The 115,343-nt window shown below is 72.7% G+C and carries 99 protein-coding genes and 2 riboswitches (1 of these 101 running past the window's edge); of the genes, 58 read left to right on the top strand and 41 right to left on the bottom strand.

Features of this window, described 5'->3' with window-relative positions:
- Positions 1-238 precede the first annotated feature (238 nt).
- The 3 genes from V6U82_RS16600 (at position 239) to V6U82_RS16610 (ending at position 2,352) form a co-directional block, all read left to right on the top strand.
- Positions 239-1,450, top strand: a complete 1,212-nt coding sequence (locus V6U82_RS16600; RefSeq protein WP_334462179.1) for a helix-turn-helix domain-containing protein — start codon at positions 239-241, stop codon at positions 1,448-1,450.
- A 336-nt stretch (positions 1,451-1,786) separates the two neighbouring features.
- Positions 1,787-1,966: a hypothetical protein gene (locus V6U82_RS16605; protein WP_334462181.1), complete on the top strand. Its 180-nt coding sequence runs from the start codon at positions 1,787-1,789 to the stop codon at positions 1,964-1,966.
- Positions 1,963-2,352, top strand: coding sequence for a hypothetical protein (locus V6U82_RS16610; protein ID WP_334462183.1), 390 nt, complete (start codon positions 1,963-1,965; stop codon positions 2,350-2,352). Before V6U82_RS16605 ends, V6U82_RS16610 begins: the two co-directional genes overlap by 4 nt.
- An 82-nt stretch (positions 2,353-2,434) precedes the next feature.
- On the opposite strand, the gene V6U82_RS16615 is transcribed toward V6U82_RS16610, so the two are convergent.
- On the bottom strand, positions 2,435-4,174 hold the full coding sequence (locus V6U82_RS16615; protein WP_334462185.1) for a PQQ-dependent sugar dehydrogenase: 1,740 nt from the start codon (positions 4,172-4,174) through the stop codon (positions 2,435-2,437).
- A gap of 27 nt (positions 4,175-4,201) precedes the next feature.
- Positions 4,202-5,251, bottom strand: coding sequence for an SMP-30/gluconolactonase/LRE family protein (locus V6U82_RS16620; protein WP_334462187.1), 1,050 nt, complete (start codon positions 5,249-5,251; stop codon positions 4,202-4,204).
- Between the two features lie 271 nt (positions 5,252-5,522).
- Here V6U82_RS16620 and V6U82_RS16625 point away from each other — a divergent pair, with 271 nt between their 5' ends.
- A complete protein-coding gene (locus V6U82_RS16625) occupies positions 5,523-5,654 on the top strand; it encodes a hypothetical protein (protein ID WP_334462189.1) in 132 nt (43 codons plus the stop codon).
- Here the strand turns inward: V6U82_RS16625 and V6U82_RS16630 are convergent.
- The 3 genes from V6U82_RS16630 to V6U82_RS16640 form a co-directional block, all read right to left on the bottom strand.
- A complete protein-coding gene (locus tag V6U82_RS16630; protein ID WP_334462190.1) occupies positions 5,638-6,726 on the bottom strand; it encodes an epoxide hydrolase family protein in 1,089 nt (362 codons plus the stop codon). The genes V6U82_RS16625 and V6U82_RS16630 overlap by 17 nt on opposite strands.
- Before the next feature lie 69 nt (positions 6,727-6,795).
- Complete coding sequence (gene wrbA, locus V6U82_RS16635) at positions 6,796-7,437, bottom strand: NAD(P)H:quinone oxidoreductase (protein WP_334462192.1); 642 nt, start codon at positions 7,435-7,437, stop codon at positions 6,796-6,798.
- Positions 7,438-7,485: 48 nt separating this feature from the next.
- Positions 7,486-10,761, bottom strand: coding sequence for a BTAD domain-containing putative transcriptional regulator (locus tag V6U82_RS16640; RefSeq protein WP_334462193.1), 3,276 nt, complete (start codon positions 10,759-10,761; stop codon positions 7,486-7,488).
- A 165-nt stretch (positions 10,762-10,926) separates the two neighbouring features.
- Between V6U82_RS16640 and V6U82_RS16645 the strand changes: the two genes are divergently transcribed.
- Positions 10,927-12,150, top strand: coding sequence for an MFS transporter (locus V6U82_RS16645; protein WP_334462195.1), 1,224 nt, complete (start codon positions 10,927-10,929; stop codon positions 12,148-12,150).
- Positions 12,151-12,356: 206 nt separating this feature from the next.
- Here V6U82_RS16645 and V6U82_RS16650 read toward each other — a convergent pair whose 3' ends face one another.
- Positions 12,357-13,100, bottom strand: a complete 744-nt coding sequence (locus V6U82_RS16650) for an alpha/beta fold hydrolase (protein ID WP_334462197.1) — start codon at positions 13,098-13,100, stop codon at positions 12,357-12,359.
- Between the two features lie 57 nt (positions 13,101-13,157).
- Between V6U82_RS16650 and V6U82_RS16655 the strand changes: the two genes are divergently transcribed.
- Both V6U82_RS16655 and V6U82_RS16660 read left to right on the top strand, forming a co-directional pair.
- Complete coding sequence (locus V6U82_RS16655; protein WP_334462199.1) at positions 13,158-14,114, top strand: helix-turn-helix transcriptional regulator; 957 nt, start codon at positions 13,158-13,160, stop codon at positions 14,112-14,114.
- Positions 14,115-14,182: 68 nt separating this feature from the next.
- Positions 14,183-14,569, top strand: coding sequence for a VOC family protein (locus tag V6U82_RS16660; RefSeq protein WP_334462201.1), 387 nt, complete (start codon positions 14,183-14,185; stop codon positions 14,567-14,569).
- Between the two features lie 49 nt (positions 14,570-14,618).
- On the opposite strand, the gene V6U82_RS16665 is transcribed toward V6U82_RS16660, so the two are convergent.
- Complete coding sequence (locus V6U82_RS16665; protein ID WP_334462203.1) at positions 14,619-15,059, bottom strand: nuclear transport factor 2 family protein; 441 nt, start codon at positions 15,057-15,059, stop codon at positions 14,619-14,621.
- Positions 15,060-15,088: 29 nt separating this feature from the next.
- Between V6U82_RS16665 and V6U82_RS16670 the strand changes: the two genes are divergently transcribed.
- Positions 15,089-15,856, top strand: coding sequence for a helix-turn-helix domain-containing protein (locus V6U82_RS16670; RefSeq protein ID WP_334462206.1), 768 nt, complete (start codon positions 15,089-15,091; stop codon positions 15,854-15,856).
- Positions 15,857-15,908: 52 nt separating this feature from the next.
- On the opposite strand, the gene V6U82_RS16675 is transcribed toward V6U82_RS16670, so the two are convergent.
- The 3 genes from V6U82_RS16675 to V6U82_RS16685 form a co-directional block, all read right to left on the bottom strand.
- Positions 15,909-17,012 (bottom strand): FUSC family protein, encoded by a 1,104-nt coding sequence (locus V6U82_RS16675; protein ID WP_334462209.1) that lies wholly within the window; start codon positions 17,010-17,012, stop codon positions 15,909-15,911.
- A 135-nt stretch (positions 17,013-17,147) separates the two neighbouring features.
- Positions 17,148-17,786, bottom strand: a complete 639-nt coding sequence (locus tag V6U82_RS16680; RefSeq protein WP_334462211.1) for a response regulator transcription factor — start codon at positions 17,784-17,786, stop codon at positions 17,148-17,150.
- Positions 17,783-19,012 carry a sensor histidine kinase gene (locus tag V6U82_RS16685; protein ID WP_334462213.1) on the bottom strand — a complete coding sequence of 410 codons (1,230 nt, stop codon included), beginning with the start codon at positions 19,010-19,012 and terminating at the stop codon, positions 17,783-17,785. Before V6U82_RS16685 ends, V6U82_RS16680 begins: the two co-directional genes overlap by 4 nt.
- A 210-nt stretch (positions 19,013-19,222) precedes the next feature.
- Here V6U82_RS16685 and V6U82_RS16690 point away from each other — a divergent pair, with 210 nt between their 5' ends.
- Complete coding sequence (locus V6U82_RS16690; protein WP_334462214.1) at positions 19,223-20,263, top strand: ABC transporter permease; 1,041 nt, start codon at positions 19,223-19,225, stop codon at positions 20,261-20,263.
- Positions 20,260-20,943, top strand: coding sequence for an ABC transporter ATP-binding protein (locus V6U82_RS16695; RefSeq protein ID WP_128136146.1), 684 nt, complete (start codon positions 20,260-20,262; stop codon positions 20,941-20,943). The genes V6U82_RS16690 and V6U82_RS16695 overlap by 4 nt, the downstream gene beginning before the upstream one ends.
- Positions 20,944-21,155: 212 nt before the next feature.
- Here the strand turns inward: V6U82_RS16695 and V6U82_RS16700 are convergent, their stop codons facing one another.
- Positions 21,156-22,619 carry a PepSY-associated TM helix domain-containing protein gene (locus V6U82_RS16700; RefSeq protein WP_334462217.1) on the bottom strand — a complete coding sequence of 488 codons (1,464 nt, stop codon included), beginning with the start codon at positions 22,617-22,619 and terminating at the stop codon, positions 21,156-21,158.
- A 238-nt stretch (positions 22,620-22,857) separates the two neighbouring features.
- Positions 22,858-22,980, top strand: a riboswitch (cobalamin riboswitch).
- 98 nt (positions 22,981-23,078) lie between these two features.
- Here V6U82_RS16700 and V6U82_RS16705 point away from each other — a divergent pair.
- The 7 genes from V6U82_RS16705 to V6U82_RS16735 all read left to right on the top strand — a co-directional run bounded on the left by V6U82_RS16705 (position 23,079) and on the right by V6U82_RS16735 (position 31,063).
- Complete coding sequence (locus tag V6U82_RS16705; protein WP_334462219.1) at positions 23,079-24,122, top strand: peptidase; 1,044 nt, start codon at positions 23,079-23,081, stop codon at positions 24,120-24,122.
- 35 nt (positions 24,123-24,157) lie between these two features.
- Positions 24,158-24,643: a hypothetical protein gene (locus tag V6U82_RS16710; protein ID WP_128138955.1), complete on the top strand. Its 486-nt coding sequence runs from the start codon at positions 24,158-24,160 to the stop codon at positions 24,641-24,643.
- 84 nt (positions 24,644-24,727) lie between these two features.
- A riboswitch (cobalamin riboswitch) is annotated at positions 24,728-24,846 on the top strand.
- A 159-nt stretch (positions 24,847-25,005) separates the two neighbouring features.
- Positions 25,006-26,457, top strand: a complete 1,452-nt coding sequence (locus V6U82_RS16715) for a prenyltransferase/squalene oxidase repeat-containing protein (protein ID WP_334462222.1) — start codon at positions 25,006-25,008, stop codon at positions 26,455-26,457.
- Positions 26,454-27,359 carry a hypothetical protein gene (locus tag V6U82_RS16720; protein ID WP_334462224.1) on the top strand — a complete coding sequence of 302 codons (906 nt, stop codon included), beginning with the start codon at positions 26,454-26,456 and terminating at the stop codon, positions 27,357-27,359. Before V6U82_RS16715 ends, V6U82_RS16720 begins: the two co-directional genes overlap by 4 nt.
- Positions 27,352-28,581 carry an energy-coupling factor transporter transmembrane protein EcfT gene (locus V6U82_RS16725; RefSeq protein ID WP_334462226.1) on the top strand — a complete coding sequence of 410 codons (1,230 nt, stop codon included), beginning with the start codon at positions 27,352-27,354 and terminating at the stop codon, positions 28,579-28,581. The genes V6U82_RS16720 and V6U82_RS16725 overlap by 8 nt, the downstream gene beginning before the upstream one ends.
- The gene (locus V6U82_RS16730) at positions 28,578-30,209 is read left to right on the top strand and encodes an ABC transporter ATP-binding protein (protein ID WP_334462229.1); all 1,632 of its coding nucleotides are present in this window, start codon (positions 28,578-28,580) and stop codon (positions 30,207-30,209) included. The genes V6U82_RS16725 and V6U82_RS16730 overlap by 4 nt, the downstream gene beginning before the upstream one ends.
- Positions 30,206-31,063, top strand: a complete 858-nt coding sequence (locus V6U82_RS16735; RefSeq protein WP_334462232.1) for an ECF transporter S component — start codon at positions 30,206-30,208, stop codon at positions 31,061-31,063. Before V6U82_RS16730 ends, V6U82_RS16735 begins: the two co-directional genes overlap by 4 nt.
- 486 nt (positions 31,064-31,549) lie before the next feature.
- Here the strand turns inward: V6U82_RS16735 and V6U82_RS16740 are convergent, their stop codons facing one another.
- Entirely contained in the window at positions 31,550-32,008 is a 459-nt protein-coding gene (locus V6U82_RS16740; protein WP_128136929.1) for a hypothetical protein, read from the bottom strand.
- A gap of 542 nt (positions 32,009-32,550) precedes the next feature.
- Here V6U82_RS16740 and ileS point away from each other — a divergent pair.
- The gene (gene ileS / locus V6U82_RS16745) at positions 32,551-35,670 is read left to right on the top strand and encodes an isoleucine--tRNA ligase (RefSeq protein ID WP_334462444.1); all 3,120 of its coding nucleotides are present in this window, start codon (positions 32,551-32,553) and stop codon (positions 35,668-35,670) included.
- A gap of 235 nt (positions 35,671-35,905) precedes the next feature.
- On the opposite strand, the gene V6U82_RS16750 is transcribed toward ileS, so the two are convergent.
- On the bottom strand, positions 35,906-36,115 hold the full coding sequence (locus tag V6U82_RS16750) for a hypothetical protein (protein ID WP_128136930.1): 210 nt from the start codon (positions 36,113-36,115) through the stop codon (positions 35,906-35,908).
- Between the two features lie 158 nt (positions 36,116-36,273).
- Here V6U82_RS16750 and mraY point away from each other — a divergent pair, with 158 nt between their 5' ends.
- On the top strand, positions 36,274-37,377 hold the full coding sequence (mraY, locus tag V6U82_RS16755) for a phospho-N-acetylmuramoyl-pentapeptide-transferase (RefSeq protein WP_128136931.1): 1,104 nt from the start codon (positions 36,274-36,276) through the stop codon (positions 37,375-37,377).
- Positions 37,378-37,402: 25 nt separating this feature from the next.
- On the opposite strand, the gene V6U82_RS16760 is transcribed toward mraY, so the two are convergent.
- Positions 37,403-37,891, bottom strand: a complete 489-nt coding sequence (locus V6U82_RS16760) for a MarR family transcriptional regulator (protein ID WP_258544767.1) — start codon at positions 37,889-37,891, stop codon at positions 37,403-37,405.
- Positions 37,892-37,899: 8 nt separating this feature from the next.
- Positions 37,900-39,147, bottom strand: a complete 1,248-nt coding sequence (locus tag V6U82_RS16765; RefSeq protein ID WP_334462236.1) for an FAD-dependent oxidoreductase — start codon at positions 39,145-39,147, stop codon at positions 37,900-37,902.
- Positions 39,148-39,239: 92 nt separating this feature from the next.
- On the opposite strand from V6U82_RS16765, the gene V6U82_RS16770 reads away from it, so the two are divergent.
- The 4 genes from V6U82_RS16770 to V6U82_RS16785 all read left to right on the top strand — a co-directional run bounded on the left by V6U82_RS16770 (position 39,240) and on the right by V6U82_RS16785 (position 42,674).
- Complete coding sequence (locus V6U82_RS16770) at positions 39,240-39,623, top strand: PadR family transcriptional regulator (protein ID WP_128136934.1); 384 nt, start codon at positions 39,240-39,242, stop codon at positions 39,621-39,623.
- Positions 39,620-40,516, top strand: a complete 897-nt coding sequence (locus tag V6U82_RS16775) for a hypothetical protein (RefSeq protein WP_128136935.1) — start codon at positions 39,620-39,622, stop codon at positions 40,514-40,516. The genes V6U82_RS16770 and V6U82_RS16775 overlap by 4 nt, the downstream gene beginning before the upstream one ends.
- A gap of 102 nt (positions 40,517-40,618) precedes the next feature.
- Positions 40,619-41,599 carry a phosphotransferase family protein gene (locus V6U82_RS16780; protein WP_334462239.1) on the top strand — a complete coding sequence of 327 codons (981 nt, stop codon included), beginning with the start codon at positions 40,619-40,621 and terminating at the stop codon, positions 41,597-41,599.
- A 220-nt stretch (positions 41,600-41,819) separates the two neighbouring features.
- Positions 41,820-42,674 (top strand): aldo/keto reductase, encoded by an 855-nt coding sequence (locus tag V6U82_RS16785; RefSeq protein WP_334462241.1) that lies wholly within the window; start codon positions 41,820-41,822, stop codon positions 42,672-42,674.
- A gap of 162 nt (positions 42,675-42,836) precedes the next feature.
- On the opposite strand, the gene V6U82_RS16790 is transcribed toward V6U82_RS16785, so the two are convergent.
- The 3 genes from V6U82_RS16790 to V6U82_RS16800 form a co-directional block, all read right to left on the bottom strand.
- Positions 42,837-43,166 carry a cupin domain-containing protein gene (locus V6U82_RS16790; protein ID WP_128136938.1) on the bottom strand — a complete coding sequence of 110 codons (330 nt, stop codon included), beginning with the start codon at positions 43,164-43,166 and terminating at the stop codon, positions 42,837-42,839.
- Between the two features lie 143 nt (positions 43,167-43,309).
- The gene (gene fmdA, locus V6U82_RS16795) at positions 43,310-44,563 is read right to left on the bottom strand and encodes a formamidase (RefSeq protein ID WP_334462243.1); all 1,254 of its coding nucleotides are present in this window, start codon (positions 44,561-44,563) and stop codon (positions 43,310-43,312) included.
- A gap of 21 nt (positions 44,564-44,584) precedes the next feature.
- Complete coding sequence (locus V6U82_RS16800) at positions 44,585-44,863, bottom strand: FmdB family zinc ribbon protein (protein ID WP_128136940.1); 279 nt, start codon at positions 44,861-44,863, stop codon at positions 44,585-44,587.
- Positions 44,864-45,077: 214 nt separating this feature from the next.
- Between V6U82_RS16800 and V6U82_RS16805 the strand changes: the two genes are divergently transcribed.
- Together V6U82_RS16805 and V6U82_RS16810 are read left to right on the top strand one after the other, a co-directional pair.
- On the top strand, positions 45,078-46,250 hold the full coding sequence (locus V6U82_RS16805) for a cellulose binding domain-containing protein (RefSeq protein WP_334462246.1): 1,173 nt from the start codon (positions 45,078-45,080) through the stop codon (positions 46,248-46,250).
- Positions 46,251-46,261: 11 nt separating this feature from the next.
- Positions 46,262-47,386 (top strand): glycoside hydrolase family 53 protein, encoded by a 1,125-nt coding sequence (locus V6U82_RS16810; protein ID WP_128137155.1) that lies wholly within the window; start codon positions 46,262-46,264, stop codon positions 47,384-47,386.
- Between the two features lie 25 nt (positions 47,387-47,411).
- On the opposite strand, the gene V6U82_RS16815 is transcribed toward V6U82_RS16810, so the two are convergent.
- The 3 genes from V6U82_RS16815 to V6U82_RS16825 form a co-directional block, all read right to left on the bottom strand.
- Positions 47,412-47,816: a DoxX family protein gene (locus V6U82_RS16815; protein ID WP_128137154.1), complete on the bottom strand. Its 405-nt coding sequence runs from the start codon at positions 47,814-47,816 to the stop codon at positions 47,412-47,414.
- A gap of 87 nt (positions 47,817-47,903) precedes the next feature.
- On the bottom strand, positions 47,904-48,494 hold the full coding sequence (locus V6U82_RS16820; RefSeq protein WP_334462248.1) for a hypothetical protein: 591 nt from the start codon (positions 48,492-48,494) through the stop codon (positions 47,904-47,906).
- A gap of 94 nt (positions 48,495-48,588) precedes the next feature.
- Positions 48,589-50,172 carry a nucleotidyl transferase AbiEii/AbiGii toxin family protein gene (locus tag V6U82_RS16825; RefSeq protein ID WP_334462250.1) on the bottom strand — a complete coding sequence of 528 codons (1,584 nt, stop codon included), beginning with the start codon at positions 50,170-50,172 and terminating at the stop codon, positions 48,589-48,591.
- Between the two features lie 127 nt (positions 50,173-50,299).
- Between V6U82_RS16825 and V6U82_RS16830 the strand changes: the two genes are divergently transcribed.
- The 4 genes from V6U82_RS16830 (at position 50,300) to V6U82_RS16845 (ending at position 56,676) form a co-directional block, all read left to right on the top strand.
- On the top strand, positions 50,300-51,475 hold the full coding sequence (locus V6U82_RS16830; RefSeq protein WP_334462251.1) for a hypothetical protein: 1,176 nt from the start codon (positions 50,300-50,302) through the stop codon (positions 51,473-51,475).
- Between the two features lie 393 nt (positions 51,476-51,868).
- On the top strand, positions 51,869-53,497 hold the full coding sequence (locus V6U82_RS16835; protein WP_334462253.1) for a BTAD domain-containing putative transcriptional regulator: 1,629 nt from the start codon (positions 51,869-51,871) through the stop codon (positions 53,495-53,497).
- A gap of 199 nt (positions 53,498-53,696) precedes the next feature.
- Complete coding sequence (locus V6U82_RS16840; protein ID WP_334462255.1) at positions 53,697-55,967, top strand: fibronectin type III domain-containing protein; 2,271 nt, start codon at positions 53,697-53,699, stop codon at positions 55,965-55,967.
- Between the two features lie 16 nt (positions 55,968-55,983).
- Positions 55,984-56,676, top strand: coding sequence for a hypothetical protein (locus tag V6U82_RS16845; RefSeq protein ID WP_334462257.1), 693 nt, complete (start codon positions 55,984-55,986; stop codon positions 56,674-56,676).
- 47 nt (positions 56,677-56,723) lie between these two features.
- Here the strand turns inward: V6U82_RS16845 and V6U82_RS16850 are convergent, their stop codons facing one another.
- Positions 56,724-57,200: an SRPBCC family protein gene (locus tag V6U82_RS16850; RefSeq protein WP_334462259.1), complete on the bottom strand. Its 477-nt coding sequence runs from the start codon at positions 57,198-57,200 to the stop codon at positions 56,724-56,726.
- A 144-nt stretch (positions 57,201-57,344) separates the two neighbouring features.
- On the opposite strand from V6U82_RS16850, the gene V6U82_RS16855 reads away from it, so the two are divergent.
- Together V6U82_RS16855 and V6U82_RS16860 are read left to right on the top strand one after the other, a co-directional pair.
- Positions 57,345-58,250 carry a DUF6745 domain-containing protein gene (locus V6U82_RS16855; protein WP_334462261.1) on the top strand — a complete coding sequence of 302 codons (906 nt, stop codon included), beginning with the start codon at positions 57,345-57,347 and terminating at the stop codon, positions 58,248-58,250.
- Between the two features lie 185 nt (positions 58,251-58,435).
- A complete protein-coding gene (locus V6U82_RS16860) occupies positions 58,436-59,701 on the top strand; it encodes a cellulose-binding domain-containing protein (RefSeq protein WP_334462263.1) in 1,266 nt (421 codons plus the stop codon).
- Positions 59,702-59,775: 74 nt separating this feature from the next.
- On the opposite strand, the gene V6U82_RS16865 is transcribed toward V6U82_RS16860, so the two are convergent.
- Positions 59,776-60,627 (bottom strand): helix-turn-helix transcriptional regulator, encoded by an 852-nt coding sequence (locus tag V6U82_RS16865; protein ID WP_128136848.1) that lies wholly within the window; start codon positions 60,625-60,627, stop codon positions 59,776-59,778.
- 86 nt (positions 60,628-60,713) lie between these two features.
- Between V6U82_RS16865 and V6U82_RS16870 the strand changes: the two genes are divergently transcribed.
- Positions 60,714-61,511 carry an SDR family NAD(P)-dependent oxidoreductase gene (locus tag V6U82_RS16870; protein WP_334462265.1) on the top strand — a complete coding sequence of 266 codons (798 nt, stop codon included), beginning with the start codon at positions 60,714-60,716 and terminating at the stop codon, positions 61,509-61,511.
- Between the two features lie 6 nt (positions 61,512-61,517).
- On the opposite strand, the gene V6U82_RS16875 is transcribed toward V6U82_RS16870, so the two are convergent.
- From V6U82_RS16875 to V6U82_RS16930, 12 genes are all read right to left on the bottom strand, one after another.
- Positions 61,518-62,216: a DUF4386 domain-containing protein gene (locus tag V6U82_RS16875; protein WP_334462266.1), complete on the bottom strand. Its 699-nt coding sequence runs from the start codon at positions 62,214-62,216 to the stop codon at positions 61,518-61,520.
- Positions 62,217-62,361: 145 nt separating this feature from the next.
- A complete protein-coding gene (locus V6U82_RS16880; RefSeq protein WP_128136851.1) occupies positions 62,362-63,450 on the bottom strand; it encodes a hypothetical protein in 1,089 nt (362 codons plus the stop codon).
- Positions 63,447-64,565 (bottom strand): SPFH domain-containing protein, encoded by a 1,119-nt coding sequence (locus tag V6U82_RS16885; RefSeq protein WP_442933442.1) that lies wholly within the window; start codon positions 64,563-64,565, stop codon positions 63,447-63,449. The genes V6U82_RS16880 and V6U82_RS16885 overlap by 4 nt, the downstream gene beginning before the upstream one ends.
- 122 nt (positions 64,566-64,687) lie before the next feature.
- A complete protein-coding gene (locus V6U82_RS16890; protein WP_374226720.1) occupies positions 64,688-65,689 on the bottom strand; it encodes a glycosyltransferase family 2 protein in 1,002 nt (333 codons plus the stop codon).
- Between the two features lie 48 nt (positions 65,690-65,737).
- A complete protein-coding gene (locus V6U82_RS16895; RefSeq protein ID WP_334462268.1) occupies positions 65,738-67,549 on the bottom strand; it encodes a hypothetical protein in 1,812 nt (603 codons plus the stop codon).
- Between the two features lie 89 nt (positions 67,550-67,638).
- Positions 67,639-68,229: a DinB family protein gene (locus V6U82_RS16900; RefSeq protein ID WP_334462271.1), complete on the bottom strand. Its 591-nt coding sequence runs from the start codon at positions 68,227-68,229 to the stop codon at positions 67,639-67,641.
- Between the two features lie 44 nt (positions 68,230-68,273).
- Positions 68,274-68,693, bottom strand: a complete 420-nt coding sequence (locus V6U82_RS16905) for a PPOX class F420-dependent oxidoreductase (protein WP_128136897.1) — start codon at positions 68,691-68,693, stop codon at positions 68,274-68,276.
- 105 nt (positions 68,694-68,798) lie between these two features.
- A complete protein-coding gene (locus V6U82_RS16910) occupies positions 68,799-69,923 on the bottom strand; it encodes an RICIN domain-containing protein (RefSeq protein WP_334462275.1) in 1,125 nt (374 codons plus the stop codon).
- Between the two features lie 11 nt (positions 69,924-69,934).
- Complete coding sequence (locus V6U82_RS16915) at positions 69,935-71,659, bottom strand: family 43 glycosylhydrolase (protein ID WP_128136899.1); 1,725 nt, start codon at positions 71,657-71,659, stop codon at positions 69,935-69,937.
- Between the two features lie 124 nt (positions 71,660-71,783).
- Positions 71,784-74,213 (bottom strand): ricin-type beta-trefoil lectin domain protein, encoded by a 2,430-nt coding sequence (locus V6U82_RS16920; protein WP_334462276.1) that lies wholly within the window; start codon positions 74,211-74,213, stop codon positions 71,784-71,786.
- 285 nt (positions 74,214-74,498) lie between these two features.
- Positions 74,499-75,806, bottom strand: a complete 1,308-nt coding sequence (locus V6U82_RS16925; RefSeq protein WP_128136901.1) for a cellulose binding domain-containing protein — start codon at positions 75,804-75,806, stop codon at positions 74,499-74,501.
- Between the two features lie 356 nt (positions 75,807-76,162).
- Entirely contained in the window at positions 76,163-77,350 is a 1,188-nt protein-coding gene (locus V6U82_RS16930; RefSeq protein ID WP_128136902.1) for an ROK family transcriptional regulator, read from the bottom strand.
- A gap of 373 nt (positions 77,351-77,723) precedes the next feature.
- Here V6U82_RS16930 and V6U82_RS16935 point away from each other — a divergent pair, with 373 nt between their 5' ends.
- The 19 genes from V6U82_RS16935 to V6U82_RS17025 all read left to right on the top strand — a co-directional run bounded on the left by V6U82_RS16935 (position 77,724) and on the right by V6U82_RS17025 (position 100,297).
- Entirely contained in the window at positions 77,724-78,839 is a 1,116-nt protein-coding gene (locus V6U82_RS16935; RefSeq protein WP_128136903.1) for a substrate-binding domain-containing protein, read from the top strand.
- A gap of 109 nt (positions 78,840-78,948) precedes the next feature.
- On the top strand, positions 78,949-79,941 hold the full coding sequence (locus tag V6U82_RS16940; RefSeq protein ID WP_334462281.1) for a phosphotriesterase family protein: 993 nt from the start codon (positions 78,949-78,951) through the stop codon (positions 79,939-79,941).
- Entirely contained in the window at positions 79,941-80,915 is a 975-nt protein-coding gene (locus V6U82_RS16945) for an ROK family protein (protein ID WP_334462284.1), read from the top strand. Before V6U82_RS16940 ends, V6U82_RS16945 begins: the two co-directional genes overlap by 1 nt.
- A complete protein-coding gene (locus V6U82_RS16950; protein WP_128136905.1) occupies positions 80,916-81,896 on the top strand; it encodes an ABC transporter permease in 981 nt (326 codons plus the stop codon).
- Between the two features lie 19 nt (positions 81,897-81,915).
- The gene (locus V6U82_RS16955; protein ID WP_334462287.1) at positions 81,916-83,160 is read left to right on the top strand and encodes an alanine racemase; all 1,245 of its coding nucleotides are present in this window, start codon (positions 81,916-81,918) and stop codon (positions 83,158-83,160) included.
- Positions 83,160-83,948: an ATP-binding cassette domain-containing protein gene (locus V6U82_RS16960; RefSeq protein ID WP_128138122.1), complete on the top strand. Its 789-nt coding sequence runs from the start codon at positions 83,160-83,162 to the stop codon at positions 83,946-83,948. Before V6U82_RS16955 ends, V6U82_RS16960 begins: the two co-directional genes overlap by 1 nt.
- Before the next feature lie 260 nt (positions 83,949-84,208).
- Positions 84,209-85,864, top strand: a complete 1,656-nt coding sequence (locus V6U82_RS16965) for an ABC transporter substrate-binding protein (RefSeq protein WP_128138123.1) — start codon at positions 84,209-84,211, stop codon at positions 85,862-85,864.
- A gap of 15 nt (positions 85,865-85,879) precedes the next feature.
- Positions 85,880-86,890 (top strand): ABC transporter permease, encoded by a 1,011-nt coding sequence (locus tag V6U82_RS16970; protein WP_128138124.1) that lies wholly within the window; start codon positions 85,880-85,882, stop codon positions 86,888-86,890.
- Positions 86,890-87,774 (top strand): ABC transporter permease, encoded by an 885-nt coding sequence (locus tag V6U82_RS16975; protein WP_334462290.1) that lies wholly within the window; start codon positions 86,890-86,892, stop codon positions 87,772-87,774. The genes V6U82_RS16970 and V6U82_RS16975 overlap by 1 nt, the downstream gene beginning before the upstream one ends.
- Before the next feature lie 2 nt (positions 87,775-87,776).
- Positions 87,777-89,810, top strand: coding sequence for an ABC transporter ATP-binding protein (locus V6U82_RS16980; protein WP_334462447.1), 2,034 nt, complete (start codon positions 87,777-87,779; stop codon positions 89,808-89,810).
- The gene (locus V6U82_RS16985; RefSeq protein WP_128137860.1) at positions 89,807-91,858 is read left to right on the top strand and encodes a hydantoinase/oxoprolinase family protein; all 2,052 of its coding nucleotides are present in this window, start codon (positions 89,807-89,809) and stop codon (positions 91,856-91,858) included. The genes V6U82_RS16980 and V6U82_RS16985 overlap by 4 nt, the downstream gene beginning before the upstream one ends.
- Complete coding sequence (locus tag V6U82_RS16990) at positions 91,855-93,543, top strand: hydantoinase B/oxoprolinase family protein (RefSeq protein WP_334462294.1); 1,689 nt, start codon at positions 91,855-91,857, stop codon at positions 93,541-93,543. Before V6U82_RS16985 ends, V6U82_RS16990 begins: the two co-directional genes overlap by 4 nt.
- Positions 93,536-95,206, top strand: a complete 1,671-nt coding sequence (locus V6U82_RS16995) for a hydantoinase B/oxoprolinase family protein (protein ID WP_128137862.1) — start codon at positions 93,536-93,538, stop codon at positions 95,204-95,206. Before V6U82_RS16990 ends, V6U82_RS16995 begins: the two co-directional genes overlap by 8 nt.
- On the top strand, positions 95,203-96,468 hold the full coding sequence (locus tag V6U82_RS17000; protein ID WP_334462296.1) for an amidohydrolase family protein: 1,266 nt from the start codon (positions 95,203-95,205) through the stop codon (positions 96,466-96,468). The genes V6U82_RS16995 and V6U82_RS17000 overlap by 4 nt, the downstream gene beginning before the upstream one ends.
- Positions 96,465-96,878: a nuclear transport factor 2 family protein gene (locus V6U82_RS17005; protein WP_120570821.1), complete on the top strand. Its 414-nt coding sequence runs from the start codon at positions 96,465-96,467 to the stop codon at positions 96,876-96,878. The genes V6U82_RS17000 and V6U82_RS17005 overlap by 4 nt, the downstream gene beginning before the upstream one ends.
- Positions 96,875-97,879 carry a zinc-binding dehydrogenase gene (locus V6U82_RS17010; RefSeq protein ID WP_334462300.1) on the top strand — a complete coding sequence of 335 codons (1,005 nt, stop codon included), beginning with the start codon at positions 96,875-96,877 and terminating at the stop codon, positions 97,877-97,879. The genes V6U82_RS17005 and V6U82_RS17010 overlap by 4 nt, the downstream gene beginning before the upstream one ends.
- On the top strand, positions 97,876-98,205 hold the full coding sequence (locus tag V6U82_RS17015; protein WP_120570819.1) for a TIGR04076 family protein: 330 nt from the start codon (positions 97,876-97,878) through the stop codon (positions 98,203-98,205). Before V6U82_RS17010 ends, V6U82_RS17015 begins: the two co-directional genes overlap by 4 nt.
- The gene (locus V6U82_RS17020) at positions 98,202-99,200 is read left to right on the top strand and encodes an LLM class flavin-dependent oxidoreductase (protein ID WP_128138662.1); all 999 of its coding nucleotides are present in this window, start codon (positions 98,202-98,204) and stop codon (positions 99,198-99,200) included. The genes V6U82_RS17015 and V6U82_RS17020 overlap by 4 nt, the downstream gene beginning before the upstream one ends.
- Positions 99,201-99,205: 5 nt before the next feature.
- Positions 99,206-100,297 (top strand): alpha/beta hydrolase, encoded by a 1,092-nt coding sequence (locus V6U82_RS17025; protein ID WP_318273175.1) that lies wholly within the window; start codon positions 99,206-99,208, stop codon positions 100,295-100,297.
- A 66-nt stretch (positions 100,298-100,363) separates the two neighbouring features.
- Here the strand turns inward: V6U82_RS17025 and V6U82_RS17030 are convergent, their stop codons facing one another.
- On the bottom strand, positions 100,364-100,999 hold the full coding sequence (locus V6U82_RS17030) for a helix-turn-helix domain-containing protein (RefSeq protein ID WP_258545320.1): 636 nt from the start codon (positions 100,997-100,999) through the stop codon (positions 100,364-100,366).
- Positions 101,000-101,172: 173 nt separating this feature from the next.
- A complete protein-coding gene (locus V6U82_RS17035; protein ID WP_334462313.1) occupies positions 101,173-102,141 on the bottom strand; it encodes a hypothetical protein in 969 nt (322 codons plus the stop codon).
- 146 nt (positions 102,142-102,287) lie between these two features.
- On the opposite strand from V6U82_RS17035, the gene V6U82_RS17040 reads away from it, so the two are divergent.
- Genes V6U82_RS17040 through V6U82_RS17055 form a run of 4 tightly spaced genes read left to right on the top strand, consistent with a single transcriptional unit; the run spans position 102,288 to position 107,318 of the window.
- A complete protein-coding gene (locus V6U82_RS17040) occupies positions 102,288-102,626 on the top strand; it encodes a PadR family transcriptional regulator (protein ID WP_013285163.1) in 339 nt (112 codons plus the stop codon).
- Entirely contained in the window at positions 102,623-103,444 is an 822-nt protein-coding gene (locus V6U82_RS17045) for an ATP-binding cassette domain-containing protein (protein ID WP_151010613.1), read from the top strand. Before V6U82_RS17040 ends, V6U82_RS17045 begins: the two co-directional genes overlap by 4 nt.
- Positions 103,441-104,127, top strand: a complete 687-nt coding sequence (locus tag V6U82_RS17050) for a hypothetical protein (protein WP_334462323.1) — start codon at positions 103,441-103,443, stop codon at positions 104,125-104,127. The genes V6U82_RS17045 and V6U82_RS17050 overlap by 4 nt, the downstream gene beginning before the upstream one ends.
- Before the next feature lie 53 nt (positions 104,128-104,180).
- On the top strand, positions 104,181-107,318 hold the full coding sequence (locus V6U82_RS17055) for a BTAD domain-containing putative transcriptional regulator (protein WP_334462325.1): 3,138 nt from the start codon (positions 104,181-104,183) through the stop codon (positions 107,316-107,318).
- Here the strand turns inward: V6U82_RS17055 and V6U82_RS17060 are convergent.
- On the bottom strand, positions 107,302-108,048 hold the full coding sequence (locus V6U82_RS17060) for an ABC transporter permease (protein ID WP_128139174.1): 747 nt from the start codon (positions 108,046-108,048) through the stop codon (positions 107,302-107,304). The two genes, V6U82_RS17055 and V6U82_RS17060, sit on opposite strands and share 17 nt — an antisense overlap.
- Positions 108,045-108,986, bottom strand: coding sequence for an ATP-binding cassette domain-containing protein (locus V6U82_RS17065; protein WP_334462328.1), 942 nt, complete (start codon positions 108,984-108,986; stop codon positions 108,045-108,047). The genes V6U82_RS17060 and V6U82_RS17065 overlap by 4 nt, the downstream gene beginning before the upstream one ends.
- Positions 108,987-109,079: 93 nt before the next feature.
- Here V6U82_RS17065 and V6U82_RS17070 point away from each other — a divergent pair, with 93 nt between their 5' ends.
- Both V6U82_RS17070 and V6U82_RS17075 read left to right on the top strand, forming a co-directional pair.
- On the top strand, positions 109,080-110,318 hold the full coding sequence (locus tag V6U82_RS17070) for a hypothetical protein (protein ID WP_334462330.1): 1,239 nt from the start codon (positions 109,080-109,082) through the stop codon (positions 110,316-110,318).
- Positions 110,315-111,304 carry a BtrH N-terminal domain-containing protein gene (locus tag V6U82_RS17075; RefSeq protein WP_334462332.1) on the top strand — a complete coding sequence of 330 codons (990 nt, stop codon included), beginning with the start codon at positions 110,315-110,317 and terminating at the stop codon, positions 111,302-111,304. The genes V6U82_RS17070 and V6U82_RS17075 overlap by 4 nt, the downstream gene beginning before the upstream one ends.
- A gap of 3 nt (positions 111,305-111,307) precedes the next feature.
- Here V6U82_RS17075 and V6U82_RS17080 read toward each other — a convergent pair whose 3' ends face one another.
- Together V6U82_RS17080 and V6U82_RS17085 are read right to left on the bottom strand one after the other, a co-directional pair.
- Complete coding sequence (locus V6U82_RS17080) at positions 111,308-111,733, bottom strand: VOC family protein (protein WP_334462449.1); 426 nt, start codon at positions 111,731-111,733, stop codon at positions 111,308-111,310.
- A 45-nt stretch (positions 111,734-111,778) separates the two neighbouring features.
- A complete protein-coding gene (locus V6U82_RS17085) occupies positions 111,779-115,051 on the bottom strand; it encodes a hypothetical protein (protein WP_334462333.1) in 3,273 nt (1,090 codons plus the stop codon).
- Between the two features lie 243 nt (positions 115,052-115,294).
- Here V6U82_RS17085 and V6U82_RS17090 point away from each other — a divergent pair, with 243 nt between their 5' ends.
- Positions 115,295-115,343: the beginning of a sulfotransferase domain-containing protein gene (locus tag V6U82_RS17090; protein WP_334462335.1), read on the top strand. Its footprint extends 845 nt past the window's final position; the window shows 49 of its 894 coding nt (coding positions 1-49); the start codon lies at positions 115,295-115,297; its stop codon lies beyond the right edge, outside the window.

The raw sequence follows: 115,343 nt of genomic DNA on the forward strand, positions 1-115,343 counted from the left end.
GCGGCCACCGACCCGAACTACCCCGCCCATGAACACCCGACCCACACATCCGTCACAAGACCCGGAAAAATGACCTTGGAACCCTTCGTCTTGGCCCGACCCCTGATCGGCTGACCTGAGCCGAGCCGGACAGCACGCCGGTGTGTTCGGGGTTATGCGGCCGCACATAGGTCGGTAGCGTTGGTGCCACGGCGGCTAAGAGGCCGGTGGTGGCGTCCCGCGCTTGAGGAGGTTCGGGATGGAATCCTTGCCGGAGCTGACTTTCGGGCAGCGGCTGAAGGTCTACCGGGAGCGGTCCGGGAAGACTCGCGCGGTGCTGGGTGGACTGGTGGGGCGCAGCGCCGAGTGGGTCAAGGCGGTCGAGACCGACCGGATCCTGCCGCCGCGCATCCACATGCTGGATCGCATCGCGCGAGCACTGAAGGTCGACGTGTCCGCCCTGGCCGGCGAGCTGAGCGACAGGTCCGCTGTGGTCAACGGGCCTGAGCATCCGGCGCTGGCGTCGGTGCGGGACGCCGTGAACCGCGTCGTGCTCGCTGACGACGCTGAGCCGGAGTCGTTGGCCGGTTTGCGTGAGCGGCTTGCGATGGCCTGGCGGGCGCGTCATCAGGCGTCCGATCACCGGACGGTGCTGGGTGGGCTGCTGCCGAGACTCCTGCACGACGTGCAACGGGCCGCGCTTGTGTACGAGGGCATCGAGCGTCGGCAGGCGCACTCGCTGTTGGCGGAGACGTTCGGGCTGACGCAGATGTTCCTTGCGTACCAGCCGGCTGCCGAGTTGTTGTGGCGGGTCGCGGACCGGGCGATGGTGGCGGCGCAGGACTCCGGTGACCCGGAGGCGGTGGCCCTCGCGGCATGGTTCCTGTGTCAAGTGCATCGGGACGCGGGGGACTGGGACACCGCCATGGCGGTAAGGCACGATGTCCTGTCGGCTCTGGAGCCGAGGGCGGCCGACGCGGGCACGAATCTGCTGGCGTTGTGGGGTGCGCTCAACTTCGAGGCCGCGTACACCGCCGCTCGGGCCGGCGAGGAAGGCCGGGCCTGGCGGTACTGGGATCGGGCGGACCGGGTGGCGCAGCGTCTGCCGGAAGGCTTCTATCAGCCGCAGACGTCGTTCTCCCGGGTCATCATGGGCGCCCACGCGGTAACCGTGGCGGTGGAGTTGCAGAAGTCCGGTGAGGCGGTACGGCAGGCGCGTCGCCACGACTCGGCGGTCATCCCGTCGAGGCCGCGCCGGGCACGCCATCTCATCGAGGTGGCGCGGGCGCACTACGGCAAGGACGACAAGGAAGCGGCCGTGACGACGCTGCGGAAGGCGTACGAGTCGGCCCCCGAGACGATCCGCTTCAACGGGTACGCCCGCCAGATCACGTTGGACCTGCTCGACGGCCCACGCTCCACCCGTGACGACGCCCGTGACCTTGCGGTCAAGGTCGGCCTGCTCTCGTGATCCAGGGGTAGGAACCCTACCCGTTCCGCCTCGCGACCGACCGTAGCTTCTTGCTCACGGGATGCGGCGGGCGGTGCGGGTATCGCCTGGTCGCCGCGTCCCCCTCAACCTCGGGGGTGGGAGGCCGCCCTCGTTCGTGAGCGAGGGAGGGTCCGTGCGGCGCGTCTCGTATGATGAATACCTTTCTGCCGCCGCGCTGACTCTTGCCCGCAGGCACCGGCCGGTGTGGTCGTGGCGGCTCTGGCGGCGCATCTGCCACTGTGGGGCCGACTTGCCCTGCCGCGCCCGGCATCGAATTCCGATCAATCGGGGCCACTGGCCGTCGGAGGGTGAGCGGTGACCAGCGAGCAGGAACAGTCGATCGTCGCGGTTCATGTACGAGGGCTCGACGGCATGTGTGCCGGGTGCCGAGCGTGGTGGGCGCGGCTGACTCCGTACCCCTGTTGGCAGGTGGAATGGGCGACGAGCCGGCAGGCGCGGGCGATCACCGCGCGGTTCCTGGAGGGTGCGCGGTGACCACCCACGGCCCGGTCATGCCGGTCTGGAGCTGTGGTGGCTGCGACCTGCCCTGGCCCTGCCCGACCCGGAAGCGGGAGTTGCGCGCGGAGTTCATGGATACGCCGGTGTCGCTGGCCCTCTACCTCGGTGCCTACCTCGTTCAGGCCACCGAGGACATGCCCTGGACGCCGGCCGGCGTGCTGCACCGCCGCTTCCTCGGCTGGACCAGGCAAACCGGCCACCTCATGCCGGTAGTGCAGCAGCGATGTACAGCAACCGTGCCAGCTGAAGAGGTCACCTCTGACGCGTCTCAAGTGAAGGAAATCCATGGCGGTGCGCCGGTGGGGCCGACATCGTCGCCTCACTCGATGCCGAACTGCCACTTCACCCAACAGGCAAGGTAGGTGAGGACCGGACCGCTCGGAGGGTGCCCGCGCGACGCGAGCACCCTCCGAGGGCCGACGGTGCCCGATTCCCGGCTCGCCCTCAGCTCGTGGGGCCGGACGCCGCCCCGCCGAGGGTCACCTTGAGGATCTTCTCGTTGCTGTTGTTCGGGGTGCTGTCCTTGTCCCCGCCGGTGCTCGTGGTCAGCCACAGGTTGCCGTCGAGGGTCGGTTCGACGGTGCGCAGCCGGAAGTACGTCCCGACGAAGTACTGCTGGACGTTGGTGAGCGTGTTGCCGCTGATCTCCGCGCGGTACATCCGGTTGCCGCGCAGGCAGGCGATGTAGAGCACGTCCCGGACGATCGCGATGCCGCTGCACGAGGCCTCGGCCACCGGGTACGTCCGGATCGGGGCCCTGAAGTTCGGGTTGGCGCAGTCGCCGGAGGTGCCCTCGCAGGCGGGCCAGCCGTAGTTGCCGCCCTTGACGATGATGTTGGTCTCGTCCATGACGTTGTTGCCGAACTCCTGCTCGAAGAGCCGGCCCTGGGAGTCGAAGGCGAGTCCCTGCGGGTTGCGGTGGCCGTAGCTCCACACGTAGTTGCCGAAGGGGTTGTCCGCCGGGACGGTGCCGTCGGGGTTGAGCCGCAGCACCTTGCCGCCCAGGTTGCCGGTGTCCTGGGCCACGTCCGGGTCCTGTCCGTCGCCGGTGGCGGCGTAGAGCTTGCCGTCGGGACCGAAACGCAGCCGGCCGCCGTTGTGGTACTTGTTGCGCGGGATTCCCGTGACGAGCACCTGCCTGGTGCCGGTTTGCAGCGTGCCGTCGTAGCGGATGCGCACGATCCGGTTGTCGGTCGTGGTGGTGTGGTAGATGTACAGCCACCGGTCGGTGGTGAAGTCGGCCGAGACGGCCAGCCCGAGCACGCCACCCTCGCCGCTGGTGCCGGCCACGTTCGGCACGGTGCCGATGCTGCGCTTGTCGGTGCCGTCCGGGTTCATGGCGACGATGTCGAACAGATCCCGCCGGCCGTAGAGGACCGTGCCGTCGGGCAGTTGCACCAGGCCCCAGGGCAGGTCCTTCTCGGTGGTGACCGCCGTGGCGCCGCAGATCGGGCTCGTGCAGCCCGAGCCGGTGCGCGCGGTGACCGCGGCGCTCGCCCCCGAGACGTTGCCCTGGGCGTCCCGGGCGGTCACGGTGTACCGGTAGTCGGTGTCGGGCGTCAGCCCGGTGTCGGTGAACGTGGTCGCCGGCGGGTTGCCGGCGGTGCCGGTGGTGGAGCCGACCGCCGTACCGTTGCGCAGGATGGTGTAGCCGGTGACCGCGACGTTGTCGGTGGAGGCCGACCAGTTGAGGGTCACGTCCGTGCCGTTGACCGTCGCGGCCAGGTTGGTCGGCGTGCTGGGCGGAGACGTGTCCTGCTGGCAGAACGGCGGGGTGACCGGGAGCGTGGAGCTGGCCTGCGAGACGTTGCCGGCGGCGTCGCGGGCGTTGACGTACCAGCCCCAGGTGACACCCTGCACGACGCTGAGCGTGGCGGTCCGCGTCTGTCCCGGGACCGAGGTGACGAGCTGGCCGTCGTGGTAGATGTCGTAGAAGGCGACGCCGACGTTGTCCCGGGAGGCGTACCAGGAGAGCGTGACGGACTGGCAGGTCAGCCGGGTGCTGCGCAGGCCGGTCGGCCGGGTGGGCGGGCTGGTGTCGGCGGCGAGCCGCACCGCCGGCCGGCTACCGGCCGCCGGTGCGGCCGCCGCGGCGTTCGCGGGTACGCCGGTCAGGACGGTGCCGGCGCAGATCAGCAGGGCGAGCGGGACGCGGTGTCGGAACTGGCGAGGATGGGTCCGCACGGGTGCTTTCCTTCCCAGGGTTCTTGGTCAGTACGGGTAGCCGGGAACGTTGAGCCGCACGCTGTACAGGCCCGAGTCGTTCGTTCGGCCGGAGGTGATGTAGAGGGTCTGCCGGTCGGGTCCGCCGAACGCCACGTTGGTGGTGCCGGTGCCGCCGGAGCGGATCGTGCCGAGCTGCGCGCCGGCGGGCGAGTAGACGTGGATCAGCCCGTCCGAGCCGGAGGCCCAGTACACGTTGCCGGCGCAGTCGATGGTGACCCCGTCGGGACCGCCGATGTAGTTCACGAAGACGCTGCGAGCGCCGGTGCTGCCGTCGGGCTGGACGACGTACTTGTAGATCTTGTTCTCGGAGTAGGCGCCCACGTAGAGCGTGCCGCCGTCCGGGGAGAGCGCGATGCCGTTGGGTTGCCGCAGCCGGTCGTCCACCAGCGACACCTGGCCGCCGGAGACGCGGAAGACGCTCGTACGTCCGCTCATCTGGTCGGGTCGGTTGCCGCGCTGGAAGCTGGGGTCGGTGAAGTAGACGACGCCGTCGGAGCGGACCGTGACGTCGTTGGGTGAGTTGAACGCCCGGCCCTGGTAGTCGGCGGCGACGGTGCTGCGGGCCTGGTCGCTCAGGCGGTATGCGGAGACGTCCCGCTGGTCGTGGGTGGCGGCGATGATCTGCTGGGCGTCGGGGCTGAGCGCCAGGCCGTTGCTGCCGGCGTCGGCGACGAAGGTGTCGAAGGTCGCCGGCGGGGTGAACCGGCGGACCGTGGAGGGCTGCACGTTGTCCGGCCCGGTGCCCGCGGCCATGTCGGACATCAGCATGTAGCCGCCGTCGGCGATCCAGACCGGTCCTTCGAGGAACGAGAACCCGCTCCGGATCTTCGTCGCGGACACGGAGCCGGCCGGCAGGGGCGGGCCGTACCCGGTGCCGCCCGGGCAGACCCCGGGGGGCGCGCCGGGTGGGCCGGCGTGAACGTTCACATCAGCGGCGTCCCGAGGTGCCGGGGGTGCGGCACCGGCGGGGCCCGGTGCGGTGGTGAGCGCGAGGCACAGGCCGGTGAGTGCGGCGATTGCGGGACGCCAGGTCATCGGGTACTCCAATCGGAGTCGGTGAATGCGAGGCCCGTGGTTGCCTGGATCGGCCCCGTCCGCCGACACCTGCTATTGATCAGTGTCGATGCATATGGACGCAGCTTAGGCGAGGAAGCGGCGCCCCGCATCAGTTCCCCACGATCACCTTCGGCACATGCCCCGAAGGCGCCCGACGACCTGGCCGGGTCGTTCGGCCCGTCGTGCCGGTCGCTGAGCTTCCCGACCTGGTCACCCGGTACGGCCGCTCCAGAAGTGGAAGGACACCGGCGTGACCGGGTACGACGTGCACCGGGTCGACGCCGCCGGCACCGAAGAGGTGGGCAGCGCCACCGGCGCCTCGTGCTCGGTGGCCGGGTTGGGCGCCTCGTCCAGGAGCTCCTGGATCAGCGCAGCGCGCTGAAGAAGGCGCGCAGATCGGCAGCGAGCAGGTCGGGCTCTTCCTGGGCGAGGAAGTGGCCGCCGACCGTGGGTTCGCGCCAGTGGGTGAGGTTGGCGTACGTGCGTTCCGCGAACGACCGGGGCAGGCCGGCGTCCTCCACGCTGACCGTGACACCGGCGGGCACGGCGACCATCGGCAGATGTGGGGCCAGGTGGTCGTCACGGTAGGGCCGGAAGGACGTGCCTATGCAGTTGGTGACCCAGTACAGCATCACTGTGGTCAGCAGTTCGTCGAAGTCGAACCGGCGGGAGATGTCGCCGCCGCAGTCGCTCCAGCGCTGGTACTTCTCGATGATCCACGCGGCCAGTCCGGACGGCGAGTCGCTCAGCGCGGCCGCAAGGGTGTCGGGCCGTGTCTCCTGGAGGATCCCGTAGCCCCAGTCATCTTGGGCCTTCACGTCGAGCATGGCGACGAACGCCTCCTCGGCCGGGCTGAGGTCGTCCCTGCGGTCCGCCGGCGGGAACTTGATGTGCTGCGAGAAGACCCCGATGACCCGATCCGCGTGGCGGGCGCCGAGCCACGTCGTCACGCCGGACCCGATGTCGCCACCGTAGGCGCCGAAGCGGTCGTAGCCCAGACGGGTCATCAGCTCGGCCCACACGTCCGCGACAGCCGCCTCGGTCGTCGGGCCCTCGGCGAGAGGCCCGGAGAAGACGAAGCCGGGCAGGCTCGGTATGACGAGGTCGAAGTCTGCGAGCCGGGACACCAGGGGCAACATCTCCGTGTACGTGCTGGGCCAGCCGTGGGTCAGGATCAGCGCCGTGGCGTCGGGCGATGCCGAGCGAACATGAACGAAGTGGACCGGCGTGCCTCGGACCGTGGTGACGAACTGGGGGTACCGATTGAGGGCACGCTCGACCGCACGCCAGTCGAATCGATCGCGCCAGTACCGCACCAGTTCTGCCAGGTACCCGGGGTCGGTGCCGGCCGCCCACGGCTCTCCTGGTGCGGCCGGCGCGAACCTTGTCCGCGAAAGCCGAGCCCGCAGGTCGTCCAGGACGGCTTCGGGCACGTCGATGCGGAAGGGCGTCACCCGATCATGATCCCATCGCAAGGGGTCAAGGGCGGCCGCCCGAACGGGCAGGCGGCCGCCGCCGGGCTCCTACCCGAGCCGGCTGCCCGCGCGGGCGGCGGCGACAGCGGTTGCCATCCGGGCCAGGCGCGCGCCCTGAAAGCAGGCCGTCTCGAGGACAGCTCTGGCGTACTCGGGATCCCGGCTGGCGCGGCTCTCCACCTGGCTGACGCCGTACGGGTTTCCGCCGGCGGCGTGAGCGGTGTCGTAGTTCAGGTAGCCGGTGGGCAGGATGATCGACCCCCAGTGGTGGAAGGTCTGGTAGAGGCTGAGCAGGGTCGCCTCCTGACCGCCGTGTTCCTCGTAGGTGGCCGTGAAGCCGGTCGCCGGCTTGTCGGCCAGTTCCTCCGCCTGCCACGGGACGGTCGTGGTGTCGAGAAACTGGCGCAGCTGGGAGCAGATGTTCCCGAAACGGGTCGGCGTGCCGAAGGCGTACCCGTTGGCCCAGCGGAGGTCGTCCAGGGTGGCGAGCGGGATGTCGGCGGTGGCGTCGAGGTGGGCTCGCCACTGCGGCTTGGCATCGATGACGTGCTCCGGGGCCAACTCGGCCACCCGGCGCAGGCGGACCTCCGCGCCGGCGTCGGCGGCTCCATCGGCAAATGCCTGCGCGAGCCGGTGGACAGTGCCGGTGGCGGAGTAGTAGATGACGGCGATCCTGGCATCGGTGTGCATGGTGCCTCCTGGGTCGGCTCGGTTCACGGTCAACCGTGCCGATCAGGCTTACCGTTCGCTGACCATCGCCTTACCGACGCCGCCGAACGGCTGTTCGTCGAGGTCGAGCTGTGCGCCGCGGCTCATCTCGGCAGCGAGTTCGTCGCTGCCGAGCGCCTCCCGGAGACGGACGGTGATGCGCTGGACGTCATGTTGCTCGCCGGGAGGCAGCGGCGCTCCGGCGGCCTCGCGCAGCGTCCGTGCCGCGGCGAGCAGCCGCGCGGCGCGGCGGCTGTCACCGCCGAGGCTGACGGCCCCGGCCAGGCCCTCGAGAGCCAGGGCGACCGCCCGTTGATCCCCGGTGGCGCGCGCCGCGTCGAGCGACTCACGGTGGTGGCGCTCGGCGAGGACAGCATCACCGCGGTGCTCCGCGACGAACCCCAACTCGGCCAGCGCGAGCGCGCAGCCCGGCAGGAAGCCGGCGCGGCGGTTCCAGTCGAGCAGGTCCCGCTGCTGGGTCTCGGCGGCGTCGAGATCGCCCCGTCGTCGCGCGATCATCGCCAGTCCCGTGGCGGCGAAGGCGGCCGCTGAGCGGCTCGACTGTTCCTGCGCCACCTGTAGCGCGCGGTCGTGACTGACGGCGGCCTCGTCGAGGTCGCCCCGCAAGAGGGCGAGCCGGCCGATGCATGCCAGCTGCCGGGACACCGACGTCCACAGTCGCAGGTGTTCGGCGATGCGCAGCGCCTCCCGGTAGCGCGTGGCGGCGCGATCGTAGTCGCCGTGGATCTCGGCCAGGGTTCCCAGCAGGCTCGTCGGATGCACCTGTCCCCAGCGGTCGCCCACCTGCTCGAACAGCGACCGGCTGGTCTCGCAGTCACGCTGCGCCGCGGGCAGGTCGCTGCGGAGTACGAGCGCGAGGTCCGCTCGGACGGCACAGGCGGCAGCGATGCCCCACCGGTCCCCGCCGGCGCGGAACGCCGCCAGCGCCGCGTCGACCAGGACGGCGGCCTCGCCCGGATCTCCGGACCCGAGCATCATGAAGGCGAACAACCACTGCGCGAACGCCTTCTCCGGCCCTTCGGTGTCCTGGTAGCTGTCCAGGATCCGCTGCCGGGGAGCGGTCGGATCGCCGTCCCGGGTGGCGAGAGCGGTCAGCCACATCTCCGCACGGCGCCGCAGGCCGTCCGGTGCGACGTCGTCCTCGCTCCTCGGGACGATGTCCAACGCCGTTCGCAGTGACCGGCTCACCTCTCCGAATCGACCCCGGAGAAGCCGGTACCAGGACAACGAGGTGGCGAGCGCCAAGCCCACGCGGGCCTGACCGTCGGTGGCGGCGACGTCGAGCGCCGCCCGGAGGTTTGCGTTCTCGGCGTCGAGCTCGCGTAGCGCGCGACTCTGATCGTGACCACGTAGCCGTCCGGCGGCCTGTTCGGCCAGACGGGCGAAACACGTGACGTAACGGCGACGAGTTGCGGGCAGTTCGGCGGCGCTGTCGAGCTGTTCCAGACCGTAGGCGGCCACTGTCTCCGGAAGCCGAAAGCGTCGCGGACTCTCGTCGTGCCGCACCATGACCAACGATCGGTCGATCAGGCGTGCCAGCACATCGAGGACCTCGTCCGACGCCACCTGCCTGCCGGCGCACACCTGCTCGGCGGCGGCCAGGGTGGCGCCGTCGGCGAAGACCGCGAGCCGGCGCAGCACCGCGCGTTCGGGAGGCGACAGCAGCTCCCAACTCCAGTCGATCACGGCGCGAAGCCCCTGCTGACGCGGGGGCGCGGTGCGCCGGCCGGAGGACAGCAGCCGGAAGCGATCGTCGAGCCGTGCCGCCAGCTCGCCCGGGTCGAGAACGGCCAGACGGGACGCGGCCAGTTCCAGCGCCAGCGGTACGCCGTCGAGACGCCGGCAGATGACGGCGACCGCGTCCGTGTTCCGCTCATCGACGGTGAACCCCGGCTCGGTGGCGCGGGCGCGGGCGACGAAGAGCCGAACCGCCGGGGCCTCGGCGATCTGCCGCGCGCCGGCTCCGGGCTCCGGCAGGGCCAGCGGCGGCACCGGAAAGACGACCTCGCCGGGGATCCCGAGCGGTTCGCGGCTCGTCGCCAGGATGCGCAGGTCGGCCGCGGCGCCGAGGAGTTTCTCGGTCAGTTGAGCGACCGGCGCCACCACGTGTTCGCAGTTGTCGAGCAGCAACAGCATGCGCCGACCTCGCAGCGCGGTGACCAGCCGGTCCATCGGCTCGCGGGGTGGTCGATCACCGGGCAGGCCGGGCGGACTGTCGTCCCGGATCTCGAGCGTCGCCGCCACCATGTCGACGATCTCGGTGCAGGTCGCGTGGTCGCCGCTGTACGGCCGGCCGGCCAGCTCGACGAGCCACACCCCAGCGGGGAACGTGTCAGCCAGCACCCGAGCGGCCTCGATCGCCAACCTGCTCTTTCCCACCCCACCCAGACCGGTCAGGGTCACCAGCCGCTCGTTCGTCAGCCGCTCCCGTACCGCCTCGACGGCCGCGTCGCGCCCGATCAGTCCGCCGTACGGACCGGGCGACAGAGGCGCCGGCAGGTTGGTTCGGGCCGGAGTCGACGCCGGTGCCGGCGGCTGGAGGGCGGGATCCTGACGCAGGATCGCCCCGTGCAGCTCGACCAGCTCTCTGCCGGGATCGACGCCGAGTTCGTCGCGCGCCTGCCGACGGAACTGCTCGTAGGCGAACAGCGCCTCATGCTGGCGTCCCGAGCCGTACAGGGCGCGCAGGTGCGCGGCCCGTAGTCGCTCACGCCACGGGTGGCGCGCGACCAGGTCGGTCAGTTCCCCGGCGAGCAGGTGGTGCTCGCCAAGATCGAGCCGGGCCTCGGCCAGTTCCTCCAGCGCGGTCATGCGCTGGTCGTTGAGCCGCTCGACCGCCTGGCGGACGAATCGCTCGTCACCGAAGTCGGCGTACGGGGAACCGCGCCACAGCGACAGGGCCTCGGTCAGCGTCGCCGCCCGCACAGCCGGCTCCCGCTGCGCGCCCGAACGTAGCAGCAGAGCGGCGAAGCGACCGGCGTCGACCGATTCCGACGGCGCCCGCAGCCGGTAGCCGGCTTCACCGGACTCGACCAGCGCACGGCCACCCGCCTCGCCCGCCTCCAGTGCGCGGCGCAACTGCGACACCTTGGTCTGGAGCGCCCCGAGCGCGTTGCCCGGCGCCTCGTCACCCCAGAGATCTTCGATCAGCCGGTCGGCGGTCACCGGGCGTCCCTCGTGAACCAGCAGGTCAGCCAGCAGACCACGCACTTTGAGGCCGGGCACGGCGACAGGTTTGCCGTCCGACGTCCACACCGCGACGTCCCCCAGCACCCCGAACCTCATCGCTTCACACTAGCCAGCCGGCTGATCCGCCCCGCGAACGTCCGCCACCGTCGGTCCGCTCACCGGGAAGCGGCGCGGGGGCCACCGACGCGTACGTCAGTCGGCCATCAGCCGGCGGTAAGGAGCCCCCGGCAGGCTGAACCGAGCCGACACCGGAGGAACGACATGGATCAGCTACAGCGGCACCGAGCCGCTTCCCGCCACAGGCAACTCGCACCGGGGCGGGTGGCCACACCCTGGCTCGCCCTGCTGGCCGGTCCGCTGTCGTTCGGGATTGCCGCACCGGCACTGCTGCTCGACGACCTGGCGCGCGCGACGGGTAGCGGGGAACAGGCCGCGGCCGCCGGCGTGACCGCCTTCGGCTGGGGGATCGCGTTGGGGACGCCGCTGCTGGCGGCGCTGCTCGCCCGTCGTGGCGTACGAGCGGTCCTGACCGTCGCGTCCGCGCTGGTGGCCGCGGGGACGCTCATCCTCGTGCCGATCCCGAGCGTGCCGGCGATGGTGGCCGGTGCGGCGGTGCAGGGACTGGGGTCTGCCGGCCTCACCGTGACCGCGATGAAACTGGCCGACTCGGCCCGGCAGATGGGCGTGGTCGCCGCGTCGCTGGCGGTCGTCGGGGCCACCGGTCCGCTGACCGGCGCACTGGTCGCCGACATCTCGTCGTGGCAGGCGGCGCTGGCGTTGCCGCTGCTGGCGGTGCTCGCCGTGCCCGCGGCTCGCCGCGGCACCACCGCACCGGACGTGGCGCCGGCGCCGTTCGATTTCCTCGGGATGACCCTCCTGGCCATGCTGGTCACCGCAGCCGTCCTCGTTCCGCACCGACCGCTGGTGGCCGGCCCGGCCGCGACGGTATTGCTGCCTCTGCTGGTGTTCTGGACCAAGGTCCGTCCGGACGGCTTCCTGCCTGCTGCGGTGGCACGGAACGGCCGGTTCCTCGCGGCGTGCGCGCTGGCCCTCGCGCTGGGAGTGGGGAACTTCGCCCTGCTCTACGCCGCGCCGGACCTGCTGCGACAGCACGCGGGATGGGCAGGCACCCTCAGCGGGACCGTGCTGCTGGCGCCGTACCTGATCGGCGGCATCTGCTCCGGGTTCCTGGTCGCGGCATCCGTGCGAGTGTCACGCCGCGTCGCGTCCGCCGCGTTGCTCGTCACCGGCGCCACCGCGCTGCTGCTGGCGGCGGTCACCACCGCCGTACCGCTGCTGCTCGCGGCGATGACGCTCGGCTCCTTGGCCGCCGCGACCGGCCAAGGCGTACTCGCCCTGCACGCGGCAGGCGTCGTGTCCGCCTCCCACCGTGCCGAGGCACTGGGTCTGTTCAACCTCGCCTACCTGCTCAGCGTCGCGATCGGGCCGGCCATCGCCGTGACGCTCGCCCATCCGACCACCTGATCACCGCACGTGCGGCGGCGCGGCTGACTCCGTACCCGTGCCGGCAGGTGGAATGGGCGACCAGCCGGCAGGCACGGGCGGTCACCGTCAGCCGTGCCAGCCGCTGGTTCGATCCCGGTTTCCGGGGGCGCCGACATCACCGGTGCGCGGTGATCGCGCACCGGTGACCGGGTGGCCTCGGTGCGGGGTCACCCGGGCACCGTGGGCTATCCCGTCGGCCTGGCTCGGTGCAGGATCTGGGCCAGATCGGCCGGTCGGCTGAGCATCGGCCAGTGCCACGTCGGCAGTTCCTCGTACCGCCACGAGTCGCCGGCCATGTGCCGGCACAGCGGCATGGTGGCGGCCATCTCGCGCGCCTGCTCGGCGGTGAAGCTCGACAGCACGCCGAGGCGGGGCACCTTCTCCCACGCCCCGGTGAGCCGCACCGGGGTGGTGGCGGTCGCCCACGGTTGGGCCGCCGACCGCTCACCGAGCAGCGCGACGACCGACTCGTCGACATCCGGCGCTGTCGCCGCCAGTTCGGCCCACGGCGGAGGTGGCAGCCGCCAGCCGTCGCCGTGCTCGGCGACCACTGCCGCGTTTCGTGCCCGTTCCTGGGGCGGGTTGAAGTCGTCGTTCGCCGCCCCGTCGGGCAGTGGGCCGGTGTCGACGAAGACCAGCTGGGCGACGCGGTCGGTCATGCGGTCGGCGGCGGCTGTCGTGACGACCGCGCCGGCGTAGCTGTGCCCGACGAGAACCACGTCGTGCAGGTCCTCGTAGCGCAGCAGGTTGACCACGTCGGTGACGTGGACGTCGAGGTCGGTGTCCGGGCGGGCCAGGTGGGCACGCTCGCCCAGGCCGGTCAGGCTCAGCGGGTACACCTCGTGGCCGTGCGCACGCAGGACAGCGGCGACCGGGCGCCAGGCCCACGCGCCGAGCCAGAACCCGGGAACCAGTACGAATGTCGTCATGCATCACACGCTACGATCAATACCGGACAGATTCCGCCCGGATTAGGAGTCGGATTTTTGGTACGACCCACCGCGCGCGTTTTGGCGTTGCTGGAGATCCTCCAGGCCGGTGGCGGCTTCACCGTCGCTGACCTGGCCGGCCGGCTGAACGTCGACGAACGCACGGTCCGCCGCTACGCCGCACACCTCGCCGACCTCGGCATCCCGGTCGAGGCCCGGCGCGGTCGCTACGGCGGGTACCGGCTCGCGCCCGGATACAAGCTGCCGCCACTCATGCTCACCGACGAGGAGGCGGTCGCCGTCATGCTCGGGCTCGTCGCCGCCACCCGGGCGGGGCTCGTCACCGCCGAAGGAGCAGCCGCCGAGAGCGCCACCGCGAAGATCCGCCGGGTACTGCCGGCCGCCCTCGCCCGGCGCATCGACTCGCTGCTGGGCGCCGTGGACTTCACCGCACCCGTCCGCAAGCCCGCTCCGCCCGGCATCGAGGTGCTGCTGGTGCTCGCCGAAGCGGCCCGGCATCAACAACCGGTGATCATCACCTACACCACCTGGCGCGGCCGGTACGGCCAGCGTCAGCTCGACCCGTACGGGCTGGTCTTCCACGCCGGCCGGTGGTACGTCACCGGTCACGACCACCACCGCCGGGCCGTACGGACGTTCCGGCTCGACCGCATCGGAACAGCCCGCCCCACCCAGGGCGGGTTCGACATCCCGGCCGGCTTCGATCCCACCACGCAGGTACTCGCCGGCCTGGCCGCCGTGCCGTACACGCACGACATCTCCGTCGTCCTGCACACCAGCCTGGAGCAGGCGCAGCGACGGATCCCGCCGTCGGTCGGCACGCTCACCGAGGTGCCCGACGGAGTACGCCTCACAGCCCGGGCCGAACGGCTCGACGGCGCGGCGCAGATGCTCGCCGGGCTCGGTTGGCCGTTCACAATCGACCGGCCGGACAAGCTCAAGGACGAGGTACGGGCCCTGGCCACCCGGCTGCTCACCGACGCCGGCGCCTGAGGCTCGGTAGTGGTGGTCGGACCCGCCTCGGCCCAGGTGCCCCGGCGCTTCGCCGATAGGCTCGCGGCATGTGGACCTTCCGCAGTCCCCAGGTGATTCTCTTCAGCGACGATCTCACTCGGGCGGCCGCCTTCTACACCCGGCTGGGATTCCGGGAAACCTTCCGGGTACCGGCTGACGGCGAACCGATTCACATCGATCTCGTCCTCGACGGATACAAGATCGGCATCGCCTCGGTAGCCTCCACCCGCGAGGACCACGGCTTGGATCCGGTCGCCGAAGGCCAGCGCGTCGCGGTCGTCCTCTGGACCGATGACACCACCGCGGCCTACGAGGGCCTGGTCGCGGGCGGAGCACCCGCTCTCGCACCTCCACACGGATGGCTCGGCCGGCTACTGATCGCGTGGACCGCCGACCCCGACGGCAACCCGATCCAGATCGTCCAATCCCTGTGAGGCTGCCAGCCGCTGCCCCGATCCGGCATCGCAGGTGGCTTACGCCTGCTCACTGCTGAGCAGGTTTCCACCACGCGAGGTTGGCGGTCACCTGGGCCACCGGCTCGATGATCTCCCACGCCTCGGCGATCAGTCCGTCGTCGATCCGCCAGATGTCCACGACCGCGATCGCCGGTCCTGCGTCGGGAAGCCGGCGCCGCGAGTACATCACGACGTGATCGCCGTCGGCCAGCACCTGATGGATCTCGACCTGCATGGCGGCGAGCGGCACCAGCGCGGCGCGGACGGCGGCGAGCCACTCCACCTTGGTCGATGTGGTTCCACCCGGCCTGTGGTGGACGAAGTCGTCACTCAGGAACGGTGCGAGCGCATCGACGTCGCCCGTCTCGATCAGTCCGGCCAGCGCCCGTTGGACGATGCTCTTGTTCACCGTGGTCATGGATGCAGTGTTTGCGTGACCGCCTCGATTGTCGATGAACTCGGATTTCATGGCGTCCGACTCGACGATGCGTACGCTCCATGAGCGTGTACACGGTCGGGGAACTCCTGCGGCAGTGGCGGCAGCGCCGGGGACTCAGCCAACGGGATCTCGCAATCGCTGCGGACGTCTCGGCTCGTCACGTCAGCCTGGTCGAGACCGGTAAGTCCAAGCCGAGCTCCAACATGATCCTTCGACTCGCGGATCAGCTCCACGTGCCGCTGCGTGATCGCAACCGGCTGCTGCTCGCCGGGGGCTTCGCACCTCGGTACGCCGAGCGGCCGCTCGACCACAACGCACTGTCAGCCGTCCACGACGCCGTCCGGAGGGTGCTCCGCGCCCACGAGCCCTACCCGGCGCTGGTCTTCGATCGCCGGTGGAACATCGTGATGACCAACCGCGCTGTCGACCCGTTCTTCGCACAGGTGGCTCCGGACCTGCTGCGGCCGCCGGTCAACCTGGTGCGGCTGGGACTGGATCCGCGCGGGTTCGGGCGCATGGTCGTCAATCTGGCCGACGTGCGCGCGGTGTTCCGCAGCCGGATCTCACGCCAGCTCGCCACCGCTCCCGACCCTGAGCTCACCGCACTCTACGAAGAGCTGCTGGCGCCCGAACCGGAGAACACGTCGGGTCAGCGGATCGAAACGGACGTCGTGATACCGATGATCCTTCGCGTCGGCGGACGAGAGCTGCGGCTGTTCTCGACCATCACCACATTCGGCACCCCGATGGACATCACGGTCGACGAGATCGCGATCGAGTCCTACTACCCGGCCGACGCGGAGAGCGCCGCCTACTTCACGACGTAGCGCACTGTCAGCCGCCGGCAAGTCGGCTCCGATGGCCGGCAGGAGCCGGGTGTCATGCCCGGCTCAGGCCGAGCGCCTCGTCCACCCGGTCCAGCACCGTCACGTCGTCGTGGCCGACACCGCGCAGCAGGTCGATGGCGGTCGCCCGGATCTGCCCGACGATCATGGTTACCGGCAGCGGTGGATCGCTCCGCAGCAGGCCCGCGGCGAGCCGCACCGCCTCCAGGGCCGCCGCGTCGGCCCGCTGTGCGTGCCGGTCGGCGTCGGCGCCGGTGAGGTCGTGGGCCATGGCCTCACCGGCCGACCGTACGGCGGAGGTCAGCGCGCCGATCGCGGCGGCCAGCTCCGGCGGCGTGGCGGTGTGCCGGCGGGTCAGGGTCACGCCGGCCCGGGCCAGCACGCGGATGTTGCGGGCGGCGTAGTCGAGCTGCCGCAGCGTGGCCTCCACCTCGGCGAGCTTGCCCAGGTGCCGGCGGCGCAGTCCCAGCCGCAGCGTCTCACCGGTGGCGAGCACCGCGGCCTGCATCTCGGCGACGCAGTCGTCCACCTGTCGCGCCCGGTCCAGCGCGGCGCGGGCGGCATCCTCGTCGCAGTCCCGCAGCGCCGCGTTGACCTGGTCGAGCAGGTCGGCCAGGTCGGTGTAGCTGCGCCGGGCCTGGGCCACCAGTGGCGCCAGCGGGTCACGGGCGGCCATCAGCTGGCTGGCGGCAAGCGCCACGGCGCCGCCGATGAGCGCGTCGACGAAGCGGAACGGCATCAGCGTCCCGTTCGGCGCGGAGACCACGACCAGGTACATGGCCGAGACGGTGGCCTGCACGACCAGGGCACGACGGGCCCCGATCACCACGAGCGTCGTGGTGGTCAGCAGCAGCACCAGCAGGACCGTCTCGGTGCCCGGGCCCGACGCGTACACCAGCAGCTCCGCGACGAGCACGGCGGCTGCCACGGCGAGCAGGATCTCGACGGTCTGCCGCAGCCGTCGCCCGCGGGACTCGCCGAGCACGACGAGCGCGGCGGTCGGCGCGAAGAACGGGTCCGGGTGACGGATCACCACCGCCGCGACGATCCAGGCCACCACAGCGGCGGCGGTCAGCTCGACCACTGTCATCCCGTCGTCGCGTAACCGCGCGGCGGCGTCGCGCACCCAGGTCCGCACCGGTGGTACCCCTCTCGCCGGGCGGGCCGGGACCGGCCGCCGATTGATCTTCCGCGAGGAGGGCCACTACCCCGGCTGTGAGCTGACCAATCGCTCGGGTGGCGGACGCCCCGTGACGACCCGCACGCGCCCGGGTCAGCGGCGGATGAGGCCGAGGTGGGTGGCGGTGGCGACGGCGGCGGTGCGTGAGTCGACGCCGAGTTTGGCGTAGATGCGCGCCAGGTGGGATTTGACGGTGCCTTCGGTCAGGTGGAGGCGGGCGCCGATGGCCTGGTTGGACAGGCCGTCGGCGACCAGGGCGACGACCTCGGTCTCGCGTCGGGTCAGGGCGGTGCCCGGCGTGCGCAGCCGGTTCATCAGCCGGTCCGCGACTGCGGGCGCCAGCGTGGTGCGTCCGGCGGCGGCGGTGCGGACGGCGGCGGCCAGGTCCTCGGGTGGGGCGTCCTTGAGGAGGTAGCCGGTGGCGCCGGCCTCGATGGCGGGCAGGGTGTCGGCGTCGGAGTCGTAGGTGGTGACGATCAGCACGCGCGGCGCTCCCGGGCGGGCGGTGATCCGGGCGGTGGCTTCGGCGCCGCCCATGCCCTTGCCGAACTGCAGGTCCATCAGCACGACGTCGATGTCGCCTGCGGCGGCGCGGGTGACGGCGTCCTCGGCGGTGGCGGCTTCGGCCACGACCAGGAGGCCGGGTTCGGTTTCCAGCACGGCGCGCAGTCCGGCCCGTACGACGGGGTGGTCGTCGGCCAGGAGGAGGCGGATGGGGGCGTCGTCGGTCACGGGCGGCCCTCGGGCTCGGTCTCGGTGGGTTGGGTGAGGGGAAGCCGGGCGGTCAGGGCGGTGCCGTGACCGGGCGCGGACTCGACGGCCAGGGTGCCGCCGAGGGCGTCCATGCGGGCGCGCATGGCCGCCAGGCCGAAGCCGCCGCTGTCGGCGGCGGGGGCGGGCGTCCGTCCGGGGTCGAAGCCGTGCCCGTCGTCGACGACGTGCAGGGCGACGTGGTCGCCGAGGCGGCTGAGGGTGACCTCGGCGGTGGTGGCCTCGGCGTGGCGGACCGTGTTCGCTAGGGCGGACTGGGCGACACGCAGGAGAGCCACCTCCTGGGCGGTCGACAGCGAGGGCTCGCCGACGAGGTGGAAGCGGACGGTGAGGCGGTGGCGGGCGCTGGTGGTGGTGCACAGGCGTTCCAGGGCCCCGGCCAGGGTGGTGCCCTCCAGGGTGGGCGGGGTGAGCGCGGCGACGAACCGGCGGGCCTCGGCGAGGTTGTCCACGGCGACCTGGCGGGCCGCGTCGACGTGGCCGGCGGCGGCGTCGGCCCGGCCGGGCAGGGCGCGCTCGGCGGCGCGCAGCAGCAACTGGATGCTGGACAGGCCCTGGGCGAGGGTGTCGTGGATCTCGCGGGCCAGACGCTCGCGTTCGGCGAGCACGGCGGCGGTGTGCTGGGCCCGGGCCAGGTCGGCCCGGGTGGCGGTGAGTTCCTCGATCAGCTGCCTGCGCTGCTCGCTCTCCCGGTACAGGGCCTGGTATCCCCACACCACCCCGACGGCGACGGCGGCGCCGAGCGCGGGACCGATCGCCACGGCCGGGGTGAAGGAGCCGGTGTCCGCGGCGAACCCGGCGACGGCCGCCACGGCGGTGGCGATCACGGCGGCCAGGCCGGCGCGGCGCGGCAGCAGGTGGAGCTGGAGGAAGTACAGCGGGAAGGCCACCCAGATCGCGTCGGGGGACAGGCCCAGCAGCACCAGCCACACGGCGCCCACGGCGGCCAGCCACCACGCGGCGGCCCGCCGCGAGCGGCGGATGCGGGGAAGGAACGGCCCGGCGGCGTACGTCAGGCCGAACGCCGCCGCCGCGGCGACGATCAGTCCGGCGTGGGGCCGGTCGCCGGTCACCGCCCGGCCGGCGGTCAGGACGAGCAGGCCGGCGATCAGCAGGTGCAGGCACCAGGCCAGGGCCCGGATGGTCGGGGTCAGGGCGGGCGCAGCGGTGCTCACAGTGCGTCCCACGTTACCGATGCAGGCGGCCTGGGGCCTCTATCGAAAGTTGGAACCCGTGTGCCGTCTTCCGGCCCGCGAAGTGCTGTCCCACGCCAGACGCGCACACCGGCGTCGGCCGCGATGGTGGAGCCGTACCGCTTCCACCGCTGGAGAGGACAGGCCGGGACCGTGTTTGTCGCCTGGAGAGATCTGAAGTTCGCCAAGGGGCGCTTTGCCCTGATGGGGGCCGTCATCGTGCTGATCACCCTGCTGGTCGGGCTGCTGTCCGGGTTGACGGCCGGACTGGGCCGGCAGAACGTCTCCGCCATCACCGGCCTGCCCGCCGACAAGATCGCCTTCCAGGCCCCCGGCGACGGCCGGGACGTGTCGTACTCCAACTCCACGGTCAGCGAGAAGCAGTGGCAGGTGTGGGCCGGGGCCCCCGGAGTCGCCGGTGCCGAACCGTTGGGCATCACCACCACCAGGGCCACCGCCGGGGACAGGAGCGCCGGGGTCTCCGCCTTCGGCGTCCGGCCCGGCTCCCGCCTCGCCCCCGGCAGCGACCGGATCGACGGCCGCTCGGCGGTGCTGTCCACCAGGGCCGCCGACGACCTCGGCGTGCGGGCCGGTGACTCCGTCACCCTGGCCGGGCAGCAACTGACCGTGGCGGCCGTACGGGGCGACGCCTCCTTCAGCCACACCCCTGTGGTGTGGACCAGCTTGGACGCGTGGCAGAGGATCGCGCCTCCCGCCGGCACCGGTGACGGTCGCCCGACGGCCACTGTCGTCGCCCTGACCACCACCTCGGGGGCCGATCTGGCGGCCACCGACCGGCAGGCGGGCACCAGGACGGTCTCCGTCGACGACTCGCTGTCCGCGATCGGCTCCTACACCTCCGAGAACGGCTCCCTGCAGCTGATGCGTGGCTTCCTGTTCGCCATCTCCGCCCTGGTCATCGGTGCCTTCTTCACCGTCTGGACCATCCAGCGCAGCGGCGACGTCGCCGTGCTCAAGGCACTGGGCGCCCCGACCGCCGGCCTCCTCAAGGACGCCCTCGGACAGGCCGTCGTCCTGCTCACCGGCGGCACCCTGCTCGGCACCGGCATCGCCGCCGCACTCGGCGCTCTCGTCGCCGGGTCCGCGGTGCCGTTCCTCCTCACTCCGGCAACCGTCGTCCTCCCCGCGGCCGTGATCGTCGTCCTCGGCGTACTCGGAGCGGCTCTGTCCATCCGCCGGATCACCTCCGTCGACCCGCTGACCGCCCTGGGGAGCGCCCGATGAGCCTGAACCTGACCGATGTCACCCTCACCTACCCCGACGGCGAGGGCCGCCTGACCGCCCTCGACCGCGTCACCCTGGACGTGCCCGAGGGCAGCCTGACCGCCGTGATCGGCCCCTCCGGCTCCGGCAAGTCCAGCCTCCTCGCGGTCGCCGCGACCCTCATCACCCCCGACTCCGGCACCGTCACCGTCGACGGCACGCCCACCACCGGAATGAGTCGGAGCGAACTCGCCGACCTGCGCCGCCACCGGATCGGCATCGTGTTCCAGCAGCCCAACCTGCTGCCCTCCCTCACCGCCGCCGAGCAGCTCCAGGTCATGGCCCACATCGACGGCCGCCGGCCGGCCGCAGCCCGTACCCGCGCCATGGAACTCCTCGACGCGGTCGGCCTCGCCGGCCAGGCCGGCCGCCGGCCGCACCAGCTCTCCGGCGGTCAGCGTCAGCGCGTCAACATCGCCCGCGCCCTGATGAGCGACCCCACCGTCCTGCTCGTCGACGAACCCACCAGCGCCCTCGACCACGAACGCGGCGCCGCCGTCATCGACCTGATCACCCGCCTCACCCACCAGCAGGCCACCGCCACCGTCCTGGTCACCCACGACCGCACCCACCTCACCGCCGTCGACCAGGTCGCCGAAGTCCACGACGGCCGCCTCCACCTCCCGACGCCGGCCCGCTGAAGGGGTACGACCACAAGAGCCGGCGGACGACGCGGGGCCGCAGCAGCTCCTGCGGATCAGAGCATGATCGGAAAGGCTCCGAGCTACCGGGGAATCTCACGTCGGACCTGCCGGGTCATGGGCCGAGCGGGGCGAGGGGAGTAGCTCAGGCGACCTCTGTGGCCGCCACTGTCCGGCCGCACCGCGGCGGTGGCGGCCGGACAGCTGCCGGGTCAGCTACCGGCCGGGGCGGGTGAGACGGGTACGGGCCGCCGGCGCCGGCGGGCGAGCAAGCCGAGGGCGATGTCGACGAGGAGGAAGCCGAGCAGGGTGACGCCGAACCAGGGCAGTGCCCAGCCGAGTGCCACGGTGACCGGTACGCCGAGCAGCAGCGCCCACCACGGAAGCCCTCGGACCCCACCTCGGGCGGGCGGTGCGCCGAGCGGTGCGCGGCGGTCGGCGCGGGTGGGGCGGCGTTGCCACCACATGCGGTAGCCCCAGACGACGACGCAGAGCAGGCCGAGAGCGAGTGCGGCGAGCAGGATCTGGTTGATCGGCCCGAACAGGATTCCCATGTGGGCTTGAATGCCGAGGCTGCTGAGCTGTGCGAGCAGTGGCCAGTCGGCGAAGTCGCTGCGGGCGGTGACCGCGCCGGTGGTGGGGTCGACGGCGATCCGGTCCCTCGCGACCGGCCAGGTGTTGTCGACCTGGGCGACGGTCCATGCCAGGCCGGACTCCGCGGCGGGGCTGATCTCCGTCGGTCCCGTGAGTCCGGCGCTGCGCGCGGAGGTCAGCACGGTGTCGTAGGACGCCGGATTGTCCGCCGTGCCGGGTGCTGCGTCACCGTGCTGGTGCCCACCGTCGCTCGCGGGCGGGGGCACGCCGTCGAGGGTGGTGGAGAGTTGCGGAGTGCCGGCGCGCAGGAGGTCCAGGCCGGCGCCGAAATTCGCGCCGGCGTACCGGGACCAGGTCAGGCCGGTGGCGGAGAGGAACAGCAGGCCGACCGCGAGCCAGACGCCGGTGGTGGCGTGCCAGCCCCGCGTGCGGCGGACTCCCTTGCGGGCGCTCAGGTCCGGTACGAGCAGGTGGGCCGTCCGGGCGCGGGTGGCGTTGCGGCGGCGCCACCACAGGATCACGCCGCCGAGAACGAGCAGCCACAGCCAACTGGCGGCGATTTCGGAATAGTGCCGGCCGATCTCACCGAGGTGCAGGTTGCGGTGCAGGTCGTCGAGCCAGGTGGTGGCCGGGGCGGAGCCGAACCAGGTGGTGAGCTGCCCGGTGACCTCGCCGGTGTACGGGTCGACGTAGACGGTGTGCTGCTTCTCGCCGAGTTCCTGCATCGAGAACACCACCCGGGTGGTCCGGTCGCCGGCACCGGGCGCCACGGAGGCGATGGTGCCGTCGGGGTGCGCGGCGCGGGCGGCGGTGACCTGGTGGGCGAGGGTCTTCGGCTGGTCGCCGACGGCGGCCACGGTCAACTGGTCGCCGTAGAGGACGTGATCCAGCTGCGGGGTGATGGTGTAGGCCAGGCCGGTCAGGGCGGCGACCAGCAGAAACGGGGCGACCAGGATGCCGGCGTAGAAGTGCAGCCGGGTCAGGAGCGCGGCGAAGGGCGTGGGCTCGCGGCTGGGACGAGCGGTCTGCGCAGCGGCGGGGGCATCCGGCGCGGGATCGCCGGACAGGTCGGTGACGGACATCGACTACTCCGATCGGAAATGGAGGTTTCTGGTTCGGGGTGGCTCGTGCCCGTCGAGCCCTGGGCTGCCCGGTTGCCGTCTCCCGGTCGAGTAGTCGGCCAGGTGCGCCAGGAAGTTCCCGGCTGCCCCCGTACCTCTTCGACGTCGCCTTCGACGGCGACTGCCGGCGGTCACGGCACGTGTCCGGCTCCTGGCGCATTGACATCGGAGCTGCGGCCACATAAGACTGTCGCGACAACTGAACCAACGCGTGTACGTGCGGGGGAAGACCGGTCGAAATCCGGCGCTGGCCCGCAACGGTAGGCCGCCCAGTGGACTCTGGGCGGCGAGCCCGAATACCCGTCGTACGCGTGCATCCGCTCCCCACCCGTCGTGGCCCACGGGTCGGAGTCCCGACCGACCCGGCGTTGCCGCGTCGGTCGGGCTTTCGACGACCGCCGGGCCGGAAAGGCGCTTCCGATGGTCGTCCGCCGAAGCCGGCACCGCCTGCTCGCGCTGCTCTGCGGCGTGCTCGCCGCCCTCACCCTCACCACACCTGCCCTCGCCGCACCCGAGCGCGCCGGAGCCACCCGCCCCGAGGCCGCCGCCGGCTGGCTCGCCCGGCAACTCGTCGACGGCGAACGCTTCGAGGCGGTCTTCGACGGTGTCGCCTACCCCGACCAGGGGCTGACCCTCGACGCCGTGTTCGCCTTCGCCGCCGCAGGCGCCGCCGACGACTACGGCGCGGACGCGGTGGCCTGGGTCACCCGTCCGGACGTCCGCGACGGCTACGTCGGCGACGGTGTCTCCGAGGCGTACGCGGGTGCGACAGCAAAGCTCGCGCTCGCCGTACAGGTGCGCGGCGGTGACCCGGCCGACGTCGGCGGGGTGGACCTGATCGCCCGGCTGCGCTCGCTCCAGACGCCGGCCGGCCGGTTCAGCGACCGGTCCGCGTACGGCGACTACAGCAACGCGTTCAGCCAGTCCTTCGCGCTGCTCACGCTGGCGCGGACGGCGGACGGCGCGCCACCGGCGGCGGCCGCCTGGCTGGCCGCCACCCGATGCCCGGACGGCGGCTACCCGCTGCTGCCCGCACAACCGGTCTGCGTGTCCGACGTGGACGCCACCGCGCTCGCGACGCAGGCGCTGCGCGCCGCGCAGCGCCCGGCCGACGCCGCCGCCGGGCTGCGCTGGCTGGTGTCCGTCCAGGGCGTCGACGGCGGCTTCACCGACGTCGCCGGTACGCCGAACGCCAACAGCACCGGCCTCGCCGCGCAGGCCCTGCACGACGGCGGCCGCACGCTGGCCTGGGCGCGCGCCCGGGCGTTCCTGGCCGGACTCCAGGTCGGCTGCGCCGGGGCGCAGGCGGACCGGGGCGCGGTCGACTTCGACGGCGGCGGTTTCGACCCGGCCACCGCACCCCGGGCCACCGCCCAGGCCGTCCTCGGTCTCGCCGGGACCGGGTACGCCCGCTTGTCCGCCGCCGGTGCCGAACCCGGCGCACCGGCGCTCGCCTGCCCGTGAACCCCCACGCCGCTCACCCGATCACAGGAGGACCCGTGTTCCGTCACCGTTCCACAGTCCGCGGCTGGCTGGCCGGCCTGCTGGCCGCCGTCGTGGCGGGCGTCGCGCTGACCGCCGCCGAACCCGCGCCCCGGGCGGCGCACGCCGCCGCCTGCGTCGGCACCTCGGGAGTCACAGTGGTCGTCGACTTCGCCGCGCTCGGTGGCGGCGTCCAGGTCGGATGTGCCCCGGGTGACCCGGCCACCGGCCTGGCCGCCCTGCAGACCGCCGGCTTCACCGTCACCGGCACCGCCCGCTGGGGCCTGGCCTTCGTCTGCCGGATCAACGGCAAGCCCACCGCCGCGACCGAGCCGTGTGTCAACACCCCGCCGGTCACGGCGTACTGGTCGTACTGGCACGCCCCCAGCGGCGGCTCCTGGTCCTACAGCACGTCGGGGGCGACCGGCTACAACCCCGCGCCGGGCAGTGTCGAGGGCTGGTCCTTCGGCGCCGGTGCCCCGCCGAGCATCGCCGCGCCCTGAACCGGCGGTCACCAGCGGTGTGACCACCGGCGCACCGGGTGCCGTCCGCTGCTCTGGCGTCGACGCGCGCAAGGGCGGTACGGTGTCGGCGCCCGGTGCGCCGGGCACACAACTGCATACGTCCCGTGCGGGGGGAAGCCGGTATGAAGCCGGCGCTGACCCGCAACCGTGAGCGAGAGGCCCTCTCGCGAGCCGGAATGCCCCGCCCGGGACGAGCGGCTTCCACTGTCGAGGTCTACAGGGTGAAGTCCGGGCCGCCGAGGTCCGACCCACCCCGCTCACCGCAGCACGCGGAGCGGGGTGTCCGTTTCTCGGGGCGCTTTCCGGAGCTTTCACCGACCGCTCTGCGAAAGGCACCCCTGATGCCCCTGTTCCGGCGTCTCACCACCGGTCTCGGTACAGCCACTGTGGCGACCCTCGCCACGATCACCGGCGCCCCGCTGACCGTGGTCGCGGCACCCGCCCCGGCCCACGTCACCGCCGCCCGCGACGCCGCGTCCTGGCTGGCCGGCGAGTTCACCGACGGCACGCTGCCCGGCCCGTTCGCCCCCGAGGACTGGGGGCTGACCATCGACGGCCTGGTCGCACTGTCCGCCACCGGCGTCGACGCGCCCACCCGGAAGGCGGCAACCGCGCAGGTCGCCGAGCACGTGCGCTCCTACAACAGCTACGACGACTGGGGCATCGAGGGGTTCACCGACGGCGGGGCCACCGCGAAACTGCTCTACGCCGCCTCCGCCGCCGGCGCGGACCCCACCGACTTCGGCGGCTACGACCTGCGGGCGGAAACCCTGTCGTTGATCGCCGGGGCCGACGCCGGGCACCAGCGTGGACGGATCACCAGCCGCACCACCGCCGACAGCGGCCCGGACGCCGGCAACACCTTCGACCAGTCCTTCGCCGTGCTCGGCCTGGCCCGCAGCGGCGACCTGCCGCAGGACACGGTGGACTTCCTGATCCGGCAGCAGTGCGCGGCCGGTGGCTTCCGGCTCTACCCGGACACCGCCGACGGGCCGTCCCCCTCCTGCGACGAGCAACCCGGCGCCACCCTCGACGTCGACTCGACCGCGATGGCCGTGCAGGCGCTGCTGGCCGCCGCCGAGGACGGCGCCAGCGGTGCGGGCGACGCCGCGCGCAAGGGCGCCGACTGGCTGGTGACCCAGCAGCACGCCGACGGCTCCTTCGGCGGCTCGGGACCGACCACCGGCGCGAACTCCAACAGCACCGGCCTGGCCGGGCAGGCACTCGCGGCCGCCGGCCGCGACGACGACGCCGCCCGGGCAGCGAAGGCCCTGGCCGCGCTGCAGCTCACCGCGAACGGCGGGGCCGCCTCCGCCGACGCCGGTGCGATCGCCTACAACACCGACGGACTCACGGCTGCCAAGGCGGGCGGGATCGGCGGGACCGACCGGGATCAGTGGAGGCGGGCCACCGCGCAGGCCCTGCTCGGGCTGGCCCAGGTTCCGCTGGGCCGGATCGGCCTCGACGCGCCGCCCACGTCGCCGCCCACCCCGACCGGCACGCCCTCGCCCACGACGACGGCCTCGCCCACCGCGTCCCCCACGCTCACCGCGTCGCCTCGACCGACCGGCACCGCCGGCCCGACGCCGGGCGTGACCAGTCCTCCGGGGACACCCGCGCCCACGACCGCGGCCCCGACCACCGCCGCTGCGCCGATCACGACGCCGGCCCCGCCGGGACCGGGCGGGCTGCCGACCACCGGCGCGGCGGTGGGCACCTACCTGCTGGTCGCGCTGCTGCTGGTCGGTGGTGGAGTGATCCTGCTCGTGCTCGGCCGGCGGCGGGCGGGATGAGCCTCCGTGCCGCCCGCGGCGGGCTGGTCGCCGCCCTGGTCATCACAGGCACGGTGATCGGGCCGGGCGGTCCCGCGGTGGCCGCCGGGTCGGCCGGCTACTGCCCGGACGCCTCCGGGGTCACCGTCGTGGTGGACTTCAACGAACTCGGCGGCGGGACCGTGGTGCGCTGCGCGCCGGGCACCCAGGCCACCGGACTGGCCGCGCTCAAGAACGCAGGCTTCCAGATCACCGGCACCCTGCGCTGGGGCGAGGGGTTCATCTGCCGGATCGAAGGCAAGCCGTCGGCCGCGACGGAGAAGTGTGTCGACACGCCGCCGGCCAGTGCCTACTGGTCGTACTGGCACGCGTCGAACGGCGGCAGCTGGACGTACAGCGACAAGGGTGTGCTCAACCGCAAGCCGGCGTCCGGCAGCTTCGAGGGCTGGTCGTTCTCCCTCAACCGCAACGCCAGCGACGCGCCCCGTCCCGGCGTCACGCCGAAACGACCCGCCTCTCCTCCTCCACCACCACCACCGCCGCCTGCACCGCCGTCGCCGACAGGCGGCGGGCCGGCGGGGCCACCACCGGCGGGCGGAACAGCCGTCCCGCCGCCGGTCGGCGGGGGGCGACCGGGTGCGCCCCCCCGGGCGGCCGGCCCCGTCTGCCCCGCCGCTCCCCCCCGCACCGCCCCCGCCGGCGGGGCGCCGGGCGCCCCGGCTCCGGCCGCCACGCCGGGTGCTGCCACCGGCACGGCACCGGAGGGCCCCTCCGACGAGCCCGTGGTGACCGATGTCGCCGCGTCCCGCGACGACGACGGTCTGCCGCTGGGCACCATCGCCGGGGTGCTGCTGCTCGTGGTGCTGGCCACCGGCGCGCTGGTCGCGGCCCGGCGGCGGCGTGCCGCCGACCCGGATGACTGACGCCACGGTCACGCGGTCCCGGACGGCTGACGCCGGCCGGAGGTCGGCATGGCGGCTACCCCGGGGGTTGCATCCGGGCGCGTGGTGGCTGTGGGCGCTCGGCCTGGCCGCCGCGGCCAGCCACACCACGAACCCGCTGCCCCTCGCCCTGCTCGTCGCGGTCGCCGGGCTGGTGGTGGTGCGCCGTCGCGGCGACGCCCCGTGGGCGCTGGCGTTCCGCATGTACGTCTGGCTCGGCGTGGTGATCGTCGCGATGCGGGTGGTGTTCCGGATCGTGTTCGGCGGCGGCCAGGGCGAGCACATCCTCGTCCGGTTGCCGGAGATCCCGCTGCCCGCGTGGGCGGCGGGCATCCGCCTGTTCGGGCCGGTCGCCGTCGAGCAGATCCTCGGCGGCTTCTACGACGGGCTGCGGCTGGCGACGATGCTGATCTGCCTCGGCGCGGCGAACGCACTGGCCAACCCGAAGCGGCTGCTCAAGGCCGTACCCGGCGCCCTGTACGCGGTCGGCACCGCCGTCGTGGTCGCGTTGTCGGTCGCCCCGCAGCTGGTGGAGAGCGTGCTCCGGGTCCGCCGGGCCCGGCGGCTGCGCGGCGCGACCGGGCGGGGGATGCGGGCGTTGCGCGGGATCGCCCTGCCGGTGCTGGCTGACGCGCTGGACCGGTCCCTGGCGCTCGCGGCGGCGATGGACTCCCGTGGTTACGGCCGCACCGGCGCGGTGCCCGCCGGGCAGCGGACCGTCACCGGAGGGCTCGTCCTCGGCGGGCTGGTCGGCGTCTGCGCCGGCACCTACGGGCTGCTCGACAGCGCCGGCCCCGGCTATCTGGGGCTGCCGATGCTTCTGGCCGGACTGGCGGCCGCCGTGACCGGCATGCTGCTGGCCGGGCGCCGGGTCCGCCGCAGCCGTTACCGACCGGACCGCTGGCGCCCGGCCGAGCTGCTCGTGGCCGGCTGCGGGGTGGCCGCCGCGGCACTGACCATGCTCGCCGGGACGGTGGACCCGCAGCTGCTCTACCCTCCGGTCAGCCCGCTCACCTGGCCCCAGCTGACCCCGCTGATGCTTCTCGCCGTCGGTGTCGCCGCGGCGCCGGCCTGGCTGGCACCACCACCGCCCGTGGTGCGGGTCCACCGCCCGCCGGCGATGGACCGGCCGGTCCCCGTGCCGGAGATGCCGGCGGACGGAGAACGCGCCGCGACGACACCGTCACCGGGAGGGCGCCCATGATCACTTTCGACCGGGTCACCGTCCAGTACGCCGAGGGCGGCCCGCCGCCGCTGCGGGACGTGACGCTGCACATCGACGAGGGCGAACTCTGCCTGGTCGCCGGCCGGACCGGCGCCGGAAAGTCGACGCTGCTGCGGGCGATCAACGGCCTCGTCCCGCACTTCACCGGCGGCACCCTGCACGGCACCGTCACCGTCGACGGCCGGGACACCCGCACGCACCCGCCGCGCGACCTCGCCGACGTCGTCGGCGTGGTCGGCCAGGACCCGCTGGCCGGATTCGTCACCGACACCGTCGAGGAGGAACTGGCGTACGGGATGGAGCAGCTCGCCCTGTCGCCGTCGGTGATGCGCAAGCGGGTGGAGGAGACCCTGGACCTGCTCGGCATCGCCGAGCTGCGGGACCGGCCTCTGCGGACGCTGTCCGGCGGACAGCAGCAGCGCGTCGCCATCGGCGCGGTGCTCACCGCGCACCCCCGGGTGCTGGTGCTCGACGAACCCACCTCCGCGCTGGACCCCACTGCGGCGGAGGACGTGCTCGCCACAGTCACCCGACTGGTGCACGACCTCGGCGTGACCGTGGTCCTGGCCGAGCACCGGCTGGAGCGCGTGCTCCAGTACGCCGACCGGCTGCTGTACCTGCCCGGCGACGGCCACGTGCACGACGGCACGCCTGCGACGGCGCTGACCCACGTCGACATCGCGCCGCCCCTCATCGAGCTGGGTCGCCTCGCCGGCTGGACACCGCTGCCACTGTCGGTCCGCGACGCCCGCCGGCGGGCGTCCGGCCTGCGGCAGCGGCTCGCCGGCGCGGAACCGCCGCCGGCCCCGGCGGCCGCGGACACCCGTCCCACGCTGACCGCACGGAAGATCGTCGTACGGTATCCGGGGACCGTCGCGGTGGCCGGTGTCGACCTCGATCTGCGAGCCGGCGAGATCGTCGCGTTGATGGGCCGCAACGGATCCGGCAAGTCCAGCCTGCTCTGGGCGGTACAGGGCAGCGGCCCCCGCCACGGCGGCACCGTCGCCGTCACCGGGCCGGAGGGCACCGCCGACCCCGAGGCGCTGCGGGCCGGGCAGGCCCGCCGGTATGTCGGCCTCGTCCCGCAGAACTCCGGCGACCTGCTCTACCTGGAAACCGTCGACGCGGAGTGCGCCCAGGCCGACCGGGAGACCGGCGCGGCGGCCGGCACCTGCCGGGAACTGCTGGACCGGATCACCCCCGGCCTGCCCGGCGACCGGCACCCCCGGGACCTGTCCGAGGGACAGCGGCTCGCGCTCGCGCTCGCCGTGCAACTCACCGCCGCTCCGCCGGTGATCCTGCTCGACGAGCCGACCCGCGGCCTGGACTACCACGCCAAGCGGCAGTTCACCGCCATCGTCCGGATGCTGGCCGACGACAGCCGCGCCGTGGTGGTCGCCACCCACGACGTCGAACTCGTCGCGACCCTCGCCGACCGGGTGGTCGTGATGGCCGAGGGGGAGACGGTCTCCGACGGCACCACCGCCGAGGTCATGCTCGCCTCCCCGGCGTTCGCGCCGCAGGTGGCCAAGGTCCTCGCCCCCGCGCCCTGGCTGACGGTGGAACAGGTAGCCGCCGCGATCGGCGCGACCGGGGGACCGGCGTGAGCGTGCTGCGGGTCGCCCCGCGGACCGCAGTGGTGCTGACCCTCGCCTCGGCCGCCGCGCTGGCCACCTTCACCTGGCCCTTCTTCGTCCCCGCACACCCGGAGAGCACCGCCCGAACCGCCGAGGCGCCGCTGGTCTTCCTCGTCATGCTGCCGGTACTCGTGGCGCTCACCCTCGCCGAACTCACCTCCGGCGGCATCGACAGCAAAGCCCTCGCGATGCTCGGCGTACTCGCTGCCGTCAATGCCGCCCTGCGGCCCCTGGGGGCGGGAACCGCGGGCATCGAGACCGTGTTCTTCCTGCTCGTCCTCGCCGGCCGGGTCTTCGGACCCGGGTTCGGGTTCCTGCTCGGCTCCACGTCGCTGTTCGCGTCCGCCCTGCTCACCGCGGGCGTCGGACCGTGGCTACCGTTCCAGATGCTCTGCGCCTCCTGGATCGGCCTCGGCGCCGGCCTGCTCCCGGCCCGGCTGCGCGGCCGGGCCGAGACCGCCGTCCTGGCCGGCTACGGCGCGCTCGCCGCCTACGGCTACGGCCTGCTGATGAACCTGTGGTTCTGGCCGTTCAGCGTCGGCGCGGACACCCAGCTGTCGTACGTCGCCGGCGCGCCCGTGCTGGAGAACCTGCACCGCCTTGCCCTGTTCACCGCCGTCACCTCCACCTTCGGCTGGGACACCGGCCGGGCGATCACCACCGCCGTGGCGATCGTCCTCGCCGGTCCGGCCGTCCTCGCCGCGTTGCGCCGCGCCGCCCGGCGGGCCGCGTTCGGTGCGCCGGTCACCTTCGCCGGGACGCCCGAGCCGCCGACGCCCCGGGCGGACGGTGACGACATGACCGTGCCCGGCGTCCCGCGGTGAACCTCGCCGCCGGACGCCGACCGGTCGTCAGGGCGTGACCTCTGGTCGCCCCAGTACCGCCTCACCGATGACCGGGGCAGTCCGGATGCCTTCTCCCAGGCCCGCGGTCGTGGCGAAACCACCACCCATCGGGCAGAAGGAGAGCCCTCGATCGGCGCTCACCAGGGCCATGGCCTGAAGCGCAGCGCCTACCTCCTTCAACGCGGTCGCACAGACGATGGAGTCGTAGGAACGGGCGGGGCGGGCGTAGTCGGGGGACGAACAGCACCATCGCCTGGATCGACGTGTGAGGGATTCCCGTCAGTCGATGGGCGAGACCCGGCCAGCCGGCCAGCGCCGGCGCAGGCCCCGACGCCGGCGCCAGTTCGTGACTCACGGCGTCGTATTCGTACGCTCCATGGTCCAGGTCGTGGACCGAGGCCGCGATGACGACGGCGGACAGCCCCGACAGCGCGCCGCCGGTCGGCACCGCGCGGCCGCCGTGGGTCAACGCGAGGCCGTCGGCGTCTGCCTCGCCGCCTGAAGGGCGGTGCGGGCCGGATCGTGACGCGCGGCGGCGAACGCCTGGTGCGACAGGATGAAACCGAGCTGGCGGAACGCCTTGGACGCCAGTTCCGGGTCAGTGCCGGCACGAACCTGATCGAGGAGGTCCGTCGCGCGCCCGTAGGAGTGAGCGGCACCGGCGACGTCACCGGATGCCAGCTGGACGTATCCCATGTTGTGCCACGACTGGGCGGCAGCCATCAGATCGCCGGCCCCGAGGCGTACCTGGATGGCTTCGCCGAAGTCGTCCAGGGGCGGATCGTCGTCGAAGTGGTGAAACCGCCATACGCCGACGGAGTGGCAACATTCGGCGAGGGCCGAGAGTGCACCCGAATCACGGAGAAGCGGTCTCGCTGTCTCCGCCAGCTTGATTGCCTCGGCCCCTCTTCCCTGTTTCTCCACCGCCCGCGCAGTGTTGAGCAGTGCTCGCCCATCCCCTGCGAATCCGCGGATGCGGCGCATTCCGAAGCGGCCCGGGAAAACCGTTCTTCTGCCTCGGCATAGCGTACGGGATCGTCCAGACCTGGCTGAGCTGGCGCGAACAAGAGCGGTCACCTCGACGTCATCGACTGACTGTCATCAGATTGACGTCGATCGCATCTTTCGGGTGGGTTGTGCACGAGGGTGTGCGACTGCGGGCAGGTCGGCCGGCCCGTCGTCGGGCCCGGCGTGGCCCCGACGGTGGTGGGCTACACTGGCGCGGAAAGGCGTCGAAAGGGACGAGTACCACTGCACGCAGCCAGCAGAGACCCGGGGACGGTGGAAGCCCGGGGGTGTGCGCAGCGGGAAGATCACCCCGGAGCCGTCGGAAGAAAGGCGTCACGCCGAGTAGACCCGACCACAACTCAACGAGGGGGCCACGCCTGTGGCCAAGGAGGGTGGTACCGCGGGGTTCAGGCCTCGTCCCTCCACCGAAGTCCGGTGACCGCTTCGTTGGAGGATCCATGTACCGCGCTGTTCCCGCGCAGGCGAACTTTCCAGATATCGATCACGATATCCTCGGCTTCTGGCGTGATCGCAAGGTTTTCGCCCTCAGCCTGGAAAAATCGCAGGGGCGGCCGGAATGGGTCTTCTACGAGGGGCCTCCTACGGCGAACGGCATGCCAGGGGCGCACCACATCGAAGCCAGAGTCTTCAAGGACGTTTTTCCCCGGTACAAGACCATGAAGGGCTTCCATGTCGCGCGAAAGGCCGGCTGGGACTGCCACGGGCTTCCGGTGGAACTAGCCGTCGAGCGTGAGCTGGGCTTCTCCGGCAAGCGCGACATCGAGGCCTTCGGTATTGCCGAGTTCAACGCCCGGTGCCGCGAGTCGGTGACCCGGCACACCGACGAGTTCGCCCGGCTGACCGAACGCATGGGCTATTGGGTCGACATGGACGACGCCTACCGGACGATGGACCCGGAATACATCGAGTCGGTGTGGTGGTCGCTGAAGCAGATCTTCGACAAAGGGCTGCTCGTCGAGGACTTCCGCGTGGCGCCCTGGTGCCCGCGCTGCGGGACGGGTCTGTCCGACCACGAGCTCGCCCAGGGGTACGAGACGGTCACCGACCCGTCGGTGTTCGTGCGGTTCCCGCTGACCTCGGGTCCTCTGGCCGGCCAGGCATCCCTGCTCGTGTGGACGACGACTCCGTGGACGCTGGTGTCCAACGTCGCGGTCGCGGTCAATCCCGACGTCACCTACGTCGTGGCGACCGACGGGCAGGAGCAGGTCGTCGTCGCAGAGGCGCTGACGGACACCGCCCTCGGTGAGGGGTGGACCGTCGTCGGCGACTCCTTCAGGGGCAAGGACATGGAGCGCTGGACCTACCGGCGACCGTTCGAACTGGTTCAGGTCGAGGACGCGAACTTCGTCATCCTCGGGACGTACGTGACCACCGAGGACGGTACCGGCCTGGTGCACCAGGCGCCGGCATTCGGCGCGGACGACCTCGCCGCGTGCCGTGCGTACGGTCTTCCGATGGTCAACCCCGTCCGCCCGGACGGCACGTTCCAGCCCGACCTGGCGCTCGTCGGCGGCGCGTTCTTCAAGAGTGCCGACGCGGTCCTGGTGGCGGATCTCGCCGAGCGGGGACTGCTCTTCCGCGACGAGCCGTACGAGCACAGCTACCCGCACTGCTGGCGCTGTCACACGGCCCTGTTGTACTACGCGCAGCCGTCCTGGTACATCCGCACCACGGCGGTCCGCGAGGCGCTCCTGCGGGAGAACGAGGCGACGACCTGGCAGCCGCAGAACATCAAGTACGGCCGGTACGGGGACTGGCTGAACAACAACGTCGACTGGGCGTTGTCCCGTAGCCGGTACTGGGGCACGCCGTTGCCGATCTGGCGCTGTGCGGACAACCACCTCACCTGCGTCGGTTCGTTGACCGAGCTGAGTGAGCTGGCCGGGACGGACCTGTCCGAGCTGGACCCGCACCGGCCCTATATCGATGACGTCACGTTCGACTGCCGATGCGGCGCCACCGCGCGCCGGGTACCCGAAGTCATCGACGCGTGGTACGACTCGGGCTCGATGCCTTTCGCCCAATACGGGTATCCGCACAAGAACGCCGACCTCTTCGAGAAGCGGTATCCGGCGAACTTCATCTCGGAGGCGATCGACCAGACCCGGGGATGGTTCTACACCCTGATGGCGGTCGGCACCCTGGTCTTCGACAAGTCGGCCTACGAGACGGTCGTCTGCCTGGGCCACATCCTCGCCGAGGACGGCCGCAAGATGTCGAAGCACCTGGGCAACATCCTTGAGCCCATCCCGCTGATGGACGAGCACGGCGCCGACGCGGTGCGCTGGTTCATGGCCGCTGTCGGCTCGCCCTGGTCGGCCCGGCGCGTCGGACACAACACGCTTCAGGAGGTCGTCCGCAAGACCCTCCTGACCTACTGGAACACGGTGTCCTTCGGGGCGCTGTACGGTCGTGCCGCCGGTTGGTCGCCGTCGACGGCGCATCCCGCGCCGCTCAGCCGCCCACTGCTGGACCGATGGCTGCTGTCGGAGCTCAACAGCCTGGTACGCGACGTGGACGCCGCGATGGAGCGCTTCGACACCCACGAGGCCGGCCGGCTGCTCTCCACGTTCATCGACGATCTGTCCAACTGGTACGTGCGCCGCAGTCGCCGTCGTTTCTGGCACGGCGACCCGGCCGCCCTGGCCACGCTCCACGAGACGTTGTCCACCCTGACGCTCCTCCTCGCGCCGATCACACCGTTCGTGACCGAGCGGGTGTGGCAGGACCTGGTGGTTCCGGTCACGCCCGATGCCGCGGAGTCCGTGCACCTCGCCGCGTACCCCACCGCTGACGTCTCCCTGATCGACCCGGAACTGTCGGCGCAGATGCTCCTCGTGCGTCGGCTCGTCGAACTCGGCCGCTCCGCCCGCGCCGACTCCGGCATCCGGACGCGCCAGCCGCTGTCTCGCGCGGTCGTGTCCGCGGCGGGTTTCGCCGACCTGCCGGCCGAACTCCTCGCCGAGATCGCGTCGGAGCTCAATGTCGTCTCGGTGGCGCCCATCACGGGTACCAGCGGTTCACTCGTGGACACGACTGTGAAGGCGAACTTCCGCCCGCTGGGCAAGAGGTTCGGCAGGGCGGTCCAGGGCGTCGCCGCGGCGATTCTGGCGGCCGAGCCGACCTCCTTGGCCAACGCCCTCCGTACGAACGGCGAGGCAACCGTCGACGTCAACGGTGAGGCGGTGGTGGTCACGGCGGACGAGGTCGTCATCACCGAGACTCCACGCGCCGGATGGACGGTCGCCGCCGACGCCGGTGCGACGGTGGCGCTGGATCTGGACATCACGCCGGAACTCCGTCTCGCCGGGATCGCACGGGACGTGATCCGCCAGATCCAGGAGGCCCGCAAGGCCACCGGCCTGGAGGTCGCCGACCGCATCGAACTCCGCTACGAGGCGACCGCTGACACCCTGCCGGCGTTGACGGAGCATCAGAAGCTGGTGGCGGACGAGGTACTCGCGACGGACTTCGCCGTCGGGCGGCCGACGTGGGCAGACGCGACGGCCTTCACCGACGAGACGCTCGGCCTGACGTTCTGGCTGCGCAAGGCATGAGGCGAGCCCGGGGCCACGAGCACTCCGGCCGCTCTGCCGGCCGCACCGCCGTGGCCCCGGCCCTCGCGTCGTCCGGCGGCGGGCCGGGCGGCGGGTCAGCGAACCTTGTGGCCGTCGGCGGCCAGGGCACTGAAGCGGTGTGGAACACCAGTGCGTCGGTGCGGTCGCCGTGGCCGACGCCCAGCAACGAGCCGACCCCGGTGTACGCGCAACCAACCGCATCCGCCGGTCGCGCCTAGGTGCTCGACGGGTTGCCGTGCCGCTCCGCGAGGCCCGACGCGGCCTGCCGCTGCGCGTCGTGCCGGTGCCGGTCGGCGCCGGCCCGGCGGACCGCGGCCGAATCCTCGTCCGGAGGGTGCCTCGCCCGGTCCCGCCGGGCGACGAAGACGACGAGCGCGAGCACCACCGCCGCGGCCACCGCGAGTGACACCACCATCGTTCTCATGCCGTCGACGCTACGGCGTACGCGCCAGCCTCGGCGTGGTGACGGTCAGGGGGCTGCTCCGTCCGCCGCCGGATGGCAAGCTCACGTGTCGTGATCGATGACTTCGCGAAGAGCGGTGGGGACGCGGTACGGAATCCGGACCTCGTGGAGGTCCGCCGGTGAGGGCGGTCATCGTCGCGGCCGCCGTCGCCTTCGTCGTCTCCCTGTTCGGCACGCCGGTGGCGGTTCGCGTCTTCAGCGCGCTGAAGGCCGGTCAGCCGATCCGGTCCATCGGGCTCGCCAGCAACGAGCACAAGGTGGGCACGCCCACGATGGGCGGCGTCGTCTTCATCGTGGCGACGGTCCTCGCGTACGTCGCGGGGCACCTCGCGCTGACCACCCTGCCCGAACGGCAGATCGCGCAGGAGGGGCCCACCATGACGGCCCTGGTGCTGCTCGGGTTGTTCGTCTTCTGCGGCGCGGTCGGCTTCTTCGACGACTTCCTCAAGGTGCGCCGGCGCAACTCCGACGGGCTGTCGGCCAAGGGCAAGCTGCTCGGCCAGGCGCTGGTCGGCGGCGGATTCGGCGTGGCCGCGCTGTACGTGCCCAGCACCAACGGCCAGACCGTGGCCAGCGAGCACATCTCGCTCATCCGCGACATCAGCTGGCTGGACGTCGGCAAGGTCGGCGCGGTCCTGGTCTTCATCTTCGTGATCACGGCGATGTCGAACGGGGTGAACCTCACCGACGGCCTCGACGGCCTCGCCACCGGCGCGTCGATCCTGGTGCTCGGCGCGTACTCGCTGATCGGCTTCTGGCAGTACCGGCACTGGTGCGCCGACGACGGGTACGCGCGCGTGAACGAGTACTGCTACCAGGTCCGCGATCCCCTGGAGATCGCCATGATCGCGGCAGCGGCGGCCGGCGCCTGTGTGGGCTTCCTGTGGTGGAACACCTCTCCGGCGCGGATCTTCATGGGTGACGTGGGCGCGCTCGGGCTGGGCGGCCTGATCGGCGGGCTCGCGGTGGTGACCCGTACGACGCTGCTCTCGATCCTGATCGGCGGGCTCTTCGTCGTCATCACCACGACCTGGGTGATCCAGATCGTCTCGTACCGGACCACTGGGCGACGCGTCTTCCGGATGGTGCCGCTGCACCACCACTTCGAGCTGGCCGGATGGAGCGAGTCCACCATCGTGGTCCGGTTCTGGATCGTGGCCGGCGTCTGCGTCGCGGCCGGCCTGGGCCTGTTCTACTCGGACTTCCTGGCGACCGTGGGATAGCGGCGGAGCGACAGGAGACGCGGGCTCAGGCGGTCCGCTGCCCGGTGCCGTGGTCGCGGAGGTGGTCCAGCTCGGCGAGGTACATCGCCTGCAGGCGGTCGTGGTGCCGGACCAGCAGCCCGACCTCCTCGGCGCTGTAGCCCTCGACGAGCCGTTCCGCCCGTTCGGCGAAACGCTCGTACGGCCGCTCCAGGTCGGCGATCCGCTCCGGCCTCATGGTGACGACGACCCGCCGCCGGTCTGCCGGGTCGCGTTCGGCCGTCACGTAGCCGGCCTGCTGGAGCCGGCGGAGCATGCTGGTGACCGCTCCGGTGGTGAGGTTGGTGCGCTCGGCGATCTGCCCCGCGGTGGCGGATCCGACGTCCGCCAGGTAGTCCAGGCATTCCAGGTCGCTCACGGCGAGGCCGAGGCGTTCCGCGACCGCGTACCGGAACACGGTGGACAGCCGCGAGGTCTCCCGCCCGGCGCGCATGAGGTCGGCGATCGCGGAGGCGCGGGCCGGATCGTGGGACATGCGGACAATCATGCCTCCGGCACTGTGACCCGGTGCAGCCGAGGCAGCACGCGGGTCAGCACCCAGTGCGGTGCCGCAGCGCCGCCGGTGAGACGGTGCATCAACCTGGCGGCGTCGTCGACGGCGCGGAAGGCGTACGGCACCATCTCGTCCTGGTATCCGGCGATCGCCTCTTCCACGGGTGTGCCGTTCCTCCGGGCCTCGACCAGCCTGTGGCCGAGCAGGGCGGCGTCGCGCAGCGCGGTGTTGCCGCCGTGGGCGCCGAACGGCGGCATGACGTGTACGGCGTCGCCCATCATCGTCGCCCGGGGCAGCGCCCACCGGTGCGGTCGCCGGCCGGTGGAGAAGAGGTTGAGCACCGTGGCGTCCAGCTCGGCGGTGTCGACGAGCCGCCGGACGAGCGGGTGGAAGCCGATGCTCATCCGGGCCGCCACGTGCCACAGCGCCCGCAGGTCCCCGCGGACGCGGTCGGGCAACTCGTCCCGGCGGAGCAGCAGCGCCCACATGACGTAGTCGTCGCCGGTGGGGGCGTAGCTGCCCGGAGCCAGGCGCGTGAACGCCTCCCGTGGGCTCTCGCCGAACCGCATGGAGGTGAAGAAGAAGGCGCTGCCCGGCCGGTCGGCGATGGCCAGGACCCCGCTGGTGCGCAGCGCGTCCGGGATGACGCTCGTGCCGTCGCGCCACAGCGGTGACCGGCCGTAGATGCCCGCCATCGGGGTGTCCGCCGGTTCGGCGTCCGGCATGAGCTGCGCGCGTAGCGCCGAACCGACGCCGTCGGCGCCCACCACGACGGTCGCCGCGGCGGCGCTGCCGTCGGAGAACCGCAGCCGCAGCCCGGCCGGGCCGCCGCTGTCCACCGCGACGGCGGCCTTGCCGTGGTGGATGCGGCCGTCCAGCCCGGACTGGAGGATCGACCGCAGGGTCAGCCGGTCCACCTGACGGGTCTCGTGCGGATCGTCCTTGAAGGTGATCGTGAAGGCGTCGCGCAGCCGTCGGTCGGTGAAGCGCAGGTGTCCGCCGGGCTCGTCGCCGGTGGCCAGCGCCAGGCGGTACAGCGGGCGGGGCAGGCTCTCGCGCAACGCTGCCAGCCCGTACCGGTCGAGGATGATCCGGTAGCCCTGCCGCCGGACGAAGGGGCCGGGATCCCGCTCGTAGACGTGCACGTCGACGCCGGCACGCGTCAGGTACTGGGCGAGGCAGAGGCCGGAGAGGCCGGCACCGGCGATCGCCACGGAGAAGTCGGTCGATGCGCTCATCCAATTACCTTAATCATTAAGATGATTTGGGCAAGGGTCGCTGTGAACAGTCACCTTGGACGGATACTCAAGTTGGTTGTATATTCGGCGGCATGGGATCGACTTCGCGTCCCGCGCTACGGGAACCGTCGTACTTCGTCCTCGCCGCCCTGCTCGGCGGGCCGCTCCACGGTTACGCCGTGATCAAGCGGGTGACCGAGCTGTCCGACGGGCGGGTGACCCTCGCCGCCGGATCGCTGTACTCGGTGATCGACCGGCTGCTCGGCGAGGGCCTCGTCACCGCCGACGGTGAGGAGATCGTCAACGGGCGTGCCCGTCGCTACTACCGGCTCACCGACGAGGGCTGTCGCGTACTCACCGAAGAGGCCGACCGGCTCGCCCAGGCCGCGCGGGTGGTCATGGACCGCCTGCCACGCCGGGTCACATCGCAGGCAAGTGCCCGTCCACCTTCCACCGTGAGGATCAGACCAGCATGAGTTCCGATGTCCTGGAGAAGCGTTACCGCATGCTGCTGCGGGCCTACCCGGCCGGCTACCGCCGCGAACGCGCCGACGAACTGCTCGACACGTTGATCGGCGACGAACCCACCACCCGTCGCTGGCCCAGCGTCCGGGAGGCGGCCTCGCTCGTCCGGGGCGGCCTGAGGGTGTACGGCGGCAGCACCGCGGCCCGGCCCACCGCCGTGCTGTTCTGGCAGGGCATCCACCTCGGCGCCCTGGCGGCGCTGGCGCTGGGTGTGCTCATCGGCCTCGACGACATCATCGAGGCGTTCCAGTACGGCGGACTTTCGGACCCCCTGACCGTCCTGCGGAATCAGGGCGTCCACGAGGTCGTTCTGACTGCCGCGCTGGTGGCGCTCGTCGCGGGCCGTACCCGTACCGCCGCCCTCCTCGCGGTGGCCGCGGCGGTGGTGCCGACCGTGATCTCCCCGTACCTGTTCCTCAACGGCCTGCCGCAGTGGTGGGCGCCGGTCGTCGCCGCGCCCCTGATCGTGCTGGGCCTGCGACGTCCGGCGGACGTGCCGCCGGCGCCCCGGGCCAACGCCGTCCTGGTCACCGCCGGCGTCCTCGCCCTGCACCTGATCCCCGCGGGCGGCCTCCGCATGGTCGACGCGGGCCCGCGGATCGCCGCCGCCGCCGCGGTGATCGCCGGGGTGGCCGCCTTCCTGTGGGTGGCGACGGCCGACCAGCGGCTGCTGATCGCAGTCGTCCCCACCCTCCTGCTGGGCACGCTGCACCAGCTGGACAACGCCGGGCTGACGGGGGAACTGCTGCGCCGCCCGGACGCCCTGCCGTCGCTGGTCGTCGCGGTCCTCATGGCTGTCGTCGCGATCGTGTCGACGCGGCAGCGGCAGCGCACCCGCGCCTGACGGCGGGCGGGCGGTCCGGTCACGGCCGGACCGCCGTCAACTCGGTTGCCCGCCGCTGCCTGGCCTGGCAGCCTGGCCGCCCCGGTATGACGAGAGGCGGCCATGACGCGGACCTTCCTGCGAACGGATGACCTGCACGGGCTGGTGTCTGATCAGTTCGGCTCCGACCGGCGGCTCGCCGCCCTGGACCGACTGACCGGCGGCACCAAGAAGGGCGTCTACCGGCTTCGGCTCGACGACCGGACAACCGTGATGCTGTACGTGTGGTCCGCGGGCGAGAACTACTGGCCGCCGTCACCGACCGTCCCGGACGACCCGTTCACGGATGCTTCGGGCGCCGATCTCTTCGCCGCCGGCCACGCGGCGCTCACCGCAGCGGGTGTGCGTGTCCCGCGTCTGATGATGATGGACCGGGACGGCCGTCACCTCGACGCTGACATCGCGCTTGTCGAGGACGCCGGCGCGCTCCGGCTCGAGGCGTTGCTGGAAGACGATCCGGCCACCGCCGCCACGCCGCTGTCCGCGCTCGGTGACGCCCTGCGTCGCATGCACACGACGTACGGCCCGCACCACGGCAAGCTCACGGCCGCCGCCCGAGGTGAGGCACCCCCGACGCGGCGCACGGAGGACGTGATCGTCGACCGCGCGCTCGGCCACCTCGACGCGGCAGCGGCCCGCGACGTCCGGCTGGCCGATGCCCATCACCGGATCACCGCCCACGTGCACCACCTCAGGAGCGCGGTCACCCCGCGCGAGGAGTACGGGCTGGTGCACGGTGAACTCGGCCCGGACCACGTCCTCGTCACCCCGGCTGGTGAGGCCGTCATGATCGATTTCGAAGGGCTGACCTACTTCGACGTCGAATGGGACCACGCCTGGCTGCAGATGCGCTTCGGCGACGCCTACTCGGCGCTGCGTCCGGTCGATCTCGACCCCCACCGGCTGGAGCTCTACCGATACGCGCAGACGTTGTCGCTGATCGAAGGGCCGTTGCGGATCGCGGACACCGACTTTCCGGATCGGAAGTGGATGCTGGACCTGGCCGAGTGGCACATCACCAGGGCGCTCGGTAGAGCCCGGTGACCTCGAGGCGGTCGCCGGCCAACCGGTCCGACGCCGCGACGTCGGAGGACCGCTTGACACGTCGAAGACGCCGTCGAGTGGCGCGTGGCCCCTCGACGCGGGCGAGATCCGCGCCGTCGTTCACCGTAGATAAGTTAACAGTGATCCCCGCGGGCCGGTATCGGGCAGATGACCGGCTGTGCGGGTCAGCGGGGATGGCTAGGTTCGCCCAGTGCCCAACATGACTACTGCGGCGTCCGCAGGCACCTGGACGCTCGGCGACCTGACTGTCAACCGGATCGGATTCGGCGCGATGCGGCTGACCCGCAACGGGCGTGCGGCGAGCGACCGTGAACGCGTCATCGGCGTGCTGCGCCGGGCGGTCGAGCTCGGGGTCAACCACATCGACACGGCGGCGTTCTACTTCTCGCCACTGCGGTCGGCCAACGAGCTGATCAACACGGCGCTCGCGCCGTACGCCGACGACCTGGTCATCACCACGAAGGTCGGGCCGGGCCGCGACCCCTCCGGAGAGTGGCTGCCGCTGGCCCGGCCCGACCAGCTGCGCGGACAGGTCGAGGAGAACCTGCGCCAGCTGGGCCGCGACCACCTGGACGTCGTCAACCTGCGCCAGCACGGGCTGGAGTCGGTCGCGGAGCACTTCGGCGCGCTGGCCGACCTGCGGGACGCCGGCCTCATCCGGCATCTGGGCCTGTCGAACATCCGCCCGCAGCACCTCGCGCAGGCACAGGCGATCGCCCCGGTGGTCTGCGTGCAGAACCCGTACGGCGTCGACACCCGGCGAGCGCACGACCAGCTCGTGCGCACCTGCGGGGAGCAGGGAATCGCCTTCGTGCCGTTCTTCGCGATCGCCGGCGACGGACGTGAGGCCGGTGGCGTGGCCACCAACGAGGCGGTGGCGGCCGTCGCCCGGGCCCACGGGGCGACGCCGGCGCAGGTGCGGATCGCGTGGACCCTCAGCCGCGGGCCGCACATGCTGGCCATCCCCGGCACGGGCAACCCCGACCATCTGGTCGAGAACCTGGCCGCCGGGGCGCTGCGCCTGTCCCCCGAGGAACTGGCCGCCCTCGACTAGCCGCCCTGCCACGGGTCCTCGATGCTCGACGGAAGGTCGCACCCCCTTTGCGGGCGGCGATGAGGTCCCTCTCCACCCGCAGCTCGTGGTTCGGAGACTCGTCCCCGAGCGTGGCCGGCGAGCCAGCCGCGGGCGAGACGCCTCCCGGGGGGTTCGGGGCCGTCAGCGCTTGGCGACGGTGAGCAGCACCGCGGAGTCTTCGAGCGCCTCCAACGTGTGGCGGCGGTCCGGCACGATCAGCAGATCGCCGGGTGCGCCGTCCCAGGACGTCTCGCCCGCGCCGAGCCGGACCCGGCCGTGCAGGACGTGGACAGTGGCCTCGCCCGGGTTCTCGTGCTCGCCGAGCATCTGGCCGGCGGTCAGCGCGATCATCGTCTGGCGGAGCTTGTGTTCGTGTCCGCCGTAGACGGTGGAGCTGCTGCGGCCGCTGGAGGAGGCGTGCGCGAGTTTCAGCTGCTCGCGGGCCAGTGCGGTCAGGGATGACTTCTGCATGGGGTGTCCCGTCCTCTCGTCCTACCGGTCTTCCCGAGCCGGCCGGCTCGGATCGACTCTGGCATATCGGAGAGGCCCGCCGGCCTCGCCCCGGCCGGACCCCGTGATCAGCCCGATCCGGCTGGAACCGTGGTGGTCACCGCTCACCCCATGGTGGCCTTCGGGGCGCCCTTGCCCGGATCGATCCGGGTCGGACCGGAGGCCGAGGGGCGGATGTCGAAGTCGAAGATCTCGGTGGGCAGGTAGACCGTCGCGCAGGAGTTGGGGATGTCCACCACACCGGAGAGCCGGCCCTCGATCGGTGCGGCACCGAGCAGCAGGTACGCCTGTTCCGGCTGGTAGCCGAAGCGGGTCAGGTAGTCGATGGCGTGCAGGCAGGCACGCTGGTAGGCGAGCTGCGAGTCGAGGTACCGCTGTTCGCCGTCGAGGGTGACGGAGATCCCGGAGAAGGCCAGCCACCGGGAAAACTGCGGCGGGGTGTCGCCCGGGATGAAGATCGCGTTCTCGGCGACGCCGTACGTCTGCATGCCGTTCTTGATCAGGTCCACGTGCAGGTCGACGAAGCCGCCCATCTCGATGGCGCCGCAGAAGGTGATCTCCCCGTCGCCCTGGGAGAAGTGCAGGTCGCCGAGGGACAGATTGGCTCCCGGCACGTACACCGGGTAGAAGACCCGGCTGCCGACGGTGAAGTTCTTGATGTCCTGGTTCCCGCCGTTCTCCCGGGGCGGAGCGGTCCGTGCCGCCTCCGCGGCCACCCGGTCGAAGTCGGCGCCGGTGAGGCTGCCGAGGATCGCGTCCTGCGGCTCGGGGGGCAGGGCCAGGGGCGGCACCCGGTCGGGCGCGGTGGCGATCAGCGCGCCCTCCCGCTGGTTCCAGTTGGCCAGCAGCGACGCGGACGGGGCGGTGCCCATCAGCCCCGGGTGGGAGATCCCGGTGAACGAGACCCCGGGGATGTGCCGGGAGGTGGCCTTGCGGCCGGTGAAGTCCCAGACCGCCTTGTAGGCGTCGGGGAACTGTTCGGTGAGGAAGCCGCCGCCGTTGCCGGTGGGGAAGATGCCCGTGTAGCCCCAGCCCTGGCCGGCCAGCGGACCGGACTCCTGCGGGATCGGGCCCATGTCGAGGATGTCCACCATCAGCAGGTCGCCCGGCTCGGCGCCCTCGACGGCGAACGGGCCGCTGAGAGCGTGGACCCGGGTCAGCGGAGCGTCCCGGATGTCGTCGGCGGAGTCGTCGTTGTGGATCGCGCCGTCGAACCACTCGCGGCAGTGGACGCGGAACGACTGTCCGGGCCGTACCGTCGCCACGGGCGGGATGTCGGGATGCCAGCGGTTGTGCCCGACCTTCTCCTGGTCGGTGAACCTCTTGGCGGAGTCGAGGGGGAACAGCAGGTCAGGCACGGCGTTGAGCCCTTCTCGTGGTCACCATCGGGGCAGGCGGGCGTGGGCCGGGTTCGTCGAGCGGCGTACCGGGCGACCACCGGGTACCCGCCCGACCACCTCCGGCTGTTCCGCGCTGCGTTCGGTCCGGTCCATGGCCTCGCGCAGCGCCGCCGGCACGCGGCCCAGCCGAGGTGCGGAGAACACCCGTGTCGCCTGGCCCCCGCACCGGGGGCAGTTCGTCGACGGGCCGGCGGCGCCGACCGGCAGCGCGACGTCGAAGTTGCCGTCCTGCCGGCAGCGGTACTCGAAGGTGGCCATCGCCGTTTCCCGTCCCGGCCTCTCGTGCGTGCGGTGGCCGTTCCGCGGCGGCCCACCCCGTATTCCCGATTGTGGGCGACCGGCAGCAAAAGCGGCGCAAAACGACGAATGAGACGGAACTTGCGTCCTCGCGGCAGGCCGGCCGAGCCGCCGTACCGGACCGAGGCGTGAGATAGGTTGGCGATCATCGATGGGTTGACCCCATCGTCGACGTATGGCAGCCGTCTCCTCGTCCTCGCTGTTCCGCCGCCTGCGGCCGGGTCCGGTGACCGCCGTCGCGCTGTCCACGGCGGTGCTCGCCACCGCGCTGAGCGCCGCGCCGGCCGGCGCCGGCACCGCGTACCCTCAGGTCGCGCCGGCGCCCGGCGGCGCCGCGGTGTCCGTCGCGGAGCCGACCGCGACCGCGCCGCCGCTCACGTCGACGCCCACCACGCCCAGCACCACGCCGTTCCCGCCGAGCGCGCCCACGAACCTGACCGCCACCGAGGTACGGACCACGTCGGTCACCCTCACCTGGGCGGCCGCCAGGCCCGGCTGCTGCCCCGTCGCCGGGTACGACATCACGTACTACCAGGCGTTCGACGACGTGGTCTACGGCGTCAGCCTCGGCAACGTCACCACCACCACGATCACCGGCTACATCCAGCCGGGCCGGCAGTACTCGTTCCGGGTCTCCGCCCGGGACTCGGACAACCGCCGTTCGCCCTCCACCGACGCGCTGACGGTGGTCACCCCGGTGACGGACACCGGCCCGGACACCACCCCGCCGAGCGCCCCGCGGAACCTGACCGTCGGCGAGGTGACCGCCTCCACCGCCACGCTGTCCTGGTCGCCGTCGACCGACGACGTCGGCGTACTCGGGTACGACGTCTACCGGTTCGACGGCTGGTTCACCTCGACGCGCGTCGCCACCGTGCCGGGCACCACGTACACGGCGTCGCTGCCCCCGTCGACGCCGCTGCGCAACCTGTACTACGTACGGGCCCGGGACGCGGCCGGCAACGTCTCGATCGCCTCCGACACGGTCACGCTGCCCACGACGTCCACGCCGCCGCCCCCGCCGCCCTCGACCTGCCGGGTGACCTACCGGAACCAGTCCGAGTGGCCCGGCGGTTTCGTGGCGGCGGTGACAATCCAGAACAGCGGGACGACGCCGGTGGACGGCTGGGTCGTCACCTTCAGTTTCCCCGGGGACCAGCACGTCACCACCGCCTGGAACGCCACCGTCGGCCAGACCGGCGCCGTCGTGACCGCCCGCAACGCCGACTGGAACCGCGTCATCGCGGCGAACGGCTCCGCGACCTTCGGCTTCCAGGGGCGCTGGAGCGCGAGCGACGCGCCGCCGACCGGCTTCTCGCTCAACGGCGCCCCCTGCACTGTCGGCTGAGAGGAAGTCCCGTGAGCGCACTCCACCGCCGCCGCACCCTGGCCGGGGCCGTCACGGCCGTCGTCCTCGCCGTCACCACCACATTCGGGGGTACGCCGGCGCCCGTCGCCGCCGCGAACACGCTCGTCATGCGGGGCGCGGACGTCTCCTCGTTGCAGCGCAGCCTGGACCTGGGCGCGAAGTACTACGACGCAGGCGGGGTGGCCCGCGACCCGCTGGACATCCTCCGGTCCGTCGGCGCCAACTACGTCCGGCTGCGCGTCTGGAACAACCCGGCCAGCGGCTACAACAACAAGAGCAAGGTGCTGGCCCAGGCACGCGTCGCGAAGGCCAAGGGCCTCAAGGTGCTGATCGACTTCCACTACTCCGACACCTGGGCCGACCCCGGCAAGCAGTACAAGCCGGCCGCCTGGGCCGGGCACAGCCTCAGCCGGCTGCGCGACGACGTGTACGCGTTCACGTACGACGTCTGCGCCGCCCTGCGGGGGCAGGGCACCCTGCCGGACAGCGTGCAGATCGGTAACGAGATCAACGTCGGGATGCTGTGGAACGAGGGGAAGGTCGTCAACAACGACTTCGCCCCGCTGGCCGGCCTGCTGAAGCAGGGCTACAACGCGGTGAAGGCGTGCGGCGGCGGAATCCCCGTGATGATCCACACCGCGAACGCCGACAGCAACGCCAACGCCCGGTGGTTCTACGACGGCATCCGCGCCCAGGGCGTGCAGTGGGACATGACGGCCCTGTCGTACTACTGCATGTGGCACGGAAGCCTGGCGAACCTCTACAACAACATCGTCGACCTGCGGAACCGCTACGGGAAGCCGGTGGTGATCGTGGAGACCGCGTACCCCTTCACCCGGGACGACGCCGACGGCCAGCCGAACGTCATCGGCGACGCCACCTGCGACGGCATCAGCGCGACGTGGGCCGGGCAGGCCCAGCAGTTCGACTGGGTCCAGAACACCGCCCGCAACGCCGGCGCGATCGGGGTCTTCTACTGGGAACCCACCTGGTACGCCGTCAGCGGCAACGGCTGGGATCCGGCGAACATCAACGGCACCGGGAACGGGTGGGACAACATGGCCCTCTTCGACTGGTTCGGGCGGGTGAACCCGGGGGTGCGCTGGACGCCCTGACGGATCGGCCGGCGCACCCCCCGGCTCAGCGCTTGAGCAGCCGGCGGATCGAGTGGCGGCGGCCCCACGCGATGAACACGAACAGCGCGAACAGCACCACGGGCGTGAGCACCAGAGCGCCGCCGTGCAGGATGAACGCCTGGGTGACGGCGGCGCCGACCATGAGCAGCGCGAGCCCGACGGCGGCCGGCCCGGCGAGCCGCGGCACGAGCAGCCCGATACCACCGGCCAGCTCCAGCAGGCCGACGAGATAGCGGAACCAGGGCGCGGCGCCCATGTCCTCGAACGTCTGGACCGCGTTCGCCTCGCCGAACAGCTTGGGACCGGCGGAAGCGACGATGAGGAAGACCCCGAGGACGCCCTGCAGCGCCCACAGCGTCCGGTGCAACCCGCGCGCGACGGGTGGGGGAGTGGTGTCGACGACGGTCATGGTTCTCGTCCCTCCTGGCGGTCGGCTGCGCACTCGCATCCGACATCGATCGGACGCATCAGCTCTGACCGGCGGAGGCGGCCGAACTCATCGCGAGGTCTGGCCGGCTCCGCTGATCGAGGAGGGAGGCGTGTGGTTCTCGGATGCGAGGCGTCGCTGCAGGCGGTCGGATTGAGCGACCGATCCGCCGCCTACGCCGAGGCCCCGCCGAGCTGCTTGATAGAAGCGGTCCCGACTCGCGTTCGCCTGCTGGACCAGTTCCAGTAACGGCTCGGAGTTCTCGCCGACGCCACGGGCTCGGTGTTCGAGTTTCCAGACCGCCTCTCGCCAGTCCTGTGCGGCGACGACGGTGGAGGCGTCCCCGAGCAGCAGAAGGCTCTCCCAGACGAGGGTGTGCCTGATGTCGGCCTCGGCGAGCCGGGGGAGGGCTTCTGCTCTGTCCAGTCCCGAGCGGTACTTGTCCCCGGCCGCGGCAGCCAGCACCTTCAGCGATATCGCCTGGATCTCCTTCAGTACCTGGGCGAACTCGCTGTATGCCTCCAGTCGTCGTTCGTCCCACCGCACTGCCTGGCCGCGCTTGAACTGGCTTCTGGCGGACAGGAAGGTCACCAGACCTGTGCCCAGGGCACCGACAACGACGCCGAGCAACGCCGGCAACTGTGAGACGAACGCGTCCATCGGCGCAAGAGTGCCATTCGGCGGCAACCGGTCGAGCCGGGCCTCCTTCTTCGATCTTCAGGCCGGCGGTTGTCCGCGCCGCTACGCGGTCCGGCTATCCCCAGGCGCGTTCGAGGGCCAGAGCCAGCCGCCTCGTCCACTGCTCCTCGGTTCCCTCGATCCCGGGGTACTCGTCGACGAAGTTGTCCCAGTCGATGCTCCACGTCAGCACGTCCTCGGCGCTGAAGCCGTCCGCCTCGGCGCCCAGCTCCGGCCGCATCAGACGGCGGACGAGATCCCGGTCCACGCTCGTGGTCTCGGCCAGCAGGACCGCGTCGTACAGGTCCTTGCCCTGCGCGTACGCGTCGGTGGCCAGCCACAGCAGCTTCCAGGCGAGCGCCAGCGCGGCGGGCGCGGCGAGCACCTCAGCGGCGACACCGGGGAGCGTCACCGTCTCCGGCGGGAGCGGCAGCTCCTCGCCGAAGACGACATCGATCTGTACGTGGCCGTCCGGCGCTCCGGCGATGCCGAACGGGACGACGAGGCGGCGGCCGTCGGCCCGCTCGTACGTCCAGATGGCCGCCTCGCTGATCCGGTCCGGTCGCAGGCCGGCGTCCGGCACGCTGCGGACGGCGGCCTTGACGGCGTCGAGCAGCGTACGGGCCTCGTCGCTGCCGCTGGTGACCGTGTGCGGGACGACCACGAAGTCCAGGTCGCCGGGCTCACGTGCGGCGGCGCCGACCTGGACCGGCATCAGCGCACTGCCCCGCAGCACCAGGTGACGGCCGACGGGGGCCGCCGCGATCGCCGCCAGCACGCCGGTGAGCGCGGTACGCCGGGCGGCGCTCCACCGCCGGCCGGTCTCGGGCACGAGGAAGTCCGGCTCACCGGCACGGTACGCGTTCGGGTAGTGCTTCAGAGCGGGATCGAACGCGGCGCGCTGGCGGACGGGAGCGTCGGCGGGCAGCGGCTGGTAGGTCGGCGGGAAACCCCGGGACCGTGCGGGCGCGGACCGCATGGCGTTCTCGTGCCTCGTCACCCAGTCGTTCGGCCGCGGCTCCTCCCGGCTCCCGGGCGGGTCCAGCCAGCCGAGGTCGCGGACCGGTCCGCTGTCGAACACCACGTACTCCTGCTCCACCGCGGCGATCTCGAAGCCGGCGGCGGACACGGCCGCGACGAGGGCCTCCAGGCGCTGCCCGGCCGTGGCGAGCCCGACCCGGTAGCAGCGCTGGGTGACGAACCGCTCCTGCACACCGTCGGCGCGTACCCGACGGGCGTTGCGGGACAGCCGTGCCCCGTGCGGCTCGACCAGGCCGGTGAGCGCCAGTGTCCGCGCCACCGTCGGTCCGGCCAGCAGCAGTTTGATGTGATGCTCGAAGTAGCGGGCGGCCGGCTCCGCCGCGGCCTCCTCGTCCGACTGCGGCACGCCGGCAGCCCATGGTGCCACTTCGATCTTCGTGCGGCACACGTGGATCCCGGACGCCTCCACCTCGCCCTGCAGGCGCTCCGCCGCGGCCTGCTGCTCGGCGTGCGTGCCCCGCCCGGTCAGCGTGACCATCGGCTGGGAGGCGTGGGCACCCCGGTCGAGAACGATGTGGACGAACTTCAGCCCGTGCCGCGCAGCGAGGGCGGACAGCCGCTCCGCGTCGTAGGGCTGGGCCGTCACATGGATTTCGAAGTCCCCCGACACCTCAAGCACCGGCGAAGCCTACGACACGTCGTCCAGCCGGGGCTGCGGCTCTACGGCCGTACCGTCGGGCTGCGTGATGCCGGGCGCGAGGGCGCGCGTACCGCTGCGGCCGCCCGTCCGGCCGTACCATCTCCTGGTGAAAATCCGCCGTCGGCTGGTCGCCGTGTCACTCCTCCTGGCGGTTGAGGCGGCAGCGTTCGCGCTGCTCGTCACCGAGTCCCTGACGGATGCGATCGTCGCCGCCGGTCTCACCTGCCTGTCGTTGTGGCTGCACCTCGTCCTGCACGAGTGCGGGCACCTCGTCGTGGCGAAGCTGCTGGGTCTGCCGGTCGTCGCGGTCCGTGTCGCGCCCTTCAACGGCTGGCGCAACGAGGTGTCGGTCCGGCCCTCGCCGTCGACGGCGGCGTTACCGCTGCGGATGGTGCTGTTCTACCTCGGTGGCCCGCTGGCCAACCTGTCCGCCGCGACGGCACTCGTCGTCGCGGCGGGACACGCCAGCACGGCCCTGACGCGGTTGACGTTGTTCGGCGCCGCGTTCGTCGGGGCGCTGCTCGGCCTGACCAACCTCGTTCCGGGGCGTTCGACCCGCAGCGACGGCCAGAACCTGCTCCGCTGGCTCCGGGCTCCGGCAGCCGCCCGTGAAGCGCTGCGAGCGGGCTACTACCAGGAGGAGGTGGTCAGGGCACTGCGGGCGGTCGCTCGAGCGGGTGACGGCGTCCACCGGGTCGGGATTCAGGCGCGTGCCGGCAGCGATCCGCTCCTGGCCCTCGCCGCCTACCAGCAGAGACTGAGCACGGCACACACGCAGTCGGCGGAGCTGGTCGAGGAGGCCGAGCGGCTCGCCGCGCTGGCTCGCGCGGGCGGCACCGATCCCGCGGCGGCCGCGGCCATCGGGCAGATGCTGAGCGTCCAGTTCGGGTTGTGGTACCTGTACGCCGCGGTGGTGACCGGTTCGCCGGTGGAACACCGGGAGGTGCGGGAGATCTCGGAACTCGCCCGGATCGCCGCCCGGACGCAGCCGCACGTGTTCTCCGCCCGGATCGCGATGAGCCTGGCTCATCTGCTCAACCAGCGGCCCGAGGACGCGCGATCGCTGCTTCTCGACGTCCGCCCCGGTGCCGAGCCGCCCGACCTCTGCGCCGTCGCACTTCTTCTGCGGGCGGCCGCCGAGTCGTACCTCGGCAACCGTGCCGACGCGGATCACCTCCTCCGCGCGGCCCGCGGCGACTACCCGCAGCTGGCGCAGCTCGTGGCCGCGATCCGGGCAGCCGATCCGGCGCCGCCCCTGTTCGCGCCGGTGCCCGGCGCCTGACGGCGAGCCGGAGCGTTTTCTGCGGTGTTTCCGTTACGTCGACACACCGCTATTTACATTGATACTCGTCACGATAGTCGTTATCGCAATACCTTGTCCTGATCTGCGGGGTCGCCTACTCTGGGCGGCCTCGGAGTTCGACGGGGGAGCGACGGGATGCAATTGGACATTCGGCTTCTGGGCCCTGTCGAGCTCAGGGCGGGCGGCCGCCGCGTCGAGCCGGGCCCGGGAAAGCGGCGGGCCGTGCTCGCCGGGCTCGCGCTGGCGGCGAACCGGTCCGTGTCCTTGGACCGGCTGGCCGCCATGGTCTGGGCCGATGTTCCTCCGCCTTCGGCGACGGCCAACCTGCGTTCGCACGCGGCGGGCTTGCGCCGGGTGGTGGGCGATCGACTGGTGACGCGTCCGAACGCGTACGAGCTGCGGATGCAGCCCGACGAGCTGGATGTCACGGAGTTCCACCGCCTGGCGGAGAACGGCCGCACGGCGCTGGTCAGGGGGCGTGCGCTCGACGCCGTTCCGGCACTCGACGCCGCGCTCGCTCTGTGGCGCGGCTCGGCGGGCGAGGGCCTGCCGGCCGGCACCACGCTCGACAACCGCTGGGCGAGCCTGGAGGAGCAGCGGCTTCAGGTGTTCGAGGTGCTGACCGACGCCCGCCTCGCGGTCGGCCGGCACGCCGAGCTGCTACCCGGGCTGCGTGAGCATCTGGCCGCGCACCCGTTGCGGGAACGGGCGTGGGGGCAGCTGATGCTCGCGCTGTACCGCTGCGGTGAGGTGCCGGCGGCACTGGCCGCCTACCGGGACGCGCGCGCCCGGCTGGACCGGCACCTCGGCATCGAGCCGGGGGAGGAACTGGCCGCCCTGCACCGGGCGATCCTGGAGCGAGCGCCGGACGTCTCGTACACCCGGCCGCCGCCGGTGATCGCGGCACCGCCGCCGTCGCCCGCCGATCCGGCTCCCGTCGCCGAGACCGCCCGGACGGTGCCCCGGGAGCTGCCACCGGACCTGGTCACCTTCGCCGGGCGCACCAGGGAGGCGGGGGAGGTCAGTACGGCAGCGACGGGTCGCGTACCCGCGGTCGTGGTCGTCACGGGACCACCGGGGAGCGGCAAGACCGGGCTCGCCGTACGCGCCGCCCACGCCGTGGCCCGCGAGTTCCTCGACGGGCAGATCTTCGTCGACATCGCGTACCGGGCATCGGTCACCCCGGCGGAGTTGCTGGCCCGGGTGCTGCGCGCGCTCGGCGTCGCGCCGGGCGACATGCCCGACAGCGCCGACGAGCGTGCCGGGCGCCTGCGCTCGCTCACCGCCGGCCGCCGGCTGCTGCTGGTCCTCGACGGGGTCACCAGCGCGGCCCAGGTGCGGCCCCTCCTGCCCGCCGGTCCCGGCCCCGCCCTGATCGCCGTGGCCCGGCGCGCGCTGGGCAACCTCGACGGTGTACGGCGGGTCGCCCTGTCGCCGCTGGCCGAGCCCAGCGCCCGGGAACTGCTGGCCGCGCTCGCCGGTCCGGAACGGCTGGCTGCGGATCCGGGCGCGACAGCCGAGCTGATCGGCCTCTGTGCCGGGTCGGTGCTGGCGCTGCGGGTCGCCGGCTCGCGACTGGCGACGTGGCCGGGGATGTCGGTGGCCGCGCTGGTCGGCGAACTCACCGCGGGCGGGAGCAAACTGGATCTGCTGAGTTACGACGACCTGTCCGTACGGGCGAGCCTGGCCGCCGCCGTCGCGGTCGTCGCCTCGGAGGACGAGGTGGCCGGCCGGCTGTTCGAGCTTCTCGCCGCCCGCCCGGAGGCCCCGGCGGCGGTGGATCGTGCCGCGGCGGTACTCGGCGAGTCCACCGAACGGATCCGACGGGCCATGGAAGGCCTGGTCGACGCGCACCTGGTCGCCCGGGACGGTCCGGCCCGCTACCGGCTGCCCGCGCTGGTCCGGGACTACGCCGCCGAACTGTCGACGGCGCCGCCCGGGCCGCCGTCGCGGCTCGTCCGGGGGAACCCGTTCCTCACGTTGCTGTCCCGGTCCGGATGATCGATTCGCCGGCCGCTCGGATCGTGCGGCCGGCGTAGGCCACAAAGTATCTCGAATATAGATAGCCGTGACAGGCTCCGCTCGTCATCGACCAATCTCAGTGAGACGGGGCGGCATGTCAGGTCACAGACGTCATCGCTACTTCAGCCGATCCTTACGCACGACGGCGTTCGCCGTCGCGGTCCTCCTCCCGCTCAGCGTGATCAGCCAGCCGGCATCCGCCCAGGTCGTCACCGAGACGCAACTTCCGGCGTGCGCCGACCCGTCCGTGCCGGACGACGTCAACCATGCGTCCATCCGTCTCGAAGGACCGGCAGCCGGGTCGGAGGTCGCGGTCGACGCCAACGGCAGGATCGCCGTCGACGGCTACGTGCACAAGCAGGCCACGATGGTGGACGTCTCGATCGAGAAGACCACCTCGACCAGCTTCACCTACGGCCCGCCGCCGGAGGGCGTCACGGACTGGTCGGCCTCCTGGACCACCAGCATGCGCCCACCGCGACTCGGCCCGGTGAAGGTCTGCACCCGCGCCGAGCGCGAACCCGGCCGCTACGCCCGGATCCTGCGCGACATCACCGTCCTGGACCTGATCCCGCCGAGCAACGTTCCGAACCTGGCGGTCGGCACGATCACGGCGACCGGCGCGAAGGTGACCTGGGGCGCGGCGACCGACAACTACGGCCTCGCCGGCTACGAGGTCACCGTCGACGGTGGCACCCCGCACCGGACCACAGTCGGCACCCGCTCGTACTCGATCACCGGGCTCCAACCGTCGAGCAACCACACGGTCTCCGTGGTCGCCGTCGACCTGGCCGGCAACCGGTCGAAGACGCCCGCCACGACGTCGTTCACGACGGACGCCCTGCCGCCACCGCCCGACGTGGACGCCGGCCTGACCCTGGACCCGGACGAGGGCGGGGCCATGGCGAGCTGGCACCCGAATCCGGCCACCGAGGCGAGCTACCGCGCCTACCTCGACGGCGAGATCTACGACCACTTCGAGCGCGACCAGCTCTGCGAGGACGGCAACGGCAACGTCGCCAGCCCGTGCACGGCGGACAGCGTCATCAAGCTCCCGATCGAGCCGCTCGAGGAGTACACGCCGTACGCCTTCCGGGTGGAGGCGCTGAGCGCCGACGGCACGGTGGTGCGGGAACTGGCCGGCGACTTCACCACCATGATCCACGTGGACGAGCTGTCGCCGGCGGTCACGCAGGCCACCGCCAGCGAGGCGTCGCAATGCGCGGGCGCCGGTGGTGACATCTACATCGCGGCCAGCTCACGTACCAGTGTGCCGGTGCCCTCCGGCGCCACGCAGATCTTCCTCGGCTGTTACCGCGCGGCCGACACCAGCTGCCTCGACGCCGTCCTGCCACCGTCCGGCGAGAAGCTCGTCGACTGCGCGGACGACCTCACCCGCACGCTGTTCGCCATCGCCCCCTCCGGCCGCGGGCCGGTCATCTCGTCGATCGACGACACGCAGCCCAGGCCGCTGCTGCTGCAAGCGGCTGCGGTGCCGATCGCCTGGTGTCTGAGCAGCGGCGCCTGCGCGACGCTCATCGCTCCCGTCGCGGAGACGGCCGCGGCCGCAGCGGTCGCCCCGGCGGCCGCCGCCAGCATCTCGTGGTGGGTCGTCGGCCTCGGCGGCCTCGGCCTCGGGGCCGCGCTGGGCACGCTGCTCGCCATCCTCTTTCCCGGCACCATCGGCGTCAACGGGCTCATCGAATACCCGATCTCGCACGACGTCGACTTCGAGCAGTTCGACAACTGGGGCCTGGACGAGGGCGAGTGGTACAACAGCCTGAAGGTCTACGCCGAGGTCGTCAAGACGACGAAGCTGGTGGCGAACCAGCGCAACCTGCCCTTCGCCTGGGACTCCACCGAGGACGCGCGCCTCAAGCGGATCATCGACCAGGCCTGTACGGCGCAGCGCGGCACCCAGGGCAAGGCCGGATGCGACGACGACATCATCGTCTACGTACCCGGGGCCAAGAACTACAAGGGCGCCGACATGACCGAGACCGGCAAGCACATCGTGGCCGCCATGGGCGACGGCGGATACCCGCAGCCGCCGACCCGGGCGGTGTGGTTCTACCCGGCGCGAAGCGTCGGCGGGCAGGCGGCGCGCGCCAAGGGCCACAGCCGCGGCTGGTTCGGCACCGCGGCGTTCAAGCCGAACGCCTGCGACGTACGGGTTCCCGGGCAGACCTGCGACGAGTTCCCGTTCTGGTCGACCGACCAGGCCGTCGACCTGACCGGCCAGGTCGCCAGCCTGAAGCTGGTGTCGACCGCCGAGTCGCTCCCGCAGGCCAACGACATCAACGCGTTCTACGGCAAGTGCAAGGTGAGCGACAAGACCAAGTTCGTCGTGCTGCCGGTGAAGCCGTGGGTCGAGGCAGGTGGCCCGAGCTTCGCCTTCAAGCTCAGTGGCGGCGGGGCTAGCCTGTGCATGACGCCCGTGGCACCGTGAGCCGAGGAGCCTCCTGATGCTCGACGACATGCGCGTACTACGCGAAGCGGTGCGGGAGTACCGCGTCGCGGCGACTGCTGCCGGCCTCGACTGGCCCGACGCGGGCGAGTCGTCGGCCGGGGCTCCGCCGGACCGGGTACGCCGGATCTTCGACGTGGACCACGTCGCGGACCAGCTGGCCTGGTTGCAGTCGCAGCGCTGGCCGGACGCGCGGTTGCTCCCGAACGGCGGGTGGCGGATGCCGTGGCCGGACGGTGGGGACGCGCTCGACTACCTGGGGTTGTCGATCGGGACGCCGTTCCCCTGGCGGCAGCAGCTACCGCTGTTCCACTTCGACTTCCTGCTCTACACGTTCGTCCTCGCGGGTGAGCACGAGGGGGAGATCTGGCGCTACCCGGTCGGGGAGGACGCCTGGGAGTCGGTCCGTGCCGCCCCCAGCCTGGCCGCGCTCTTCGACCAGTGGACCAGGGGAATCGCGGCCGGTGTGGTCCGCTACGGCGAGGCGGACAAGTGGCTCCTGGTCGAGGACGTGGAAGGGGTGCCCGGTCTCGACCCGCTGGCCTTCCCGGTGACGCCGGTGGCGGAGACGCTGCTGCACGCGCGGCAGCGGGAGTGCGGAGCGAGCCCGGTGGCCGACGACGAGGGTTTCGAGCACCAGGAACGGCTGCTCGACGCCATCGACGCGGCGAAGGCCAGGCTCGCCGGATGAGCCGGTCTGCGGCGGGTGGGCCTCGGCCCGCCCGCCGCAGGCGGCGGTCAGTCCTCGAAGCCGGCCGGGTGGGCGTCTCCGACCGCGTTCAGCAGCACACCCTGCTCCAGCAGCGCCTTGCAGGCACAGAGGACCATGGTGAACCCGCCCATCGAGTCGATCGCCTTGCTCACGGCCTGGTCGGCGTTGCCGGCGAAGCCGGTCTCGGTGACCCGGACCAGCGTGGTGTCGTCCTCGCCCGGCAGGAACCGCCACTCGACCTGGGTGGGGGACTCCGGATCCCACTCGACCAGGATGCGGCGGTTCTCCTCCACGTCCTTGACGGCCACGACAGTGGAGACGCCGTACATCCCCCACTCCCAGGTGACAGTGGCGCCGGGTTCCAGCCGGCCGCTGCTCCCGGTGAACCAGAACCTCGTGGTCACCGCCGGATCGGCGAACGCCTGGAAGACCTCGGCGGCGGGCCGGCGGATGAGCATCTGCGCGGTGATGGCAGGGGGTCGGGTCAGACGGTCACTGTCCACGAGGGTCACTATATGGCCCGGAGGCACCACGCCGGGCCACGAGCGGATCGTCGAGGAGGACCGGAATTCGCTTGAGTGGCGCCGTCACGTGCGTCAGAGTCGTTCCATGATCTTCAACCGGAAGGGCGGCGACGCCCCGGCGCGATGAGCGCCCACGCGCGGCGCGACGACGCCGCGAAGATCCCGCACGACCTGTGGCAGCAGGCCGTCGGGATCCGCCAGGAGTGGCTCGGCCACGCCCTGTCCACGCAACCGGCGGACCGGCCGGCCGCCGAGCGGTGCCTGACCGCCGTCTACGCGAGGGCGTCGCGGCCGAGGCCCCGCTTCGAATGGGTCGACTCGCCGGACAAGGCGATGGCCCTGGTCAGCGGCTGGCCCACCCTCGACCACCTCCACGAACGCGTCCGGGCGGCACGGCCGCCCCGGACGCCGCTGCCGGCGAGCGACATCGCCATGATCGTCTCCCAGCTTCGAGGCGCGCTGAGCGCGGGCGTCGTGCACACCGATCCCGAGCTGTCACCCGCGCGCACGGGCAAGGCCAAGGAGCCGTGGCCCGAGCTGGCGCCGTTGCGGGCGCTGGACAGCGGCGTACCGCTCGCCGTCGTGCTGCACCAGGGGGTACGGACGGCGCTGCACCGGAGCCTCGCGCACGGGTTCTACCTGCCGGTGCGTGCGGCGCTCGCGAGCGACGGCCCGGTGCCCGTGTGCTGGTACGGGCAGCAGGACGCGTCCTGGATCGCGTACTACGACGCGCTGCGCCGGCTCGGCCTCGCCCGGTACGGGCCGGACGAGGCCGGACACCTCGACACCTGGGCCGGCCTGGCCCGCTCCTGCGGCTGGTGGTGGCCGGGTGAGGAGGTCTGCGTCGTCGTGGACCGGCCACAGGCGATCCGGACCGAGCCGGTCCCCGGTACGCCGCACGACCGGATCCGGCTGCGACCCGGTGGTGTGCGTTATCGCGACGGCTGGCAACCGCCGCTGGGCGGCGCGGGCGCCGATCCGGGACGACGGGCGGGCGCAGGCCTTGATTGGATAGGCAACGGTAAATAGATTGGGCTCGGGCGCCGCCGAGGTCCGTACACCGGACCCCGGCGGCTGACCGGGCCGCCTTCGAGCCGGGCACATCGGTCGTACGCATCGACCACGTGGCGCATCGCCGCGCCGCACCCTCCCGCGCTGCGGCGTCCGTCCCGGACCTGCGTCGCTGCGCCCTGTCCCACGCCGAAGGACTTCCCATGACGATTCTCCGTGCCCGCCCCGCCCCGCTCGTGGCGGCCGTCGCCGCGCTGGCCGCCGTCACCGCGGCCGGTACGGCCCTGCTCACCGGCCCGGCCGCAGCCGCACAGGGCTGCCGGGTCGACTACACACCCAACCAGTGGCCCGGCGGGTTCACCGCGAACATCAGGGTGTCACCGGGCGACACAGCCGTCTCCGGCTGGACCGTCACCTGGACGTACGCCGGGGACGAGCGCGTCACGAACGGCTGGAACGCCACAGTGAGCCAGTCCGGGTCGACGGTGACCGCGCGCAACATGTCGTACAACGGCGGCATCCCGGCCGGCGGCTCGACCGAGTTCGGCGTGCAGGGCACGTACGGCACCGCGGGCGGCGCGCCGACCGGGTTCAGCCTGAACGGCGTACCGTGCAACGGCACCGGCCCGACCACGCCGCCCCCCACTACGACGGTGCCGACCACCGCTGTGCCGACCACCGCTCCGCCGACCACGGCCCCGCCCACAACCGCACCGCCCACGACGGCCCCGCCGACCACCCCACCTCCCACGACGCCGCCGCCGACCACCCCGCCGCCGAGCGGGTGCGCGGGGGCGGTGCTCTGCGACGGCTTCGAGAACCAGCCCGGTTCGACGCCGTCGGGCGACTGGAGCGTGGTGAGCCCTGACTGTTCCGGCGCCGGCACGGCCACGATCGACACGACCACCACGCACAGCGGCAGCCGCGCGGTCCGGATCAACGGCGCCGCCGGATACTGCAACCACGTGTTCGTCCGGACCACGAAGAACCTCAGCAACCTGGGCAGCGTCCGGTACGCCCGGATCTGGGTCCGGCACACCACGGCCCAGCCCACCGACCACACCACGATGATCACCATGTCCGATGCCGCCGACGGCAACCGGGACCTGCGGCTGGGCGGACAGAACGGCGCGCTCCAGTGGAACCGCGCCTCCGACGACGCCACGCTGCCCGAGCAGAGCCCGGCCGGGGTGGCGCAGAGCGTGCCGCTGCCCACCAACCGCTGGGCCTGCCTGGAGTTCATGGTGGACGGCTCCGCCGGTCAGCTGCGTACCTGGCTGGACGGCGTCGCCGTGACCGGGCTGACCGCCGACGGCGTACCGACGCACGACATCGACGGCCAGTGGTACAACCGCACCTGGCGACCGCAGCTCACCGACCTGAAGCTGGGCTGGGAGAGCTACGGCGGCGGCGCCGACACCCTCTGGTACGACGACGTGGCGATGGGATCCACCCGCATCGGCTGCTGACCCCTGGCGAGCGGAACGTCACGGGTGCCGAACGCGATCGCAGGCACCCGTGGCGTTCCACCGAGGGCGGGCGGTCAGTGCTCGACGGTCATCCGCTGGGTGCCGATCACGGAGAGCAGCCGTAGCGCCTCCTCCGACGGGGAGCCGGGCGTGGCGGTGTAGATGACCACCTGCTGGTCGCGGTCGGTGATGTCGAGGACGTCGCAGTTGACGGTGACCGGCCCGACCAGCGGGTGCCGGAACGTCTTGCACAGCGTCCGCGCGCCGCCCACCTCGTGGGAGGCCCACAACCGGGCGAACTCCTCGCTCCCGGCGAGCAGCTCCGCGATCAGCGCGGTCATCTCCGGGTCGTCCGGGTAGCGGGCCGCTGCGGCACGCAGCCGCCCGACCGAGAGGCGGGCGAACTCGCCGACGTCCGACACGTCGTACAACCCCGCGCCGTGCAGGTGCGGGCCGAGGAACGCCCGGCGGACCAGGTTGCGGTCCCGCCGGGAAACTGCGGAGAAGTCCTCCATGAGCGCCGCCGCGAGGTCGTTCCAGGCGATCACCTCGAACGCCGCCGAGGTCACGAACGCCGCCGCCTGCGGCAGCCGGTGCAGCAGGTCCAGCACGCTCTGCCGTACCTCCCGGGGTGGCCCGGGCGGCGGTCCCGGCGGCTCCCCGGCCAGGTGGTGGAGGTGGTCGCGTTCGGCGTCGGACAGCCGCAGCGCGCGGGCCAGCCCGGCCAGCACCTCCCGCGACGGACGCGGACCCCGGCCCTGCTCCAGCCGGGTGTAGTACTCGGTCGAGATGAACGCCAGCCGCGCCGCCTCCTCGCGGCGCAACCCCGGCGTGCGGCGGCGCCGTCCGGCGGGCAGGCCCACGTCGGCCGGGGTGATCCGCTCCCGCCGACTGCGCAGGAACACTGCCAGCTCCTGTCGGTCCACGACCCCAGTGTGCCCCCGGGCGGCGGCGCGTAACCAGGTACCGCCGGTGCCTGGATGGGCTCCACGACCGGCCGCAGGCTTGCCGCATGGACACCACACGAACCGACACGACCGTCCACCCGACCGCCGGCCTGCTGGCCGGCAAGGTCGCCTTCATCACCGGCGCCGGGCGCGGCATCGGCGCCGCGGCGGCCCGGCTGTTCGCCGCCGAGGGCGCCCGGGTGCTGCTCGCCGCCCGTACCGAGGACCAGTTGAAGGCGGTGACCGAGCAGGTGCGGGCCGCGGGCGGCACCGCCGGGTACGTGGTCTGCGACCTGGCCGACGCGGCAAGCGTGCGCGCCGCCGTCGACCGCACGGTCGAGGTGTACGGGCGCCTCGACGTCGCCTTCAACAACGGCGCGACGATCGTGCCGCCCGGACCGATGGACCGGGTGCGCGAAGACGACTTCGACCACGTCTACACCGTCAACCTGAAGGGACCGTGGCTCGCCATGGTCGCCGAGGTCGCCGCGATCCGGGCCACCGCCGGCACCGGCGCGATCGTGAACAACTCCAGCGTCGGCAGCCTGATGGGCAACCCCGCACTGCCCGCGTACGGGGCGATGAAGCGCGCGGTCAACAGCCTCACCGAGTCCGCGGCGGTCACCTACGGGCCGGAGGGCATCCGCGTCAACGCGATCGCCCCGGGCAGCACGCTCACCGAGATGATGCGGTCCTGGGACGCGGAGTCGCCCGGGATCATCGACCGTCTCGCGGCCGCCACGCCGCTGCGCCGGTCCGCCGAGCCCGACGAGATCGCCCAGGCCGCCGCGTGGCTGCTCAGCGACCGCGCCTCCTTCGTGACCGGTACGGTGCTGCGGGTCGACGGCGGCGCACGGGCCTGACCCGGCTCAGACGGTGGCGCCCTGGACCGGCCGGGGCTCCGCCGTGCCGGCCGTCACGGGGGAGGGCCGGAAGCCCTTGACGACCAGGTAGACACCGAGCGAGAACTCCCACACCGCGATGGGGAGCGCGGCGGCCGCCGCCACCGGGGACAGCCGGTCCCAGGCGCCGAACAGGGTGCCGAGGTCGGAGGCGACGAGCAGCGGCGCGCCGGCGAGCCCGAGCACCGGCAGGATGCGCGGCACGAGGCGTGACTGGTACAGCAGCGTCCCGAGCAGCAGCGCGTTCACGGCGGGCAGGAAACCCTGGCTGAGCAGGAAGACCGAGTCGTAGAACGCGACGAGCGTCCGGCCGGTGACGAGCGCGTCCGGCCCGGCGCCGGAGTCCCGCAGCGCGACGAGCGTCAGGATGCTCGCGACGCCGACGAGGATGCCGGCGGCTTCGAGCACCCGGGCGCCGGCGAAGCCCAGTGTCCGGGCCGGACCCTGGCGCGTGAGCACCGGGTACAGCGCGACGGCGGTGCCGATGCAGGCGAGGGCGACGATCATCTCCAGGACGCCGCCGAGGACGACCGGGGCCTGCGATGTGGTGCCGAGGACGTAGTCCGGCTCGCGGATCGGGGCGTACAGGCCGACGGTGGGGATCGAGACGAAGGTGAGCAGATAGGCGCCGCCGGCGACCAGCGAGATCTTCCGCAGTGGATCCATCGGGCCTCCTCCGACGCCGCCCGGCCGATGGTGGTGGTGCCCTCACTCTGCTGTGGACCCGCGCGGCGGCGCATCGGCCGCTCGGACAGTCACCTCGCGCGATGCGCACGGGCCACCGGTGCGGCACACCGGTGACCCGTACGCGTCAGCGGCTCATCGCGTACGCCACCACGAGCGCGACGAGCGTCAGCGCGGCCAGCACCGCCGCCGCGATCTTCGCCGTACTGTAGGGACGCTCGCCGATCACCTCGCCGGTCCGCGCGTTCACCAGCACCTGGTACGACCGGCCCGCGTGCAGGTACGCGGCGATCCACACCGGCAGCAGGACCAGCTTGTACGACACGTCGGAGTACACGGTGTCCACGGCGGACACCCGTTGCTCGTCACCGCCGATGTCCGACCGGCAGTCCCGCTCGATGATTGGCGCCATCCGCGCCTTCGCCTCGGTCAGGCCCGCCTCGGGCTCGGTGTCGTACCGCAGGGCCTGGTATCCGGCCAGGTAGTCACCGTGGTACGCGGTCACCTCGGCCAGCGGCCACGGCGCCAGCTTGTCCAGCTGCCCGGTGGGCAGTTGGGTGGTGGCCGGCACCAGCACGTCGTCGAAGTCCCGGCGGACCGTTCCGGCGGCCGGATGCCACCGGGTGTGCCGCACCTGCCGGGTCCGCGTCTCCTGCTTGCCGTCGACGGTCACCGTGTACGTCTCGGTGACGTAGTAGTGCTCGCCCCGCTGACCCCGGTAGTCCGACACGGTCCGCGCGTCGAACGTCCAGTGCGGCAGGTACGTGCCCTTCAGCGTCTCCGCCTCGCTGATCTTCTTCAGGCTCCCGGGCGCGAACCAGCGGCTGCGGCACCACTGGCCCAGGGCTGTCCGCACGCCGTTGCGGTCGACGGCGAACGGCAGCACCGCCTCCGGCGCGATCAGCTCACCCGCCCCGCCGTCGGCCACCAGCGGGGTGGCGCAGAACTGGCAGCGCTGCGCCAGCGCGTCGCTCTCCGTCCGGGCGCCGCAGCCAGGGCAGACGAACGTGTGCGCGGCGACGCTCGCCACCGGCTTGCGGGGCAGCGACGCCAGTTCCGCGTACGCGTGCTCGCGCACCTCCCGGCCGGCGCCGGCGATCTCCTGCCGGTGCCCGCAGTACGGGCAGCTCAACGCGGTCGTGCCCGGCGCGAACTCCAGCCGGGCGCCGCACCCCCCGCACCGGTAGGAGGGCGGCGAGACAGCCGTGTCGCTCATTGCGGCGGCAGCGGCGGCGGGACGCTGGCGAGCACCGATGCCAGCTCGGGCACCTGCCCGGCCGGCTGCCACTGCGCCATCCCGGTACGCCAGACGAGCGTGTCCGCGCCGAGCGCGCCCGCATTCGCCTGCTCGGCCAGCGCGCCGAGGTCGTACGGGCCCTGCCGCTGGCCGCCGACGCCGACGTACCACTGGGCCTGGCCCGGCAGCGGCGGCGGCTCGGCGGCGGCCGGCTGCGCGGGAGCCGGCACCGGCTGCGTGGCCCCGCCACCGCCCATGGACCGGGCCATCTGCTGGCCCATCGCCATGCCCAGGCCCAGGCCGATGCCCGCGCCCGCCTCACCACCCGGGTTGTTCGCCGCGGCCTCCATCGCGTTGGCGGCCTGGAAGCGGGTGTACCGGTCCAGGTCGCCGACCGCGCCCATGCTGGTCCGCTTGTCCAGCGCCTGCTCGACCTCCGGCGGCACCGACACGTTCTCGATGACGAACTTGGGGATCGCGATACCGACCTCGGCCAGTTCCTCGGTCAGCACGGCGGCCAGACGCCGGCCGATCGCGTCCTGGTGCGCCGCGAGGTCCAGCAGCGGCACGCCGGCCGTGGCGAGAGCGCCGCCCAGGCGTCCCACCATGAGCTGCCGCAGGTACTCCTGCACCTCCTCGGTGCGGAACTGCGGGTCGGTGCCGACCAGTTCCCGCAGCAGCCGCGACGCGTCCACCACGCGCGCCGCGAAGGCACCGAACGCCCGCACCCGGACCACGCCGAACTCGGCGTCACGCAGGATGACCGGGTTCTGGGTGCCCCACTTCATGTCGGTGAACTGCCGGGTGTTGACGAAGTACACCTCGGCCTTGAACGGCGAGTTGAAGCCGTACTTCCAGCCCTTCAGGGTGGACAGGAGCGGCAGGTTACGGGTCTCCAGCGTGTACGTCCCGGGTTCGAAGACGTCGGCGATCTTCCCCTCGTTGACGAACACCGCCGTCTGGGACTCCCGGACGACCAGTTTGGCGCCCATCTTGATCTCGTTCTGATACCGGGGGAATCGCCAGACCATCGTGTCGCGGCTGTCGTCCAGCCACTCGATGATGTCGATGAGTTCGCCCCGGAGCTTGTCCATCAGCCCCATCGCAACCCTTTCCTCGGCGCCGGTCTCCGGCGTCGCGGCGACCATAGCAACCGCCCGCCACCTGCGAAAAGAGAGCTTTTCGCAGGTGATCGGCGGTCACCGATCGAGGTCGCTCAGCCGGTCTCGCCGGCCATCGATTCGCCTGTGGCCGTACGCTGCTCCGGAATCCGGGACACCCGGCCGGGGGTGTCGACGACGTGCTCGGTCTCCTGCACCAGATAGTGCGGGCGGCGTTTTGTCTCGTAGTAGATGCGGCCGATGTACTCGCCGATCACCCCGAGGATCATCATCTGGATGCCGCCGAGCCCGATCACGCTGACGATGATCGTGGTGTAGCCGGGCACGTCGATGCCCTTTTCCACGGCGTCCGCGACCACCCAGGCCATGTAGCCCACCGCGATGAGCGTGAGGAACAGGCCACCGTAGATGGCCAGGCGCAGCGGCCGGTTGTTGAACGACAGCAGGCCGTCGAACGCGTAGTTGAACAGCTTGCCGAACGTCCAGCGGCTGCGCCCGGCCTGCCGGGTCTCGTTGCGGTGCGCCACCACCGCGGTGCGGAATCCGATCCACGAGAACAGGCCCTTGGAGAAACGGTTGTACTCCGGCATCGCCAGGATCGCGTTCACCGCGAGCCGGGACAGCAGCCGGAAGTCGCCGGCGCCGTCGAGCAGGCGGACGTCTATCCACCAGTTGACCAGCCGGTAGAACGAGCGCGACGCGACCATCCGGATGAACCGGTCACCACGCCGGTCCCGGCGGGCGATCACCTGGTCGAACCCCTGGCGGTAGAGCATCACCATCTCGGGCAGCAGCCGCGGCGGGTGTTGCAGGTCGGCGTCCATGATGACGACCGCGTCGCCGGTGGCCCGTCGCAGGCCGGCGAGCATGGCCGCCTCCTTGCCGAAGTTGCGGCTCAGCGACGTGTAGCAGACGGCCGGATCGGCCGCGGCGAGCCGGCGCAGAGCCGCCAGCGTGCCGTCCTCGCTGCCGTCGTCGACGTAGACCACCTCGACGTCCACGTCGGACAGCTCGGCGAGCGCGGCGCTGAGCATCTCGTGCAGCCGCTCCACCGACGCTTCCTCGTTGAAGCAGGGCACCACCACCGACAACCGCACGGTGCTCACCCCGCCCGGCCGGGGTGCGCGCACCCGGCGCCCGCGCCGTCAGAGGCGGTAGACAAGCGTGCCATCGACATCCTCCCGGGTGATGCCCAGCCCGTCGACCGGCCGGTTCTCGATGCCCTCCCACGGCGTCCCCGCCGCGCGGCTCGGCACCGCGACGACCGACCGCACGCCGATCCCGCGCAGGTAGGCCACGCTGCCCGCGTCGGGGAACGTCGCCACGGCGACCCGCGTCTGGGCCTGGGTGACCGGTTCGAAACCGCCGAGCCCGTTGGTGATCCGGGGGAACCCGTCGGTGGACCACAGCATGTAGTTGAGGTCGCCCACCCCACCGGCGGGCAGCACCAGCATCGGCTCCGGCGCGGTCCGCATCGCCGCCGGTGGCGTCGGCACGGCCGGGTGCGGCGTGCGGTTGACGCCCTCCAGCGTGACCAGGGCGAGCGGCACCAGCAGGACCAGCGCCGCCACGGCCCGGGAGGCGCGCGCGGCCGCGGGCCGGCGCCACGACTCGGCCAGCGCGGTCACCAGCCCGGCCGCCAGCACGGCGAGCAGCAGGCTGGTCCAGTGCATCATCCGGCCCGGCGTGCGCAACGCGTCCCAGCCCGGCAGGAGCGTGGACAACGTCAGGTAGCCGGGGTCGCCGTCCCCGCCGAGCGTGGCGCCCAGGCCCAGCAGCACGGTGCCGGCCACGCCGAGCCCCAGCGCGACGCGGTGCCGCACCGGGAACGCCGAGACGAACAGCCCCGCCGCGGCCAGCCCGATCAGCGTCATGCCCGGTAGCAGCGCCATCTCCGGCGGCCAGGTCAGCTGCTCCCGGGCGGCGGCGTGCCGTTCCCCCCACAGCCACGAGTCGCCGGGCGCGGTGACGAACCCGATCAGCGGAGGGGAGAACATCTTGGTCCAGTCCAGCGACCGGACGGCCTGCGGGTTGAGGTCGACCACGCGTAGGTAGACCAGCCCGAGCAGCAGCGTCACGGTGCCGAACACGGCGCCGCCGGCCAGGTCGGCGACGAGCAAGCGCCGCCCGAACGGGGGCCGCTCCCGCTTGCGCCACCAGGACCAGCCGTAGCAGCCGGCCGCCACCAGCACGGCGGCCAGCAGGAAGTAGACGAGCGGCAGCCCGATGCCGAAGCCGAGCGTGACCTGCCAGGCCGCGACGAGCCACCCGGCCACCGCCCAGCCGGGCTTGCGGCGTTCCGGCCGGTAGCCGTGGCGCAGCGACCAGCCGTGACCGCGCGCCAGCATCGCCAGCGCCAGCGCGATCCCGCCGCTGGACAGGATGTTCAGGTGGCCGGAGTGCGCCAGCCGCCACGGCGCGTACGCCCACGCGATCCCGGCGACCGCACCGCCCCAGCGGTTCGCGCCGAGCTGCCGGGCCAGCGCGTACGCCCCGAGGAACGCCAGCGCGTGCAGCAGCACGTAGAGCACGTTGTAGCGGATCACGGCGGCCTCGAAGCCGGAGCCGAGCATCCCGAACGGGGCGTACCCGAGCAGGGTGTCGCTGTAGGCGTACGTGTAGCGCTCCGGATAGAACGTGTTCGAGTTCCAGAGGTTGGCCGGGTCGTTGAGCAGCGCGTGCCCGGACCAGGCGACCTGCCACGCCTGCAATGTCGGGTCACCGAGGTCGCCGGGGATCGTGGTCGCCGGGTGCCGCATCGTCGGCCAGGTCAGCACCACCGCCAGCAGCAGGCTGCCCAGGATCGCCAGCGTCCACTCCGGGTTCGGCCGCCACCGGCGTCTGCCGTCCGCAGGCCGTTCGTCGGAGGGGCGGTCGTCCGAGGGCCGGTCGGCGGGAGGCTGCTCGGGACCGGTGTCCTCAGCGGTCGGCGGGGCGACGGCGGGCCGGATCTTCATGGGATAGATGCTTCACGATGCTGCTGGTCCTGTCGATCCGCTGTCCGAAATATGGTTGAAACTTCCGGCCGGAGTACCGGAAGGGCCGGCTACGCGAACCGGTCGGCGAGCGTCGTCAGCTTGCTGACGTACGCCGGCCAGTCGTAGCCGCCGGGGATGTTCCTGTTGTCCCGCCCCAGCCCGATCGCCGCGTCGTGCTGCTCGCGCATGATGTCGGCGTGACCGGCGTGCCGGGCCAGGTCGACGCAGACGTGCACGATGATCTGGTGCAGCGTCACGTCCTGCCGGCCGGGCCCCCACCACGGCACCCGCCCCGGCGCGTCCAGCGGCAGCGCTTCGATCGTCTGGTCCGCGAACGCCCCCACGCGGCGGTACAGGTCGATCAGCCCGTCCTTGGTCTCGTCCTCCCGGGCGTACCAGTCCGCCTGCGGGTCCGCGTCGACCGCGTCGTCCGGGACCAGCTCCCCGGGTGTGGGGAACTCGCGGCCGAACGTGGTCCCGAAGTAGCCGGCCTCGACGTTGAGGCAGTGCTTGAGCAGGCCCAGGAAGTTGTTGCCGGTCGCGGTGCGGGGAAGCCGGGCATCGCGTTCGCTCAGCCCGTCGAGCTTCCAGATCAGGTCCTCCCGGATCCCGCGCAGGTATGCGTGCAACGCGGGCTTCGGGTCCTTCGGTGCGGTCATGCCCGACACTCTGCCGTACGGGTCGGACATCGTGGGGGCGGCGTTCAGCCGGTCTGGCTGCTGTCCTTGTGCGCGCCCCACCCGTGCCAGCGCTCGATCTCGATCCACGCGCTGACCCGGGTGCGGTCCCGACGGGGGTACGGCCGCCCGGTGTAGTGCTGCGAGATGCGGTCGATGTCCGCCAGTCCCTCGTCGTCGCGCAGTTCCGCCACGCGCCCGATGAGGCTGACGTGGGTGTACCAGCCCTGCTCGTCCAGCACGGTCAGGGAGACCCGGGGATCGTTGCGCAGGTGCGCCAGCCGGCGGCGGCCCTCGTCCATGTTCACCAGGACGCGGCCGTCCTCCCAGAGGTACCAGGTGGCCGCGGACACCGGCTGGCCGTCGTCGCGCAGCGTGGCGATGACGGCCGGGTTCGGCTTGCGCAGCATGGCGACGGCGGGCTCGGGCAGCGGCGGCTTCGACATGGCTCTCACTGTACGTACCCGCCGGACCCGCCGCTGGTCATGGCGGCGGGCGCCGCCCGGACGGGCTCCCCGGCGGCGTCCGCCGGGGAGCCCGTCTCGTGCCGGTCAGGCGCGTACGCTCCACTGCTGGTTGGAGCCGCCGTGGCAGTCCCAGAGATTGATCCTGGTCCCGTTGGCGGTGCCGTAGCCGGCCGCGTCCAGGCAGCGCCCGGACTGGACCCCGCTGATCGTGCCGTCGGCGTTGAGGTTCCACTGCTGGTTGGGCTGGCCGTTGCAGTCCCAGACGATCACGCTGGTGCCGTTGGCGGTGCCCCGCCCGCTGGCGTCCAGGCACTTGTTGCCCAGCACCTGCAGTTGCTTGGCCGAGGTGTAGGTCCAGCGCTGCATGGTGCCGCCCCAGCAGTCGTACAGCTGCACCGCGGTGCCGTTCGTGGTGCTGCCGTTCGGCACGTCCAGGCACCGGCCCGAGCCGGCGCCGACGAGCTGCACGTTCTGGTACGTGCCCCCGCTGTTACCGGGCGTGCCGATGCTGCCGGACACCGACTGCAGCGCGCGGTACCAGACCGCGGCCATCTTGTCGTAGCCGGTGGCGGTCGGGTGGATTCCGTCGATCAGGTCGGCGGTGGTCAGCGCCGAGTACTGGTCGACCAGGTGGACGCGCTTGCCCGCGTTGACCTTCGACTGCACGATGCCGGGGAGCGCGGCGTTGAACGTGCGCACCGCCGCCGCCTGACCGGAGTTGGCGAGCGGGATGATCTGCGCGACGAACACGTCCGCGTTCGGGGCCGTGCCGGTGATGCGGTCGATGAGCGTGGAGAGCCGGTTCGGCGCGGTCGAGACGTTGTAGTTCTGCAGGATGTCGTTGGTGCCGATGTGCAGCAGCACGGTGCGCGGCTGGTAGGCGTTCAGCCAGCCGGTGATGTTGGCGTCGATCTGGTCGATGCGCCAGCCGGGGTGGCCCTCGTGGTCGTGGTCGCCGAGGTTGCCCGGCCCGTTGAACTGGGAGCCGACCAGGTCGACCCGGTAGCCGCCGCCGGCCAGCCGCTGCCACAGGCCGATCCGGTAGCCGCCCGGCACCTGGGTGCCCTCGGTGATCGAGTCACCGAGCGGCATCACCCGGGTGCCGCCGTTGGACTCGGCGCCCGCCGGGCCGGCGGGCGTGAGCACGCCGGCGGCCAGCAGCGCCAGCGCGGCGCCCGCGGTGAGCCATCTCCTCACTCCGGTACGCATGAACGCTCCTCTCACGGGCTGGTGCAGGTCAGGGACGGGGTGGACGGCGAGCCGTCGGCGACGAAGCCGAACGTGGTCGAGCCGGACGCGGGGACGGAACCGTTGTACGCCGCGTTGCGGACCGTGGCCGTGGAGCCGCTGGTGCTCAGCGTGCCGCTCCAGACCTGGCTGATGCTCTGGCCACCGGCGAGGTTCCACCGCACGGACCAGCCGTTGAGCGCCGCGGCGCCCGCCGTGACGGTGACCTCGGCCTGGAAGCCGCCGGACCAGGAGTTGGTGGTGCGGTAGGTGGCGGTGCAGGCGCCGCCGGTCGGCGGCGGCGTGGTGGACGGCGGGGGAGAGGAGGGCGGAGGGGTCGTCGGGGGGACCGGCGTCGGGGTGCCGCTGAGGCCGGAGGTGAACCACCAGTGGTCGATGTTGAACAGCGAGCCGCTGCCGCCGGTGAACCGCAGGTAGAGGTCGTGGGTGCCGGTGGCGCCGCTGACCGGGCAGCTCGTGTTGGTCCAGGTCTGCCAGTCGCCGGTGGGGGTCACTCGGCAGGTGCCCACCAGCGGGCCGGTCACGCCGTCCAGGCGCAACTCGATGGACCCTCCGCTGCCGGCCGAGGCCACCATGGCGGTGAACGTGGTCGCGCCGGTGCCGAAGGCCACGCCCTTGACCTTGATGTAGTCCCCGTTGTCGATGTAACCGACGTTTCTCCCGCCGAGGGAGGACGCCTCGGTCTCGACCCCCTGCCCCCAGGCCATCGTCTCGGCCTCCTGCCGGGAGTACGGGTTCACGGTGCCGACCTGCGGGGCGCCGGTGGTGGTCATGTTGATCGTGGGGATCGAGCCGTCCGCGCCGTAGGAGAACTTCTCCACCGCCACCGACCTGGTGAAACCGCCGCCGCCGGGCAGCGCGCCGTTGTGGTAGAAGAAGTACGAGTTGCCCTTGAAGTCGATGATCCCGGGGTGGTTGGTGAAGCTGCTGCCCTGGGTCGGCATGATCGTCCCGCGGTACGTCCACGGGCCCAGCGGCCCGGGCGCGGTCGAGTAGGCGACGAACTCGGAACAGCATCTGGCCGCGAACGCCATGTAGTAGAGGCCGTTGCGCTTGTACACCCACGGCCCCTCCTCGTAGAGGGTGGGCCGGTTCGCGTCTCCGGTCCGCGCTCCGAAGCCCGCCGTGGTCAGCGGGATCTGGGTGGGGCTGCCCGAGTACGAGATCATGTCCGCGTTCAGCTTCACGTACCACAGGCGGGGATTGCCCCAGTACAGGTACGCCTGGCCGTCGTCGTCGATGAACACGGTCGGGTCGATCTCACCGTTGCTCACCAGCGGGCGCCCGATGGCGTCCCGGAACGGCCCGGTGGGGCTGTCCGCCACCGCCACGCCGATGCCCATCTGGCCGGTCGCCCGCACGACCATCGGCACGTACCAGTAGAACTTGCCGTTGCGGTGGACCGCCTGGCCGGCCCACGCGTCCTGCTTGGCCCAGCTGAACGTGGCGAGGCTGAGCGGCGACCCGTGGTCGGTCCAGTTGACCATGTCGTCGGACGAGAAGACCCGCCACTCCTTCATGGTGAACCAGGTCGAGTTGTCCTCGTCGTGGCCGGTGTAGAGGTAGACCCGGCCGTTGTAGACCAGCGGCGCCGGGTCGGCCGTGTAGATCGTCTGCACGATCGGGTTGTCCGCCCGGGCGGCGGTCGGGGTCAGCCCTCCGGCGATGGCCGGGGCCAGCCCCAGCAGGGCGAGCATGGTCACGGCCAGCGCGAGCCATCGTCTGGTCCGGCGGTCGGTTCTCCATAGCGTTGAGGTCACAGGTCGTCTCCCCGGTAGGCCGCGCCGCGGCGGGTGGGTACGGTCGGCGAAGGTCGGGCCGTCACGCCCGGCTCCACTTCTGGCTGCCTCCGCCGGTGCAGGCGGACAGGACGATCGGGGTGCCGTTTCCGGTACCGCCGCCGTTCGGGCTCAGGCACAGTCCGGACTGGACGCCGGTGATCGTGCCGTCGGTGTTGACGTTCCACTGCTGGTTGGTGCCGCCGTTGCAGTCCCAGATGATGACCCGGGTGCCGGACGAGGTGCCCTGGCCCTCGGCGTCGAGGCACTTGTTGCCGTACACCTGGAGCTGCCGGCCGGAGGTCGCCGTCCACTGCTGGTTCGCGCCGCCGTTGCACTCCCACAACGTCACCTGCGTGCCGTTGGTCTGGGACTGGTTCGGCACGTCCAGGCAGCGGCTCGAGTTGGGGTTGAGCCACGCGCCGCTCGTACCGCCGGGGTTGCCGCCCGGGCCGGCGACGACCGACAGGTTGTCGAACTGGGCGGTCTCGCCCTGGCTGGTGCCGAAGCCGACCTGGCCGGTGCCGAACGTGGAGTCGGTGACGGTGCCGACCGTCGTGCCGTCGATGCTCGCGGTGATGGTGGTGCCGGAGAAGCCCAGCGCGAGGCTGTGCCAGCGGTTGGTGCCCAGCGCCGCGACGTTCCCGCTGCGCAGCGTGGCGAGCTGCCCGGCGGTGTTGTTGCGCAGGACGGACCACGCGCCGGCGTCGGTGACCCGCAGGAAGTACCCGTTGTATCGGCCGATCGGGTCGAGGTTCGTGGTGCCGACGCGGCCCTGGATCTGGGCGTAGCCGGACTGTTCGAGCAGGACGTCGGCGGAGACGGTGTAGTTGCCCCAGCTCAGGTTGCCGCCGTAGGTGGCCGGGTCGGCGAGGGTCTTCCAGGTGATCGGCGCCTGCGCGGACATCTGGCGCAGGCACATGCCGGCCCGGCCGCCGCCGCAGCCGACGGTCTCGAACGCGCCCTGCATGTCCTGGAGGTACTTCGGGAACCGCCCGCTGGCGTAGCTGTCGAAGTCGTCGCGGTACGGCAGGCCGAGCGAGCCCTGCGCCGGGCTGGTCGCGGTGCCCTTGCCCTGCCCGGTGGTGGTGGTGACGGTGTAGAGGTGGCCGGGCTGGACGGTGAGCGAGAACGAACCGCCCGACGGGGTGATGTCCGCGCCCCGGACGAAGAAGTCGTTGGGGTTCGTCGAGTTCAGGTTCGTGGACCAGACGTGCACCTGGCCGGTGGACAGCCCGCCGGTGACGTTCACGGTGAGCTGCTGGGCCGCTGTCGCGTCCATGGTCTCGATGACCGTGCTGTAGTCGCCGGTGGTGGGCGAGCGCAGCGACACGTAGCTGCCGTTGTTGCGGTTGCCGCCCAGGTAGCCCGAGGACGAGTCCAGGTAGCGCCAGCCGGGTGCGGTGAACTGCGTGGTGTGCGCGAGCGCCCAGGTGTTCTTGCCGACCGAGTACCAGCCGGACCAGGGCTGGTTGGCCAGGATCAGCCCGACCGTGGACCAGGGCAGGTTCGGGGTGATGGCGGCGATCAGGTCCCAGTTGAGGTACGCGACCATCCGGCCGTCGATGTAGCCGCGGTTGATGCCGCGGGCCAGCGGCTTGGCGCCGTCGTTGTAGTCCTGGGAGCCGCCCTCGCTGTTCCACAGCGTCTTGCCGGTGGAGGTGGCGGTGGAGGAGACGGTGCAGGTGGTCTGCGCGCTGAGGTATCCGCACGGGTAGTGGCCGCTGAGCACGTCGATGCTGTTGCGCAGCGTGGTGTTGCTGGCGACAGCGTTCGCCGGGCCCCAGCTGCCCGGGTAGTCGTCCCCGTAGATGATCTTCACACCGCTGTAACCGTTGGCGTTCAACGCCTGGCGCAGGCTGATGGTCCAGTTGGCGTCGGTCCGCTTCTCGTTCTGGGCGGCGGTGATGTAGTCCATGGTCAGGTTGTGCTGCCGCGCGCAGCCCAGCCAGTCCACGAAGTAGTTGATCATGTCTTGGGACATGAAGTTGCCGTTGCCGATCCACCCGGGAGCGCCCCAGGGCAGTGCCGCCAGCTTGATGGCGGGGTTGCGGGCCTTGGCCTGCTCCATGATCCACCACTGGTAGCCGCGGTTGCAGTTCAGGTCGCCCCGGACGTGCTCGTGGCTCGGTTCCGAGCCGCTGGTGGAGTTGGTGTCGCCGCCCATCTCGACCTTGAGGATCTGCAGTGCGGCGCCGTAACCGGGCTTGAACAGGTAGTCCAGGATCTGCCCGCGCTGCGGCTCCGGATAGTCGATCAGCAGCCGGCTGTTGCCGCCGCCGCCGCTGACCGCGCCCACCCCGTCGAACGTCTGGCCACCGGAGGCGCCGTTGACGGTGATCGAGGTGGCGGCCTGTGCGGGGCTCGTGGCGAGCGTCAGGCCGCCGCCGGTGGCGGCCAAGGCGAGAGCGAGGGCGGGTGTGACGAGACGCGACGGCCTGGATCGGGCGGACCGGGGACGGGGGATCACCATGACGGCTCCTCGGGTACGCGCGGGCACCCGACCGTCCGGACGGCGCCTCGCGAGTTGTGGGTGGCCGTCGGTGTAAACGCTAACAGGAGCAATCCAGCGGCCCTATGGTGCTGGTGGTGGTGGCCTGCGGAGCCGTAGATGTTAGCGCAAACATCGACCAGTGTTAATTAGAGCACATCCCGCCGCCCGGCGGGACATCGGTTGTTCCGGCCGGTGCCGGGCCGGGGCGGCGGCATGCCACCCACGGCCCGGCTCCCCGTGCGGGGATCGGCCCTCCGGCAGGGGTCAGGGACTGGTGCAGCTGACACCGCTGGGCGCGGTGGCCCCGTTCCCGGTGGCGGTGAACCCGAAGGTCGTCGAGCCGTTCGCGCCGACCGTGCCGTTGTAGTCGGCGTTGCGGACCGACACCGAGCCGGTGGTGCCCGTGTTGACGCCGTTCCAGAGGCTGCTGATCGCCTGGCCCGAGGCCAGGGTCAGGCGTACGGTCCAGCCGTTGAGCGTGGTCGCGCCGTTGTTGGCCACCGTGACCTCGGCCTGGAAGCCACCCGGCCAGGTGTTCACGGTCCGGTAGGTCGCGGTGCACGCGCCCGGCTCACCGGTCGGCGGCGGGGTGGTCGGCGGCGGGGTCGTGGGCGGCGGGGTCGTGGGCGGCGCAGTCGTCGGCGGCGCGGTGGTCGGCGGCGGCGTGGTGGACGCGAACTGGCTGAAGAACCGCCAGATCTCCCCCGACGTCCAGGTCCGGGAGTCGTTCGGGCTGGACGACCCGTCGACCGGGCTGGGGGTGTGGTCGCCGTCGAACGCGGCCCACTGCACCGGGTACCCCTCGCGGCAGCCGGAGTACGTGGTGGTGATGTGGGTGAGGCTGCCCCGGCTCGGCTCGCGCGGGCTCTGCGCGGTGCAGCCGTTGTTGCGGACGAACGTGTCGCGCAGCGACCGGCCCATGGAGATGTTCAGCACGCTGTCGTACGTGCCGTGGATGCCGAAGTAGGCGACCGGCTGGGTGCCGCCGTTGCAGCCGCTGAGGTTGGCGCCGGAGATGACGGTGACCGCGCGGACGACCGTGGGCCGGGCGCAGGCCACCGCGTAGCTCATCGCCCCGCCGTAGCTCCAGCCGAGCGCGAACCGCTGGCTGGTGTCGACGCAGAGGTCGTTCTCGACCTGCCGGGAGATGTCGTCGAACAGCGTCAGGTCGCGGCCGTTGGTGTTGGCCCAGCCGTTGTCGATGCCCTGCGGCGCGACGAAGATCGTGCTGTTGTTCGACAGCGGCAGCAGGCCGTAGTAGCCGGCCGAGGCGACGTTGTTCGCCGAGCCGTTCAGCCAGTGGAACCCGAAGATCAGCCGGTACGGGCGGTTGCGGTCGTACCCGTCCGGGATGCGCAGGATGTAGCTGCGGTTCTGGCCGCCGCTGGAGATGGTGCGCGTCCCGCTGGACAGCGTCGGTGCCTTGCCGCAGCCGGCGGTCGCCGCGAGCGTGCCGTTGGTCGACGCCTGCGCCGTCTCGCCGAGGCCGGCGCTGAGCGCGCCGCCGGCCGCCGCCGCGAGGAGCACGGCCGCGGCGGCGACGGATGAGAGGAGGGATGTTCGTTTCGCCATTGCTGGACTCCTTGCCCTGGGTGGCGGTGCAGGCCGGACCGTCCGTCGATGCCGACGTCGCCTGCGAAGAGGGCGCGGAGCCGCGCGTGCGGCCGGGGCCGAAGTCGTCCGTTGGCCGCCTGCGTCGGCGTGCATCGGCGGAGCGGCCCGGACTGGTCACCGACCGGCGGGGCGGCGAGGGAGGTGCCTCGGTCGCCTTGCCGATTGCGGGGGTGACGGGGAGCGTGCCCTTCGCTCCCGTGCCGGAACATAGCAGGTTATCGATAACATGTTCAACCGGCCGGGTCCGGAGGGGTGCCCGGTGGACCGCCGGGTGAGCGCTCACAGGAGCGCGCGGCACCGGCGTCGTCGCCTGCTCAGGCGTGGTCGGCCAGGGCCGGCAGGTCGCAGCCGGCGAGGGCGTCCGGCTGGGGTACGCGGGCGAGGTCGGCCTCGGCGAGCCCGAGCCGCCGGTACGCGGTGTGCAGCGCCGCGACCACGGCGCCCAGCGCGCCGGAGAGGTCGCCGAGTTCCGCGCCGTGCACTGTCGCCTCGGCCGCGGGCACGATCTCGTGCAGCCGGCCGCGCAGCCGGACCAGGTCGGGTGTGAGCGCGTGGGAGATGCCGCCGCCGAGGACGATCACCTCCGGTTCGTAGGCGACCACCGCCGCGGTGAGGATGACCAGCAGCGCCTGCTCGACGTACTGCTTGACCGGCGCCAGGCGCGGATCGGCAGAGCGGAACACGTCCGCCGCGTTGTCGAACGACAGGCCGAGCTCGCGGGCGCGGGCGAGGATGCCGGACCCGCTGATGATCCGTTCGAGCGGTGCGCCGAGCGGACCGGCGGGCAGGTGGCCGAACTCGCCGACCAGGCCGCTGCGGCCCCGGAACAGCCGGCGTTCGATGGCGACGCCGGCGCCGAGCCCCGCTCCGATGGTGAGCATCACCGCGGTCTGCGCGTCCCGGGCGGCGCCGAAGCGCAACTCCCCGAGCAGCGCGTAGTTGGAGTCGTTGTCCACCTCGACCGCGGTGCCCAGATGCTTCTCCAGCAGCCGCAGGAACAGCGGGTCCTCCACCTGGGGCAGGTTCGGGGCGTTGGAGACCGCGCGGTCGCCCTGCCGGACCGCGCCGGGCAGGCCCACCGCGACGCAGACGAGCCGCTCCCGGTCGGCGCCGACTGTCGCGACGATCAGGTCGGCCAGCCACTGGGCCAGCCGGGGGGCGTCGTAGTCGGCCGGCGTGGGCACGGTCCGCCCGGTCAGCGGCCGGGCGGCGAGGTCGGCGACGACCAGCCGGACGTTGGAGCCACCGACGTCGACCCCGCAGACCACGCCGCGTCCGGCGGCGATCGCCACCCGGGTCGCCCGTCGGCCCCGGGTGGTGGTCGGCGCGCCGTCGGTCTCGGTCAGCAGCCCCTCGTCGAGCAGTTGTTCCACGATGCGCGACACGGTGGCGGGGGAGAGGTCGGTCTCGTGGCCGATGGCCGTGCGGCTCACCGGACCGTGGGTCAGCACGTGGGCCAGCACTGTGGACCGGTTCGCCGCCCGGGGTGCTCGAGATTCCACGCCCACCTCCGCCGATTTTCTTTCCGACCGAATGTTAAAGCCGTGCCGCCTTCCCGGCAACCACCCAGGGCGTGTTGCTCGGCGCCGGCCCGCGACGGACATCGAGACCCGTCCTGCCGCGGCCTCGCTCGGGCGTGAAAGCCCAGGTCAGGGCCTATGGCGGCGGCTCGGAGCGAGTGGGAGGAATCTCTGACCTGCGCTCTTGACGGACTGTGATGACCGCGATAATACTTTCACCCTGAACGGAAATAGAGGTCGCTGGCCCCCAGGGACGGCGGCGGGTGCCCCCGCACGCGCCGTGCCGGTCGCATCGGACCCCCGTGTCAGTCCGGAATCACCGGTTCCAGACCCCGTTGCTGTGAAGGGAAGAGCAATGATTCTCAGCCGTAGACGTGGTGCCGCCCTCGGCGCGCTCTGCGCCCTGGCGCTCATGGTCGGCGCCTGCTCGAACGAGACCTCCGGGAGCGGCGGCGCGTCGAGCGGTCCGCGTACCGAACCCAGCCTGTCGTTCGTCGGCCCCGGCGGCGAGACGCCGACCGCCGCCGACCAGCTCTCGCTCACCCCCGAGGAGCGGCAGAAGGTCAAGGACGGCGAGTACTCCGCCGCCTTCGTCTGGCACGAGGGCTCCGCGCTGACCAAGGCCGTGGAGTCCGGTGTCCGCAAGGAGTTCGACCAGCTCGGCATCAAGGTGCTGGCGAGCACCAGCGCCGAGTTCGACGCGGCCCGGCAGGCCAACAACGTGCAGACCGTCCTGGCGCTCAAGCCCGACCTGATCGTCACCATCGCGGTCGACCCCACCGCGGCGGCAGCGGCCTTCCAGCCCGCCGTGGACGCCGGCGTCAAGCTCGTCGTGATGACCACCCCGCCGAAGGGCTACAAGTCCGGCGAGCAGATCGTCGGCATCGTCACCGCCGACCTGACCGCGTTCGGCAAGGCCAACGCGGAGATGCTCGGCAAGGCGCTCGGCGGCAAGGGCAAGGTCGGCTACGTCTACCACGACGCCGACTTCTGGTTCACCAACCAGCGGGACAAGGCGTTCAAGGACTGGCTGGGCTACCTCTACCCGGACATCGAGATCGTCGAGGAGGCCGGGTTCTCCGACCCGGCGCGTACCGAGGACATCGCCACCGCGATGCTGACCCGCCACGCCGACCTCAAGGGCGTCTACGTCGCCTGGGCCACCGCCGCCGAGGGCGTGCTCGCCGCGACCCGGCAGCAGGGCCGCACCGACGTCAAGATCGTCACGAACGACCTGGAGGCGAACCTCGCCGCCGACATGGTCAAGGGCGGCAACGTCGCCGGCGTCGTCGCCAACGGCTCGACCCGCCTCGGCGAGAACCTGGGCGTCGTGGCCGCGTACGGCCTGCTCGGCAAGAAGGCCCCGGAGCTGGTCGTCGGATCGCCGATGGCCGCCACCAAGGACAACATCGCCGACGCCTGGCGCGACGACTACGGCCAGGAGCCCCCGGCCGAGGTGCTCGGCAACTGACGCCGGGCCGCGAGGTCCGGGGCCTGGCCGAACGGGCCCCGGACCTCGCCGGACGCGGCCCGGCCCACCGCCGGGCCCGCGACCACCGCGAGACGAGAGGAAAAAGCACATGGGGTACGTCCAGACAGTCCTCGGGCCGGTGCCTCCCGAGTCGCTCGGCCGGGTGCTGAGCCACGAGCACCTCGGCGCGCTGGTGCCCGGGCCGTGGCTGTCCGGCGGCGCCGGGGACGACCGCGCCGACCTCGCCGCCGACGCGGTGAGCGGCCTGCCGGAGCTGGGCTTCGGCACGATCGTCGACCTGTCCCCGTACGAGGTGGTCGGTCACGACGTGACGCTGCTGCGTGAGGTGGCCCGGCGGACCGGCCTGAACGTGGTCGCCGGGTCGGCGATCTACCTGGAGCCGTACTCCCCGGGCTGGGCACTGACCGCGAGCGTCGACGAGATGCGCGAGCGCTTCGTCGCCGACGCCACGATCGGCGTCGGGGACACCGGGATCAAGGTCGGCATCTTCGGCGAGCAGGCCACCGGCCTCAACGAGATCACCCCGCACGAGGAGAAGTGCCTGCGTGCCGCCGCCCGCGCCCACGTCGCCACCGGCCTGGCGGTGAACACCCACACCACCCACGGCACGATGGCGCTGGAGCAGGTCGAGATCCTGCGCGAGGAGAAGGCCGACCTCTCCCGCGTCGTCATCGGCCACCTGGACATCAACCCCGACCCGGACTACCTGCGAGCCGTGCTGGCCACCGGCGTGAACATCGCCTTCGACACGCTCGGCAAGCAGTTCTGGGACTTCGTGCTCGCGCCGCCGCCGGAGAACCCGCTGGAGGGCGAGTTCGCCAAGCGCGCGTACCACCGGCCCGACCGGGCCCGGCTGGACATGCTCGCCGGGCTGGTCCGGGACGGGTACGCCGACCGGATCCTGCTCTCGATGGACCTGACCGGCGCCGAGGTGTACCTGAACCCGGGCACGCACGGCCGCCTCGGGTACTCGTACCTGGGCGCGGAGATCGTGCCGGCTCTCGCCCGGCTCGGTGTGCCGCCGGAGGCGATCGACCAGATGCTGGTGGCCAACCCGGCCCGGCTCCTGACGGTCGGCTGATGGCCGCGCATCCGCGCCCGTCCGGCTACGTCGCCGGCGTCGACCTCGGCGGCACCAAGCTGCGAGCCGCGCTGGCCGACCTCGACGGGCTCGTCGTGGACGAGCAGGTGCAGCCGACCGACCCCCGGGGCGGTACGGCGGTCGCCGCACAGATCGACGCGCTGCTGCGTGAGCTGGCCGTCCGGGCCGGCGTCGACTGGTCCGACGTACGGGCCAGCGCGATCGGCCTGCCCGGCGTACCCGACCCGGCGACCGGCGCCATCGAGCTGTCGCCGAACGTCTCCGACCTGGAGGCCCTCGACGTGCGGGCCGAGCTGACCCGCCGGCTGGGCCACCCGGTCGTGCTGGACAACGACGTCAACATGGCCGCCGCCGGGGAGCAGTGGCTGGGCAGCGGTCGTACCCACCGGCACTTCGTGTTCGTGGCGGTCGGCACCGGCGTCGGCATGGGCATCGTGCTCGACGGCGAGCTGGTCCGCGGCGCGCGCGGCGCGGCCGGGGAGATCTCCTACCTGCCGCTGGGCACCGACCCGTTCGACAGGGACAACCAGGTGAAGGGCGCGCTGGAGGAGGCGGTCGCCGGCGCGGCCCTCGCCGCCCGCTACCGGGCGGTGTCCGGCGAGCAGGCGAGCGTGCCCGACGTCTTCGACCGGGCCGCGGCCGGTGACCCGGACGCCCTCGCGGCCATCGACGAGGAGGCCCGGCTGATCGCCCTGGCCGTCGTCGCGGTCACCGCCGTGCTGGACCCGGAGGCGGTCGTCCTGGGCGGCGGCATCGGCTCCCGGGCCGAACTCGTCGCACCGGTCCGGCGCTGGGTCGCCGCGCTCAGCGCGGACGCCCCGTTGATCAAGACCAGCCGGCTCGGCGACCGGGCCGGCCTGCTCGGCGCCGTCGCGGTCGCCCGCCGGGAGGCCGGCGTCCGCGACGACGCACCGGCCCGGAACACCTCTTTCCAGACAGCGGAGGGACGATAGATGACCCACACGGATGCGGCGGTGAAGACCAGCCCCGCCCCGGCCTGGCGCCGGATCAACTGGCGCGACTACGTGGTCTACATCGGCTTCGCGGTCGTGTTCCTGTTCTTCGCCGTCACCCAGGGCAGCAACGGCTTCCTGACCACGAGCAACCTCACCAACATCGTCATCCAGACCGCGCCGATCACGATCATGGCGGTCGGGCTGGTCTTCGTCCTGGCCGCCGGTGAGATCGACCTGTCCATCGGCTCGGTCGTCGCGCTCTCCGCGCTCGTCGGCGCGGTGACGTTGCGCGAGACCGACAGCATGCTGCTCGGCGTGGCCGCGGGCCTCGCCGCCGGCGCGGGGGTCGGCCTGGTCAACGGCGTCTTCGTGACCCTCGTCCGGCTGCCCAGCTTCCTGGTCACGCTCGCCACCATGGGCGCGGTGGCCGGTCTGGCCCGCGAGGTCACCGGCCTCCAGTCGGTGCCGGTCAGCAACGACGCGTTCCTGTCCTTCTTCGGCCAGGGTGAGATCCTCGGCATCCCCGGCCTGGTGCTCTGGTCGGTGGCGGCCGCGGTGGTCGGCTACCTCGTGCTGCGCCAGACCCGGTACGGCGCGCACACGCTCGCCATCGGCGACAACGTCGCGGCGGCCCGGGTCAGCGGCATCAAGGTGATCCGCGTCAAGATCATGGTGCTGATGGGCAGCGCGATGTGCGCCGCGCTCGCCGGCCTGCTGTACGCCGGCCGTCTCCAGGGCGCCCGGTACACCCTCGGCGAGGCCGACCTGATGTCCGTGATCGCCGCCGTGATCGTGGGCGGAACCAGCCTCTTCGGCGGCAAGGGCTCGATCGTCGGCGCGGTGCTGGGCAGCCTGCTGATGGGCATGCTCAACAACGGCCTGATCCTGGCCGGCCTGTCCGTGTCCCAGCAGATGATGGCGCGCGGCGCGATCATCCTGGTGGCCGTCTCCCTCTCGCTGCGCGAGCGGCGAAGCTGACCCGGAAGGAAGCAACCGCATGTTTCTGGACCTGCTGCGACGCCGCAATCCGGGCCTGCTCGCCGCCGCCGCGAACCTGCACGGCAGCGGTGACCTGCCGGCCAACTGCTACGCGCTGGACCTGGACACGGTCGCCGCGAACGCCGCCGCCATCCGGGGCGAGGCCGATCGGCTCGGGCTGTCGGTCTACGCGATGACCAAGCAGGTCGGGCGCAACCCCGACTTCTGCCGGACGGTCCGCGACGCCGGCATCACCGAGGCGGTCGGCGTCGACCTCCAGTGCGCGCTCGCCGACCGGCGCGGCGGGCTCGGCATCGGTCACCTCGGTCACCTGGTGCAGATCCCCCGGCACGAGGCCGCCGTCGCCGCGGCGCTCGCGCCCGCGTACTGGACTGTCTTCAACGACGCCAAGGCCGCCGAGGCGGCCGCCGCGAGCGCGGCGGCCGGGCGGGAGCAGGCGCTGCTCGCCCGGATCGCGGCCCCGGGCGACCGGTTCTACCGGGGCCACGAGGGCGGCTGGCCGGCCGAGGAGGTCGTCGCTGTCGCCCACCGGCTCGACGCCCTCGACGGCGCCCGGTTCGCCGGTGTCACGAGCTTCCCGACCCAGTTGTTCGACCCGGCCGCCGGGCGGGTCGTGCCGACTCCCAACCTCGGCACCCTGCGCAGCGCCGCCGCCGCGTTGCGCGCCGCCGGGTGGTCGCACGTCGAGATCAACGCCCCGGGTACGACGTCGGCGGCGATCCTGGCCACGCTGGCCGAGGCGGGCGTGACGCAGGTCGAACCCGGCCACGGGCTCACCGGCACCACACCCTGGCACGCGGTCACCGACCTGGTCGAGGAGCCGGCCGTGCTCTACGTCAGCGAGGTGTCCCACCTGTGGGACGGGCGGGCGTACGTCTTCGGCGGCGGGCTCTACGTCGACCCGGTGCTGGGCCTGGGCGGCACCCGGGCGCTGATCGTTCCCCGGGGCGGTGGTCTCGACGACGCGTACCTGGTCGACGTGGAGATGCCCGCGCCGGAGGCGATCGACTACTACGCGATGGCCGACGTGACGGCGGCGCCGGGCGTCGCGCCCGGTGACACGGTCCTGTTCGGGTTCCGGCCGCAGGCGTTCGTCACCCGGGCGCTGACGGCGGGCGTGACCGGCATCCGGTCGGGCGCCCCGGCCGTGGCCGGCGTGTACGCCGCCGACGGTTCGGCGCCGATCGGGCTGGACGACATCGACGCGGGCAACCACACCGCTCGCAGCGCAGGGAGGGCATGATGAGCACGGTCACCGACAAGACCGACGCGACCCGGGCGGACGCCCCGCCGCTGCGGTTGCGCGGCATCCGTAAGCAGTTCGGTGGCGTGGTCGCGATCGAGCGCTTCGACCTGGAACTGGCCGCCGGCCAGATCACCGCGCTGGTCGGCGACAACGGCGCCGGCAAGTCCACCCTGGTGAAGATCATCTCCGGGGTGTACCAGCCGACCGAGGGCGAGCTGGAGATGCACGGGCGGCCGGTGACGTTCCGGGACGCCTCCGACGCCCGCCGGCAGGGCGTCGAGGTGGTCTACCAGGATCTGGCCCTGGCCGACTCGCAGCCGGTCTACATGAACATGTTCCTGGGCCGGGAACTCACCCGCGGCCCGCTGCGGCTGCTCGACCGGCGCCGGATGGCCCGCGAGACGCAGGAACTGGTGGACGCGCTGGACGTACGCATCCCCAGCGCGAAGGCGACCATCCGGGACCTGTCCGGCGGCCAGCGGCAGGCGGTGGCGATCTGCCGCGCCACCCACTGGGCCAGCGGCCTGGTGCTGATGGACGAGCCGACCGCGGCGCTGGGCGTGGCCGAGACCGCCAAGGTGGAGCAGCTGATCCTGAAGCTGCGGGAGCGGGGCGCCGCCGTGCTCGTGGTCAGCCACAACCTGGACCAGGTGTTCCGCATCGCCGACCGGGTGGCGGTGCTGCGCCGGGGACGCCAGGTCGGCGTCCGCGGCATCACCGAGACCAGCCGCAACGAGATCGTCTCGATGATCACCGGCGCGTCCGAGGAGGCCGGCCGGCCCTGACCCGCGCGAACCACCGCGCGAGACGATGACCCCGGGTGTCCCTCCCGGGGTCATCGGCGTTCCCGGGCGTAACGGTTGTGTGAACTTGGGTGAACGCGAATTCGTGGGTTATCCCGCAGTTCGGGAGCGTTACCAAGTCGTGGCCATGTACGTGGCAGTGAACGGCGTTCACCCTATTGTTCACTCGTGCCTAATCCGGTAGAACACCAGGTAGGTCCGCTGCTCGGGCCATCTGCCTCGTGCTTCTAGGAGGACTTCTCATGGCTCGTTCACCCCGTCCGGGCGCCTCCTCGCCCGCGCTCTCCCGCCGCGGCGTCCTGCAGTTGGGTGGCAGCGTCGCGCTCCTGTTCGCCACCGGCGCCTGCGCCGCGGACAGCGGCAACAAGTCCACCGACGGCAAGTCCGGCGGCGCCTCCGCCAAGACGCTGCGCATCGCGGTCTCCAGCTACCTGTCGAGCTGGGACCAGGACTTCGTCGGCTTCGACCTGACCGCGCTGATGCTCTACAAGAACGTCTTCCCTTACCTGATCGACTACGGGGTCACCAACGCCGGCGGCAGCCAGATCCTCGACACCCAGAACATCACCCCGACGTTCGCCGAGTCGTTCGAGCCGGACGCCGAGCAGAAGGTGTGGACGCTCAAGCTGCGCCGCGGCGTGAAGTTCGCCAGCGGCAACGAGATGAAGGCCGCCGACGTCAAGTGGTCGAAGGACCGCGCGTTCGCCGCCCAGGCCAACGTCGCCGGCGTCTACCGCACCATCGGCCTCACCAGCGCCGACCAGGTCAAGGTCGTCGACGACTACACAGTGGAGTTCCACCAGGCGTTCCCCAGCGCGCTCACCCGGCAGATCCAGGCGATCTCGCTGTACGTCTTCGACTCCGTCGAGGCCAAGAAGCACGCCGGCGCCAGCGACCCCTGGGCCAAGGAGTGGTTCGCGAAGAACCCGCCGACCGGCGGCTACTTCAACGTCGCCAAGGCCACCCAGGGCCAGGAGATCGAGCTCAGCGCGAACACCGGCTACCCGGGCCCGGACCCGGCCAAGACGCCGACCATCCGGATCTCCGTGGTGCCGGCCGCGTCCAACCAGCGCCTCCAGCTCCAGGCCGGTGACATCGACATCGCCCTGGGCATCAGCCAGCGCGACATCCAGGACCTCAAGAAGGCCCCGGGCATCAAGGTCATCTCGGCGGCCAGCAACCGCCAGGTCGCCATCCAGATGTCGGTCACCGCGGCGCCGTTCAACGACGTGAACGTGCGCAAGGCGCTCGCCTACGCCGTGCCCTACGAGCAGATCATCAACAACGTGTACGGCGGCGACGCCCGCGCGGCCAAGAGCCCGGTCCCGCTGGACATGCCCGGGTACGACGAGAGCGGCTACCCGTTCACCCACGACCTGGACAAGGCGAAGGCCGCCATGGCCGCCGCCGGCCGGGCGTCGCTCGACTCCGAGCTGGTCTTCGAGGCCGACAACGAGGAGCAGCAGAAGATCGCCGTCCAGGTGCAGAGCGAGGCGGCCAAGGCCGGCATCCGGCTCAAGCTGACCCCGCTGGACCCGGCGACCCTCGGCGAGCGGCGGACCAAGAAGAACATCCCGCTCCAGATCACCTCCGGGCAGCTCTGGGTGGACGACGTCGAGTACATGCTGGCGACGAGCTTCGTCAAGGGCGCCAACCTCAACTACTCGAACTACAGCAACCCGGAGATCGAGCAGATCTACGAGAAGTCGCACACCACTGTCGACACGGGCGCCCGCAACGCGCTGTGGAAGCGGGTCCAGGAGATCCTCGCCGCCGACGTGCCGTGGGTGGTCATCTGCCAGCCCAACTTCAACCTGCCCGTCCGGGAATCCGTCGCCGGCTGGGTGCAGCCGATGGACGGCCTCGCCCGCCTGCGCTACCTGAGCGCATCGGCCTAGGGACGTCACCCACCCATGCGTATCTTCCGGTTCGTCGCCAGGCGACTGCTCCAGCTGATCCCCGTTCTGCTCGGAGTGGTCGTCCTGGCCTTCCTCCTGGTCCGGGTGCTGCCCGGTGACCCCGTCCGCAGCATCCTCGGGCAGAACGCCACCGAGGAGGACGCCGCCGCGGCCCGGGCCCGCTTCGGGCTCGACCAGTCACTGTGGCAGCAGTTCCTCGACTACCTCGGCGGGCTGCTGACCGGTGACTTCGGGACCTCGATCCAGAGCGGCAGCTCCGTGGGCTCGGAGATGGCGCTCCGGGTGGGTCCGACCCTGGAGCTCGTGGTCATCTCGGTGACCATCGCGCTCGTGGTGGCGACGGTGCTGGGCATCTGGTCGGCCAAGCGGGCCAACCGGGCCGGGGACCACAGCGTCCGGATCTTCGCGCTGGTCGGCAACTCCGTACCGGAGTTCTGGCTCGGCCTGGTGCTGGTGCTCGTCGGCTACAGCATCCTCGGCTGGTTCCCGGCGCCCAACGGCCGGGTCGACCCGGACACCGGCCTGACCCCGCTCACCGGCGCCGATCTCGTCGACGCCGTCCTCACCGCCAACGGGCCGGCGATCGCCTCGGCCGCGGCGTACCTGGTGCTGCCGGTGCTGACCCTTGTGGTCGGCGTGGTCGCCCCGCTGCTGCGCAGCGTCCGGGCCTCCGCGCTGGAGGTGCTGCACTCCGAGTCGTACGCCGCGGCCAAGGCGCACGGGCTGCGCGACCGGACGCTGCACTACGGCTACCTGCTGCGGGCGACGCTGGTCCGGCTGCCGTCGCTCGCCGCGCTGGTCTTCGGCACGGCGATCGGCTCCACCGTGCTCGTTGAGTACGTGTACTCGTGGCAGGGCTTCGGCCAGTGGGCCCTGCGCGGCCTGCTCTACCGGGACTACCCCGTGGTGCAGGCGTCGGTGCTGGTCATCGCGTTGTGCTACGTGCTCGTGTTCCTCATCGCCGACGTGGTCCACGCGATCCTCGACCCGAGAGTGAGGCTCTGATGGCCGAGCTGCGAACCGTTCCCGACGGTCCCGCCGCCGCGCCGGTGGTCGTGCCCGGCGGCGACCGGGACAGCCGTTTCGCCCGCCGCATGATCATCGCCGGGGCGGGCATCCTGTCGGTGGTCGCGCTGGTGGCGGTGTTCGCGCCGCTGCTGAGCCAGTGGGGCGAGACCGAGATCGACGCGGCGAACACCCTGGTCGCGCCGGGCGGCAGCCACCTGCTCGGCACCGACGGCAACGGCATGGACATCTGGAGCCGGATGCTCTACGCCGCCCGGCTCGACCTGGGCATCGCCCTGGCCGCTGTCGCGCTCGCCGTGGTCGTCGGCACGCTGCTCGGCCTGGTCGCCGGCTACTTCGGCGGCTGGCTCGACGACGTGCTGATGCGGGTGGTCGACATCTTCCAGTCGTTCCCCACGTTCATCCTGGCGCTGGCCGTGGCCGCGCTGCTCGGCAACGGCACGATCAACCTGATCATCACGATCGCGGCGGTGAACGCGCCGGCGTACGCCCGGCTGGTCCGCGCCGAGGTGCGGTCGCTGCGGGAACTGCCGTTCGTGGACGCCGCGATCACCTCCGGGGCGTCGCCGGTCGGCGTGCTCTGGCGGCACCTGCTCCCGAACAGCCTCACCCCGGTCCGGGTCATCGCGCCGCTGAACTGCGGCTGGGCCATGCTCACCCTGGCCGGGCTCTCCTTCCTCGGCCTGGGCGTGAGCATCCCCGATGCCGAGTGGGGCGCCATGATCAGCCTCGGCGCCGCGGACGTGGTCGGCGGCCGGTGGTGGACCTCGGTCCCGCCCGGCCTGGCCCTGTTCGTCTGCGTCCTGGGGTTCAGCCTGCTCGGCGAAGGCCTGCAGGACCGCGCCAACGCGAAGCGGCGGTGACCATGCTGTCGATCGAGAACCTCTCCGTGACGATCCGCCGGCCCGGCCGGCAGGTGGCCGCGCTCAGCGACGTGAGCTTCGCCGTACGGCCCGGCGAAGTGGTCGGCCTGGTCGGCGAGAGCGGCGGCGGCAAGAGCATGGTGGCCCGCGCGATCGTCGGGCTGCTGCCCGGCGGCTCGCACGCCACCGGGCGGGTGCTGTTCGGCGACTCGGACGTGCTGCGCATGGACGACACCGCGCTCGCCGCCCACCGCGGGCGCGGGGTGGCGATCTGCTTCCAGAACCCGCGCGGCGCGCTCAGCCCCACCCGCACCATCGGCAAGCAGCTCGTCGACCGGCTCGCCACCCACCAGGAGATGTCCGGCGAGCGGGCCCGGGAGGCGGCGCGCGAGCTGTTCGAGGCGGTCGGCATCCGCAGCCCGCAGCGACGGCTCGACGCGTACGCCCACGAGCTGTCCGGCGGCATGGCCCAGCGCGTGATGATCTCGCTGGCCACCGGCTGCGCGCCGGAGCTGCTGATCGCCGACGAGCCGACCACCGGCCTGGACGTGACGCTGACCCGGGAGATCCTGCGCCAGTTCCGGCACGCCGCCGACACCGACGGCCGGGGCGTCCTGCTGATCTCGCACGACCTGGCGTCCATCGCGGAGGTCTGCGACCGGGTGGTGGTGCTCTACGCCGGTACCGTGGTGGAGAGCGGACCGGCCGCGCAGGTGCTGCGGGAGCCCGCACACCCGTACACCCGGGCGCTGCTGCGCTCGGTGCCGGACGTCGGCGGCCGGCCGGTCGTCGCCACCCCCGGCGCCATGCCGCTGCTCACCGAGGCGCCGCACAACTGCCCGTTCGTCGCCCGGTGCGCGCACGCCGACGGCACCTGCTCGTCCCGGCGCCCGGCCACCGTGCCGGTGCCCGGTGGTGGTGAGTGGTCGCTCGCCTGCTTCCACCCGCAGACCCGGCCGCTGGACGCCGACCTGCCGCAGACGTCGCACACGCCGGTCGCGTCCGGCGCGGTCGCGGCCGGCGCGGACGCGAAGCCCGCCGTGCTGGAGATCGAGGACGCGCACGTCGTCTACCGCAGCCGGTTCGGTTCCGGCGGGCACCACGCGCTGCGCGGCGTCACGCTCCGGCTCGGGCCGGGCGAGACGCTGGGCGTGGTGGGCGAGAGCGGCTGCGGCAAGAGCACGCTCGCGAAGCTCGTGATGGGCCTGGTCGCGCCCACCTCCGGCACCGTCACGGTCGCCGGGCAGGCGCTGGTCGAGCAGCCGGGCCGTCCCCGGCCGCGGGGCCGGGCGCTGCGCCGGGCCCGGACCCGGGCGCAGCTCGTGTTCCAGGACCCGATCGGCTCGCTCAGCCCGCGCCGTCCCGTCGGCGACTCCATCGCCGAGCCGCTGCGCGCCGCGGGGCTGTCCCCGGCCCAACGGCAGGAGCGCGTCACCGCCGTGCTGGATCGGATGGAGCTGGACCGGTCGATCCTCCAGCGCTACCCGCACGAGCTGTCCGGCGGCCAGGCGCAACGCATCGGCATCGCCCGCGCGCTGGTCGGCGAGCCGGACCTGATCGTGTTCGACGAGCCGACCTCGGCCCTGGACGTCACCGTCCAGGCGCAGATCCTCGACGTGATCGCCGACGTGGCGGCCGACGCGGACCGCGCCTCGGTGTTCATCTCCCACGACCTGGCGACAGTGCGCGGGTTCGCCGACCGGGTCGTGGTGCTCTACCTCGGCCGGGTCGTCGAGGAGGGGCCGGTGGACGTCGTGTTCGACACGCCCCGGCACCCGTACACCCGGGCGCTGCTGGGCAGCGCACCCCGCCTCGGCGGGACGACCGGGTCCGACGGCGGGGCCGTCGAGCTGGTCAAGGACCTGGAGGAAGCCGACGCCGCGACCGGGTGCCCGCTGGCCGCCCGGTGCCCGTTCGTCACCGACCGGTGCCGAACGGAACAGCAGGAGCTTCAGTCGTACGGCGAGAGCCGGGCCGCCTGCTGGCGCGTTCCCGAGCTTCCCGCCCTCATCGGAAGGCAGGCTGTCACGCCATGACCCGTCGCCCCATCCGGCTCGCCGTCGACATCGGCGGGACCTTCGTGGACGCCATGGAGCTCGACACGCGCACCAACCGGGTCCGCTTCCGCAAGGCGGCGACGACCCCGGCCCGGCCCGCGGACGGTGTGCTCGCCGCGATCACCGCGCTCGGCACCGACCTGTCCGAGGTGGAGCTGTTCATCCACGGCACCACCCTCGGGCTCAACGCGGTGCTGGAACGTCGCGGTGGCCGGACCGGCATCATCACCAACGAGGGCTTCCGGGACATCTTCCTGATCGGTCGCGGCAACGTGCCGTCCGACCACATGTACGACTTCCAGTACCAGCGGCCGGAGAGCCTCGTGCAGCGCCGCTTCACCGCGGGCGTGCGGGGCCGGCTGGACTACCGGGGCCGCGTGGTGGAGCCGCTGGACCCGGACAGCGTCCGCGAGGCCGCGCGCAGGCTCGTGGTGGACGAGCAGGTCACCTCCATCGCCATCTGCTTCCTGCACTCGTTCCTCGACCCGAGCCACGAGCGGGAGGCCGCGCGCCTGATCCACGAGGAGTTCCCCGAGGTCAGCCTGTCGCTGTCGACCGACATCGTGCGCGAGTACCGGGAGTACGAGCGGACCAGCACCACCGTGCTGGAGGCGTACATCCGGCCGATCTTCGAGCGGTACGTGGACGAGCTGGAGGCCGGCCTGGCCGAGCGCGGCTTCTCCGGGCGCTTCCTGATCATGCGGTCCGGTGGCGGCTCGATGACCAGCGCGGTCGCCAAGACCGCCCCCACGCACACCGTGCTGTCCGGCCCGGCCGGCGGCATCGTCGGCGCCGCGTACGTCGCCTCCGAGCTGGGCCGCGACAACGTGCTCACGTTCGACATCGGCGGCACCTCGCTGGACGCCTGCGTGATCGAGCGCGGCAACCCGGTTGCCGCGTACGAGGCCCAGCTGGAGCACTTCCCGCTGCTCATCCCGACGTACGACATCCGTACCATCGGCGCCGGCGGCGGCTCGATCGCCTGGCTGGACCACGGCCTGCTCAAGGTCGGCCCGCAGAGCGCCGGCGCCGACCCGGGACCGGTCTGCTACGGCCGGGGCGGCACGAAGCCGACTGTCACCGACGCGGCCGTGGTGCTCGGCTACATGGACCCGGACCGCTTCCTCGCCGGCACCATGGGGCTGCGCGACGCCGAGGCGCGCGCGGCGATCGCCGAGCAGCTCGCCGAGCCGCTCGGCCTCACCGTGGAGAACGCGGCGGCGGGCGTGTTCGACGTGCTGCTGGCCCGCACCGTCGGCGCGGTCCGGCAGATCACCGTCGAGCGGGGTCACGACCCCCGGCAGTTCGCGCTGCTCGCGTTCGGCGGCGCCGGGCCGCTGCTGGCCCCGTTGCTGGCGCGGGAGATGGGCATCGGCGAGGTGATCGTGCCGTTCGCGCCCTCCGGCTTCTCCGCCTGGGGCATGCTCTCGGCCGACATCGTCAACGACTTCAGCCGTACCGTGATGGCCACGCTCGACGACGCGGACCTGGCGGAGCTGGAGCAACTGTTCAAGGCCGTCGAGGCCGAGGCGGTCGCGTCGCTGGTGGCGCAGGGCGTGCCGGCCGGCGAGGCGGTGCTGGAGCGGCAGTTCGAGCTGCGCTACCTGGGCCAGGAGCACAGCCTGATGGTCACCGTCGGGCGCGAGCTGGACCGCGACGCCGTCCGCGCCGCGTTCGACGAGACGCACCGCGCCCGCTACGGCCACACGATGGGCAACCCGCTCCAGATCCTCAACCTGCGGGTGCGCGGCATCGGGCGCACCGACCGGCCCGAGCTGGAGACGCTGGCGCGCGGTGACGGCGACCCGGCGCAGGCGCTGCTGACGCACCGCGACGCCTACGACTTCGGGCAGCACGCGGTGGTGCCGTTCGCGGTCTACGACCGGGCCCGCCTGGAGCCGGGCGACACCTTCGACGGACCGGCGCTGGTCGACGAGGGCACCTCCACCACAGTGGTGCCCAGCGGCCAGCGGGTCACCGTCGACGACCACGGATACCTGCTCGTCACCCTGGAGGAAGCCGCATGACCACGCTGGACGGAGCCCAGGTCGAGGTCGTCCGCAGTTATCTGCTGTCCGCCGCGGAGGAGATGCGGGCCACCCTCATCCGTACCTCGTTCAACCCGGTCATCTACGAGGTGCACGACTTCGGCCTGTCGATGTACGACGCCGACCTGCGGCTGGTCGCCGAGGCCACCGGGCTGACGTTCTTCCTCGGCGCGAACGACTTCTCGCTGCGCAAGGGCGTGGAGTACGTGGGCCGGGAGAACCTGCACCGCGGCGACGTGGTGCTGCTCAACTACCCGTACTGGAACGCGGCGCACGCGTACGACGCGACGCTGTTCGCCCCGGTGTTCCGCCCCGACGAGGCCGACCCCGACGCGGACGGCGAGCTGGTCGGCTTCCTCTGCGCCCGCGCGCACTGGATGGACCTGGGCGCCAAGGACCCGGGCTACGTGCTCGACTCGACCGACATGCACCAGGAGGGGCTGATCTTCCCGGGCACCAAGGTCGTGTCCCGGGGCGAGCCGGTGCGCGAGATCCACGAGCTGATCCGCTTCAACTCGCGGATGCCCGACGCGGTGCTCGGTGACCTGCACGCGCAGATCGCCGCGCTGCGCACCGGCGAGCGCCGGATGCTGGAGATCATCGAGAAGTTCGGCCGGGACACGGTCGACCAGGCGATCGACCGCATCATCGCCGACGGTGAGGCCCGCGCCCGCGCGGCGCTGGCGACGCTGCCGCAGGGCACCTGGACCGCCGAGGACTGGGTGGACGACGACGGCATCACCGACGACCCGGTGAAGATGCGCGTCACGGTGACCATCGCCGACGGGCGCTTCGTCGTCGACTTCGCCGGCTCGGCCCCGGCCACCCGCGGCCCGATCAACATGCCGTTCGGGGCGACCGAGGCGATCTGCAAGGTCGTGCTGAAGTCGCTGACGTCGCGGGACGAGCCGTCGAACGCCGGCACCGTGGCGCCGCTGGAGGTGCGGGCGGAGCCGGGCAGCCTGTTCCACGCCGTCTACCCGCAGCCCACGTTCACGCTCTGGACCGGCATCGTCGCGGTGGAGCTGATCCTCAAGGCGCTGGCGCAGGGCATGCCGGACCGGCTGCCCGCGTCCTCCGGCGGCGACGTGCCCGGCTTCATGATGGTCGGCCTGCACCCGGACACCGGCAAGATGTTCGCGGTCAGCAACAACGACCTGGTGGGCTGGGGCGGCACCGCGCAGCACGACGGCATGGACGCCGCCACGCACGTCTCCGGCAGCACCGGCCGGGGCACCCCGCTCGAGGTCATGGAGGCCAAGACCGGGATGTTCTTCGAGCGCTGGGAGATCCGGGCGGACTCCGGCGGCGCGGGCCGGTTCCGGGGCGGCTGCGGCCTGCGGCGGGACATCCGGTTCCTGACCCCCGGCGAGTTCCTGACCGTGATCAAGAAGACCAAGAGCGCGCCGTGGGCGCTGGACGGCGGCGCGCAGCCGGAGCCGAACCAGGTGGTGGTGTTCCCGGGCACCGATCGCGAGCACCGGGTGAGCACCAAGCGCACCGTGGTGGCGGCGGGCGACCGGGTCACCCTGCTCACCGCCGGCGGTGGCGGGCACGGCGACCCGCGCGGCCGCGACCCGGAGGCGGTCCGGCGCGACGTGGCCGAGGGCTACGTCACCCGGGAGGCCGCCCGGGACGTCTACGGAGTGGACCTCGATGGGTGAGCCGGCGGTCGACGGGGCGACCGTCGAGGTCGTCCGCAGTCATCTCGTCTCGGCCGCCGAGGAGATGCGGGCCGCGCTGGTGCGCACCGCGTTCAATCCGGTGATCTACGAGGTGTACGACTTCGGCATCTCCGTCTACGACCGGCGGCTGCGGCTGGTCGCGGAGTCCACGGGGTTGTCCCGCTTCCTCGGCGCCAACGACTACTCGCTGCGCAAGGGCGTCGAGTACGTCGGCCGGGAGAACCTGCACCGCGGCGACGTGGTGCTGCTCAACTACCCGTACTGGAACGCGGCGCACACGTACGACGCGACGATGTTCGCGCCGGTCGTGCTGCCGGACAGTGAGGAGCTGATCGGTTTCCTGTGCATCCGGGCGCACTGGATGGACCTGGGCGCCAAGGATCCCGGTTACGTGCTCGACTCCACGGACATGCACCAGGAGGGGATCATCTTCCCCGGCACGAAGGTGTACGACCGCGGTGAGCCGGTGCGCGAGATCCACGAGCTGATCCGGTTCAACTCGCGGATGCCGGAACTCGTCCTCGGCGACCTCAACGCGCAGATCGCCGCGCTGCGCACCGGTGAGCGGCGGGTCACCGAGCTGTACCGCGACTACGGCCCGGCGGTGGTCGACGCGGTCGTCGACCGGGTGATCGCCGCCGCCGCCGAGCGCGCCGGGGAGGCGGTGGCCGCGCTGCCGCAGGGCACCTGGACCGCCGAGGACTGGCTCGACGACGACGGCGTCAGCGACGACCCGATCCGGATGCGGGTCACCGTCACGGTCGCCGACGGCGAGTTCACAGTGGACTTCGCCGGGTCGTCCCCGGCGGTGCCCGGGCCGGTGAACCTGCCGCTGGGCGCCACCATCGCCACCTGCCGGGTCGCGTTCAAGGGCGTCACCACGCCGCACGAGCAGACCAACGCCGGGCACTTCGCGCCCCTGCGGGTACGCGCCGAGCCCGGCACGCTGTTCCACGCGCAGTACCCGGCCGCCACGTTCACCCAGTGGACCGGCACCGTCGCGCTGGAGCTGATCCTCAAGGCGCTGGCGCAGGGCATGCCGGACCGGCTCGCCGCCTCCTCCGGCGGCGACGTGCCCGGGTTCATGATGGTCGGCCGGCACCCGGACACCGGCGACATGTTCGCGGTCAGCAACAACGACCCGGTCGGGTGGGGCGGCACGCCCCGGCACGACGGCATCGGACCGGCGAACCACCTGTGCCAGACCCAGGCGCGCAACACGCCGGTCGAGGTGCTGGAGTCGAAGACCGGGATGTTCTTCGAGCGGCTGGAGATCCGTACGGACTCCGGTGGCGCCGGCCGGTTCCGGGGTGGCTGCGGCCTGCGGCGGGACATCCGGTTCGTGACGCCGGGCGAGTTCCTGACGGTGATCAAGAAGACGAAGAGCGCGCCGTGGGCGCTGGACGGCGGCGAGCAGCCGGAGCCGAACCAGGTGGTGGTGTTCCCGGGCACGGACCGGGAGCACCGGGTGAGCACACGGCGTACCGCGGTGGCGGTGGGGGACCGGGTGACGTTGCTGACCGCCGGTGGCGGCGGGCACGGTGACCCGAGGAGCCGGGATCCGGAGGCGGTGCGACGGGACGTGGCCGAGGGCTACGTCTCCGCCCGGGCCGCCCGAGATGTTTATGGAGTGATCGCGTGAGTGCCGCCTATTCGCCCGAGCAGCCGAGCCTGCTGCTCGGCAACTGCACAGTGCTGGACGCCCGCGTGGTGGACGGCATGGCGCCCGTGACCGGCGCCGGGGTGTGGGTCCGGGGTGACCGGATCGCCGCCGTCGGGCCGTACGCCGAGGTGGCCGAGCAGGCGCGCGCCGCCGGCCGGCTGACCGAGGTGGACCTCGACGGCGCGTACCTGACGCCCGGTCTGGTCAACATGCACACCCACTTCTCGCTGTCGCTGCCCGGCTCCGCCGGCGAGGGCGTCAAGGGGATGGGCGCGTACGACCTCGCCCACTACATGGCCGACGGGGCGCGGCGCACGCTGCACTCCGGCGTGACCACCGTGCGCTGTGTGGCGGAGAAGGACCACGCCGACTTCGCGTTGCGGCGGGCGATCAACGCCGGGCGCGTGCCGGGTCCGCGTATCTACACCGCCGGCCGGGCGCTGGTGTGCACCGGCGGGCACGGCCACGAGAGCAACGACACGCTCGAATGCGACGGCCCGGTGGGCTTCCGCCACGGCGTGCGCAGCCAGATCAAGGCCGGAGCGGACCTGATCAAGGTGATGATCTCGGGCGGCATCGCCGGTGAGCACGAGAGCATCCACACGCCCCAGTTGTTCGCCGACGAGATGACGGCGGTGATCGAGACCGCGCACGCGTGGGGCCGCAAGGTGACCGCGCACGCCGGACCGGCCGACGTGATCGGCGCGGCCGTGGAGCTGGGGCTGGACTGCGTGGAGCACGGCTACCAGCTCACCCCGCAGGTCGCGGCGCGGATGGCCGAGCGCGGCACCGCGCTCGTGCCGACGCTGCTGGTGACCCGGTGCAAGGAGTTCTTCGACGAGCTGGGCGTACCGGAGTGGATGCAGTGCCGGTCGCTCGGCGCGGGCCCCCGGCACCTGGAGAGCTTCGACATGGCGATCGCGGCCGGGGTGGAGGTGCTGCTCGGCAGCGACATGCCGCCGTTCTGGGACTTCGAGGGCACCACCGCCTCGATCCGCGAGCTGGAGTACATGTCCGAGCGGATCGGCACCGCGCGGGCCATCCACGCCGGCACCCTCGGGCCGATCCGGTGGCTCGGCGCGGAGTCGGACCTCGGCACGGTCGAGGCCGGCAAGCTGGCCGACCTGATCGCGACCGACGCCGACCCGCTGGCCGACACCTCGGCCTTCCGGGACGTGCGGTGGGTGATGAAGGGCGGGCAGATCGCCCGCGACGACCGGAACCAGGAGGAGACGCGATGACGTTCGCGCAGGCAGGTGCGGCGGCGATCGCCGCCGGCATCGATGACATGTACGACGCGTTCCTCGCCGGGGACCAGCAGCGGTTCGACACACACCTGCACCCCGAGGTGACCACCTGGGAGACGCACCTGCCCGGTCCGCTGCGGACCCGCGCCGAGCTGGACGAGTACCGTGCCCGGCGGGACGCCGCGGGGCAGCGGCCCCGGCTGGCGGTGCTCGCCGCGCGGGACAAGCGCATCGACGTCTGGGACGACTTCGGCGTGGCCCGGTACGAGCTGGTCGCGCAGCTCGGCCCGGACGACGAGCCGGAGATCACCCGGGTCACCGACGTGGTGCGCCGGATCGACGGCCGCTGGGTGATCGTGCACCACCACGCCGAGCTGGTCCGGGAACCGGTGGGCGCGGCGTGATCCGGCGGCTGGTCGCCGGGCGGACCGGCGAGCCGGCGGACGTGCTGTCGGTCGCCTGCCTGCCCGACGACCCGCCGCCCGGCCCCGGTGAGGTACGGCTCGCCGTGCGTACGGTGGGGCTGAACTTCCTGGACGTCATGCTCTGCCGGGGCGAGTACCCGGTGCGGCCGGACCCGCCCATGACACCCGGGGTGGAGGCGGCCGGACGGGTCGTCGCCGCCGGCGCCGGGGCCGGGCACCTGCTGGGTCAGGAGGTGCTCGCCTGCCCGGCGCTGCCGCGCGGCGCGCTCGGCACGACCGTCACCGTGGACGCCGCGGTGGTGGTGCCGCGGCCGTCCACCGTCGACCCGGTGACCGCCGCGGCGCTGCCGGTCACCTACCAGACCGCGTGGTTCGCGCTGGAACGAGCCGGCGTCACCGCCGGGCGGACGGTGCTGGTGCACGCGGGCGCCGGCGGGGTGGGCATCGCCACGATCCAGCTCGCCGTCGCCCGCGGCGCGCGGGTCCTGGCCACCGCGGGCGGTCCGGCCAAGACGGCGATCTGCCGCGACCACGGCGCCCAGGTGGCGATCGACTACACGGCGGAGGACTTCGTGCCCGCCGTGCTCGCGGCCACCGGCGGCCGGGGCGTGGACGTCGTGGTGGACCCGGTGGGCGGCGACGTGTTCGCCCGATCCTGGGACTGCCTGGCGTTCGAGGGCAGCCTGGTCGCCGTGGGCGCGGCCGGTGGTACTCCGCCGCCGGTCGACCCGCTGCGGCTGATGGCGGCCAACGCGACGCTCGTCGGCCTCTCCTGGGGCTCGCAGTACCCGTGGCGTAGGGCGAGCGCCGTCGAGGCCGCCTACCAGGAACTGTTCGACATGTGCGTCTCCGGCGCGGTCCGGCCGCCGGTCAGCCGCGTGGTGTCGCTGGACGAGGCGCCCGCGGCGCTGACCGAGCTGGCCGAACGCCGGACCACCGGCAAGATCATCGTACGGATCGAGGAGGGGGAGGGGCCGTGAGCGACAGCGACGACGGCGACATGGAGATCTACGACCTGAAGGTGACAGTCGACCGGATCGAGGGCCGGTCGGTGTGCGGCATGGCCGTGGGCGACCACTTCGAACTCACCAACAGCGCCCACCTGCGCCTGCCCGAGGGAAAGCACTTCTGCGTGTACGCGCTCGCCTCGGTGCTGCCCTTCCTCGCCGCCAAGCAGCGTGACCTGGCGCCGGGGGACTGGCTGGCCCAGGACTCCCACTTCATCTGCCCCGACCCGGAGGAGCGGCTCGTCATGAAGGTGGAACGGACCTGCCGGCGCACGATGAACTCGGCGGACCTGACGTGACTGTCGAGATCGGACTCGGCCTGCAGAGCGACAAGCCGGCCGGCGCCTACGCCCGGCTGGCCCGCGCCGCCGAGGCGCACGGCTTCGACGTGCTCACCGTCTTCGGCGACCTGATGTACCAGCCGCCGATCTTCCCGCTGCTGGAGATGGCGCAGGCGACCGAGCGGGTACGCCTCGGCGCGGCCTGCCTGAACCCGTACTCGATGGCGCCGTACGAGATCGCCGGTCAGATCGCCGCCCTGGACCTGGCCTCGCACGGGCGGGCCTACCTGGGTCTGGCCCGGGGGACCTGGCTGGGCGCTGTCGGCCTGCCGCAGCCGCGGCCGCTGACCACCATCGAGGAGGCCGTCCAGGTCGTCTACCGCCTGCTGCGCGGCGACCGCAGCGGCTTCACCGGCCGGGTCTTCTCGCTCGCCCCCGGCACCGCGCTGCGCTACGACGTGCAGCGGCCCGACCCGCCGCTGCTGCTCGGCGCGTGGGGTCCGCAGGGCGCGGCGCTGGCTGGCCGGATCGCCGACGAGATCAAGGTGGGCGGCAGCGCCAACCCCGACATGGTCCCGGTGATCCGCGAGCGGCTGCGGACCGGCGCGGAGAAGGCCGGACGCGACGTCGCGGACGTCGGCATCGTGCTCGGCGCGGTCACAGTCGTCGACACCGACGGCGAGGCGGCCCGCGCGAAGGCCCGCACCGAGGTGGCCATGTACCTGGCTGTGGTGGCCGAGCTGGACCCGACCGTCGAGATGCCCGACGACCTGGTCAAGCGCGTCGGCGAGCTGGTCGACGCGGGCGAGGACGAGGCGGCGGGCCGGCTGATCCCGGACGACGTGCTCGACCGGTTCGCCTTCTCCGGCACCCCGGAGCAGGTCGCCGCGCAGGCCCAGGCGCTCATCGACGCGGGCGTACGCCGGGTCGAGTTCGGCACGCCGCACGGCCTCACCGACGAGCGTGGCGTGGACCTGCTCGGCTCGGCCGTCCTGCCGCTGCTGCGCAGGTGAGTCCGATGCGGCTCACCGTCCTGGCCGGCCCCGGCCTGGTGGCCGACCCGGCCCTGCTGGCGTCGTTGACCGCCGCCACCTGCGCCGACCTCGGCGTCACCGGCCGGGTCGTCACCGCCGGCTCGGCCGACGAGATGCGCTCGCTGCTCGCCGCGACGGACCAGCCGGTGGTGGCGCTGCCCGGCCCCACCCCCGCAGCGCGTGCCCTGATCGGCGCGCAGCCGTCCGGCGTGGTCTGGTACGACCTGACCGTCGAGCCGCCGGTGCCCGGCGCGGTCCACCTGGCCGGGCGGGGACTCTGGGGCCTGGCCTGGGCGATCCGGCACGCCGTGCACCGCCTCCGCGCGCCGGCCGGCCGGATCGCCTACGGGCCGGACCCGGACCAGTGGGGTGACCTGCGACTGCCGTCCATCCCGCACACCGGCCCGGCGCCGGTCGCGGTGCTGCTGCACGGCGGGTTCTGGCGGTCCGTCTGGGGAGCGGACCTGATGGACGCGCTCGCCGTCGACCTGGCCCGGCGCGGGTACGCGTCCTGGAACCTGGAGTACCGGCGTCCGGACCGGCACGGCTGGGACGCGACCGCACAGGACGTGGAGGCTGGCCTCGTCGCGCTGCGGGAGCTGGCCCGCGACCGGCCGCTGGACCTGGACCGGATCGTCGTGCTGGGACACTCGGCGGGTGGGCAGCTCGCGCTGCGTGCCGCGGCGGATCTGGCCGCGCGTACGGGCGGCCCGCATGTCGCGCTCGCGGTGTCGCTGGCCGGGGTGCTCGACCTCACCGAGGGCGAGCGGCGTCACCTCGGCGACGGCGCGGTGGCCGCGGCGGTGGGCGGTTCACCGGTGACGGCTCCGCGCCGGTACGCCGAGAGCGACCCGATGCGACGGCTGCCGACCCGAGTGCCCACCCTGCTCGTGCAGGGCACCGAGGACAGCCTCGACCTCGTCGACGCCAACCGGCGCTACGCCGTGGCGGCGGCCGACGCGGGAGACGACGTCCGCCACCTCGAACAGCCGGGGGACCACTTCGCCGTCATCGACCCGGCGTCGGTCATCTGGCAGGACACGATGACCGCCGTGGACGCCCGCCTCGGTCGCTGACGCCGAATCGCCCTCCGCGTTCACCTACGTGAAACCGGAGGGTGATTCGTGTGCCCGGCGCGCGGGTCAGAACAGGCGGGGCGTGACGACCGAGACCACAGTCGTCACCGCGTCGGTGTCGTTGTAGAGCTGGTGCGGCACCGACGAGCGCAGGTGCACGCTGTCGCCCGGGAACAGCCGGTGCTCGACGCCCTCGACCTCGTAGAGCAACTCGCCGGAGATGACGTAGGCGAACTCCTCGCCCCGGTGGCCGTACGCGTTCTCCCGGCGCCCGCCCGGCGCGATGTGCACGAGCATCGGTTCGAGCACCAGGTCCGGCCCCCGGTCGGAGAGCATGCGGTAGGTCTGCTGCCCGGACACGTACTGCGTGGCGGCCGTCTCCGCCCTGGTCAGCGTGAAGTGACGGGGAAGCGAGGAGACGGTGCTGTCGGTCGAGGCGGTGCCGGCGTCGAAGAAGTCGGCCACCGACCGGTCGAGCGCCTTGGCGACGCTGCCGAGCGCGGTCAGGCCGATGGAGGAGATGCCACGCTCGACCTGGGACAGGAAGCCGATGGACAGCCCGGAGCGGGAGGCGAGGCCGCGCAGCGTCAGCCCGCGCTCCTTGCGGTAGCGCCGGATCCGGCCGCCGACGACGCCCGCCGGTGTGCTCTCGTCCGCGGCGCCACCGGAGCCGGCCTGCTCCGACGGCGGCTGACTGTTCATGGGCCGCACGAGGACCTCCTGTCGAGGTGGCGGGACGTCCGCCGGGATGTTCGATGCTATCGAACATCCCGGCAGGTCCGCGAGAGGAGTGCACCGAATCTCGCTGTGCGGATCGGCCAGCCGGCGGCGACATCCCTCGTGGACGGCGTCCGGGCAACCCACCGGCGTGCGGCCTACCGCTTGACGAGGTTGCGCAGCGCCGAGAGCACCGAGCGGTGACTGACCTCGGCGTAGATCTTCTTGTCCGGGCCGTACAGGACCACGAACGGGCACTGCTGGTCGTCCCCGCCCATGGTCTTGTCCAGCAGCCTGCGGCCGGTCGCCACCTCGTACACCCGCAGGCGGTAGGTGGCCTTGAGCAGCGTCAGCGTGTCCGGCTTCGGGTCGTCGTAGCGGCACTTGCGGATCGTCGCGCCGGTGCTCGTGCGATCCAGGCAGGCGACCATCTGCACGATCTTCGGGTCCTCCGACGCCCAGGTCCGCTCCACCCGCTTCGACAGGCCCTCGTCGTAGTAGTAGACCTGGTCGTGGCGGCGGCTGCCCGTGCCCATGTCGGTGCCGACGAGCAGTGCCACCGGGTGCGGCGCCGCTCCGGTGCGCTTCGGCGACTGCGGGAAGTAGAGAACCCCGTCGCACACGTCGTTCAGATCGGAGATCTGCGCCGCCGGGAAGTCGCTCGGCTGCGGCCCGCGCGCCGACGGCTCCACGCTCGCCGTCGCACCCGGCGTGGGCGTCGCGCCGGACGACCGCCAGGGCGCCACGGGCGGGGCGGCCGGCTCCCGCTCGGCCGCCTCGCGGGGCGAGGAACCCAGCAGGAACGCGCCGCCGATCAGGCCCGAGCACGCCACCAGCAGCAGCACGCTCAGCGCCGCGACGGCAATGACCAGACCGCGGTTGCGGCCGGTCGACGGCGGACCGGGCGGAGGGTACGGCCCGTACGGCGCGGCCGACCCGAACGACGCCACCGGGGTGGGCGGCCCGTAACCCGTGACAGGCGGCCCGTCGCTCGGCCCGGTGGCGGGCGGTGGTGGCGGCCCGGTAACGCCGGACGGCTCGCCGGCCGGCGGCATCCAGGCGCTCTCTCCCCGCTGTTCCGCGTCCCCCGCCGGTCCCTGATCGGATCCGGCCCCCGTGTCGGACATGCGCATTCCCCCGTCGAACCCGTGCGGAGCGCGCAACCTATCAGGCTCGCCGGGCCGGAGATGCCCCTACTAGATGGTTGCGCTACCTAGGTAGCGGCGCTACCGTCATCGCCGGATGTCGTCCGATCGGGACAGTGCGGAGCGGGATGAACCAGGAACGGCGGGCGCAGTGGCTGCGCGGGGTGCTCGACCTCTGCGTGCTCGCGCTGCTGAGCCGCGGCGAGTCCTACGGCTACGAGCTGTCCCAGGCGCTGCGGGCCCACGGGCTGGGCGCCGTGCAGGGCGGCACCCTCTACCCGGTGCTGCTGCGGTTGCAGCGCTCCGGCCTGCTCACCGCGCACTGGCGGGAGGGCGGGACCGGGCCCGCGAGGAAGTACTACCGGATCAGCCCGGCCGGCAGCGCGGCGTTGCGGGCCGCCGCGATCGACTGGAGCGCCTTCGCGTCGAGCGTGGGCACGATACTGCGCGAGGAGCCGAAGCGGTGAACCACGAACCCTGGCTCGCCGCCCTGACCGGCGAACTGCGCCGGCACGGGGTGGGGCCCGACCTGACCGGCCACGTCGTCGCCGAGGCGGCCACCCACCTGCTCGACAGCGGGGAATCGCCGCTGCGGGTCTTCGGCGCGCCGGAGACCTACGCCCGGGCGGTGGTCGACAGCCTCGGCGGCCCCGACGTGCGGCCGCCGCGCCGCCAGCCCGGGCCGGTGCGGCTCGCCGCCCGGGGCATCACCAAGCGCTACCGGGGACGGACCGTCCTGGACCGGGTCGACCTCACCGTCCGGGCCGGCCAGATCGCGGCGGTGGTCGGCGCCAACGGCGCCGGCAAGAGCACGTTCCTGCGGATCTGCGCCGGCCTGCTGAGCCCGGAGGCGGGCACCGTCGAGGTGCACGGCACGCTCGGATACTGCCCGCAGGACGGCGGCACCGCCGAGTTCCTCAGCCCGGACGAGCACTTCGTGCTGATCGGCGCCGGGCGAGGGCTGGGCCGGACGGCGGCGCGGCGGGCCGGGCGCGCGGAGGCGGCCGGGCTGGAGTGGACGCCGCCGCGGCGCACCCAGGCCCGGCACCTCTCCGGTGGCACGCGGCAGAAGCTCAACCTGGTGCTGGCCCGGCTCGGCGAGCCGGACGTGCTGCTCCTCGACGAGCCCTACCAGGGATTCGACCGGGGCACCTACCTCGACTTCTGGCACGAGGTGTGGCGGTGGCGCGACGCCGGCAAGGCCGTCGTGGTCGTCACCCACCTGCTCAACCAGCTCGACCGCGTCGACGTCGTGCTCGACCTGGCCGGGGAGCGCGACGCATGAGCCGGACCCTCGTGGTGGCCGAGGCCGCCCTGCGCGAGCTGCTGCGCCGCCGTACCGTGCTGGTCATCCTGCTGCTGATGCCGCTGGCCTTCTACCTGAGCCGCCGCGGCGACTTTCTCGGGCAGTCGATCCGATTCGTCTGTCTCGGCCTGGCCTGGGCGCTCAGCACCGCCGCGCTGTTCGCGGGCAGCGCGGCGCGGGGCATGGAACCCCGCCTGCGGCTCTCCGGCTACGGCAGCCGGCACCTGGTGCTCGGCCGGCTGCTCGCGCTGTGGACGGTCGGCGTGCTGCTCTCCACCCCGTACTTCCTGCTCGTCCTGGCCGACCAGCGCGACGTCCGGTACGGCGCGATCGCCCTCATCATGGCGCTGACCGTGTTCGTGTCGGTGCCGTTCGGCCTGCTGCTGAGCGCCGTGCTGCCGCGCGAGCTGGAGGGCACGCTGGTGCTGCTGACAGTGGTCGGTCTCCAGATGGTGATGGACCCGGCGGGCAGCGCCACCCGGGCGCTGCCGTTCTGGTTCAGCCGCGAGCTCGCCACGTACGCCGTGGACCACACCGACGGCGGCTACCTCACCCGGGGCCTGACCCACGGGCTGGTCTACGCGGTGGCGCTCACGGTGCTGGTCGTGGTGGCCGCCGCGGTGCGGCTGCGGCAGCGCCGGCACCTGCGCCTGGCCACCTGACCGGCGGGGGGCGGCGGACCGGACCGGGGCGCCGGGCGTGGCAGGATCGGCGCGTGCAGATCGGGTTGCTGGGGCCGTTCCAGGTCACCACGGACGGCGGCGAACCGGCGGATGTGCCGGGCGCACGGCTGCGCGGACTGCTGGCCGCCCTCGCGCTCCAGCCCGGCCGGGTGCTCCCGAAGGCGACGCTCGTCGACTGGATCTGGGGCGAGCAGCCGCCCGCCGACGCCGCGAACGCGCTGCAACGGCTGGTGTCCCGGCTGCGCAAGGCGCTGCCGGCGGGCGCCGTCGACGGGCTGCCGGACGGCTACCGGCTCGCCGTCGCGCCCGACGCCGTGGACGCCGTACGGTTCGAACGTCTCGTCCGCCGGGCCCGCGACGGCGACGGGCCGCAGCGGGTGCGGTTGCTGCGCGAGGCGCTGGGCCTGTGGCGCGGCGACGCGCTGCGCGACGTCGGCCTGCCCGACAGCCCGGCGCTCGACGCGGCGGCGACCCGGCTGGAACGGCTGCGCCTGACCGCGACGGAGGACCGGTACGACGCGGAGATCGGGCTCGGCGGGGAAGCGGACCTGATCCCGGAGCTGACCGACCTGGTGGCCGCCCATCCGGTGCGCGAGCGGCTCGCCGCGGCGCTGATGCGCGCGCTCGTCGCGGCCGGCCGGGACACCGAGGCGCTGCTCGTCTACCAGCGCACCGCCGACGCGCTCGCCGACGCGCTCGGCGCCGACCCGTCGCCGGAGCTGTCGGCGCTGCACGTCGCCCTGCTGCGGGGCGAGACGGTACGCCGGGAGGACACCCGCCGGACCAACCTGCGTGCCGAGCTGACCAGCTTCGTCGGCCGGGACGCCGATCTCGCCGCGGTCGGCGCGCTGGTGGCCGAGCACCGGCTCGTCACGCTCACCGGTCCGGGTGGCTCCGGAAAGACCAGGCTGGCCACCGAGACCGGGCGCCGGATGACGGGCGACCTGCCGGACGGCGTGTGGCTGGTGGAGTTCGCCGCGATCAGCGCCGACGGGGACGTGGCGCAGGCGACGATCTCCGGGCTCGGCCTGCGCGACGCGCTGCTCGGCGACGCGGGCAGCGCGGAGCCGGCCGACCGGCTCGTCGCGGCGATCCGGGACCGGGAGATGCTGCTGATCCTGGACAACTGCGAACACGTCGTGGAGCAGGCGGCGGCGCTGGCCCACCGGCTGCTCGGCGAGTGCCGGCGGCTGCGGATCCTGGCCACCAGCCGGGAACCGCTCGGCATCACCGGGGAGGTGCTGTGGCCGGTCGCGCCACTGGGCCTGCCGGACGGCGACTCCGCTGTCGCCGAGGTGGAGTCGTCGCCCGCCGTCCGCCTGCTGCGGGACCGGGCCGCCGCGGTCCGCCGGGACCTCGCGTCCGACGCCCGCACGGCGATGACGATGGCGCGGATCTGCCGCGCGCTCGACGGGATGCCGCTGGCGATCGAGCTGGCCGCGGCGCGGCTGCGCACCATGTCCGTCGACCAGCTCGCCACCCGGCTCGACGACCGGTTCCGGCTGCTCACCGGTGGCAGCCGGACCGCCCTGCCCCGGCACCGGACGCTGCGCGCGATGGTCGACTGGAGCTGGGAACTGCTCACCGACGCCGAACGCGCGGTGCTGCGCCGGCTGTCGGTGTTCTCCGGCGGGGCGGGCCTGGACGCGGCCGAGCGGGTCTGCGCCGGCGGCGCCGTCGAGCCGGGCGAGGTGCTCGACCTGCTCACCGCGCTGACCGAGAAGTCGCTGCTGGTCGCCGCCGGCGACGTCGCGCCGCGCTACCGCATGCTCGGCACGATCAAGGAGTACGCCGCGCAGCGGCTCGCCGAGGCGGGGGAGGCGGACGTCGCGCGCCACGCGCACCTGGCGTACTTCACCGGGCTCGCCGAAGCGGCGGCTCCGCGGCTGCGCCGCGCCGACCAGCTCACCTGGCTCGCCCGGCTGGAAGCCGAGCACGACAACATCACCGCCGCGATGCGCGGTGCGCTCGCCGCCGGTGAGGGGCGCGAGGCGATGCGGCTCGCGGCCGGCGCCGGCTGGTACTGGTGGCTCGGCGGCCATCGGACCGAGGGCATGGAACTCATCATCGGGGCCACCGAGACGCCCGGCGACGTCCCCGACCACGTCCGCGCCGTGGTGTACGGACTCGTGGTGCTGTTCCTCAGCTCCGGACCGGGCGACGCGCAGCACGCGGCCGAGTGGATCCACAAGGCGTACCGGTTGGGCGGGGAGGGCCGCGGCGGTCATCCGGAGCTGGCCCTGGTCGTGCCGATGGAACGCATGCTGCGGGAGCCGGACGCGCTGCTGCCCGCCTGGGAGTCGCTGCTCGACCACGAGGACCCGTGGGTACGCGCGCTGGCCCGGCTGCACCTGGGCAAGCTGCGGGTCATCCTCGGCATCGAGGCGGCGGAGGCGGAGGCGTGGCTGCGGCAGGCGCTCGCCGAGTTCCGGGCGGTGGGCGAACGCTTCGGGATCTCGTTCGCGCTCAGCGAGCTGGCCGAGCTGATCGCCGTACGCGGTGACGTCGCCGCCGCCTGCGACTACTACGAGCAGGCCGTCGCGGCGGTCACCGAGGTCGGCGCCGTCGAGGACGTGATCCGGATGCGGGCGCGGCTGGCCTGGCTGTACCGGCTGGGCGGCGACGAGACGGCGAGCGCCGCCGCCGTGGCCGAGGCGCAACGGCTCGCCGCCCGGGTCGCGTGGCCGGGCGCGCTGGCCGAGCTGGCGCTGACCAAGGCGTACATGGCCCGTTACGACGGCGACGCGGACGAGGCGTACGCGCAACTGCGGGCGGTGTCGGCGCTGCTCGGCGACGAGGCGGACCTGGCCGGCGTCCGGGCCGGGATTCAGGATCTGCTGGGCTACCTGGCCGAGGACGTCGAGCAGGCCCGTACCCACCGGGCGGCGGCGTGCCGGGCGGCGCGCGAGGCCGGCTACGCGCCGCTGACCGCGCAGGTGCTCGTCGGTGTCGCGGACCTGGCGTTGCGGCTGGACCGGCCGGACCAGGCGGCGCGGCTGCTGGGTGCCGCCACCGCGGTACGCGGGCTGCCCGACCGCGCGCACCCCGACGTGCCCCGGATCGAGGCGGCGGCGCGCGACCGCCTCGGCGACGCGGGGTTCGCCGAGGCGGTCGCACAGGGCCGGGAGACCGGCTGGGAGCGGCTGGTGGAGATCACGCTCGCTTCGTGAACGTGGACCGCGCCCACAGGTAGCCGACCACGGCGATGCCGGCGCACCAGGCGATCGCGGGGATCACGTCACCGGCCGACGGCGCGCCGTCCAGCAGGCCGCGCAGCGTCTCGATGATCGGCGTGAACGGCTGGTACTCGGCGAACTGCCGCAGTCCCGGCCCCATCTTGTCCGCCGGCACGATCGCGCTGCTGAAGAACGGCAGCAGGACCAGCGGTACGGCGGCCATGCCCGCCGACTCCGGCGACTTCGCGAACAGGCCCAGCGCGACGGTGAACCAGCTGACGGCGACGCTGAGCAGCACCACCACGCCGGCCACACCGAGCCAGTGCAGGGGATCGGCGGCCGGGCGGAAGCCGAGCAGGAACGCCACCCCGACCAGGGCCGCGACCGCGAGGACGTTCGTCAGCACGGTGGCGACGACATGGCCGGTCAGCACCGCGCCCCGGGAGACGTGCATGACCTTGAACCGGTTGATGATGCCCTTGGTCATGTCGGAGCTGACCGAGGTCGCGGTGCCGCCGAGGCCGTAGCAGACCGCCAGCAGCATCAGGCCCGGCGTCGCGTAGTCGACGTAGTCGACACCGACGGAGAACGCGTCGCCGAGCATGTAGACGAACATCAGCATGACGATGATCGGCATCAGCACCGCGTTGAACACCGAGGTCGGGTTGCGGCGCAGGTGCGTCAGGTTGCGGCGCAGCATGACGACCGAGTGGTTCCTGCTCATTTCGCGGCCACCTCCGGGGTACGGCCCGTCAGGGCCAGGAAGACGTCGTCGAGGTCGGGGGTCTGGACGGACAGGTCGCCGGCGCTGATCGCGTGCGCGTCGAGCCGGTCGAGCAGGGCGCGCAGCGAGGCGGTCCCGCCGTCGGTGGGCACCCGCAGCGCCAGCGCCTCCTCGTCGCGTACGGCGTCGGCCAGCACCAGCGCCGCCGCGTCGAGTTCGGCGACTGTGCCGAACCGCAACCGCACGTGCGTGCCGGGAATCCGGCGCTTCAGCTCCTCCGGCGTGCCCTGGGCGACCAGCCGGCCCTGGTCGAGCACCGCGATCCGGTCGGCGAGGCGGTCGGCCTCGTCGAGGTACTGGGTGGTGAGGAAGACCGTCACGCCGCCGGCCACCAGTTCCCTGATGATCGACCACATGGTGCGCCGGCTGCGCGGGTCCAGCCCGGTCGTCGGCTCGTCCAGGAAGATGATCCGCGGCTCGCCGACCAGCGTCATCGCCAGGTCCAGCTTGCGGCGCATGCCCCCGGAGTACGTCGACACCATCTTGTCGGCGGCCTCGACCAGGTCGAACCGTTCCAGCAGCTCGGCGACGACCCGCTTGCCGGGCACGCGGTCGCGCGGGCCGAGGTCGACCATCAGTTGCAGGTTCTCCCGCCCGCTCAGCAGTTCGTCCACCGCCGCGAACTGCCCGGTCACCCCGATCGCCGCGCGGACCGCCTTGGCCTCGGTGGTCACGTCGTGCCCGGCGACCCGCACCGACCCGGCGTCGGCGCGGATCAGGGTGGTCAGGATGTTCACGGTCGTCGTCTTGCCGGCCCCGTTCGGGCCGAGCAGCGAGAAGATCGTCCCGGCGGGGACGTCCAGGTCGATGCCGTCGAGCACCACCCGGTCCTTGTACGCCTTGCGCAGTCCGGAGACCGCGATCGCTGAACTCGTCATGCGACCACCATGGGCGGCCGTACCGCCACCGCCCTGACACGGCGCTGACACGGCCGCTGACAGCTTGTCGGTGGGCCGGCGTACGGTCCCGCCGTGGAACGGGAGACGTTCTGGGAGATCGTGGAGCGGGCGCGCCGTGCCGCGGGACGCGACACGGTCACCGCCGAGGGGGCCGGGTGGGCGAGGATGGTCGGCATGGCCGGGTCGACGGGTGCGAGGCTGCCGCTCCAGGGCGGGCTGCCACCCGGCGGGGCGCTGACCGGCGCGGTGCGGGAGATCGCCTGCGACGAGTCCGGTTTCTCCGGCACCAACCTGCTCGACCCGGCCACCCCGGTGATCGTCCACGCCAGCGTCGACCTGAGCCGTGCCGAGGCGGCCGCGTTGATCGGTACGCTGCGGTCCGGGTTCCGGTTCTCACCCGACGAGGTCAAGTCGCGGCAGTTCCTGCGCCGCCGCGAAGCCGCCGAGGCGGTGGAGTGGTTCCTGTCGGCGCTGCGGGGCCGGGCGCACGTGCACCTGGTCGACAAGGAGTTCTTCCTCGCCACCCGGGTCGTCGACCTGCTGCTGGCCGAGCCGTCGTACGCGGCGGGCACCCGCCTCGCCGGTGACCGGCGTCCGGCCGCGGCGGCACTGCACCGGGCCGGGCGGGCGGCCGGGCCCGGCTGGGCGGTCTTCCTCGCCGCCGTGGTCGAGATGCTGCGCACCAAGCGGCGGGACCGGGCGGACGACCGGAGCGTGGCACGGTTCTTCGCCGCGCGGGACGCGCTGCGCCGCCACGTCGGCGACGCGCAGGCCGGCGCGGTCCTCGACGCGCTCGACCCGGCCCGGGTGGCAGCCGTCCAGGCCCGGTTGTACGCGGGCGACCGGACGATCCCGCCGCCGCTGGAGCCGCTGCTGCCGGCGCTGGCCGAGACCGTCCTGCACTGGAGCACCGGCCGGCGGCGGGTGCTGGTGATCCACGACGAGCAGAGCGCGCTCACCGAGGACCGGCTGCGCCGCCTCCAGGCGGCACTGGCCGCGGGCGATCCGGCCGGCCCGTCACCGCTGGCCGGGCTGGTGATGACCGACTCGCGCGACGACCCGCGCGTCCAGGCCGCCGACCTGCTCGCCGGGGTGGCCCGCCGGATGCCCGGCGTCCCCGGCGACGGACCGCTGCGCCCGCTGCTGTCCCCGCCCGCCGGGCCCGGCCCGGACGCCGTCGAAGCCGGGCAGGCCCTGGACGCCGCCGAAGCCGGCCCCGGCCCGGGTGCCGCCGACGCGACGCAGGAACGGACCAGCGCCACCGCGGCGCACGACCCGAACGCCGTGCCGGCGGAACAGGAGCCGACGTGATCCTCGACGACGTGACACCGGCCGGCGGGGTGCACTGCGAGACCACCACGCTCGGCGTGCTGACCCGGCACGCCGGGATGGACCTGTCCGAGCCGATGCTGTTCGGCCTCGGCGAGGGGCTCGGCTTCGTCTACTGGGACGCCAAGGGCATGGACGTGCCGTTCCTCGGCGGGCGCACCAAGCCGCTGTGCGTGACCCGGGCCGCCGCCGGCCGCCTCGGCCTGGATCTGCGCGTCCGGGAGACGACGTCGGCGGCCAGGGCGTGGCGGAACGTCACCGACGCGCTGGACGCCGGGCAGCCGGTCGGCCTGCAACTGGACTCGTACCACCTGGACTACTTCACCACCCGGGTCCACTTCGGCGGGCACACCGTCGCGATGTACGGCTACGACGACACCCGCGCCCACCTGGTCGACACCGCCCAGCAGGGCGGCGCGGTGACCACCACGCTGGACAGCCTGGCGCGCGCGCGTGCCGCGCGTGGACCGATGACCGCGCGCCACCTGTCGTACACGCTCACCGCGCCCGGCGGTCCGCCGGATCTGGACGCCGCCGTGCGCGCGGCGGTACGCGCCAACGCCGCGGCGTTCCTCGACCCGCCGATCGCCAACCTCGGTCACCGGGGGATCGCCACCGCCGCCGCCCGGGTGACCCGCTGGCTGGACCGCGCCGCCGACCCGGCACGCGACCTTCCGCTCGCCGCGACGCTGATGGAACGCGGCGGCACCGGCGGCGCGCTGTTCCGCGCCGTGTACCGGGACTTCCTCGCCGAGGCCGCCGCCGTCACCGGCGACGCGGGGCTGCGGCGGGCGCAGCGGATGTACGCCGGCCTCGCGCCGCTGTGGACCGCCGTCGCGGGCCACATCGCCGACGCCGGGCGGACCGGCGACCCGGCCCACCTGACCCGCGCGTCGGCGGTCCTGGCCGACCTGGCCGTCCGCGAACGCGAGGCGATGACGGTGCTGGCGGCCGTGGACGCCGGGTAGCCGTCAGCCGAGCTGCTCGGCCAGCGCCACGATGACGCCCGCCGGGCCGCGCAGATAGCAGAGCCGGTAGACGTCCCCGTAGTCCGCCACCTCACCGATCAGCTCGCCGCCGTGGGCCCGCAGGCGGGCCACCGTGTCGTCGACGTCGTCCACGGCGAACATGACCGACCGCAGGCCCAGCGTGTTCGGCGGCGCGTCCGGCGGTTCGGCGGCGACGAGCGCCGGCGCCCGGAACCGCGTCAGTTCGAGCTTGCCGTGGCCGTCCGGGGTGCGCATCATCGCGATGTCGACCCGGACGCCGTCGATGCCGTTCACCCGGTCCACCCACGGCCCCTCGACCGGCATCTCACCCTCCACCTCCATGCCGAGTTCGGTGAAGAAGGCGATCGCGGCCGGCAGGTCGTCCACCACGACACTGACGTGGTCCATCCGCTGAAGCGTCACGCCCCGAGCATAGGGCGACCTCCGGCGTGGTCAGCTCATGTCGAGCGTGTACGCGGCCTCCCGCACGTCGGCGTCCGGGTGACGGCGCAACCCGACGAGCAGGTTCCGCCACGGCGTCTTCCAGCCGAACTCCGACCCGTGCGCGACGAGTGCGACCGCGAACAGCCCACCGGCCAGGTCGCCGCGCCCGGCGAGGCGGGCGACCGTGCCGGCGAGGTCCGCCGGTTCGGGCCGACGCCGCATGGTGAGCAGGCGATCGCCGACGCGTCGCGCGGTGCGCACCGCGACCACGGGCCGGCCCGCGCAGAGCGCGGCGGCCTCGTCCAGGTCGTCGAGGCGGCCGAGGTCGACGAGCAGCCCGGTGGCCGTACCCAGGAAGGTGTCCTTGCCGGCGAGCCACCGCGCCGCCTCGACCAGCCCGGCCCGGTCGGCACCGGCGGGGCGGCTGTCGGACCACAGGGCCGCGCCCTCCGCGAGCGACTCGACGCGCCGCCGGGCGGGCCGGTCGGCGGCCGGGCCGCCCGGGTCGTCGTCGGCGGCGTCCCGCTCCACCAGGCGGGTCAGCGCGGCCCGGAACGCCTCGTCGCCGCCGGCCCGCAGCAGGTTCGCCACCCCGATGCCCGGCGTCGTCTCGTCCGGGTCGGTGAGCCGGTCCACGACCAGGTCGGTGACGCCGGTCAGCCACTGCCACCACTCGCCGAGCGCGTCGAACGCCGCGCGGCGGACCTCCCGGTCGTCGGCCCGGCACGCCTGCACCACCAGCGCGGCGTAGGTGCGGCGGTGGCGCTGCGAGATCCCGGACGGGTACGCGCCGAGCACCGCCCGCCGCTCCTCCCGGCTGGCGTGCACCGCCGCGCGCAGGACCGCCCAGCCCGCCTCGGTCCCCAGCCGCTGCCGGGCGGCGGAGACGATCGCCGCGCGCACGTCGCGGTGCGTGTCCGGATCGGCGTACGCCTCACCGAGCGCCGCCATCACGTCCACGTGCGCGTAGCGGGCCAGGAGCCGGGCGGCCTCCTTGCGGCTGGTGACCTTCGCGGCACCGGTCAGCACCCCGCCCAGCAGCTCGGCCAGCCGGGCCGGCGGGACGTACCGGGCGGCCCGCCCGGCGGCGTACAGCGCGACGCGTGCCCGGTCGCCGTCGGCGTACCGGAGCAGCACCGGGAACGCCTCGTCCGGCCGGTCGGTCCAGACCAGCGCGCCCAGCGCCGCCTCGGCGACCGGCACCTCGGACGCGTCGACGTGGCGCAGCACCAGCTCGCGTCCGGCGGGGCCGGCCCCGGCGGCGGCCCGGATCGCCGCCGCCCGCTGCCACACCCGGTGACCGGAGTCGGCGACGACGCGCGCCTGGAGCGCCACGAAGCGTTCCTGGTGGCGGGGGAGCCACCGTTGCGCGCGCGGCGCCGGGCCGGGCACCCACCGTTTCCCGCTCTCCACGAACCGGCCGCGCGGGGGCCGGTCCAGCACCCGGTCGAGCAGGTCGGTGCGGGACGTGCAGACGATCGCCCACACCTCGCCGATCGCGATCGCCGACGCGTCGACGTCGAGCACCTCGGCGACGCGCCGCGAGCGGGTACGCGGATCGGCGAGCCAGAGCCCGGCCGCCGTCCGGGCCACGGCGGGCAGGGTGTCCGGCCCGACCGTCCGGCGCAGCAGGTCCTGCAGCTCCGGCAGCCGCCAGGCCCGCCGGCCGAGCGCGTGGGTGAACGCGAACAGCAGCCCGTACCGGCCGCGCGCCATGCCCGCCTCGATCCGGCCGCGCAGCCGGTCGAACACCACCGCCTCCTGGCCGTGCCGCAGCACGGTGTCGAGCCGGCGCAGCACCGGAACGTTCGCGTCGCTGCTCACCGCGTCGATCGTGCGCAGTGCCCATTCGACCAGTTCCGGCACGTCCACGTGGTGGGTGAGGACGTCGACGGCGAGCCGGCTCAACGCGGTGGTGGTGGTCGCCGAGGCGTCCCGCGCGTCGACCGCGTCGGTGGTGAGCCCGGTCAGTCCACCGGCGCTCGTGGCGGTGAGCAGCGGCGCCACAGTGGCGAGCGCGGTGAGCGCTGCGGCGCGGACCGGGTCCTGCTCGTTGCGCAGCCGGCCGAGCCGGACCACCACCTGGGCCACCGTGCGCGGGTCGCGGGAGCGGCGCGCGGCCGCCACCAGCAGCCGCCAGCCGTCCGCCCGCTCGTCCGCGTCGCCCGAGCGCAGCGCCGCGCTCGCCGACGCGGACGCCTCCGGCCAGGGCAGGTACGCGCTCCAGAACCGCACCTGCTCCTCCCGCTCGCGGACCGACGGCAGGGTCAGCACCCGGGCCGCCTCGCGCGCCCGTACCGCCGCCGGCAGCACCTCCATCACCTGGGCGCCGGGCAGCAGCGCCGTGGTGTCGGTGTCGGCCAGCGCCCCGTCGTACAGCTCGGCGCGGCGGCTCGGCGCGACGGCGCGCAGCAACGCGGCCAGCGCGTGGTCGTGCTCCCGCAGCCGGGCGGCCAGCGGGACCAGTTCGGCCGTGGGCAGCGCGGCGAGGCGGCGCAGCAGCGCCCGGGGCAGCGTGGTCCGTGCCAGCCAGGCCGCGCGTGCGGGCGACGTGAGCAGGCGGACGACCCGGCGGGCGTCGTGCGCGGCGAGCCGCCCGTACGCGACGGGCGGGCCGGGCAGCGACTCCTCGGGCGCGTACCCGTCGAGCAGGTCCAGCGCCCGCGCCGGATCGCCGTGCAGCACCGCGCCGGCGACCTCCGCCCAGATCCGCCCGCGTGACTCCGGTGGGGCCACGGCCATCCGCTGACCGGTGCGCGTCAGCACGATGTCGGAGTGCGACCGCATCAGCCGTTCCGGGTTCAGCGCGTGTTCCAGATCGGGCAGCCACGCCCGTACCGTCTCGGGGCCGCACGCCGGCAGCAACGCGGCGGCCTCGTGGTCACCGAACCGCTCGCGTACCCCGATGATCAGCGCGTCGGCGACGGCCGGCACCGGGTTGCGGCGCAGCGCCCGGTAGACGCGCCGCCGCGCGCCGGCCGGCCGGTCGGTCAGGTCGGCGGGCGTCACGCCGGCCCGCACGGCGGCGGTCAGCGCGGTGGCGGCGATCGAGGGTTCCGGGTCGAACGTCGCGGCCAGGACGGCCGCGGTGTCCCGGGTCGCCAGCGCGGCGAGCAGCGCGAGACGCCGCTCGTAGGGCCCGTGCCGGCGCAGGTCGGCGCAGACCTGCGCCCGGTCGGGCGCGGTGCGTGCCCACGCCACGAGGCGCCGCGTCCGGTCGCGGTGGGGCAGCGGGTCGAGGGCGGCGAGCAGGTCGCGGGTGGCGGTGGGCACGGCGCTCATTGTGCCGGTGCGCGGGTCGCCGCGGGTGCCCGTCGCGCCTATTCTGCAATTCCTATGGAAGTTGTAGATTTTCAGCGTTCTCCCAGCCGCCCGGGATTGACATCAATCGGACCGTCGGGGATATTCCTAGCGGCGCGTCGGGGCGCGGGGCGGAGCAGGCGAGGTCTGCGGACTTCACCTGCGTGACGTGCGGAAAGGTGTTCGTGCTGCCCCTGCTCCGCGGGGTCCGGATGAGGTTGGGAAATGATTAATCGGGCCGTCGAATTCGCCAAGCACAATTCGCCGAATTCTC

The organism is Micromonospora sp. CPCC 205554 (assembly GCF_036902745.1).
In the GTDB taxonomy this organism is placed as follows: domain Bacteria; phylum Actinomycetota; class Actinomycetes; order Mycobacteriales; family Micromonosporaceae; genus Micromonospora; species Micromonospora tulbaghiae.

Coding starts and splice junctions, on each gene's coding strand:
- V6U82_RS16600 (WP_334462179.1), top strand. CDS start 239: ATGGAATCCTTGCCGGAGCTGACTTTCGGGCAGCGGCTGAAGGTCTAC.
- V6U82_RS16620 (WP_334462187.1), bottom strand. CDS start 5,251: ATGACCTGGCGTCCCGCAATCGCCGCACTCACCGGCCTGTGCCTCGCG.
- wrbA (WP_334462192.1), bottom strand. CDS start 7,437: ATGCACACCGATGCCAGGATCGCCGTCATCTACTACTCCGCCACCGGC.
- V6U82_RS16640 (WP_334462193.1), bottom strand. CDS start 10,761: ATGAGGTTCGGGGTGCTGGGGGACGTCGCGGTGTGGACGTCGGACGGC.
- V6U82_RS16645 (WP_334462195.1), top strand. CDS start 10,927: ATGGATCAGCTACAGCGGCACCGAGCCGCTTCCCGCCACAGGCAACTC.
- V6U82_RS16650 (WP_334462197.1), bottom strand. CDS start 13,100: ATGACGACATTCGTACTGGTTCCCGGGTTCTGGCTCGGCGCGTGGGCC.
- V6U82_RS16660 (WP_334462201.1), top strand. CDS start 14,183: ATGTGGACCTTCCGCAGTCCCCAGGTGATTCTCTTCAGCGACGATCTC.
- V6U82_RS16665 (WP_334462203.1), bottom strand. CDS start 15,059: ATGAAATCCGAGTTCATCGACAATCGAGGCGGTCACGCAAACACTGCA.
- V6U82_RS16670 (WP_334462206.1), top strand. CDS start 15,089: ATGAGCGTGTACACGGTCGGGGAACTCCTGCGGCAGTGGCGGCAGCGC.
- V6U82_RS16690 (WP_334462214.1), top strand. CDS start 19,223: ATGGGGGCCGTCATCGTGCTGATCACCCTGCTGGTCGGGCTGCTGTCC.
- V6U82_RS16695 (WP_128136146.1), top strand. CDS start 20,260: ATGAGCCTGAACCTGACCGATGTCACCCTCACCTACCCCGACGGCGAG.
- V6U82_RS16700 (WP_334462217.1), bottom strand. CDS start 22,619: ATGTCCGTCACCGACCTGTCCGGCGATCCCGCGCCGGATGCCCCCGCC.
- V6U82_RS16705 (WP_334462219.1), top strand. CDS start 23,079: ATGGTCGTCCGCCGAAGCCGGCACCGCCTGCTCGCGCTGCTCTGCGGC.
- V6U82_RS16715 (WP_334462222.1), top strand. CDS start 25,006: ATGCCCCTGTTCCGGCGTCTCACCACCGGTCTCGGTACAGCCACTGTG.
- V6U82_RS16720 (WP_334462224.1), top strand. CDS start 26,454: ATGAGCCTCCGTGCCGCCCGCGGCGGGCTGGTCGCCGCCCTGGTCATC.
- V6U82_RS16725 (WP_334462226.1), top strand. CDS start 27,352: ATGACTGACGCCACGGTCACGCGGTCCCGGACGGCTGACGCCGGCCGG.
- V6U82_RS16730 (WP_334462229.1), top strand. CDS start 28,578: ATGATCACTTTCGACCGGGTCACCGTCCAGTACGCCGAGGGCGGCCCG.
- ileS (WP_334462444.1), top strand. CDS start 32,551: ATGTACCGCGCTGTTCCCGCGCAGGCGAACTTTCCAGATATCGATCAC.
- V6U82_RS16750 (WP_128136930.1), bottom strand. CDS start 36,115: ATGAGAACGATGGTGGTGTCACTCGCGGTGGCCGCGGCGGTGGTGCTC.
- V6U82_RS16760 (WP_258544767.1), bottom strand. CDS start 37,891: ATGTCCCACGATCCGGCCCGCGCCTCCGCGATCGCCGACCTCATGCGC.
- V6U82_RS16765 (WP_334462236.1), bottom strand. CDS start 39,147: ATGAGCGCATCGACCGACTTCTCCGTGGCGATCGCCGGTGCCGGCCTC.
- V6U82_RS16770 (WP_128136934.1), top strand. CDS start 39,240: ATGGGATCGACTTCGCGTCCCGCGCTACGGGAACCGTCGTACTTCGTC.
- V6U82_RS16775 (WP_128136935.1), top strand. CDS start 39,620: ATGAGTTCCGATGTCCTGGAGAAGCGTTACCGCATGCTGCTGCGGGCC.
- V6U82_RS16780 (WP_334462239.1), top strand. CDS start 40,619: ATGACGCGGACCTTCCTGCGAACGGATGACCTGCACGGGCTGGTGTCT.
- V6U82_RS16785 (WP_334462241.1), top strand. CDS start 41,820: ATGACTACTGCGGCGTCCGCAGGCACCTGGACGCTCGGCGACCTGACT.
- V6U82_RS16790 (WP_128136938.1), bottom strand. CDS start 43,166: ATGCAGAAGTCATCCCTGACCGCACTGGCCCGCGAGCAGCTGAAACTC.
- V6U82_RS16800 (WP_128136940.1), bottom strand. CDS start 44,863: ATGGCCACCTTCGAGTACCGCTGCCGGCAGGACGGCAACTTCGACGTC.
- V6U82_RS16805 (WP_334462246.1), top strand. CDS start 45,078: ATGGCAGCCGTCTCCTCGTCCTCGCTGTTCCGCCGCCTGCGGCCGGGT.
- V6U82_RS16815 (WP_128137154.1), bottom strand. CDS start 47,816: ATGACCGTCGTCGACACCACTCCCCCACCCGTCGCGCGCGGGTTGCAC.
- V6U82_RS16820 (WP_334462248.1), bottom strand. CDS start 48,494: ATGGACGCGTTCGTCTCACAGTTGCCGGCGTTGCTCGGCGTCGTTGTC.
- V6U82_RS16845 (WP_334462257.1), top strand. CDS start 55,984: ATGCTCGACGACATGCGCGTACTACGCGAAGCGGTGCGGGAGTACCGC.
- V6U82_RS16855 (WP_334462261.1), top strand. CDS start 57,345: ATGAGCGCCCACGCGCGGCGCGACGACGCCGCGAAGATCCCGCACGAC.
- V6U82_RS16860 (WP_334462263.1), top strand. CDS start 58,436: ATGACGATTCTCCGTGCCCGCCCCGCCCCGCTCGTGGCGGCCGTCGCC.
- V6U82_RS16870 (WP_334462265.1), top strand. CDS start 60,714: ATGGACACCACACGAACCGACACGACCGTCCACCCGACCGCCGGCCTG.
- V6U82_RS16875 (WP_334462266.1), bottom strand. CDS start 62,216: ATGGATCCACTGCGGAAGATCTCGCTGGTCGCCGGCGGCGCCTATCTG.
- V6U82_RS16880 (WP_128136851.1), bottom strand. CDS start 63,450: ATGAGCGACACGGCTGTCTCGCCGCCCTCCTACCGGTGCGGGGGGTGC.
- V6U82_RS16885 (WP_442933442.1), bottom strand. CDS start 64,565: ATGGACAAGCTCCGGGGCGAACTCATCGACATCATCGAGTGGCTGGAC.
- V6U82_RS16895 (WP_334462268.1), bottom strand. CDS start 67,549: ATGAAGATCCGGCCCGCCGTCGCCCCGCCGACCGCTGAGGACACCGGT.
- V6U82_RS16900 (WP_334462271.1), bottom strand. CDS start 68,229: ATGACCGCACCGAAGGACCCGAAGCCCGCGTTGCACGCATACCTGCGC.
- V6U82_RS16905 (WP_128136897.1), bottom strand. CDS start 68,693: ATGTCGAAGCCGCCGCTGCCCGAGCCCGCCGTCGCCATGCTGCGCAAG.
- V6U82_RS16910 (WP_334462275.1), bottom strand. CDS start 69,923: ATGCGTACCGGAGTGAGGAGATGGCTCACCGCGGGCGCCGCGCTGGCG.
- V6U82_RS16915 (WP_128136899.1), bottom strand. CDS start 71,659: ATGCTCGCCCTGCTGGGGCTGGCCCCGGCCATCGCCGGAGGGCTGACC.
- V6U82_RS16920 (WP_334462276.1), bottom strand. CDS start 74,213: ATGGTGATCCCCCGTCCCCGGTCCGCCCGATCCAGGCCGTCGCGTCTC.
- V6U82_RS16925 (WP_128136901.1), bottom strand. CDS start 75,806: ATGGCGAAACGAACATCCCTCCTCTCATCCGTCGCCGCCGCGGCCGTG.
- V6U82_RS16935 (WP_128136903.1), top strand. CDS start 77,724: ATGATTCTCAGCCGTAGACGTGGTGCCGCCCTCGGCGCGCTCTGCGCC.
- V6U82_RS16940 (WP_334462281.1), top strand. CDS start 78,949: ATGGGGTACGTCCAGACAGTCCTCGGGCCGGTGCCTCCCGAGTCGCTC.
- V6U82_RS16945 (WP_334462284.1), top strand. CDS start 79,941: ATGGCCGCGCATCCGCGCCCGTCCGGCTACGTCGCCGGCGTCGACCTC.
- V6U82_RS16950 (WP_128136905.1), top strand. CDS start 80,916: ATGACCCACACGGATGCGGCGGTGAAGACCAGCCCCGCCCCGGCCTGG.
- V6U82_RS16955 (WP_334462287.1), top strand. CDS start 81,916: ATGTTTCTGGACCTGCTGCGACGCCGCAATCCGGGCCTGCTCGCCGCC.
- V6U82_RS16960 (WP_128138122.1), top strand. CDS start 83,160: ATGAGCACGGTCACCGACAAGACCGACGCGACCCGGGCGGACGCCCCG.
- V6U82_RS16965 (WP_128138123.1), top strand. CDS start 84,209: ATGGCTCGTTCACCCCGTCCGGGCGCCTCCTCGCCCGCGCTCTCCCGC.
- V6U82_RS16970 (WP_128138124.1), top strand. CDS start 85,880: ATGCGTATCTTCCGGTTCGTCGCCAGGCGACTGCTCCAGCTGATCCCC.
- V6U82_RS16975 (WP_334462290.1), top strand. CDS start 86,890: ATGGCCGAGCTGCGAACCGTTCCCGACGGTCCCGCCGCCGCGCCGGTG.
- V6U82_RS16980 (WP_334462447.1), top strand. CDS start 87,777: ATGCTGTCGATCGAGAACCTCTCCGTGACGATCCGCCGGCCCGGCCGG.
- V6U82_RS16985 (WP_128137860.1), top strand. CDS start 89,807: ATGACCCGTCGCCCCATCCGGCTCGCCGTCGACATCGGCGGGACCTTC.
- V6U82_RS16990 (WP_334462294.1), top strand. CDS start 91,855: ATGACCACGCTGGACGGAGCCCAGGTCGAGGTCGTCCGCAGTTATCTG.
- V6U82_RS16995 (WP_128137862.1), top strand. CDS start 93,536: ATGGGTGAGCCGGCGGTCGACGGGGCGACCGTCGAGGTCGTCCGCAGT.
- V6U82_RS17005 (WP_120570821.1), top strand. CDS start 96,465: ATGACGTTCGCGCAGGCAGGTGCGGCGGCGATCGCCGCCGGCATCGAT.
- V6U82_RS17025 (WP_318273175.1), top strand. CDS start 99,206: ATGCGGCTCACCGTCCTGGCCGGCCCCGGCCTGGTGGCCGACCCGGCC.
- V6U82_RS17030 (WP_258545320.1), bottom strand. CDS start 100,999: ATGAACAGTCAGCCGCCGTCGGAGCAGGCCGGCTCCGGTGGCGCCGCG.
- V6U82_RS17035 (WP_334462313.1), bottom strand. CDS start 102,141: ATGTCCGACACGGGGGCCGGATCCGATCAGGGACCGGCGGGGGACGCG.
- V6U82_RS17040 (WP_013285163.1), top strand. CDS start 102,288: ATGAACCAGGAACGGCGGGCGCAGTGGCTGCGCGGGGTGCTCGACCTC.
- V6U82_RS17050 (WP_334462323.1), top strand. CDS start 103,441: ATGAGCCGGACCCTCGTGGTGGCCGAGGCCGCCCTGCGCGAGCTGCTG.
- V6U82_RS17060 (WP_128139174.1), bottom strand. CDS start 108,048: ATGAGCAGGAACCACTCGGTCGTCATGCTGCGCCGCAACCTGACGCAC.
- V6U82_RS17065 (WP_334462328.1), bottom strand. CDS start 108,986: ATGACGAGTTCAGCGATCGCGGTCTCCGGACTGCGCAAGGCGTACAAG.
- V6U82_RS17080 (WP_334462449.1), bottom strand. CDS start 111,733: ATGGACCACGTCAGTGTCGTGGTGGACGACCTGCCGGCCGCGATCGCC.
- V6U82_RS17085 (WP_334462333.1), bottom strand. CDS start 115,051: ATGAGCGCCGTGCCCACCGCCACCCGCGACCTGCTCGCCGCCCTCGAC.